Origin of the sequence: Achromobacter sp. ESBL13, from assembly GCF_036668755.1 — a bacterium.
Classification (GTDB): domain Bacteria; phylum Pseudomonadota; class Gammaproteobacteria; order Burkholderiales; family Burkholderiaceae_B; genus Achromobacter.
The window spans coordinates 1-113897 of record NZ_JAZEVT010000004.1 but is presented as its reverse complement, the minus strand read 5'-3'; the positions used below and the strand labels follow the sequence as shown (position 1 = coordinate 113897).

Genomic DNA, 113897 nt, shown 5'->3' with positions numbered 1-113897 from the left:
CTTGAAGATGTGTGGGCCGGCCCGCGAGCCGAGGGATACCCCGACGACCAGCACATCCGCTGGCGCGTGGAAGGCACCGAGGGCGTCGCGCGCGGCACCATCGGCTGGCCCACCGGCGAGCCGTCGACCCTGAGCTACGCCTCGCGCGCGGCCCAGGGCCATACCGACGGGCGTTGGATAACCCCCACGTGGGACACGATGTGGTTTCCGCATGCCTTCATCGGCGTGATGGAGCAGTTGCAGTACGCGCTGGCCAGCGGCACCGAGCCTGCGTTGAGCGTCACCGACAACGTACGCACGATGGCGCTGGTCGAGGCCGCGTATACGTCCATCGCCGAAGGCCGCACAGTACGGCTGCCGGCTGTTGAATAACCAGACAGAAAAAACAGACGGAGACAAGCATCATGATCCAGACCGGAATCTTCTCGGGTTACTTTCCCTATGAGCTGGAGCGCACCGCCAAGGTGATCCGCTCGCATGGCTTCAACACCGTGCAGCTGGACCTGCATTTCAAGGACATGGAGCTCGGCCCGGGGCAGCTGACCGCGCAGAAATGCGCGCAGATCCGCGACACCTTCCGCCACTACAACCTGCCGGTGTCCTGCATCTCGGCCTACACCAATATCGTTCATCCCGATCCCGCCGAGCGCCAACGCCGCAACGGCTATCTGAAAGAGATCCTTACGCACGCGCGCCAGCTGGGTTCGCCTTACGTGATCTCGGAAACCGGTACGTTCGCCACCGACAGCGACTGGGTGCATCACCCCAGGAACAAGACCGAGGAAGGCTGGGACCAGTGCCGCGCGGTGATCGCCGAGCTGTCGCAACATGCCTATGACCATGGCGCGGTGTTTTTGCTTGAGACCTATGTGAACAACGTGGTGGGATCCGTAGAGGAAACGCTGCGCATGTTCGCCGAGGTGGATCACCCTGGCCTTGGCCTCTTGATGGACCCGACGAACTACTTCGAAGCGCACAACATCGACCAGATGGACCGCACGCTCAATCAGGTGTTCGACGCGCTTTCCGACAAAATCTGCATCGCGCATGCCAAGGACGTGAAGCGTTCGGGCGATGACAAGTCGGAAAAGCACAGCGACATTGGTGACGAGGGCGCGGCCGAAAGCCATACCTTCCGTGGCGTGGGCGAGATCGAGCTGCCGGCACCGGGCCTGGGCGCGCTCAATTACGACCTTTACCTTCAGCGCCTGGCGAAGAAGCATCCCAACATTCCCATCATCATCGAGCACTTGACCGAAGACGACGTGCCGCGCGCCAAGCGCTTCCTGGACGAGCGGCTGCGCGCGAACGGCCTGTAGTCCGCCTGGCGCAACAGCGGCGCACCGCGACGCACCATTCCATTAGGCCCGTGGCGCGCCGCGAACACGATTCTGAACACCGACACCGGCAACCGCGCACCCGCGCCTTTGCCAGGGAGAACTCATGCCTGACATTTACGGAACCTGGATGACGCGCCGCGACGTGGAGGCGCGCACCGGGCAGCTTGCGCAGTTTGCCGGCGTACGCCTGATGACGCTGGACGACGGGTTGGAGCGCGGTATCCGCATGCTGGAGTTCCGCAGCGGCACGGGCCTGCGTTTTACGGTGCTGGTGGATCGCGCGATGGACATCGCCGATTGCGAATACCGCGGCTTCGCCATGGGATGGCAGTCGCCGTCGGGCTACCGCCATCCCGGCCTGCATGACTATGAAGGCGAAGGCGGATTGGGCTGGATGCGCTCGTTCTCGGGCCTCATGATCACGTGCGGACTGGACCACATTCTATTCATGTACGACGCACCGGCCGACAACTATGTGTATGGCCCGCGCAAGACCGCCAAGCAATCCATCCATGGCCGCGTGGGCACCATTCCGGCGCGCCTGACCGGCTACGGCGAACGCTGGGACGGCGATCGCTGCGTGCTGTGGGCAGAGGGCGTCGTGAGCCAGGGCACCGTGTTCGGAGAGCACCTGGAGCTGCACCGCCGTATCGAGATCGAGGTGGGCACCAACGACATCAAACTGTCGGATCGCGTGGTGAACCGCGGTTTCTACCGCACGCCGCACATGCTTTGCTATCACATCAACCTGGGCTATCCGGTGCTGGACGCCGACTCGCGCTATCTGGCGCCGATCCGCGATGTGGTGTGGGCCGCGCACGAGCAAACCTACCGCAAGCAGGGCGTGGGCTACCGCCGCATGCCGGCGCCGCAACTGGGCTTTCATGAGCAGGTGTGGCAGCACGAGATGGCCGCCTCCGCCGACGGTAGCGTCCCGGTGGCCCTGGTGAACGATAAGCTGGGGCTGGGCATGCAGGTCAGCACCTTCAAGCATCAATTCCCTTGCCAGTATCAATGGCAGAACCTGCAATCGGGCCAGTATGCGATGGGCATCGAGCCGTCGACCAACCATGTGCTGGGCCAGGGCGCGGCCCGTGAGCGCAACGAGCTCATCTGGCTTGAGCATGGGCAAGAGCGCCGCTACGACACCACGTTCAGCGTGTTGGGCTCGCCCGCCGATATCGCGGCATGCGAAGCACGCATCCGCGCGATCGCGGTGCAGCCCGAGGCCGATTATCCGTCGTTGTCGGGGCGCTTCGCGCCCATCGCGGGGCGCACATGAGCGCGCGCTTCTCTTTGCAAGGCCGTCGCGTTTTGGTCACAGGCGCGGCGGGCGGCTTCGGTGTGGACACCACGCTTGCGCTGCTGGAAGCGGGCGCCCGCGTGATCGCGCTGGACAACCACGCCGGGCATATCGATCGCTTGCGCAGCACCGTGCCGGCGCGGCTTTCCGACCACCTTCACATCGTGCAGGCCGATCTCGCGGACGCGGGCGCGCTGCAATCGCAGCTTGAGCAGCTGACCGCCCAGGGCCCGATCGATGTGGTCATCAACAACGCGGCGATCTACCCGTCGCGCCCCTTCGAGGAATACAGCGACGCAGAGCTGGCGCGCGTGCACCGCGTGAACGTGGAGGCGGCGATTCAGATCATCCGCGCGGCGCTGCCGGGCATGCGCCAGCAGCAATGGGGCCGCGTCATCAACATCTCGTCGATCACGCTGTCCGGCGGCTGGGAAAACCTGCTGCCCTACGTGCAATCCAAGGGCGCGATGGTGGGCGCCACGCGCGCATTCGCCCGCGAGTTCGGCAAGTGGGGCATCACGGTCAACGCCATCTCGCCGGGCGCGTTTCCCACCGACGCCGAGAAGATCCACCCTGATCCCGAGGGCTACAACCGCATGGTGCTTGAACGCCAGTCGGTGAAGCGCCGCGGCCACGCAGGTGACATCGCGGCGGCCATCGTTTTCCTTGCCTCGGACGAGGCGGGTTTCATTTCCGGACAGACGCTGGCGGTTGACGGCGGCTGGGTCATGCATTGAGGCGCATCGGCGCACGCAAAGGGTAGAAGCATGAGTATTCTTTCTGGCTACAAGGTTCTGGACTGCTCCATCGCCATGGCGGGGCCTTTCGCGGCGCAGCGCCTGGGCGACCTGGGCGCCGACGTGATCAAGATCGAGCCGCCCACCGGCGAATGGCAGCGGCACGCGCCTGCCGGCGGCATCACGGGCAACAAGATCAACGTGTCCTTTCTCTCGCTGAACCGCAACAAGCGCTCGCTGGCGATCGATCTGAAGAGTGCCGGCGGCAAAGAGATCATCCAGAAGCTCGCGGCGCAGGCCGATGTGTTTATCCAGAACTACCGCCCGGGCGTCGCCGGCCGTCTGGGCGTTGACTACGAGACCCTGTCGGCGCTGAACCCGCGCCTGATCTATGTATCGATGTCGGGCTTCGGCGAAGACGGCCCCTATGCCACGCGCCCCGGCCAGGACCTGCTGTTGCAGGCGATGTCGGGCGCCATGCTGTCGTCGGGCCGTGCGGGCGAAGCGCCACGCGCGGCAGGCCAGTATGTGGTCGACGCCGTCACCGCGTATTGCGCCTTCGAAGGCGTGCTGGCCGCCCTGCTGCACCGCGAACGCACCGGCGAAGGCCAGAAGGTCGAGGTCAACATGCTGGATGCAATCACCACGATCCAGATGCAGGAGCTCTCGGTCTACACCGTGGGGCACAAGCCGCAGGTGCGCAGTGCCGAGCCGCATGCCCACGTGTACATCCGCGCCCCCTATGGCACCTTCGCGACAAGCGATGGCTATCTGGCGCTTGCCATGCCCGACATGAAAGTGCTGGCGCGCGTGACCGAAGAGCCGCGCCTGGGGCAGTACACCGACGAGCGCGACGGTTGGGAGAAGCGCGACGAGATTTATGCGCTGGTGCGCGACACGCTTGCCAAGGCCTCGACGGCCGACTGGTTCGCCAAGCTGGATGCCGCCGGCATCTGGTGCAGCCCCGTCTATGGATACGCCGATCTGGTGGAAGATCCGCAAATCGCGCACAACGGCACCTTTGTCGAGTACGAGCATCCGACCGAAGGCCGGATCAAGACACCGGGTTTTCCGATCCGCTTTTCCAAGACGCCAAGCCAGGTGCTGCGCGGCGCACCGCTTACCGGCCAACACACCGACGAAGTGCTGCGCGATTTTGGCTTCAGCGCCGACGAGATCGCCGCGCATGCGGCCTCGGGCGCGGTGCTGCGTGGAACCTCGGAATGAGCGAGCGCGCCCTGCCCTACCGCGGCCTTACCTGGGACCATCCGCGCGGCTTCAATGCCCTGCGCGCCGCCACCGCACGCACGCCGCTTGTGCACTGGGACAAGCAGTCGCTTGAAGGCTTTGAATCGGCGCCCATCGCCGAACTGTGCGCCCGTTATGACCTGGTGGTGCTGGACCATCCCCATCTGGGCGAGGCCCTGGCGCACGATTGCCTGCAAGCGCTAGACACCGTGTTCGCGCCCGACGAGCTGGCGCGGATCGCGCGGGACAGCATCGGGCTGTCGTACGACAGCTATCGCATGGCCGACCGCCAATGGGCGCTGCCGCTGGACGCCGCCACCCAGGTCATGGCCACGCGCGCCGACCGGCTTGACGGCGCCGTGCCGCGCACCTGGCGCGAGGTGCTGGCGCTGTCGCAACGCAGCGGCGCGGTCGCGCTCAGCTGGGGCGGTCCGCACCCGTTCCTGTCACTGCTGTCGATCGCGGCCGCCATCGCGCCCGATACCGACTTGCGCCCGCACGGCGCTTGGCACGACGAGGCGACGCTTGCCGACGCGTGCGATGTGCTTGGCGAATTGGCGCGGCTTACACCCGCGCAGGCGCTGGCTTACAACCCGATTGCGCTGCTCGGCCACATGAGCTCGCGCGATGACATCGTGCTCTGCCCGCTGGTCTATGGCTATGTGAACTACGCCACCAGCGCGGTGGCGAAACCGCTTACGTTCCGCGATGCGCCCGAGGCTGAAGCGGGCAGGCCCGGCTCGATCCTCGGTGGCACCGGCATTGCGATATCACGGCGCTGCATCGTGGGGCCGGAGTTGCGCGCGCATCTGCTGTGGTTGCTTGCCGCCGATACCCAAAGCCGCTTCATTCCGCAGCACGAAGGGCAGCCAAGCCATCGCGACAGCTGGGCCGACGCGAACGTGAACGCGGCCAGCGGCAACTTCTATGCCAACACGGCCCGCACGCTTGAAGCTGCCTCGATCCGGCCAAGGCACGATGGCTACATTGCCTTCCAGACACAGGCCTCGCAGTTCCTGCGTGACGGCGTCGCCGCCCGCGCATCTTCCCAGTCATTGGCGCGCGGCCTGACGCAGCGCTTCCAGGCCAGCCTGGCCGCCGCCTTCAAGCACACCGCAACCTAAGGATTCCGACGTGATCGCACTCGTCAATCTCAGTATCGATGGCCATGTCGCCATCATCGAACTCAATCGTCCCGAGAAGCTGAACGCGATGACGCCCGAGATGGCCGACCTGCTGATCGCGGCGGTAGGGCAATGCAACACCGACTCGCAGGTGCGCGCGGTGATCCTGACCGGCGCGGGTCCCAAGGCCTTCTGCGCCGGCTCGGACATTACCGAGCTGGACCGCTACGCCACGCCCTGGGATTTTCGCAATCGGCTTGACTACTGCGACTGCGTGCGCATGTTGAAGAAGCCCACGGTGGCGGCGATCAACGGCTATACCTTCGGCGGCGGCCTGGAAATGGCGTTGGCCTGCGATATCCGCATCGCCTCGGACAACGCGCGCCTGGGCGCGCCCGAGATCAAGCTGGGCTGGATTGGCGGCGGCGGCATGACGGCGCAGCTGGTCCATGCGGTCGGCCCGAGCAACGCCGCGCTGATGGTGCTGACCGGCGACCCCATCCGCGCCGAGCAGGCGCTGGCCTGGGGCTTGGTGAGCGAGGTGGTGCCACAGGAGCAGTTGCGCAACCGCGCCCAAGCCCTTGCCGCCACCATCGCCTCACGCGCGCCTATCGCGGCCGAGACGGCACGCGTCAACCTGCGCGCCGCGCTGTCGATGCCGCTGGAGAAGGCAGTGGAATACGAGCGCGACCTGCAAGCGATCTGCTTCGCCACCGCCGACGCCAAGGAAGGCCGAAGAGCATTCGAAGAAAAGCGCGCGCCCAAGTTCGAGCGGCGCTGACGAGGACGGTCAGGCGGTCAGGAAGCGCGTGACTTCGGCCCAATCGTTAGTCGACAGGGCAACGTCCTCGAAGTCGCCGGCTTCCTCGTCGTAACGCGAAACACAGAAGCGCTGGCTTCGGCCGGATTCGCGGTCGGCGTAGTCGGCGTAGTCGACATACACCTTTAGCCCGCGCTCCTTGTTCTCGAACGAGGGAGCTGCATCGATATAGCTCGATGCGTCGACATACCCTTCGGGAAGGGGCGGCAGGGTTGTGATGTCGAAGTCGGGAAACTCTCGACGAAGTCGTTCAAGGTTCATATGGGAAGCATGTAGAGGCTGGCGGCCTGACATTTTACGTTGAATGTACTGACTCAACCGGTTCGCGATCACCTCTGGACGCCAGTGAGCAAATAAGGGGACGGCAATCGACGGCTTTCGGCCTCGCTTTGTCACCACGTCACGTAACTTATTCGAAAAGGTCCTCACCGACTTATTGGCAACCTGCTGCCGGGTTACCTCATTCCAAATGACATTCTCGGGCGCTCGCTGGTTGCCGTAACGTGATGCCCAAAACGCTGCTTCGTGTGTACCGTTGTCCATCGTTCTGCCCCGATCCGTAATCAGTACGTGCCGCGCACCGTCAGCATCCAGTTGCGCGGAGCGCCGTATAGTGTTCGACGCTATTGACGGACAGCCCCATCCGCGATTTCAGGTTGGGTCAGACCGTCGAGGCGGTGCCAGATATAGGCCTGCCGGCACTTCTCTGGCAACTGCGCCAAAGCGTCGTCGAGCGCCGGATGTTCGTGATCGACCAGATCATGTAGCGGCACGGCGGCGCGTTGGCTGAGCTTGCGCAGACCGCTTGCCAGGTTGTTGCGGCTGGCTTGATAGAGATAGGCACACGGATCGGCCAGCGCGGCGCCTTCTCGCTTGAGCATGCCGAGCGCGGCATCCTGCAACGCATGTTCGGCCTCCTGGCGATGCTCGCAGCGACGCGTCCAGTCGCGAAACATCGTCGCATACTTGACGAGCCAGCTATCGGGCGGCGGAGGGGTCGGCACTGTCGGGAACGGACTGCGAAGGAGGCCGGATCATAAATGATAATAGTGTTATTTCAATGATCCGCCGATGCAGCAACGGTTGCCAAGGGCGTTGCTTTCCCAGCCTTTCCCCTGCCCTGATTCCACGGAGCGTGCCCCGCCACATTGACACCGAATGCAGGACCGCATCAACGTTGGGCAGAATTGCTCCGTGCATCGGTTGCGCGACTCTTGTTTACAGGCCCAGCAAGCGATCTACGGCATGCGCGATGGTGCCAGCGTTGTTGGAAAAGGTGAGCAACGACGATGGGCAGAAAGCGCGTGTCTCCTCTCACCATCCAACAGCAGAGGACGGCACGCCTTGATGCGATGGAAACCGTGGCAGCACGTCCTCCGACAGCTCCTGCAGGACGTCTGCCGGCGCGCGCTGTGAAAACTGTATTCCCAGCGCTGCATGGTTCACTCCCGCCGCCTGCCAGGTCTCCAAAAGCGCAATCAGCCCCTTGCGCCCTGTGCGCAGGACGTAGCCGCCGTGTAAGGGCGTGCGAGGATAATCAGGATCATCTACCAGATCGATCCATTCGTTGGTCATATGCGGGCGGAACGCCCCGCCGGGGATGAGTGCACGCCAGGCACGGATTTTTTCCGACAGATGTTGAGGGCCGATAGCATCGTGGGTCGAATTGGGGTACGTCAGCCAGCCATCTGCGTGCTCGGCGATCCATGCAAGCGATTGGCCCGACGAGCCCGTCACCATCATGGGAATGGTGCCGACGACGGGCTTGGGAAGGAACTCGGCGCCCGAAAAGCTTCCCAGCGGGGAATCAATCTCCAAGAGTCCCGTATGCATGAGTTGGCGTATGTAGCCGATCCCCTGCGCGAAGCGCTCTGCCCGACGCGCGTGTTCCAACCCATAAGCGGGGAATTCTATCGGCCTATCGCCGGATGCCACGCCCATAACCAGGCGGCCACCCGAAAGCTGATCGATAGTCGCGGCCGCCTTGGCCAGGTCGATGGGATGGCGCAAGGAGAGGACGGCACTGCCCGTTGCAAGCGACACGTTCTTGGTTCGCGCGGCGAGAAACGCAAGATAGGTAAAGGGATCGAATACCTGCCCCGCGTCGCCAAAAGACGGGTCGAACAAGGGCACGTCCCGCACCCACACAGCAGCGAAGCCATGCCTGTCGATTTCAGTGACTAAATCGGCTTGGCCAGCGAGCGCCTTCATGTTTCCTTCATACCGTCGAAGCGGCAGGAAGACGCCAACCGTCAGACTGTCCGGCGCAAACATACGGCGGTATCCGGCGTGCGAGTGAAACGAGGCGAGCGGGGCGCCGGCCTTCTGCGGGAAGGAGCTGGTTTCGTTCATGGATTTCAACATTGGGTTCATGCGCTTGTAGCCGGAGCTGGCAACGTAATGCCCGCGCGCACCGCAGGCCGATCCGCAACGCGCTCATGCCACGCGCTCAGGTGAAGGTGCCGGCTGAAGTCGAAACCGACAATCCGCGCGATGTGCATCCAGCCGAAATGGGCGATGTCGGCAATGGAATAGTCTTGGCCGGCGAGATAGCGGCGCCCTGAAAGGACACGATCCAGCACGGAAAACGCCTCTTCCGTGAGGTGGCGATATCGGTCGATGGACGAGGCCGAGGCCTCTGGCGCGAATAGTTCGAAGTGCACACGTTGGCCCAGCATTGGACCCACACTGGATGCATGGAACTGCAACCACTTGATCGCCTCCCAGCGCGAACGCAAATCGGAGGGCAGCAGCTTTCCTGTCTTCTCGGCCAGATAAAGCAGGATCGCTGCCGACTCGAAAAGTTCTATCCCGGTATCGCTATCCGTCAGCACAGGGATACGACCATGGGGATTGAGCGCGAGAAAGTCTGCCCGGCGATGCTCACCCTCATCAATACGCACATGGTGGAGGCGATAGGGCAAGGAAAGCTCTTCAAGCGCGATGGTGGCCTTGAAGCCATTAGGCGAGCTGTCGGTATAGAGATGCAACATGATATTTATAGATAAACTAAATTGAGAAATAACGCCGACCTCAAATTCTCATCTATAAAGCTGGTCGTCTGAAGCGATAATTTCTCCTCCCCATATTTAGCAAAACTAAAATCCTAATGAACTACCCTTTACAGGCGCTACGCACGTTCGTGGAAGTTGGACATCGGGGCACCGTCAAGGCTGCCGCGCAGGCCCTGCATGTGACTCCGGGCGCAGTCAGCCAACAGATTCGATTGCTCGAAGACCGACTGGGTGTTGTTTTGCTGACGCGCGAGCGCCTCGGCATGCGCTTGACTGACGCCGGTACCAGCTTCCACGCGAAAGTGTCAGATGCGTTTCGTCAGATCGACCACGCGGTACATGCTCTGGAGGCGACCAAGAAGAGAATGAGCCTGACGGTAAGCACGGTCGCCACATTTGCCGCGTCCTGGCTCGTACCCAGGCTCGGGCATTTCAAGCGTTTGCATCCTGAAGTCGAAATCCGCGTGGAAGCGACGTCTGAGTTGGTGAATCTGCACCGTGATCGTGTGGATGTGGCCGTGCGCCATGGGCTTGGGGATTATCCCGGTCTGGATGTCAAACCGCTTATGGCTCCGGCTTTGATTCCTGTGGCCTCAGCGGAATTTCTTCACACCCACCAGGCCGTCATCCGCGAGACGCAGGATTGCCTGAACTATCCTCTGTTGCACGATTCTGATCGGGCCGATTGGCCGCTCTGGCTGAAGGCGCATGGTGGCGTCGAAGATGCACGCGCAGAGCGCGGCAGCGCATTTGACGATGATTTTTTGCTTATCCGCGCGGCGGAGACCGGCCAGGGCTTGGCATTGATCCCGCAAGCCTACGCCGAAGATGAAATCGCGGCGGGACGGCTCGTACAAGTGCTGGACAAACCGTGGCCGGCAAGATTTGCCTACTACGTAGTGACGCGGCCAGGGGCGACTGAGCGGACCGAGGTGAGCATGTTCATGGATTGGATATTGCAAGAGGCTGCTCGATAGTTCGAATCGCATACGGCGGCATGCAGTGGGCCTGGCCAGGATCGACATGACTTTCTGAGTCGCCGCGGATCGCCGCGAAGGCCAGCTCCCGGCCAGGAACGGTCGCGGGAGATCGGGGTCCGTATGGTGTGTAAAACGCATTCAAGCGCTATTCGTGCCAGAGGGGTAGTACCGGAATTTAGGTGCGCGCAGGGCATCGCTATTCGCCAGGATCGCAATGCCGGCTTGCGTTGTGGGCATCTGACACCCCTCGTGTCGCGCGAATAACGCCCGTCGCTTGCCGGATGCTATCTTGCCCTCTGAACGCAGACGCCATTCAGACACAGTCAGCGTGCCCGCACATCCCACTTCGGGTCGAATGCGATGGCACTACCATCCGAACAAATTAGGGTTCACTGAACATGCTTACAGATATCCTGGTTGCCTCGACTGAAGACATCCCCGCGATTCTCTCTGGCGAGTCGGCCAACTGGCCAATCTTGAAGTTCAAAGCGTTGGACAACATGGTGCTGGCCGGACTATGGTCCGCGCTCGGCGGAACGACCGCCACAGAATTTGAAGGCGAAAAGCACCTTCGTGCGCACACGCAAGAGCGATGGGTCTTCGAGTTCCCTGAGGACTTTGTGCGCAGGCTTTCAGCCGCGCAGTCAGAAGCCATTCCAGGCATATCTGCTGTCTGGGCCAAACACGACGAAATGGTGCACATGGGCGCCGATGGTCCGGCCATCGAGCCGGTTGTTGAAGCTTTGTCTAAGTTTGCTCGGGAAGCGACGAGCCAAGGAAAGCGTCTCTTCCTTTCGATGAGCCTCTAATCGAATGACTGCTTTCGGGAGAGTCGAAGGACTGCTTCGGGTCGAAAGCGGAAGTTCTCTGAAAGCCGGTCAAGCCTACCGCTCACCCCTGACGACCCGGTGCCAAGAGATTCTCAAAAAACCGGACTCGGGGCTAAGTACCTTTGGGGCTGAAATCGACCCAAGTGCCTGATCTGCTTTGGGCTGACACGTTTTATTTAATCTCGATCCGCATGACGCAAATCCCAGGTTCGGCGGCGTTTGACACTCACTTGCGACGCCCCCCGCCCCCAAATATGTAACAGCCGCCCCTCCCCCCCTTGAACCCTGCAACATCATCCCTATAATTAGCACTCGACACCGGTGAGTGCTAACAGCCCTCCCGGGGCTAACCGATCATTCACTTTCAATCAAGTAAACAGGAGTTCCTCATGGCCTTGCGTCCCCTGGGCGATCGCGTGATCGTCAAACGCCTCGAAAACGAGCGCAAGACTGCCTCGGGCATCGTCATCCCCGACAGCGCCGCAGAAAAGCCTGATCAGGGCGAAGTCGTGGCCGTCGGCCCCGGCAAGAAGACCGAAGACGGCAAGATCCTGCCGGTCGACCTGAAGGCTGGCGACAAGGTTCTGTTCGGCAAGTATGCCGGCCAGTCCGTGAAGGTTGATGGCGAAGAACTGCTCGTCATCCGCGAGGACGAAATCCTCGCCGTGGTTCAGTAAATCCCGCCTCAAACGAATTTTGGAAGGAAGCTAAGAAATGGCTGCCAAGCAAGTATTGTTCGGTGACGACGCCCGTGTGCGTATCGTCCGCGGCGTGAATGTTCTCGCCAACGCTGTTAAGACCACCCTGGGCCCCAAGGGTCGCAACGTCGTGCTGGAGCGCTCGTTCGGCGCCCCGACCGTGACCAAGGACGGCGTGTCCGTCGCCAAGGAAATCGAACTGAAGGACAAGTTCGAGAACATCGGCGCACAACTGGTCAAGGACGTTGCCTCCAAGACCTCCGACAACGCCGGTGACGGCACCACGACCGCCACCGTGCTGGCTCAAGCCATCGTCATGGAAGGCCTGAAGTACGTTGCCGCCGGTTTCAACCCGATCGACCTGAAGCGCGGCATCGACAAGGCTGTCGCCGCTGCCGTGGCTGAACTGAAGAAGCAATCCAAGCCGGTCACGACCAGCAAGGAAATCGCTCAAGTCGGTTCCATCTCGGCCAACAGCGATGCCTCCATCGGCCAGATCATCGCTGACGCGATGGACAAGGTTGGCAAGGAAGGCGTCATCACCGTCGAAGACGGCAAGTCGCTGGAAAACGAGCTGGACGTCGTCGAAGGCATGCAATTCGACCGCGGCTACCTGTCGCCCTACTTCATCAACAGCCCGGAAAAGCAAGTTGCCGTGCTGGAAGATCCGTATGTCCTGATTTTCGACAAGAAGATCAGCAACATCCGTGACCTGCTGCCCGTGCTGGAACAAGTTGCCAAGTCGAGCCGTCCCCTGCTGATCATTGCAGAAGACGTCGAAGGCGAAGCGCTGGCCACCCTGGTTGTGAACAACATCCGTGGCATCCTGAAGACCACCGCCGTCAAGGCTCCGGGCTTCGGCGACCGCCGCAAGGCCATGCTGGAAGACATCGCCATCCTGACGGGCGGCACGGTGATCTCCGAAGAAACCGGCATGTCGCTGGAAAAGGCCGGCCTGGCTGAACTGGGCCAAGCCAAGCGCATCGAAGTGGGCAAGGAAAACACGACGATCATCGACGGCGCTGGCGACAGCAAGTCGATCGAGGCTCGCGTCAAGCAAGTCCGTGTCCAGATCGAAGAAGCCACGTCCGACTACGACCGTGAAAAGCTGCAAGAACGCGTGGCCAAGCTGGCCGGCGGCGTTGCCGTGATTCGCGTTGGCGCTGCCACCGAAGTCGAAATGAAGGAAAAGAAGGCTCGCGTCGAAGACGCCCTGCACGCTACCCGCGCCGCAGTGGAAGAAGGCGTTGTGGCTGGTGGCGGTGTTGCACTGCTGCGCGCCAAGCAAGCCATTGCTGAACTGAAGGGCGACACGCCTGACCAGAACGCCGGTATCAAGCTGATCCTGCGTGCTGTGGAAGAGCCGCTGCGCACCATCGTCACGAACGCCGGCGAAGAAGCCAGCGTCGTGGTCAGCAACGTGCTGAACGGCAAGGGCAACTACGGCTACAACGCCGCAACCGGCGAGTACACCGACCTGGTCGAGCAAGGCGTTCTGGATCCCACCAAGGTGACCCGCACCGCCCTGCAAAACGCTGCCTCCGTCGCCAGCCTGTTGCTGACGGCTGAAGCCGCCGTGGTCGAACTGGCCGAAGACAAGCCCGCTGCCCCGGCCATGCCGGGTGGCATGGGCGGCATGGGCGGCATGGACTTCTAAGTCCCGCTTTCCTTGCACGGCCTCCCCGGCGTCAAAACCGGGGAACGCAGTATCTGAAAAACCCCCGGACCTTCGCCCCGGGGGTTTTTCTTTTTGTGCGCCCATCTTTTTGTGCGCTCCTGCCCGCTATCGACGACGGATTCGCCGTCCGGTCACCGCACACATTGCCTGTTGTTTCCACCGCGCCCCGTGGCGCCCGGTGCGAACACGTTTGCGCACAAACTCGCGGTTTCCCCGGGACGCATGCGTCCCTACAATGAAGATTCCTTCGCCCACGCCGCCCAAGCCCTATGCGCCTACCCCAGAGCCTGCGAGCCTTGCGTCCGTCCGAGATTGGCGGGCTGTTGATGGACTCCGCCAACCAGTGGTCAAGCCACCGCGCATCCAGCAAGGGCGCCGCGCTGGCGTTGTACATGGTGTTTTCCTTGGCGCCGATGCTGATCCTGGTGATCGCCGTGGCCGGCGCGTTCTATGGCGAAGACGCGGTACGGTCCGAGCTTTTCTTGCAGATGCGCGACCTGACCGGCGAACGCGGCGCGGAAGTCATCCAGACGGTATTGGCCAGCGCGCATGAATCCGGCGGCGGGTGGATCGCCGCGCTGATCTCCATTTTTGTGCTGATCTTCAGCGCCACCACCGCCTTTGCTGAACTGAAGGCCAGCCTGGACGATTTGTGGGACGTGCCCGCCAACCAGAAGGGCGGCATACAGGGCATGGTGCGCAGCCGCATGCTGTCGTTTGGCCTGGTGCTGGTGCTGGCGTTGTTCCTGCTGGTGTCGTTGACGGTAAACGCCGCGCTGGGCGCCGCGCAAAAACTGTATGGCGACCTGTGGATGGCATCCACCGTTGCCAAGGTGGTGGATTGGGCGTCGACGCTGTTTTCGTTTGCCGTGGTGGTCGCGCTGTTTGCCGTGATCTTCAAGTTACTGCCCAGCGCAAAAATATCCTGGCGCGACGTGATCCCGGGCGCCATCGTGACGGCCGCGCTGTTCCTGGTGGGCAAATGGGGCATCGGCCTGTACCTGAGCCGGGGCGCGGCCGTGTCCGCCTATGGCGCGGCGGGCTCGCTGATTGCCTTGCTGCTGTGGATCTACTATTCCGCGCAGATCTTCTTCTTTGGCGCGGTGTTCACCCGGCAATTCGCGCTGCGCTTCGGCGATGCCGCCAAGCCCGGCAAGACGGACCCGGCCCCCGCGGCACCCCCACAAGCCTAGGCCGCTGGATACAATCGCGACTACCGCGAGTTCTTCGACGCTGATGGCCCCGCCCGCACACGCGCTGCGGTGTATCCGTTGCCGCACCCGCACTTGCTGATTTCAATCAAGGCGGGCGCCCCCAAGCATGTCGAACTTCCGCATCACGCCCAACGCGCTAAGCCATAAGCTGAAGCTGCATCAATTGCAGATCTTCGAACGCGTGCTGGCGCGCCGGTCGCTGTCGCGCGCGGCCAGCGAACTGCACCTGACCCAGCCCACCGTCACCAAGGCCATCCACGACCTGGAAGCCTTCTTCGGCGCGACCTTGTTTGAACGGTCGAACCGGGGCGTCACGCCCACGGAGCTTGCCTTGGTGCTGGGGCGTCGCGTGCACGCCATGTTGGCCGAAGTGCGCTACATGGCCGACGACATCGACGCGGTACTGGGCGGCGCCAACGGCCACGTGGTGGTGGGCACGCTGATCGCCGCGTCCGCAAAATTGCTGCCCGAAGCCATTGCCCGCATGATGACGGACCACCCGGGCATCCAGGTCACCGTGCGCGAAGGGCCGTCGGCCCAGCTGCTGCCCGCGCTGGCCACGGGCGACGTCGATATCGTCGTGGGCCGGCTGCCCGGCGCCGACATGGCGTCGATATCCGGCGTAGCGGTGGACCATCACAAGCTTTATCGCGAGGCACTGTGCCTGGTGGTCGGCGCCCAGCATCCCATGGCCGCCGCGCAAGAGGTCAGCTTGGCGGACCTGGCGGATCACATCTGGATTCTGCCCGCGCCCACTTCGCCACTGCGGGCATCGGTTGAGCGCACGTTTTTCGACGCCGGCCTGCGCCTGCCGGCGCGCCACGTGGAATCCCTATCGTTGCTCACCAACATCGGCATCCTGATGCATAGCGACGCGCTGGCGCTGATTCCCTACGACGCGGCGGCCCAGTTCCTGTCCATGGGCTTGCTGGCGCGCCTGCCCACGACGGTGTTCGGAGATTTTGGCGACGTGGGCTATTCCGTGCGCGCCGATCGTCCGATGACGCCCGCTTGCCAGCGACTGGTGGAATACCTGCAAGCCATCACGGCGCAGCGCGAACCGGCACCGGCACGGCCCGCATAACGGACAGGCGCGGGCGCGGGCGCGGGCGCGGGCTCGGGCGCGGGCGCATCCGTTTCCCTACGGGAAACCCCGCGATAGATAAGCCGCATATCCAACCGCGCAATTTCTATTATTCCCCCGGCGCGCTCGCCCCCTAGACTTCATCAAACCAAGCTCCCCGGAGATCTTCATGCCCGCCTATGGCCCGCCGTTGAATTTCCAGCGCTGGATCGACGATCACGCGCATCTGCTCAAACCGCCCGTGGGCAATCAGCAGATCTGGCAAGACGCCGACTTCATCGTCACCGTGGTGGGCGGCCCCAACCACCGCACCGATTATCACGATGACCCGCTGGAAGAATTCTTCTACCAAATTCGGGGCAACGCCTGGTTGTCGCTGTGGGTGGACGGCAAGCCCGAACGCGTGGACTTGAAAGAAGGCGACATCTTTTTGTTGCCGCCGCGCGTGCGCCATTCGCCGCAACGCCCCGAACCCGACAGCGCCTGCCTGGTCATCGAGCGTCAGCGCCCCGTGGGCCTGCTGGATGGCTTTGAATGGTATTGCCCGCATTGCGGCCACCTGGTGCACCGCGTGGAAGTGCAGTTGAAAAGCATCGTCACCGACCTGCCGCCGCTATTCCAGGCGTTCTACGACAGCACCGACAAGCGTACCTGCCCCGGCTGTGGCCAGATTCATCCCGGCAAAGGCCATGCGCCCGCCGGACAAGCCGTGCCCGCCTAGCGCCCCCCCTCTTGCGAAGCCGTTATCCATGATTCAGAAAATCGACATGCACGCCCATTTCTTTCCGCCGATCACGCGGCAGGAAGCGGCGGCGCTTGATCCCGTGCACGCGCCCTGGCTGCGCCCGGACGCCGGCGGCGCCACCGGCCAGATCATGGCGGGCGACCGCGAGTTCCGGCCGGTGGACGCCACCTTGTGGGACCCGGCGCTGCGTATCGAGCAGATGGATCGGCATGGCGTGGACGTGCAGATCCTGTGCGCCACGCCAATCATGTTCGGCTACACCTACCCCGGGCAGCTTGCCGCCGACTGGGCGGCCCGCATGAACGACCTGGCGCTGGAACACTGCGCCCATGCGCCCGCGCGCTTGAAAGCGCTGGCGCAGGTGCCGCTGCAAGACCTGGAGCTAGCTTGCAAAGAAGCGTCCCGCGCACGCGCCGCCGGCCACCTGGGTGTGCAGATTGGCAACCACGTCGGCCCGCGCGACCTGGACGACGACACGCTGGTGCAGTTCCTTGTCCACTGCGCCCACAACGATATCCCGGTGCTGGTGCATCCGTGGGACATGATGACCGATGGCCGCATGAAGAAGTGGATGCTGCCCTGGCTGGTAGCCATGCCCGCCGAAACGCAGCTGGGCATTCTGTCGTTGATTTTGTCCGGCGCCTTCGAACGCATTCCGCGCAGCCTGAAGCTGTGCTTCGCGCACGGCGGCGGCAGCTTTGCGTACCTGCTGGGCCGCGTGGACAACGCCTGGCGGCATCGCGACATCATCCGACAAGACTGCCCGCACCTGCCCTCGTCCTATACCGACCGCTTCTACACCGACAGCGCCGTGTTCGACCCGCGTTCGCTACGCCTGTTGATTGACGTGATGGGCGAAGACCGCGTGCTGCTGGGTTCCGACTACCCCTACCCGCTGGGTGAACAGGAAGTGGGCCGCCTGGTGACGCAGGCTGAACTGGTGCCCGACGTGCAGCAGAAGATCCTGTTTCGCAACACGACGACGTTCTTTGGTTTGCAGCCCTAACCCCTACGCGGGGCAAGACACCACGACCGTGACACACGGCAACTCAAGGGAAAAGACATGAATCGCACCACCACGCTGGCCGCCGCTGCGGCCATGGGCCTGGCCTTGTCAGGCGCCGCGATGGCCGACGTGAAGATCGGCCTGTTGACGACATTGACCGGCCCCGGCTCCGTGCTGGGCCAGGACCAGCTGGACGGCTTCATGCTGGCCGTGGACCAAGGCGGCGGCAAGCTGGGCGGCGTGGCGGTGCAGGTCATCAAGGAAGACGATCAGTTCAAGCCCGAAGTGGGCGTGCAGGCCGCGCGAAAGCTGGTGCAAAGCGACAAGGTGCCGATCATTACCGGCGTGGTGTATTCCAACGTGATGCTGGCGGTGGTGCGGCCGGTGACCAGCGCGGGCGTGTTCCTGGTGGGGTCCAACGCGGGGCCGACCAACCTGGCGGGCAAGGACTGTTCGCCCTATTTCTTTTCCACGTCCTGGAACAACACGCAGCGCCACGAAGGCAGCGGCGAAATGGCCAACCAGATGGGGTTCAAGAAGGTCTACCTGTTGGCTCCCAACTACCAGGCCGGCAAGGACGCGATGGCCGGTTTCAAGCGCTTCTACAAAGGCCAGATTGCCAACGAAGTCTTCACCCAGGTCAACCAGCCCGACTACTCGGTAGAGCTGGCGGCGCTGGCCGACGCCAAGCCGGACGCGGCGTATGTGTTCTTTCCGGGCGGCATGGGCGTGAACTTCATCAAGCAGTACCGGCAGGCCGGGCTGTTCGGCAAGATACCGCTGTTGTCGGTGGACACCATCGACGGGGCCACGCTGCCCGCGCTGCAACAGGATGCGCTGGGCGCCGTGACCAACGTGCCGTATTCGCCCGACCTGGACAACGCCGCCAACAAGGCGTTTGCCGCCGCGTTTCGCCAGAAGTACGGACGCGAGCCGTCCAGCTACGCCGCGCAATCGTTCGACGCGGCCCAGCTGATCGGGTCGGCGCTGAAGAAAACGGGCGGCAAGGTCGATGACAAGGACGCGCTGCGCAAGGCGCTGGAAGCGGCCGACTTTACGTCGGTGCGCGGGGAATTCCGCTATCAGCCCAATCACTTTCCGGTGGCCGGATTTTTCCGCGCCGACGTGCAGGCCGGTGTGGACGGCAAAGTGGCGTTCGTGAACAAGGGCCCCATCTTCGCGGACCTGTCCAAAGTGTCCGACCAGTACGCCGCGCAATGCGTAATGAAGTGATGCGCGGGGCCGCGCCGGCCCCGCGCCAAAGGTGACGACCATGTCCGCGACGCTGCTGCTAGTGCAGGCCTTGAACGGCTTGCAGCTTGGCATTCTGTTGTTTTTGCTGGCCGCCGGCCTGACGCTGGTGTTCGGCATTATGAACTTCATCAACCTGGCGCACGGATCGCTGTACATGATGGGCGCGTTCATCGCGGCCACCGTGTTCCGCCACACCGGATCGTTTCTGTTGGCCGGCGCCGCGGTCATCGTGGGCATGGCGGCGCTGGGCCTGCTGCTGGACCGCATTGCGCTGGCACGGCTGTATCCGCGCGACCACCTTGACCAGGTGCTGGCCACCTTCGGCTTCATCCTGTTCTTCAATGAGCTGACCCGCATCATCTGGGGCCCGGCGCCCATCAGCATGGGGCTGCCGTCGTGGCTGTCGGGCACCATCGACATCCTGGGGGTGACGTATCCGCTGTACCGCTTCCTGATCATCGTGGTGGGCCTGCTGGTGGCCGGTGGCTGCTATGTGCTGATCCACCGCACGCGGCTGGGCATGCTGATCCGCGCCGGTTCCACCGACCGCATGATGGTGGGTGCGCTGGGCGTGAACATTGCGCGGCTGAACACCTTGCTGTTTGTGCTGGGCGCGGTGCTGGCCGGCTTGGCGGGGCTGATGGCCGGCCCGATCCTGTCGGCGCAGACGGGCATGGGCGAACCCATCCTGATCCTGACGCTGGTGGTGATCGTGATCGGCGGCATCGGTTCGGTACGCGGCGCGTTTCTGGCGGCGTTGATGGTGGGGCTGATCGACACGCTGGGCCGCGCGCTGCTGCCCACCTTGTTGCGCGCCACGCTGCCGCCCGCCGCGGCCAATGCCGCCGGGCCGGCCATTGCATCCATGCTGATCTACGTGGTGATGGCGCTGGTGCTGGCCATGCGGCCGCAGGGCCTGTTTCCCGTCAAGCATGGATAAGGGGAATCGCATGTACCTACCCTCCGCGCGCTTTCTCGTCGCCACCGTGTTGCTGGTGCTGCTGGCCTTGGTGCCCGTGTATGCCCACTGGCAGGGCGAACCTTTCCTGTTGGCCCTGTTCGGCCGCGTGCTGGTGTACGGCGTGGCAGCGCTGGCCTTGAACCTGTTGCTGGGCTTTGGTGGCATGGTCAGCTTTGGGCATGCGTTGTATCTGGGCTTGGGCGCGTATTCGGTGGGCGTGATGTCGCACTACGGTATCGAAAGCGGCTGGCTGCATCTGGCGGGCGCGTTGGGCGCCTGCGCCGTGGTGGGCTTGATCAGCGGCTACGTGGTGATGCGCACATCAGGCATCGCCTTCATCATGATTACGCTGGCGTTCGCGCAAATGTTCTATTTTCTGGCCACGGGTCTGGAAGGCTTTGGCGGCGACGACGGCATGTCCTTGTTTGCCGGCAGTGACTTTGGCGCGTTCCGGCTGGATACGCCGCTGGCGTTGTATTACGCGGCCTTCGGCATGTTGCTGGCGGTGCTGGCGTTGATGCATCGGCTGATTCACGCGCCGTTCGGCATGGCGTTGCGCGGCTGCCAGGCCAACGAACGGCGCATGCGCGCGCTGGGCTTTCCCACGTTGCGCTACCGGCTTGCCGCCTATGTGATATCGGCCATGATCTGCGGCGTGGCGGGCGTGCTGCTGGCCAACCTGACGATGTACGTATCCCCGTCGTATCTGGCCTGGACCACATCCGGCGAACTGATTGTGATGGTGGTGCTGGGCGGCATCGGCACGCTGTTTGGCCCCGTGGTCGGCGCGCTGGCATTCCTGCTGTTGGAAGAAGGGCTGAAGCTGTTGACCGGGCATTGGATGCTGGTCATGGGCCTGTTGATCGTGGGCGTGGTGCTGGTGTCGCGGCGGGGCGTGTATGGCAGTTTGCCCGACACGCCCTGGCGGCGTCGCGCGGCCACGCCGCTGGGCCAACCTTCCGGAGAGCCGCAATGAGCGCATTGCGTGTTGAAAACCTGGTCAAGCGTTATGGCGGATTGACGGTCACGGACAATTTGTCGCTGGACGTGCAGGCCGGCGAACTGCACGCGGTGATCGGCCCGAACGGTGCGGGCAAGACCACGCTGATCGGCCAACTTAGCGGAGAGCTTCGGCCCGACGCCGGCCGCGTGCTGCTGGATAACCGCGACATCACCAGCATGCCGGTGCACACGCGGGTGCGCCACGGCCTGGCACGCTCATATCAGATCACGTCGGTGTTCAAGCCGTTCACCGCCCTGGAGAACGTGGCGATGGCGGTGCAGGCGCGGCGCGGACATAGCTTTCGGTTCTTCAAACCCGTGCTATCCACGCCGGCGCTGACGGAGCCGGCCCGCGATGCGCTGGCGCTGGCTGGCTTATCGGCCCGCGCCAATACGCCGGCAAACGAGCTTGCGCATGGCGAACTGCGGCAACTGGAGTTGGCGATGGTGCTGGCTTGCCGGCCGTCGCTGCTGTTGCTGGACGAGCCCATGGCGGGCATGAGCCAACACGAATCCGAGGCCATGACGCGCCTGCTGTTGCAGCTGCGCGGCCGCTACACGATCTTGCTGGTGGAACACGACATGCAAGCCGTCTTCGCGCTGTCAGACCGCATTACGGTACTGGTCTACGGCAGCGCGCTGGCATGCGGCACGGCGGACCAGATCCGCAACAACCCGCAGGTGCGCGAATGCTATCTGGGCAGCGAACGCGCCAGCGCCCGCCGCAAGCAGGAGGCCGCCGCATGAGCCCCCTGCTATCGCTGCGTGGCGTGACGGCGCACTATGGCGCCAGTCAGGCGCTGTTCGGCATCGACCTGGACATCGGCCCGGGCGAATTCGTGACGCTGCTGGGCCGCAACGGCATGGGCAAGTCCACCACGGTGAATACCGTGATGGGGCTGACGCGCGCCACCGCGGGCAGCATTGTTTTTGATGGGTGGGACATCAGCCGGCTGCCGTCTTACAAGGTGGCGCAATGCGGCATCGGGCTGGTGCCTGAAGGGCGGCATATTTTCCCGAACCTGTCCGTGCGCGAAAACCTGGTCGCCACCGCGCACAACCGCCAGGGCCTGGCGCAGCCGTGGTCGCTGGACCGCGTGTACGCGCTGTTTCCGCGCTTGGCCGAACGCGCGCGGCATCTGGGCAGCCATCTATCTGGCGGCGAACAGCAGATGCTGGCAATCGGGCGTGCACTGTTGACCAACCCACGCTTGCTGATTCTGGATGAAGCCACCGAAGGGCTGGCGCCCGTGGTGCGGGAAGAAATCTGGCAGGCGCTGGACAGTCTGAAGCAGACCGGGCTGGCCGTGCTGTGCATCGACAAGAACCTGGAACCGCTGCTGGCCACGGCCGACCATCACGCCATCGTCGAAAAGGGACGCGTGGCCTGGACGGGATCATCGCAAGCGTTTCTGGATGACGAGCCCCGGCTGTTGCAGTACCTGGGGGTGTAGGTCCGGTTGCTCAGACACGTTGCGCGGGCAGCGGCACGCCCAGGCGCAGGCTCCAATCCTGCATCTGCGCCCACAAGGCGGGCGGCACGGGAATGCCGTCTTGCCGGCGCGTGGCTTCGGCCGCCGCTTCAGGGTCGCCCGGCATGCGAGGCGCACCGGGTTGCCCCGATAGTTCCATCGCCATCGCAGCCACCACACCCGCCAGCGCCGCGCCGCCCGCGAAGCGAGCCGGGTCGATCACGATAAAGAACGCACCCAGCTCGCGCGGGCGCTGCAATTGTTCATACATGGGCGAGATATGCGGGCCGTAGGGGTTGCCGTTCAACGGTCCGCACAGCAGCTCGATCATCATGGCCAGCCCGTAGCCTTTGTAGCCGTATTCTTCACCGCCCAACGGGCGCAGCGCGCGCACGGCGTCAGCGTCCGTGCAATCCCGCCCCCGCGCATCAAGCGCCACGCCCGGCGGCAACGTCACGCCATCGCGGCGCGCGTTCATGACGCGGTTCCACGGAATGGCGGTGGTAGCCATGTCCAGGCACAAGGGCTGCGCGCCCGCGCGCGGAAACGCCAGCGATATCGGGTTGGTGCCAAAGAACGGCTGATGGCCGCCATGCGGCGCGGCAATCGAATCCGAATGGGTGAACGCAATGCCGATCAAGCCTTGCCGTGCCGCCGCCCGGCTATACAAGCCGACCGCGCCGCAATGCGAGGAATCGCTGACGCCCACGGCGGCGATGCCCGCTTCGCGCGCCAGTTCAATGGCCAGCGCGTTGGCCTGGTGCGCCACGATGATGCCCTGCCCTTGCCCGCCGTGCAGCTGGGCCGTGCCGGGCCCCGTCCGTTCGATGCGAATGGCGGGGCGCGGCGCGATCGAGCCATGCGCGACGCGGTTCAGGTAGTGCGGCAACCGCGCGATGCCGTGCGAATCAATGCCCCATAAACTGGTCTGCGCAAGGCTGGCCGCCAGGCAGTGCGCGTCTTCATCGCTGAAGCCTTGTGCGCGCAGGCAGGCCCCGGCCCAGCGTTCCCATTCATCGGCATCCACTCGGCTTTGCCCGGACATGCGGCGCTCTCCTCAAGTAGCGGCTTGCACGGCGTACAGCACGCCATGCCGGCGCAGGTTTTCCAGATGCGTGGCCAGCGCGGCAACGAAGTCGGGCATGCGGCCCAAGCTGCCGAACACCGGCTTGTATCCCGCCAACACCATCGCGCGGCGATGCGCCGATTGCGCCGGCGCGGACGCGCGGGCCGCCACCTCGGCGCGTGACAGCAGCTTGGCCAGGCGCGAGGCCAACGGGTCGTCGATGGCGTAGCGCCCGCCTTGCTCGTCCTCGCCACGCAGATAATGCAGCCACGCGGCCACTGCCAGGGATAGACGCTGGATGTCGTCGCCCGTGCGCAGGCGGTCGCGGATGGTCTCCAGCAGCCGTTGCGGGATTTTCTGCGAGCCGTCCATCGCCACTTGCGGTATCGGATGCGGCAGCGCGGGGTTGGCGACCCGTTCCAGGAAGCGGCGGCGGTATTCCTCCAGCCCGCTGTCAGGGATGCCCTTTAACGTAGGCGCGATTTCCAGCCGCATCATGGCGTCAACGAACGCATGCAGCGCGGGCGTCTGCACCGACTGGCTGATCGTCCGGTGCCCCAGCAGCGCGCCCAGGTAGGCGAAGGCGGAATGCGGGCCGTTCACCATTCGCAGCTTCAAGCGTTCGTAGGGCGCGGCGTTGCGCACGAAGGTGGCGCCGCCCTGCGTTTCCCAAGCCGGGCGGCCGGCGGCGAACTTGTCTTCGATCACCCAGTTCAGATAGGGCTCGCCCACCACGGGCCAGGCGTCTTGCACGCCCAGCTTGTCGGCGATGCGCCGGCGGTCATCGTCGTCCGTGCCCGGCACGATGCGGTCCACCATGGAGTTGGGAAAGGTGCAGTGTTTGTCGATCCATCCCGTCAGGGCGACGTCCACGCGCAGCGCAAAGGCCAGCACCAGGTTGCGCAGCAGGTCGCCGTTGCCGCGCAGGTTGTCGCACGACATCAGCGTGACGGGCGGCAATCCGCGCTCGCGGCGCAGCGCCAGGCCGTGGACCAGAATGCCGATGGTGCTGCGCGGACGATGCGGGTTTTCAAGGTCGTGCAGGATGTCCGGATCATCCCAGCGCAGGTGGCCCGTGGCCGGCTCGTGGCTATAGCCCTTTTCGGTCACGGTCAGGCTGACGATGCGGGTCTGCGGATACGCAATCCGCTCCAGCACGGCGTTGGGGTCTTCTTCCGCCACCATCACACGCAGCACCGAACCCACCACGCGCAGTTGCTCGCGCGCCTGGCCATCGGGTCCGCCGTCGCGCAGCGCCAGCGTGTACAGGCCGTCTTGCGGCGTCAGCGCATCGCGCGTGTTGGGCCGGCGCAGCGACACGCCCAGGATGCCCCAGCTGAGATCGCCGCTGGCTTCCATGGCCAGGTCCGTCATCACCGCCTGGTGCGCGCGATGAAAGGCGCCCAAGCCCAGATGCACGATGCCGGGCGTTAGCCGGCTGCGGTCATAGATGGGTTTTTCCACGTCCGCGGGCAGACGCGGCAACGACTCCGTATTCAAACGTTCAAGCATGGTTGACCACTGGCGGAAGGCGCCATGCACCTGTCGGATGACCGGCCAGTCGGCGCGCGGGTGAGGATATCCGCAGACGCCGATTTGTTCGATGCCGGGACAGTGACAAAATGCAACAATGTCGTCGTTGTGTTCATCGCGCTCATGGTTTGCGCGCCGTTCGCCTACATCACCGCGCCCAATTGCCATGGCACGAATTCGTTCTGACCATAGCCGTGTTCTTCGCTGCGGGTGCGCCGTCCCGACGCGGTTTGCAGCATCAGCTGGAAGATGCGTTCGCCCATCTGCGCCACGCTTTGCGCACCGTCCACCACTTCGCCGCAATTGATGTCGATGTCGTCGGACTGGCGTTGCCACAACGCGGTATTGGTCGACAGCTTCAACGATGGCGCGGGCGCGCAGCCATACGCTGAGCCGCGCCCGGTGGTAAAGCAGATCAAATTGGCGCCGCCCGCGACCTGGCCGGTGGCGGATACGGGGTCATAGCCCGGGGTGTCCATGAACACCAACCCGCGCGAGCGCACGGGCTCGGCGTATTCGAACACGTCGGTCAGGTTGGTGGTGCCGCTTTTGGCGATGGCGCCCAGGGACTTTTCCAGAATGGTCGTCAGCCCGCCCGCCTTGTTGCCGGCCGACGGGTTGTTGTCCATCTCGGCGTCATTGCGGGCGCAGTAGTCTTCCCACCAGCGCACGCGCGCCAGCAGTTTGTCGGCCACGGCCGGGGTTTGCGCGCGGCGTGTCAACAAGTGTTCGCCCCCGTAGATCTCGGGCGTTTCCGACAGAATGGCCGTGCCGCCGTGGCGCACCAGCAGGTCCACCGCGGCGCCCAGCGCGGGGTTGGCGCTGATGCCCGAATAGCCATCGGAACCGCCGCATTGCAGGCCCACCGTCAGGTGGCCGGCCGACACCGGCTGGCGCTGCACCTGATTGGCCTGCTCCAGCATGCGTTCCACCAGCTCGATGCCGCGCGCCACCGTCTTGCGCGTGCCGCCGGTGTCCTGAATATTGAAGGTGTGCAGCAGGCCGCTTTCACGCAAGCCCTCTTGTTCCATCAGGCCGCCGATCTGATTGGTTTCGCAGCCCAGCCCCACCACCATCAGCCCACCGAAGTTGGCATGGCGCGCATAGCCGCCCAAGGTGCGGCGCAACACCTTCAAGGGTTCGCCCTCGCTGCCGGTGGCGCAGCCCGCGCCGTGCGTCAACGCCACCACGCCGTCCACGTTCGGACAGGCGGCCAGCGCATCGGGATGGATGTCGCGGCGGAAGTGGTCGGCGATGGCGCGCGCCACCGTGGCCGAACAGTTCACGCTGGTCAGGATGCCGATGTAGTTGCGTGTGGCGACGCGGCCGTCGGCGCGCACAATGCCGTCGAAGGTGGCGGGTTCGGCCACGTAGTCGGTGGGATGCGCGCCCTGCCCCACGGCGTAGTCGCGTTCAAAATCCGAGAATTCCAGGTTCTGCGTGTGCACGTGCTGCCCGGCCGCAATGGGCTGGCGCGCCACGCCGATGATCTGGTTGTAGCGGCGCACCGGCTCGCCCGCCGCGATGGCGCGCACGGCCACCTTGTGGCCGGGCGGCACCAGCCCTTGCACCGTCACCCCTTCGCTGTCTAGCCTTGTGCCGCTGACCAGCTGGCGCCGGGCGATCACCACGTTATCCGCCGGGTGGATGCGTATGACGGCCGTATCGTTGTGGGACATGAAGACTCCGGAAAGTAAGGGGTGCGGGGCGGGCGAGCGATCAGCCGTCGATCAAGGCCGGGTCCCAGGCATGCACGCGCTGGCGCTGTTCGCCCAGGCCCGCGATGCCCAGCTTGATCTCGTCGCCCGCCTTCAGGTACACGGGCGCGGGCTTTTGCCCCATGCCCACGCCGGGCGGCGTACCGGTGCTGATCAGGTCGCCCGGATACAGCGTCATGAAGCGGCTGACATACGCCACCAGCTGCGCCACGCCAAACACCATGGTGCGCGTGCTGCCGTTCTGATAGCGCTTGCCGTTCACTTCCAGCCACATCTCCAGGTCTTGCGGGTTGGGGATTTCGTCGGCGGTGGCCAGCCAGGGGCCGATGGGGCCGAAGGTGTCGCAGCCCTTGCCCTTGTCCCAGGTGCCGCCACGTTCGATCTGGTATTCGCGTTCGGACACGTCGTTGACCACGCAGTAGCCGGCCACGTGCTTCATGGCGTCGGCTTCGCTGACGTAGCGCGCCTTTTCGCCGATGACCACGCCCAGCTCGACTTCCCAATCGGTCTTGATGGAATCCTGCGGCAGCACGACGGGGTCGTTGGGGCCGACGACGGCGGACGTGGGCTTCATGAAGATGACGGGCTCGGCCGGCACGGGCAGGCCCGATTCGGCGGCGTGGTCGGCGTAGTTCAGGCCGATGCAGATGAACTTGCCCATGCCGCTCCAGGGCGGCGCGATGCGGCCGGGATTGGCCACCAGCGGCAGCGTGGACGCGTCCAGCGCGCGCAGTTCGGCCAGGCGCGCGGGCGTCAGCGTTTGCGCGGTGATGTCGGGCAATACGGAAGACAGGTCGCGCACCTTGCCCTGGTTGTCGATCAGGCCTGGCTTTTCAGAGCCTTTGGCGCCATGGCGCATCAGTTTCATATCGGTTCCTTGTTGCGGAAATAGAAATAGGAAATAGAAATAGGAAATAGGAAAGAGGGAGAGCCTCAGTTCGTCCAGCCGCCGTCGATCACCTGGGTGGTGCCCGTGGTGAAGGCGGATTCGTCGCTGGCAAGATACACCGCCAACGCGGCGATTTCATCCGCGCGGCCAATGCGGCCCATGGGTTGGCGGGCGGTGAACGCGGCCTGCACGGCGGCAATCGTCTGCCCGCTTGCCGCCGCCTGCGCTTCAATGCGCTGGTGCAACGATGGCGATTCGACGGTGCCCGGGCAGATGGCATTGCAGCGAATGCCTTGCGCCACGAAGTCCGCCGCCACCGCCTTGGTCAGCCCGATGACGGCGGCCTTGGTCGCGCCGTAAGCACAGCGGTTGGGCGCGCCCTTGATGCTGCCGGCCACCGACGCCATGTTCACGATGGAGCCGCCGCCGCGCGCCAGCATGCCCGGCAGGCACGCGCGGATCAGCCGGTACATGGACCGCACATTCAAATCGAAGGAAAAGTCCCACGCGTCTTCGTCGCAGTCCAGGATGGTGCCGGCGTGCACGAAGCCCGCGCCGTTGAACAACACGTTGACCGGCCCCGCGTCTTGCGCCAGCGCCGTGATGGCGCGTCCGTCCGTCACGTCCACCACTTGCGTGCGGCAGCCCGACAGCGCCTGTAGCGCGGCTGCGTTGATGTCCACGGCCAGCACGTTGGCGCCTTCACGCACAAACGCCTCGGCCACGGCGCGGCCGATGCCCTGGCCGGCGGCAGTGACGATGGCGGTCTTGCCTTGCAGTCTTTCCGACATGAGTGCGTCCTTTTTTATTTGCCGGCCATGCCCATCGCGGTGGGCAGCCACAGGGTGATCTGGGGGATGTAGGTGATGGCGATCAGCGCCACGAACAGCGGCACCAGCCACGGCAGAATGGCCATGGTGGTGCGTTCAACGGACAGCCGCGCCACGCGCGCCAGCACGAACAGCACCATGCCCATGGGTGGATGCAGCAAGCCGATCATCAGGTTCAGCGTCATGATCAAACCGAAGTGGATCGGGTCGATGCCCAGCTTGAGCACGATGGGCAGCAGGATGGGCACCAGAATCGTGATGGCGGCGATGGTGTCGATGAAGCATCCCACGATCAGGATCAACACATTGGCCATCAGCAGGAACACCCACTTGTTCTGCGTCACGCTGAGGATGGCGTCGGTCAGCGCCTGCGCGGCCTGCGTCGTCGTCAGCAACCACGCAAAGACCGATGCCGCCGTCACGATGAACAGCACGGACGCCGTGGTTTCGATGGTGTCGAACGACGCCTTGGCCAACGTGCGCAGCGTCATCGAGCGGTAGCGCACCAGGCCCAGGAACAGCGCCCAGATCACCGCCGCCACAGCCGCCTCGGTGGGCGTGAACCAACCCAGCGTCATGCCTCCGATCAGGATCACGGGCGCCATCAAGGCCATGACGGCCGAAAAGTTGAAGCGCCAGTCCAGCACCAGCAATGCCACGAACGAAATCCCCGTGGCCATGTTGGGCGACACGCCGGCCAGCGTCATCAGCCAGATCGACAGCGGAAACGCCAACACGATCAGCACTTCCAGGCCGGCGCCGGCCAGACGCTTCCAGTTGAAGGCGACGTCGCCGCCCCAATTGTTGCGGCGCGCGTAGTACGCCACCGTCAGCATCATCAATAGCGTCAGCACGGCGCCTGGGATCAGGCCCGCCAGGAACAGCGACCCGATCGACACGTTGGCCATCATGCCGTAGATGACGAAGGGCAAGGACGGCGGAATGATGGGCCCCAGCGTGGCCGACGCGGCGGTGACGCCCACGGCGAATTCGGTTTCGTAGCCGTGGTCTTTCATGGCCTTGATTTCGATGGTGCCCAGGCCGGCCGCGTCGGCGATGGCGGTGCCCGACATGCCGGCGAAGACCACCGAGCCAATGATGTTGACCTGCCCCAGCCCACCACGCATCCACCCCACCAGCGCGACGGCGAAGTTGTAGATGCGGCCGGTGATGCCGGCGATGTTCATCAGATTGCCGGCCAGGATGAAGAAAGGCACGGCCAGCAGCGGAAACGACTCCACCCCCGCGATCATGCGCTGCGCGACCACCACGTCGGGCACGCTGCCCGAGATCAGCACGAACAACAGCGACGCGCCCGCCATGGACACCGCCACCGGCAGGCCCAGAATCATCAACAGCAGAAAGGTTCCAATCAATGTGCCCATGGCATGCTCCTGGAAAGGCACTGCAACGTCATAGGGGCCAAGCCCGGCGTGTCGGATCAATCCTGCGACTCGTAGGCCGCGGGATTTTCCAGGATGGAATAGCCTTGTCGCCAGTTCTGCACGGACACCTGCAACGACCGCACGAACATCATGGCAAAGCCCGCCAGGGCCAGCCAGTACACATAGGACTTGTTCCAGAACAGCGTGGTCATGGGCTCGTCGCCCACCAGCACGATGTAGCGATACGTGAGCCACACGGCGTAGCCGAAGAACACCGTGCGCAGGATGTCGATGACGGTGGCCAGCACGCGCCCCACCGGCTTGGGCAGGTAGCGGTACAGGAAGTCCACCTGGATGTGGCGGCAGGCGCGCACGCACATGGCGGCGCCCAGAAACACCACGCCGATCAGGCAGTACACCGCCAGTTCCTCGGTCCACGCGAACGAATCGTTCAGCACGTAGCGGGAAAAGAATTGCAGGAAGACCAGGCCGGACATTACCCAGAAAATGCCCAGGCAGATCCAGTCCTCGGGCTGATAGCCGGCCAGACTCACTTCGTGCTGGTCGGCCTCTTCGAAGCTATGAACGATGTCGTCGACGCTGGTCTGATGCGGGCCGGAAGACGACGTTGCGTGGTTTTGCAGCGGCGTCGGGCCGTGGCTGACGGCCGCCATCGGCGCCGCTTTCGCGTTGGAGTGCATGACGTTCCCCTGATCGGAATGGGTAAGGTGGGGCGGGCCGGCAAGGCCCGCCCACGCGGGCGCTCACCAGGGGGCTACTTCACCGCCTGGATCTTTTCCCAATCCGATTTCTGATAGCCGTATTGCTCGAACGGCACCTTCTCCAGCACGGTCTTGCGGAAGTCGTCGATGTTGACTTCGGCCACGTTCAGGCCGCGCTTCTTGAACACTTCAACCATCTTCTTTTCGCTGTCGGCCACTTCGGCCGAGGCCTTCTCAGCGGCCTGCCGCGAAACCTCGGCGAAGATCTTCTTGTCTTCGTCGGACAGGCTCTTCCACAGCTTGCCCGAGATCACCGTGTTCAAGTGATCGACGATATGACCGGTCAGCACGATGTTCTTCTGCACCTCGTAGAACTTCTTGGCTTCGATGGTGGTCAGCGGGTTCTCTTGGGCCTCCACGGTGCCGTTCTGCAAGGCCAGGTAGACCTCGGCAAACGCGATGGGCGCGGTGTTGGCGCCACAGGCACGCGGCATGGCCAGGTAGGCGGCCACGTCGGGCACGCGGATCTTCATGCCCTTCATTTCAGAGCACTTGGTGAAGGCGCGGTTGGACGTGGTCTGGCGTGTGCCGTAGTAGGTGGTGGCGACGATGTGGTTGCCGCTTTTCTGGTCGTAGCCGCCCGTCAGCTCTTTGTAGATGTCGCTTTTGGTGTAGGCGATCAGGTGCTCGGGGTTGCGGAAGGTGTAGGGGTAGTAGGTGACGCCGATGCGCGGGAAACTCTTGGCGGCGAAGCTGGAGCCGGAAATGATCATGTCCACCGTGCCCAGGGTGAGGCCCTGGTTGATGTCGTTTTCCTTGCCCAGCTGAGAGGCGGGATAGACGTCGATGTGATAGCGGCCGTTGGTGCGTTTCTCGATTTCCTGAGCCGCCCACACCGACGAGGTATGGAAGGGTTCGGACGTCTCGTACACATGCGCCCACTTCAATTTGGTTTGCGCCAGCGCGCTGCCACTGACGGCCAGCGCGACGGCGGCAAACAGCACTTTGATAGCGTTGCCTTTGTTCATGTTGTCTCCTCTCTTTGAGGTAGCGGGCGCGGCGCAGGGTGTTGTGGGCCGACCCGCCTTATGTTTCACATCGGAATATCACATACGTGGTGCACCTTGGTACTGCGACTGCGACTTTAGGACCCCCCGGTGGCGTCAGGACGCCGCCGGTTCTTTGCTATCGATGCGCATCGTCTCGGCCGCGCCCGGCCAACTGGCGGTCAGGCGGTCGAACGAGCAGGAAAGATGGTGATGCATGGCGGCGCGCGCGGCCGGCTCATCGCCCGCTGCGATGGCGGTGATGACGCGGCGGTGTTCGGTGATGGCGACGGCCCAGCTGTCCGGGTTTTCAAAGTAGTCGCCCAGCTTCACGGACAAGGGGTTGTGGCGTTCGTCGAACAGTTCGCCCACCACGCGCACCAGCACGGCGTTGTTGGCCATTTCGGCCACGCGCAGGTGAAACAGGCGGTCGCCGCGTATGGGCACGTAGCCGGCACGGGCTTCGTCTTCCATGGTGCCCACGGCTTCCAGCAGTCCGTCGACCAGCGCGGGCGTGGGGCTGCGGGCGGCCTGGGCGGCAAGTTCGCCTTCGATGGTCCAGCGGGCGCGGATGGTCTCCAGGGGGCTTTCGGCGGTCAGGCTGGCGCGCGGCGCCCCCGACAGGCTTTGCACGTAGACGCCCGATCCCATGCGCACTTCCACCCAGCCTTCGACTTCCAGCGCAATCAACGCCTCGCGCACGGACGGGCGCGACACGCCCAGCTTCAGCGCCAGGTCGCGTTCCGGCGGCAGCCGCGCGCCGACCGGAAATTCGCCCGCTTCGATCAGCAAACGCAGCTGGTCGGCGATCTGGCGGTACAAGCGGCGCGGCTCGATGGTCTGGATCGGCATGGTGGGTGGGGTGAAATCGGACGGGTAAAGTGGCCTTACCAATTGACCAGAATCCTGCGCCTGCCGGCCATGCGTCACAATTAGGGTTTGCCCATAGGTTTGCGCCGCGTCACGCGGGCAACCCATATCTGTTAAAAAGCCGCCACACCCGGCCTTCCTACGCGCACATGACCCACGACCCGCAACACTCGCCCTTCAAAAGCTCCGGCGGCTTGCGCCGCATCCTGAATGCGCTGCGCTACTCGTGGCAGGGCTTGCAGGCGGCCGTCAAATACGAAGCGGCGTTCCGTCAGGAGCTGGCCCTGGCCGTGCTGATGATTCCGGCCGCGTTCTTCCTGGGCCGCACCACGGTCGAAGTGTTCTTCCTGGTGGGCACGGTGGTGATGGTGCTGGCGGCGGAACTGCTTAATTCCGCCATCGAGGCGCTGGCCGATGCCTTGTCGGTGGAACGCCACCCGCTGCTGGGCCGCGCCAAGGACCTGGGCAGCGCGGCGGTCATGTTGCTGCTGATCTTTGCTGGCGCCGTCTGGATCGGCGTGGCGATCAGCCGTTTCGTCATGCATTGAAACGGTCAGCATCCCGTGGGGGATGCGGCCGTCTTTATACTGGGAGCCATGATGCCTAATTCGACGTCAACACGCTCTGAACGCATCGTCATCGTCGGCGGCGGTGCGGGTGGCCTTGAACTGGCCGCCAAACTTGGCCGGATCCACGGCCGCCAGCACATTACGCTGGTTGACAGCCGGCCCTTCCACATCTGGAAGCCGTCGCTGCACGAGGCGGCCGCCGGCACCCTGGATATACACCAGGAAGGCCTGTCCTACCTGATGCTGGCCCACATGAACGGCTTTTCGTTCGCGCAGGGCCGCCTGATCAGCGTGGACCGCGAGCGCCGCCAGATCGTGGTGGACGCCGTCAACGATACGCAGGGCCTGGAAGTTTTGCCGCGCCGCGAACTTGCCTACGACACGCTGGTGCTGGCCCTGGGCAGCACGTCCAACTTCTTCAACACGCCCGGCGCGGCCGAACACGCCGTCACGCTGGACACCACCGAAAACGCCGAACAGTTCCGCCTGACCATGCTCAAGGCCATGGCGCTGGTGGACCAGGCCAAGGTGCACAACCCGTCCGCCCGGCTGGACCTGGTGATTGTGGGCGGCGGCGCCACCGGCGTGGAATTGGCCGTGGAGCTGACGGAAGCCAGCCACGTGGTCAGCGCCTACGGCCTGCCTAACTTCCGTGCCGAACGCGATCTGGCCATTACTTTGGTGGAAGGCGCGCCGCGCATTCTGTCGGCGTTGCCGGAAAAGATCTCAGAGGCCGCCACCCACCGGCTGACCGAACTGGGCATCGGCGTTGAAACCGCCTGCCGCGTGTCCGAAGTGACCGGCCACAGCGTCAAGACGGCCGATGGCCGGGAATTTCCGGCGCAGCTGTGCATGTGGGCCGCCGGCATCAAGGGGCCGACCTTGCTGGCCGACCTGGGCTTGCCGCTGAACAAGCTGGGCCAGGTGGAAGTGAACGAACGGCTGGAAACGCCGGACCCGAACATCCTGGCCCTGGGCGATTGCTGCTCGGCGCCCTGGCGCGACGGCCGCAGCGTGCCGGCCCGCGCGCAAGCCGCGCATCAGGAAGCCGATTACCTGGCCAGGAAGCTGACCGCGCGCCTGCGCCACAAAGCCGAGCCCACCGAGCCCTACGTCTACCAGGATCACGGCTCGCTGGTGTCGCTGGGCCAGGACGCGGGGGTGGGCAGCCTGATGGGCAAGCTTGCCGGACGGGGACTGTTCGTAAGCGGTACACTGGCGCGCTTGATGTACATGAGCCTGCACCTGATGCACCACAAAGCGGTGTTGGGCATTTCGCGCACGGCCTCCCTTGCCCTGGCTCGCCTGCTGATGCGGCGCACGCGCCCCCGGGTCAAACTGCACTGAACTCCCCATGAATTTCCTGCAAAAACTCGAACACGCCTGGACCACCAGCAACTCGCTTCTGCAAGTGGGCCTGGACCCCGACCCCCAACGCTTTCCGCGCGAATTGCAGGACAAGCCGGACGCCATCTTCCAATTCTGCCGCGACATCGTCGACGCCACCGCACCGTACGCTTGCAGCTTCAAGCCGCAGATCGCGTACTTTGCCGCGCACCGCGCCGAAGACCAACTGGAAGCGCTGTGCCAGCACATCCGCGACACGCACCCCGACCTGCCGATCGTGCTGGACGCCAAGCGTGGCGACATCGGTTCCACCGCCGAGAACTACGCGCGTGAAGCGTACGAGCGCTACCAGGCGCACGCGCTGACGGTCAGCCCGTACATGGGGCTGGATTCCGTCGAGCCCTACCTGGCGTGGCGCGACCGTGGCGTGATCGTGTTGTGCCGCACGTCCAACCCCGGCGGTTCCGACCTGCAATTTTTGAAGATGGATAACGGCGAACCGCTGTACTTGCACGTTGCCGGGCTGGTTGCCGACAAGTGGAACGCCAACGGCCAGTGCGGCCTGGTGGTGGGCGCCACGTTCCCGAACGAACTGGCGGCGGTGCGCCAGCGTATCGGCGACGCCCTGCCCCTGCTGGTGCCGGGCATCGGCGCGCAAGGCGGCGACATTACCGCCACCGTGAACGCTGGCGCCAACGCGGCGCGCAGCGGCATGATGATCAACTCATCGCGCGCCATCATCTACGCCAGCGGCGGCGACGATTGGCGCGAAGCCGCCGGCCAGGCCGCCAAGGGCCTGCGGGACGCGATCAACGCAGTGCGTTGATTTCCTGGTCAGCCCCCACGAATTCCAGCAATCCGCGCAGTGCGAATTCCACGGCGGCGTGACGCACCTGCGTGCGGTCGCCGGGGAACACGTGGGTGGCGGCGCGGCTGGTGATGCCGTCGCCCACCCGCATCGCAAACCCGAACGACACCATGCCCACCGGCTTGCCCGGCGTGGCGCCGCCGGGTCCGGCAATGCCTGTCGTGGACACGGCCACGTGCGCGGCGGGCGCTACCAGCAACACACCGTTGGCCATCTCAAGCGCCACGGGTTCGCTGACCGCGCCAAAGTGATGCAGCGCGTCGGGTGAGACGTCCAGCTCGGTCACTTTGGCATCGTTGCTGTAGGTGACGAAGCCGCGTTCAAACCAGTCGCTGGAACCCGCCACCGACGTCATCGCGCCGGCCAACAGCCCACCGGTGCACGATTCCGCCGTGCCCAGCATCCAGCCATGACGCCGCATCGCGTCGCCCAGCCGTTCGGCCAAACCGGCCAGCGTGGCTTCCGACAGCTGTGCCGCCGACAGATTCGAACGGGTACTTGCTTGCAGTTCGCTCATCCCAAGACTCCTGTGCGCGCGACCAGCACCATGACCAACAGGGCATAACCGGCCGCGACGATATCGTCCCACATGACGCCAAAGCCACCCTTGATATGGGCGTCGAAGAATTTGATGGGCGGCGGCTTGACGATGTCGAACGTGCGAAACAGCGCAAACGCCAACAGCTGCGACATCCAACCGGCCGGCGTCAGCCAAAGCACCAGCCAAAACGCCACCATCTCATCCCAGACCATTCCGACATGATCGGACTGCCCAAGTTCAAGACCGACGCGATGGCAGGCCCAGCAGCCATACAGAAAAGCCAACGCCAGGAACACGCCAATCGCCAGGTCGGATGCCGCGGGTGCGACGGCAACCCAGATGCCCCAAGCAAGTAGCGTGCCCCACGTGCCCGAGGCCGGCCGGATCAGGCCGCTGCCCAGGCCAAAGGCGATCAGGCGGCCGGGGTCACGGCACACCCACCCAAGCGTGGGATACGCGGCCCGCGAGCGTTCGCGTATGGATTGGGACGACTTATCGGATGAAGACATGGTTCGTGGGCCGCTTGGCAAAGGGATCGGAAGAAAGCTGGACAGAAGGCGAAATGGGGCAGCGCGAACGGCAATAAGGACAGCAAAGAGAACGGCACGGAGAACAGCAAAACAAACAACACGGAACCGGCAATGGGCAACGGGCAACAGGCAACAGGCAACAGGCAACAGGCAACAGGCAGCAACGTAAGGCCACGGCCATGGTGCCCGCTTTTCAAGCCCCGGGAAAATGATCGAAGCCGGCCGGCAGATCGGCCAGCGGCTGGCCGTTGGCATCCAGCACGCGCAACCCGGGTTGCGCCTGCGTCTGGCCAACGCGCGTGACGCGGGCCTGCGCATGGTCCGCAGCCTGTTGCACGGCATCGCGCCGCGCGGCGGGCGCGGTAAAGCACAGTTGATAGACGTCGCCCCCACCCAATACGGCACGGCGACGCGGCGCATCTTCCAGGGTCGCCACGGCGTCGGCGACCGGCATGCGGGCGTATTCCAGGCTGGCGCCCAGGCGGCTGGCGGCAAGGATGTGTCCCAGGTCCTGCAACAGGCCGTCCGACAAATCGATGGCGGCGTGGGCAATACCTCGCAGCGCCAGGCCCAGCGGCACCTGCGGTTGCGGCCATTCCAGCGCGGGGCGGGTCGCGGCCAGCAAGGCGGCGTTGGCGGGATACTGGCCGTCCAGCAAGCGGTAGGCTACATCGGCGGCGCCCAGTTCGCCCGACACCCAGATATCGTCGCCCGCCTGCGCGCCATCACGCCGCAACGCCTGCCCGGCAGGCACCGCGCCGAACACCGTCACGCTGATCGCCAGATCGTGCGCACTGCGGGTGGTGTCGCCACCGATCAGCGGGCAGCCGTGGGCGTCGGCCAAGGCATGGAAGCCGTCCGCGAAGGCGGCCAGCCAGGGTTCGTCCAGGCGCGGCAGGGCCAGGCCCAGCACGCAGCCGATCGGGCGCGCGCCCATGGCGGCCAGGTCGGACAGATTCACGGCCAGCGCCTTGTGGCCCAAGGCGCGCGGGTCCACGTCGGGAAAGAAATGCCGGCCTTCCAGCAGCAGGTCGGTACTGGTGGCGACCTGCTCGCCGGGCGGCACGGGAAACAACGCGCAGTCATCGCCCACGCCCAGCAACCCCGTGGGCGCGGTGCGGGTGAAATAGCGCGCGATCAAGTCAAATTCGGACGCCACGGCAACTCCGAGATGCCGGCATTGGGGCCGGTTGGAAACACAAACGCGAAGGGGTCAGGAGCAGACCACGCCTGGCGCACCGGTTAACGATGCGCACAGGGCGGCATGCGCCTGACCCCTTCGTCGGGCCCGGATCAGCGTCGCTGCTGCGCCGCCGCCTGGACCTCGTTGGCACGCACGTCAGCGGCCAGCTTGTCCAGCACGCCGTTGACGAACTTGAAGCCGTCGGTACCGCCGAACGACTTGGCCAGTTCAACGGCTTCGTTGATGGCAACCTTGTACGGCACTTCGACATGGTGAATCAGTTCGAAGCTGCCGATCAACAGGATGCCATGCTCAACGGGCGACAACTCGGCCAGCGGGCGGTCGACATAGGGCGTGAAGCGCTCGCGCAGCGCCGGGGCTTCGCGCAGGACACCATGCAGCAAGGTCTTGAACCATTGCGCGTCGGCCTCGGAAAAATCCTCGGTGTCGCGCAGATGGGCGTCGATCTCGCCGGCGTCCTGCGTGCCTTCGCCGCCGCGCAGCAGCCACGCGTAAACGCCTTGCAGCGCGAATTCGCGTGCACGGCGGCGTGCGCTGCGCGCGTTGGCGCGGGCTTGCGCCGCGCTATCAGCGCTGGTCGTCGTCTTCTTCGTCGTCAAAATCTTCGTCCTCGTCGTCTTCGTCTTCGTCTTCTTCCTCGGGTTCCAGCGCCGCCACCAGGTTGGCCATTTCAACGGCCACCTGGGCGCAATCGCGGCCCTTGCCGGCGGCGCGGGCTTGCGCCTGCTCGTCGGTGTCGACGGTCAAGACGCCGTTTGCGACGGGGATGCCGGTTTCCAGGGAGATACGGGTGATTGCAGTGGCCGTTTCATTGCTGACCACTTCAAAGTGATAGGTCTCGCCACGGATGACGGCGCCGAGCGCGATCAAGGCGTCGAATTCAAACGTTTCGGCCATGTGGGACAGGGCCACGCCCAGTTCCAGGGCGCCCGGGACGGTGGTGACCATCACGTCGCGTTCGTCCACGCCCAATTCGGCCAGTTCCTTCAGGCACGCTTCGAGTTCGGCCTGACCGATTTCTTCGTTGAAGCGGGCGCGTACGATGCCGATGTGCAGCCCTTCGCCGTTCAGGTCGGGGGTAAGGATGTAAGGGTTCATGTGTCGGCCTTCAGTGTGTTGCGGGAGTATTCTGCGGGTCGCAATCGTAACCCGTAATGGTCAGGGAAAAGCCCGCCATGCTGGGCATCTTGCGCGGTCGGGCCAACAGCCTCATCTGGCCCACGTTCAGGTCGCGCAGGATCTGGGCGCCGATGCCATACGTGCGCAAGCCGAAGCGGTCGGTGCTGGCGGCGGCGTCGGCCTGGGCCTTCGGGTCGCTCCAGCCGGCAATCTGGCCAAACAGGTGTTCCGTGGACGACTGGCAGTTCATCAGCACCAGCACGCCGGCCGGCGCGGCGGCGATGGCTTGCAGCGCCTGCGCCACGCCCCAGCTGTGCGGGCTGGCGCCGGTGTCCAGCACGTCCAGCACCGAGGCCGGTTCATGCACGCGAACCAGCGTTTCGACGTCGGGGGAAACGTTACCATGCACCAGCGCCAAATGGGCCGAGCCCGTGGCGCCGTCTTCGTAGGCCACGGCCTCGAACGTGCCCCAGGCAGTCTTCATGGGGCGCTTGCCCACGCGCTTGACGATGGATTCGTGTTCGCTGCGGTACTGGATCAGGTCGGCGATGGTGCCGATCTTCAGCTTGTGCTGGCGGGCAAATTCCACCAGGTCCGGCAGGCGCGCCATGGTGCCGTCGGGCTTCAGGATTTCGCAGATGACGGCGGCGGGCGTCAGGCCGGCCATGGCGGTCAGGTCGCAGCCCGCTTCGGTGTGGCCGGCGCGCACCAGCACGCCACCGGGCACCGCGCGCACCGGGAAGATGTGGCCGGGCTGGACCAGGTCAGACGGCTTGGCGTCGCGCGCCACGGCCACCTGGATGGTGCGGGCGCGGTCGGCGGCCGAAATACCGGTTTCAACGCCTTCGGCGGCTTCGATCGACTGCGTGAAGTTGGTGCCGTAGCGCGTGCCGTTGCGGGCCGCCATCATGGGCAGTTCCAGCTGGCGGCAGCGTTCTTCGGTCAGGGTCAGGCAGACCAGCCCGCGGCCGTGGGTCACCATGAAGTTGATGGCTTCGGGCGTGACGAATTCGGCGGCCATGACAAGGTCGCCCTCGTTTTCACGGTCTTCTTCGTCAACCAGGATGACGATACGGCCGGCGCGAAGCTCGGCGATGATCTCGGCAACAGAGGCGATACCGAAGGATTCCGGCTCGGAGCCGGGCAAAGAGGACAACTGGACGGACATGGCGGGCACGCAAACCAGGCGGGAAAGCCCGGATTTTACCGCCCCTGGGCCCAGAACCCCTATTGGTCTGCAAGAAGCCCGTCCGGCGGGGGCCATACGGTTAAACTTTCGCCCGGAGATCCCCCTTAAAACTCGAAGGAAAAACCTCATGCAAGCCCTTGCGGCCATGCCTTTGACCGTGGCGGCGGCGGTTCGCGTCGTCCTGACCGACATTGACGACACGCTGACCACCGAAGGCCGCCTGCCGGCCGACGCCTACGCCGCGCTGGAACGCCTGGAACAGGCGGGAATCCAGGTGGTGCCCATCACCGGCCGCCCGGCCGGCTGGTGTGACCATATCGCCCGCATGTGGCCGGTGCGCGCCGTGGTGGGGGAAAACGGCGCGTTCTATTACGCGTATGACCGCCAGGCCCGCCGCATGACGACCCACTACTGGACGGACGCCGCCTCGCGCCAGGCCAGCCGCAAGCGGCTGGACGCCATCCGCGACCGCGTGCTGGCCGAGGTGCCGGGCTGCGCGGTGGCCAGCGACCAAGACTATCGCGTGGCCGACCTGGCCATCGATTTCTGCGAAGACGTGCCCGCGCTGCCGGATTCGGCCGTCAGCAAGATTGTCCAGATCTTCCACGACGCCGGGGCGCAGGCCAAGGTTAGCTCGATCCACGTGAACGGCTGGTTTGGCGACTACGACAAGCTGACCATGACGCGCACGATGTTCCAGCAAGAATTCGGCCAGGACGTGGCCGACGCGTTGGACAGCACGCTATTCATCGGCGATTCGCCCAACGACGAGCCGATGTTTGCGTACTTTCCGATTTCGGTCGGCGTGGCGAACATCCAGGCGCAATTGCACCGCTTGAAAGACCGCCCCGCATTCGTGGCCGCCTATCACGGCGGCGCCGGCTTCGTCGAAATGGCCGACCGGCTGCTGGCGGCGCGCCCGCAGCCACAGGCCGCGCAATCATCCCCAGCCCGATCGGCGTAAGGGCGGACACACCGTGGCCACCTCCAAGACCCCCGCCGCGCCCGCCAATGACGGCCGCCGCAGCATCCAATCCATTGAAGTGGGCGTGCCGTTGCTGTCCGCCCTGGTCGACGCCGGCAAGCCTTTGACCTTGCGCGACCTGGCGGCGGGCGCCGGCATGACGTCCGCCAAGGCGCACCCCTATCTGGTCAGCTTCATCCGCGTGGGGCTGGTGCAACAGGACGCGGTTACCGGCCAGTACGAGCTTGGGCCCTTCGCCTTGCAGATGGGCCTGGTCAGCCTGCAACGGCTGGATCCGGTGCGCATTGCCATGCCCGAAATCGCCAAGCTGCAATCGGACATCGGTCACACGCTAGGCATCGCCGTGCTGGGTTCGCACGGCCCCACGATGATCCACATGACCGAAGCCAGCTACCCGGTGCACGTGAACATGCGCAAGGGCACGGTGATGTCCATGCTGCACACCGCCACCGGGCTGGTGTTCGCCGCGTGGCTGCCGCCTAAGGTCAGCGAGCACTACATTGCCCGCGAAGAAGGCGACACCGCGGTCATCGCCAGCGTGCCGCCGCCGCGCAAGGCGTCGCGCGCCAATATCGAGGCCCAGCTGGCCGACATCCGCGTGCACGGCATGGCGCGCGCACTGGGCAACCCGCTGCCGGGCGTGGATGCGCTGTCGGTGCCGGTGTTCGACAACACCGGCAACATCGTGCTGGCGCTGACCAGCCTGGGGCCGACGGGGCTGTTCGATGTGTCATGGGACGGCACGATCGCCAAGCCGCTTCAGGCCTGCGCGCACGAGATCTCACGCAAGCTGGGCTATCGGGTCTGACTTGCCCTGCCGACGTTCGCAAACAAACGAACATAAAGCGAACAATTCGAACAAATCCCGAAAAGAAAGGCAGGGACTTTCCCAGGTGTGCCTGTCCCCTCTTGTGTGTTTGAATTCAGGAAATATTCAAATTCATCCGAGAGGAGACAAAACCATGCACGCGATGCGTCTTATGCAAGCGGCCGCCCTGGCCGCATTCGCCGTTGGCGGTTCCGCCGCCAACGCCGCCGACACCTGCTCGAACCGCGGCGATCTGGACCAGATGTACTGCGACGCCAACAAGGATCTGGTGGCGGATACGCCCGCCGACGCCTCCAAGCAGAAAACGCCGTCGACCCTGGTGTTCACCTACACCCCCGTGGAAGACCCCGCCGTATACGAAGACATCTTCAAGCCCTTCACCAAGCACCTGTCCGAATGCACGGGCAAGCGCGTCGTTTTCTATCAGGTGCAAAGCAACGCGGCTGAAATCGAAGCCATGCGCTCGGGCCGCCTGCACGTGGGCGGTTTTTCGACAGGCCCCACCGCCTTCGCGGTGAACATCGCCGGCGCGGTGCCGTTCGCGGTCAAGGGTTACGCCGACGGTTTCCAGGGCTACAACCTGATCGTCATCGTCAAGAAAGACAGCCCGTACCAGAAGCTGACGGACCTGAAGGGCAAGAAGCTGGCGCACACCGCGCCGTCGTCGAACTCGGGCCACATGGCGCCCGTGGCCCTGTTCCCCAAGGAAGGCCTGACGCCGGACAAGGACTACAAGGTGGTGTTTTCGGGCAAGCACGACCAGTCCGTCATGGGCGTGAATTCGGGCGACTACGACGCTGCCGCCGTGGCGTCGGACGTGTTCAAGCGCATGGTCGAACGCGGCCAGGTCAAGGAAGCCGATTTCCGCGTCATCTACCGCAGCGAAAAATTCCCGACCTCGTCGTTCGCCTATGCGCATGACCTGGAGCCCAAGTTCCGCGACCAGATGCTCAAGTGCTTCTACGACTACCGCTTCCCCGCGGAAATGTCCAAGGCCTTCGATGGCGCCGACCGCTTCTATCCGGTGACCTACCAGAAGGACTGGGCCATCGTCCGCCAGGTGGCTGAATCGGGTGGCGAGAGCTTCAACCGCGCCGCCTACGACCGCGAATCCGCAAAGAGCAAGAAGTAATCCAGCATGACGACGTCGCTACGCATTTCCGGCCTGGTCAAGGAATACCGGGCCGGCCGGCCGGTTCTCAATGGCATCAACCTTGAAATCGCCGGTCAAGGCCTGACCGCCATCATCGGCCCTTCCGGCACCGGCAAAAGCACGCTTCTGCGCTGCATCAACCGGCTGATCGAACCCACCCAGGGCGAGATCGTGTTGCAGTCCAAGGATGGCGCCGTGGACCTGGCCCGTGTGCGTGGCGCGTCGCTGCGCCGCGCCCGCCGGCGCATCGGCATGGTGTTCCAGGAATACAACCTGGTCGAACGCCTGACCGTCATGGAAAACCTGCTGACGGGCCGGCTGGGCTATACCTCGGCGCTGAAGGCCTGGATGCGCCGCTTTGAACCCGAAGATATCGAGCATGCCTACAAGCTGCTGGACACCGTCGGGCTGGCGGGTTTTGCCGACCAGCGCGCCGATGCGCTGTCGGGCGGCCAGCGCCAGCGCGTGGGCATCGCCCGCGCGCTGATGCAGCGCCCCCAGCTGCTGCTGGCCGACGAGCCGACCTCGTCGCTGGACCCGAAGACCTCCGTTGAAATCATGGAGTTGCTGTCCGACCAGGGCAGCGCCACCGGCATCCCCGTCATCGTCAACATCCACGACGTGGAACTGGCGCGCCGCTACGCGACCCGCATCGTCGGCATGTCCGGCGGGCATGTGGTCTACGACGGCGACGGCCAGGGGCTGGACGCCGCCATGCTCAAGACCATCTACGGAGGCGAGTCTTGGCTGGAATGACGCACCCCCGGGGCGGTCGCCCCTTTGCCATGTCCGGGCGCGCCAAGGCGGGCCTGGTGTTGCTGGTGATCTACACCATCTATGCGGGCGCGCAGCTGGATTTCAGCTGGGCGCGCTTCGAAACCGGCATGGGACACGCGTCGACGTTTCTTTCGCGCATGTTTCCGCCCAATTTCGAAAAGCCCGCCACCTTGTGGAAGGGCATTGCCGAAAGCCTGGAAATTGCCGTGCTGGCCTCGGTGCTGGGCATTCTGTTCGCCTTGCCCGTGGGCCTGCTTGGCGCGCGCAACATGATGCCCGCCTGGGTGTCGTGGCCCGCGCGTTCGCTGGTGGCCTTGTGCCGCGCGCTGCACCCGGTCATCGTCGCCATCCTGTTCGTGAAAGCCGTGGGCTTTGGCGCGCTGGCGGGCATCCTGGCGTTGACGGTGGCGTCCATCGGTTTCATCGGCAAGCTGTTCACCGAGGCCATCGAAGAGATATCGCTAAAGCAGGTGGAAGCGGTGCGCGCCAGCGGTGCGTCGTTTGCCAACGTGATCATCTTCGGCGTGCTGCCGCAGGTGTTCGCGCGCTTTATCGGCTTTGCCACCTACCAGTTCGACTCGAACCTGCGCAACTCCACCATGGTGGGCATCGTGGGCGCGGGCGGGGTGGGCGGCACGCTGTTCTCGGCGTTCCAGCGCTTTGACTACGACTTCGTCAGCGCCATCCTGCTGACCTTGATTGCCATCATCATGCTGGGCGAAATCATCGCGGGCTTCGTGCGCGCCGTGTTCCTGGACAACCTGGGTTTTGACCGCATCCTGCAAGGCCGCTTCGCCGGCGCGCGCGGTATCGGTTCCGGCAAGCCGCCGGTGGCCCGCAAGGCCGAGGTGGAAGAATGAACGCCCACGCCTCAAGCCTGAATCCGCCCGGCTCGCCGCGTGTGTGGCAGCGCTACAGCATGGGCCAGCGGCTGCTGCGCTTTGCGCTGTATCTGCTGGTGGTGGCGGCCATCGCGCAAGCCATACGCGGCGTGGAAGTCATACCGGAATTCCTGTATGACGCGCCCGAGCAGATGGCCGACCTGTTTCGCCGCATGTGGCCGGTCGATTGGGCCTACTACCCGGACGGCGTGCACAGCGCGCTGATCGAAACGCTGCACATCGCCACCCTGGGCACCATCCTGTCCGTCTTCATGGCGGTACCGGTGGGCCTGCTGGCGGCCAACAACCTGACGCCCAGCAAAACCATCAACATGCTGGCGCGATTGATCCTGGTGTCCAGCCGGTCGGTCAATTCGCTGGTGTGGGCGCTGCTGTTCATCGCCATCTTCGGGCCGGGCGCGCTGGCCGGCACGCTGGCCATTGCGTTCCGCTCCATCGGGTTCGTGGGCAAGCTGGTGGGCGAAGCCATCGAAGAAGCGCAGCGCGGGCCGATCGAAGCGGTTACCGCCACGGGGGCCAGCAAGGCATCAGTACTTTGGTATGCCTACTGGCCGCAGATCCGCCCGGCGTTCTGGTCCATCGTGCTGCTGCGCTGGGACATCAACGTGCGTGAATCCGCCGTGCTGGGGCTGGTGGGCGCGGGCGGTATCGGCATGGCGCTGGATACGGCGCTGAACCTGTTCCAGTGGGATCGCGTGGCGCTGGTGCTGGCCGCCATCTTCGTCGTGGTCGTGCTGGCCGAAATCATCATCACGCAGGCGCGCAAGCGCATCCTGTAAGCGCTGGTTCCTGATTACGCTTGTCGGTTTCCCCTGACCAGCGCTCCTTGGCGCCGCCCTTGAGAAAGGGCGGCGTTTTTCTTTGGCCGGGCAGCAGCGGCTTGTTGTGCACCGCGAATGGCGACTATGCTCGATGTGACCAAAATATGAACCGTCATCAAATCCGCCCCCTTGCTTGATTAAGATCTCGGCTTTTGCCGTCGGACACCCCCCGCCATGTCGGAACAGGAATTGAAACTGCACGTGCCCGCCGCGACGCGCCAGGCCGTACAGAACGAAGTCAAGCAACGCGACGCCACGCGCATCCGTCTGCATGCCATGTACTTCGACACGCCCGAACGCGAGCTGGCGCGGGCGCGCATTGCCATCCGGCTGCGCCAGGAAGGCCCGGATTGGGTGCAGACCCTGAAGATGCCCGGCATCAACGCCATCACGCGCATCGAACTGAACCACCCCCGGCCCGGCCCCGTGCTGGACCTGTCCGTCTATGCCGGCACCGAAGTCGAAGAGGCGCTGGGCGCGGTCAAGGGCGAACTGGGCCTGCGCTATGAAACGGACGTGCTGCGGCTGCTGCGCAAAGTCCGCACGCGTTACGGCACGGTCGAGCTGGCCTTCGACACCGGCATCCTGCGTGCCGGCGCGCTGGAGCTGCCGATTTCGGAACTGGAATTTGAATTGATGTCGGGCCGCCCCGCCGCCATCTTCGCCGTGGCGCGTGGCTGGCAACAGCGCCACAGCCTGGTGCTGGACCCGCGCAGCAAGTCCGAACGCGGCGACGCGCTGGCGCAACTGGCCCACAAGCTTGCCGTTGAGGACGCCAACCCCGGCGACGACCTGGAAGCGCGCCGCGCCCAGGCCATTGCCCAATTCTGGGCACCGCGCGGTGCTGCCCCGGTCCAGCTGCGCGAGGACATGACGGCGCCGCAAGCCATGGGCCGCATCGCCGCCGAATGCCTGGACCAGATCGCGCGCAACGCCGCCGTGTTGGCCGAAGTCGATACCGAAGGCGTCTACCGCGCCGGCAATTCCGAACACGTGCACCAGTTGCGTGTGGGCGTACGCCGCCTGCGCTCGGCCTGGAAGTTGTTCGACGGCTGGGTGGCGCCGGTGCCGGACACACTGCTGCAAGGCGTGCGCACGCACTTTGCCGCCTTTGGGGCCAACCGCGACCAGGCCGTGCTGAATGAAACGGTGGCGCCCGCACTGATCCGCGCCGGCATGCCCGTGATTCCGATGGAAGCCGCGCCGCCTGAACAGGACGCGCAGACGATTGCCGCCGGCAAGGCGTTCCAGGCCTGGCTGCTGGAGCTGCTGGAATGGAGCCTGGAGGTGCCGCCCCCCTTGCCTTCGGGCGGCGCGCAAACCGTGGCCAACGGCACGCCCAGCGACGCCGCGCCCGAACCGGCCATCCGACTGGAAGGCGCACTGGCCGCCACCAGCGTCAAGCCGACCATCATCCCCATGCTGGCGCCCGAACCCGATCCGCACCATCTGCGCAAACAACTGGCGCGGCGCCTGCACCGCTGGCACAGCAAGGTGGCGGAACAGGGCACGCAGTTCTCCAAGCTGGATATCCCCACGCGCCATGAATTGCGCAAGCGCGGCAAGCGGCTGCGCTACAGCCTGGCGTTTGCCGAATCGCTGCTGCCCGCCGCCAAGCTGCGCGGCTATCGCAAGCTGTTGTCCCGCGTGCAGGACGTGCTGGGCGAAATCAACGATCTGGCCGTCGCCAAGGACTACTACGAGTCGTGCACCGCCACGCATCCGCAAGCTTGGTTCGCGCTGGGCTGGATCAGCGCACGGCTGGAGGAACTGGCCGTGGATGCACAAAAGGCCTTCGACGCCCTGGCGAAAAGCAAGCCGTTCTGGCGCTAGGCCAGGCCGCGCGCGGCTGCGCCACGCGTCTCGGCGTTGTGGCCTCTGCGTGCGCACATCGTTTGCGGGGCAGTGCCTGGCGGGCGCGTCGGCGCCTCGGCCCATCTACCCCATCTTCGCGACAATTGGCCGCGCGTTTTGCACCTGGACACGCTTCTAGCAAGGCGTTTCAAAAAAAGGGCCAGAGTCAGCAACCGGTCAGCTTGCTGTCAATTTGTCGACATTAACGGCGTCAATACTGGATCGCTGTCGCCCGGCCGCCCCGCGCCGGGTGCATTCGTGGCCCGCAGCATCCCGCCCGACATTCGTCCTGTGTGACGGCACGACGGCCCTTGCGGGCCGTCAGCCCATCCACAACGACCGAACCATGGAAACCCAATCCCCCTTGCTCGCCCATGCAAGACGAGGCCTTGCGGCCTTATGCGCCTTGTCGCTGGTGTTCGCGCTGTCCGCTTGCGGCGGTGACGACAACGACTCTGACGAACCGGCTCCCGCCCCGCCCACCACGACGCCCACCCCGCCCGCGCCCCCGGCCGCGTGCGCGGTGCACTGCGCGCCTTGAGCCCGTTTCCCATCGATCACCAGGACAGACAAGCCAATGACGTTCGACGCATCCAAACGAAAGTTCTTCAAGACCACCGTGGGCGCCACCGCCGCGGTCAGCGCACTGTCGATGTTCCCGCCCAGCATCCGCCGGGCGCTCGCCATTGAAGCCAGCAACGCCACCGGCACGATTCAGGACGTGAAGCACGTTGTGATGCTGATGCTGGAAAACCGTTCCTTCGACGGCTACTTCGGCACCTTCCCCGGCGTGCGCGGTTTTGGCGACCGCTTTCCCATTCCGCTGGCCAACGGCAAATCGGTATTCCACCAGACGCGCAGCGACGGCACCGAAGAATTGCCCTACCACCTGGACGCGGCGCAGGGCAACGCGCAACGCGCCGGCAGCACGCCGCACTCGTGGCCCAACTGCCAGGCGGCGTGGGACCACGGCCGCATGAACAAGTGGCCCAGCGCCAAGCAACCGCTATCCATGGGTTATTACGAAACCGCCGAAGTGCCGTTCCACCGCGCGCTGGCCGACGCCTTCACGCTGTGCGACAACTACCACTGTTCGATGCACGCCGGCACCATCCCGAACCGCCTGTTTTTCTGGACCGGCACCAATGGCCCCTCGGGCGACAACGTGTCGGTAGTGATGAACGAATGGAACGACGGCGCCGACGTGGGCCCGTCCACCGAAGGCTGGACGTGGACCACCTATGCCGACCGCCTGCAAGCGGCCGGCGTCAGCTGGAAGGTCTACCAGAACATCCCCGACAACTTCGGCTGCAACGAGATGATGAGCTTTCGGCACTGGCGCGCCGAGATCGAAAAAATGCCGGCGGACCGCCGCGTCACCAACCAGGGCGGCCCCGCGTACAACCCGGCCATCGACGACCAGTACAGCCCGCTTGCCAAGGGCTTTGGCAACACGATGGCCGACGGCGGCTTCCTGCAAAGCCTGCGCGACGACGTCGCGAACGGCACGCTGCCCGAAGTGTCTTGGATCATCCCACCGGCCGCCTACAGCGAGCACCCCGGCCCCTCCAGCCCCGCCAAGGGCGCGTGGTACATCCAGGCCGCGCTGGACGCGCTGACGCAGTCGCCCGAGGTCTGGAGCAAGACGGTGTTCCTGGTGACCTACGACGAGAACGACGGCTTCTTCGACCATATGCCCACACCGTCGGCGCCGTCGCGCAACGACGATGGCACGCTGGCCGGCAAGTCCACGCTGACCGACGCGCAGATGGCGTTTGAATACTTCACCTATCCGCCCGCCACGCCCAAGCAGCTGACCGCCGACGGCAAGCCGTTCGGCCCGGGCATGCGCGTGCCGATGTGGGTGATTTCACCGTGGAGCCGGGGCGGCTGGGTCAATTCGCAGGTGTTCGACCACACCTCCGCGCTGCGCTTTCTGGAACAGCGCTTTGGCGTCGTGGAACCCAACATCAGCGCGTTCCGCCGTGCCGTGTGCGGCGACCTGACCACCACGCTGGACTTCGTGTCGCCCAACAGCGCCCGCCTGCCGACCCTGTCGGGCCGCACGACCAAGACGGACGCCGACGGGCTGACGACCTGGCAGGAAGCGCAGCCGGCCATCGCCATCCCCACGCAGCAAACGCTGGCCCCCCAGGCCTCGGGCACGCGCCCGTCGCGCGCGCTGCCGTACGAGCTACACACCAGCGCGCGCGAGCAAGCCCGCGAGAACCGCGTGCAGTTGCTGTTCGCCAACGCAAGCGGTGCGCAAACGGCAGCCGTCTTTCATGTGTACGACAAGCTGCACCTGGACCGCATTCCGCGCCGCTACGTGGTCGAAGCGGGCAAATCGCTGGATGACGTCTGGGACGTGTCGGGCGACAGCGGCCAGTACGACTTGTGGGTGCTGGGTCCCAACGGCTACCACCGTTCATTCGCGGGCGACTTGATGCGCGCGGCGGGCGCACAGCCCGAAATCCAGGTTTGCTACGTGCCGTGCGACGACGCCCAGGTGCAGGTCAAACTGCACAACAACGGCACGCAGGACTGCGTCTTCACGGTGCAAGCCATGGCCTACCGCAACGATGGCCCGTGGACGGCATCGGTGGCGGCGGGACAGGTCGGCGAACTGAGCTGGCCGGTCACCAGCAGCGGCCAGTGGTACGACTTCACGGTGGGCTGCAACACCTACCCGGCATTCAAGCGGCGCTTTGCGGGCCGCATGGAAACGGGCAAGCACGGCATCAGCGACCCGGCGATGGGGCAGCTGGACAGCTGATAACCAAAACGGGACGGCGCCTGGGGCGTCGTCCCGTTTTGCGGCCCGGTGGGCCAGCGATCGGCTGCCGGGTCAGTGCCGGATCAATCCGCCAGCAAGGCGCCCGCGAATTCGTCCGCGACGAAGGGTTGCAGGTCTTCCAGGCTTTCGCCCACGCCGATCCAGTACACCGGAATCGGACGCACGCCCTGGCTGCCCGCCGCCACGGCGGCCAGCGTGCCGCCCTTGGCGGTGCCGTCCAGCTTGGTCACGACCAGGCCGGTCAGGTTGATGGCGGCATCAAAGGCGCGAATCTGCGCCAAGGCGTTCTGGCCCGTGTTGCCGTCCACCACCAGCAGCACTTCGTGCGGCGCCGATGCATCCGCCTTGCCGATGACGCGACGGATCTTTTTCAGTTCTTCCATCAGGTGCAGCTGCGTGGGCAGGCGACCCGCCGTGTCCACCATGACCACGCCCATGCCGCGCGCGCGGCCGGCGTTGACGGCGTCAAAGGCCACGGCAGCCGGGTCGCCCCCCTCTTGCGAAATAACGCTGACGTTGTTGCGGCTGCCCCATTCCACCAATTGTTCGCGCGCGGCCGCGCGGAAGGTGTCGCCCGCCGCCAGCAACACGCTGGCGCCCTGGCGCTGGAACGTGTGCGCCAGCTTGCCGATAGACGTGGTTTTGCCGGCGCCGTTCACGCCGGCAATCATCACCACCAGCGGCTTGGCGCTGGTCAGGTTGAAGCCGCGCTCCAGCGGGCGCAGGTGGTCGGCCAGCAACTGTCGCAGCGCGGCCTTGACCTTGGCGGGGTCTTCGATGCGTTCTTTCTTGACCCGCGCACGCAGCGCGGTCAACAGCTTCTCGGTGGCCTCCAGGCCCGCATCGGCCATAATGAGCGCCGATTCGAGTTCCTCGAACAGGTTTTCATCGACCTTCACACCGACGAAAATGCCACCAATGCTCTGACCCGTACGCGACAAGCCCTGCTTCAAGCGCGACAGCCAGGAAGATTTCCTGGGCGCTTCGGGGGTGGGAGTGGGTGCGGGTGCGGGTGCCGGTGCGGGTGCGGGCGTCGGCGTCGACTCGGGCGCCGGTGCAGGCGTTACGATCGGCGCGGGCGGCACAACCGACGCTGGCGCGGCGGCTGGTGCCGGGGCTGGCGCCGGGGCTGGTGCTGGTGCTGGTGCCGGGGCTGGTGCCGGGGCTGGTGCTGGTGCTGGTGCCGGGACTGGTGCGGCGGAAGGCGCCGTTGCGGGCGCAGGCGCGAATGCCGAAGGGGTCTGAGGCGCGGCAGCCGGTGCAGGCGCGGACGATACCGTCGGCGCCGACATCGGCAACGGTGCACGCACGGATTCGGCGGCAGGCGCGGGCGCTGGCGGTGTAGCCGGTGTAGACGACACAGCCGGCGCGCTCGGGACAGCCGGCGTTGCCACCGTAGGCGCCGCGGGCGATACCGGGGGCGTAATCTGCGGCGACGGCGCGGCAGGCGCAGGCGCGGTACCCGGCGCGGGAATCGGCGCGGGAATCGGCGCGGGCGCCGGGCTGACGGGCGCCGGGCTGACGGGCGCCGGGCTCACTGGCGTCGGGCTGACTGGCGCGGCAACGGGCTCCGTGGGCGCTACGGGGGCGTCCACGACCTCCGGCGGCGGCGCGGGCTGGGCCGGCGCGGCGGGCGGAGGGTTTTTTTTCTTGAAGAAGCGGCTAAACATGGGTCACAAGTATATTCGTATCGTCGGGGGCCAATACAGGCGCACCCCCATCGCCGTTCCTGACGTGGAGACGCTGCGCCCCACGCCCGACCGGGTTCGCGAAACGCTGTTCAACTGGTTGAATCATCTCTGGGCCGGCGAATTTGCCGACAAACAGGTACTGGACTTGTTCGCCGGCAGCGGCGCCCTGGGCTTCGAGGCGGCGTCTCGCGGCGTGGCGCATGTCCAGATGGTCGAGCGGGACAAGACCGCCGCGTCCGCGCTGCGGACACTGCGCGACAAGCTCAAAGCCGACATGATACGCATCCACGTGGGCGACGCCATGCAGGTCGCCGAACGGATGGATGCGTCCCGCTTTGACCTCATCCTGTTGGATCCACCCTTCGGACAGGGTTGGCTGCCGCGCCTGTGGCCGATCTTGCCCGGTATTCTCAGCCCGCACGGGCTTGTCTACGTCGAGGCGGAAACGGCCATCGAAGCCCCCGAAGGTTTCCAGATCTTGCGGCAGGACAAGGCAGGGGCGGTCCACTACCATCTGCTGGAATTTGCTGCATTGCGGAAATAGATCAATAATCCGAGCTTCGGAGGATGGTGTACACCACTAATAACGGTACGGAGCTCGCATGATCATCGCTGTATATCCCGGCACTTTCGACCCGCTGACCCGCGGCCACGAAGACCTGGTCCGCCGTGCGGCCACGCTTTTCGACAAGGTCGTGGTGGGCATCGCCCACAGCCGCAACAAGAAGCCTTTCTTCAGCATCGACGAACGCGTTGAAATCGCGCGCGAAGTGCTGGGCCACTATCCCAACGTGGAAGTGCAGAGCTTTGGCGGCCTGCTGAAGGACTTTGTGCGCGACCAGAACGGGCGCGTCATCGTGCGCGGCCTGCGCGCCGTGTCCGACTTCGAATACGAATTCCAGATGGCCGGCATGAACCGCCACCTGCTGCCCGACGTCGAAACCCTGTTCATGACGCCGTCGGACCAATATCAATTCATCTCGGGCACCATCGTGCGTGAAATCGCCCAGCTGGGCGGTGACGTCAGCAAGTTTGTGTTCCCGTCCGTGGAACGCTGGTTGCAGGAAAAGGCCAAGGAACGCCGCGAGCAATCCTGGCCGGGCTGATCCACCGGCACGGCACCATCCCGAAGGGCGCGATTCGCGCCCTTCTTGCGCTGGGCGGGCCGGCAGTACAATGGCAGCCGCCCCCGGCTTTACACCGTTGCCCACCATGGCCTTGCTCATCACCGAAGAATGCATTAATTGCGACGTTTGCGAGCCCCAGTGCCCGAACGACGCGATCTCCATGGGTGATGACTATTACGTCATCGACCCCGACAAATGCACCGAGTGCGTCGGCCATCACGACGAACCGCAGTGCAAGGTGGTGTGCCCGGTAGAGTGCATTGAATTGCACCCTCAGTGGAACGAAGGCCAAGAGCAGCTCATGGCCAAGTACCGCCGCCTGACCGGTGCCGCATGAGCGACGCCACGCAGCACGGCATTCCCCTTCCCCCTGGTTCCCACCACGCCCGCCGCGATATCTCGGCATCGGCAATTGCCGCCGGCGTGGTCGCGGTGCTGGTCAGCTTCGGCGGCACCGCCGTGCTGATGGTGCAGGCCGGCCACGCGGCTGGCCTGGACGCGGCGCGCATCGGGTCGTGGATCGGTTCACTCAGCCTGGCATTCGGATTTGGCGGCGCGTTCTACAGCCTGCGCACCGGCCTGCCCATCGTGATGGCGTGGTCCACGCCCGGCGCGGCGCTGCTGGTGACCGCGCTGGTGGGCGTGCCGTTCAACGAAGCCATCGGCGCCTACATCCTTGCGGCCGGCCTGACGCTGGCCTGTGGCCTGTTCGGCTGGATCGACCCCATTCTGCGCCGCATTCCCGGTGAAATCGCCGCCGCCATGCTGGCCGGCGTGTTGCTTAACTTCGGCATGGGCATCTTCAGCAACGTCGCGCACCAGCCCGGCCTGGTGCTGGCCATGTGCGCCACGTACCTGTTGTGCCGACGCTGGGCGCCGCGCTATGCGGTGCTGCTGGTGATGATCGTCGCCATTGCGCTGGCCTTCGCGCTGGACATGATCCGGCTGGACCTGCTGGACTGGAGCCTGACGCAATTCGTATGGACCACGCCGGAGTTCAGCGCGCAAGCCGCCGTCAGCCTGGGCATTCCGCTGTTCGTCGTCGCCATGGCGTCGCAGAACCTGCCCGGCCTGGCCATTTTGCAGGCGGCGGGCTATCGCCCCCCGGCTTCGCGGATTGTGGCCGCCACGGGCTTTCTGGGCCTGCTGGCCGCACCGTTTGGCGCGCACAGCGTCACGATGGGCGCGATCAGCGCCGCCATCTGCACCGGCCCCGAAGCGCATCACGACCCTTCCAAGCGCTACATCGCCGCCGCCACCTACGGCTTGGGCTATGTGGGCCTGAGCGTCGTGGCGGGCGCGGTGGCCGTGTTCTTCCAGGCCTTGCCCGCCGCCCTGCTGGCTGCGTTGGCGGGCTTGGCCCTGCTGGGCACGATCATGGGCGGCATGTCGGCCGCCATGGTCAACCCGCAACGACGCGAAGCCGCGCTCATCACCTTGCTGGCAACGGCGTCGGGCTTCAGTTTCTGGGGTATTGGGTCGGCCTTCTGGGGCCTGGTGGCGGGCCTGCTGGCCCACGCGGCGTTCGAGTTCAAGCGGCGTCCGTAAACGCGGCGGCCCTTCAGTCCGGCCAGGAGGCCACGGGCGTGTCGGGGTGCACCTTCATGATCCGGCACGGCACCTGCACGAAGTTCGAGATCCAGGCCGCGGCCAGTTCCCCTTCGTCGATCACATCGATGGTCTGGTCGCCCACCTTCATGCTGTAGCGCACGCTGTCGTCGTCTTCGATAACGTCCAGCGGGATGTCCATGCGCAGCATGCCCGGCGCTTTCAACACCAGGTAACCCAGGCGCAATTCCACCGCAACGTCGGCCAGCCGGGGGCACAGTTCGCGGTTCAGCCACTGGCCGGAATCATTGGCGATGAGCCATTGGCGGTGATACGCCGCGGCGGACGGCTGCGCCGTAACGCCGCATTGCGCGATGGGCTGGAAGCTATCGGTGCTCATTTGCCTAGCAGTCCTTTCAGGGCCTTGTCCACGGCTGCGCCGTTGCCGTTGCCGTTCTTGCCCGAGACGGCGTCGCGCAGCTTGTTTTCCAGGCTGCGCTTGAGGATGGCGCCGATAGCGTCTTTCCACAGCAGCGTGTACGTGGGCTTGTCGAACGGGCCCTTCACATGCACGGGAATCGTCACGTCCTTCAGGTCGATCAGTTCCTGGCCTTCGGGGTTGGCCGCCGGATTGACGACGCGCGCACGCGCCACCAGGTCCAGCTCGCTCTTGACGAAGTCGATGTTGGCCGGCTCGCCCTGCGTCACGCGCAGCAGCGGCGACACGATGTTCAGGCGCTTGACGGCCGCCACGCCCTTGGTGAAGGCAAGGTCCGCGTCCATTTCTGAAAACTCGGTCTGCTTGCTGGTGTCGGCGGGCACGGTTTCGTCTTGCGATTCCGGCTTGAAGGCCGCCTTCAGTTCGCGCAGCGTCTGGGTCAGGTTGATGCCCTTGACCGCGCCGTCGCGCAGGCGCACCTGCAACGTGCCGCCCAGCGCGCTTTTCATCGCGTAGGCATTGGCGCCGGCCGTCTTCAAGTCCAGCGCCAAGCTGCCCGTGCCGCTGAGCACGTTGCGGTTGGCCAGGTCCATCAACAGCGGTTCGATCGCGATACCCGCCAGCGACATCTTGCTGGCCAGCTGGTTGCCTTGCGCCGCGTCCACCGACAACGCGCCCGCCAACTTGCCGCCGTACAAACCGGCGGTCAGGCTGGAGATTTCCAGCTTGCCCTTGTCAAGCTTGACCACGGCGGCCACTTCATCCGCCTTCAGGCCACGCACCACCAGCTTGCCGACCTTCAACGTGCCGTTGACGCTGGGACCAACCAGCGCGGACAGGTCGATGGTGTCGTCCACCGGCGCAGCGGGCGCGGGCGGCGCGGCGGGCTTGGAATCATCCTTCTTGCCATCGGCGGGGGGCTTGGGCGGCGCGGCCACCACGGGCGGCACCAGCTTGTCCAGGTCCAGCGTGTCCACCACCAGCGCAAACTTCACCGCAGGCGTTTGCGACAGCTTGGTGATGTCGGCGCTAAGGTCGAACTTGCCGCCTTCGAGCACGGCGTTGATCTTGCTGCTTGCCTGGTCTTTCAGCAGGTCGGCGTTCAGGCTGCCGATCACCGGAATCTGCAAGCTGCCCTTGGGCAAGCCCGGGTCGGTGATATTGACGTCGCCGCGCAGCGCCGACAAGCCGCCGCTACGCTGCAACAGGTTCAAAGTCAGCGGCGATGCAAAATTCAGCTTCACGACGCGGTCGCCATTCTTGGACGTGCTGTCCAGCTTGGCTTCCTTGATGTCGAGTTCGGCGGCGTTGCCGCTGATGCCGTTCAGGCCAAAGCTGGCATCCAGGCCGCTGATGCGCACGCGGCCAGTCAGCGCTTCACCGGTGGCAGAGGTAGGCGAAATGTTCAGCGCGGGCGCGTCCACGGCGAATTCAAACGGGCCGTCAGCCGAGCCGCCCTTGGCTCGCACCGCCAGCTTTTCAATTTGCAGCTGGCTCTTGTGCGGGTCGATCGCCAGCTTGGGCATGGCCACGCTGGCTTCCACATTGGTGGCGCGCGCCGCCGGGTCCGTGATGTCGCCCTGGAAAACCACTTCCAGACCGGCCACGTCCAGCGCGGATTTCTGGCCGTTGAAGGCCAGGTTGCCACGCACGGCAAGGCTCTTGGCCTCGGCGCCGGGCAGCTTGCCGTCCATGCGCAGGTCCAGTTTTTGTGCCGCGTAGCGCTTGGCGGACGGGTCCAGCGTCAACAGGGCCTGCCCCGTCAGGTTGGCGTCCACGCGCGGGTTGCCGCCTTCCACGCGCGCCGTCAGGCGCACATCAAAGGGTTGGTTGAACGTGACGCGGCCAGTATTGGCGTTGATCTTCGTAACCGCCACCGCCATGCCGGAGATTTCGTCCTGCAACTGCACTTCGCCGTCCTTCAAGTCCAGGCCGGCGATATCGATCTGCATGTTGTTGCGGGAGGGCGGCATGGTGCCGCTGGTGATGGCTTGCGCGGCGGTCTGTGCCGCGCCCACCAGGGCCTCGGCCGGATTGGACGGCGCGGTGGTGACGGTGGATGCGCCGCCGACCAGATTGCTGAAATTGAATTGGCCGTCCTTGCCGCGCACCACCCGGGCCTTCAAGCCGCTGATGGCCACGTGGTCGACCACGAAGCTGTTGGACAGCAAGGGCCAGACGGCAACCGCCAGGCGCGTGCTTTCAATGGAAGCGAAGGTGTCCGAGCTGTTGGGCTCGGACAGCGACACGCCCTGCACCGACAAGCCGATGCGCGGAAAGAGCGATAACTCGATCTCGCCGTCGATCGTCAATGTGCGGTGATAGCGTTCCTGCACAAGCTCTTCCAGCTTGTACTTGTACGCGTTGGGGTCGAATGTCAGCAAGAAGATGGCCAGGCCAACGACGGCCACGACAACCAACACAACCAGGCCTATCAAAATGCGCTTGAACCACGTTTTCATTGCTGCCCCGTCGGTACCTCGACTGGAAATTCTTGGATGCCGCCCACCGCGCAACGCGCGGGGATGGTGCTGTAGCGGCGGAAAACCCACGCGCCAATTGGAGCTGTCTGCCTTTCAGGGCGAGTCCTCGCTCCTGCCGGAAGCTTGTGGCCGCGGCGTTTGAAAAGAGGATCTACCAAGGAAGGCGTGCTGAAGACGTTGGAATCACCAACGTGCAGATTTCGCTATCGTAACAAATCGGGCCGGCTTAAAGCGGCCTTGTCAGACCATGACACCAAAAACGCGATAAGTCACGGGCGTATTTAATGGCGGCGTGGGGTCACGGCACCGGTCCGCCCGGCCCTGAAGCTGACAATTTTCTGTCCGGCGGATTGTAGGACTAGAATGATTGATCGATCAATCATTGATACATCCAACAATGTCCGCCCCCACTCCCAGCACCCCGCATTCGCCCGGCCAGGTGCTTCCCTTCCGGCAAACCCTGCTGGCCATGCTGGGCATGTGCTTCGTCATGATGATGGTTGCCATTGACCAGACCGTGGTGGGTACCGCGCTGCCCACCATCGTGGCCGAGCTCAAGGGCTTTGAACTGTACGCGTGGGTCGCCACGTCGTACCTGCTGACCTCGGTGATCACCGTGCCGATCTTCGGCCGCCTGGGCGATTATTACGGCCGCAAGCCCTTTGTGGTGGCGGCCATCATTCTGTTCACGCTGGCGTCAGCGCTCTGCGGCGCGGCCGACAGCATGCTCACGCTGGTGCTGGCGCGCGCCTTGCAGGGCATCGGCGGCGGCATGCTGGTGGGCACCGCGTTCGCCTCTATCCCCGACCTGTTCCCCGACCCGCACGTGCGCCTGCGCTGGCAGGTCATGCTCAGTTCTGCCTTCGGCATCGCCAACGCGGTCGGCCCCACGCTGGGCGGCGCGCTGACCGAACACTATGGCTGGCGATCGGTGTTCTACGTCAACCTGCCCATCGGCATCCTGGGCCTGTGGTTTGTATCGCGCTACCTGCCGCACCTGCGCAATCACACGTCCGGCAAAGTGCGGCTGGACTGGCAAGGCGCGCTGCTGATCGCGCTGGCGCTGGGCAGCCTGCAACTGCTGGTCGAGCTGCTGCCCAAGGAAGGGTTCAGCGGCCCCATCGTGCTGCTGGGCGCGGGCAGCATTGCCGCGTTCGGCCTGCTGATCTGGTGGGAAAAGCGTTGCCCGCATCCGCTCTTGCCGCTGGACATGTTCCGCAATCGCGGCCTGGCCACGCTGTTCACGCTGGCGCTGCTGGTGGGCGTAACGATGTATTCGCTGCTGTTCTACGCGCCCTTGCTGCTGCAAGGCGGCTTCGGCCTGTCGCCGCAGGACGCCGGGCTGTTGATCACGCCGATGGTCGTTTTCATCACGGTGGGCAGCATCATCAACGGCCGCATCATCACGCGTATCCGCAACCCCAACCGCATGCTGTATGCGGGCTTTTTGCTGATGGCGCTGTCCTGTATGGGCATCGTCACCACGCACAACTACACGTCGCATGTGCTGATTGGCGCGTACATGCTGATGGCCGGCCTGGGCATGGGGTTTATCATGCCCAACCTGACCGTGTTCGCGCAGCAGACGGCGGGCCGCACGCACCTGGGCATCGCCACGGCGCTGTTGCAGTCGCTGCGCATGATCGGCGGCATGCTGGGCACGGCGGTCGTGGGCACCATGGTCAGCCACAGCTATTTCAGCGGCGTCGAGTCCACGCTGCGCGGCGCGTCGGCGCAATGGCTGCCTGAATTGAACGACCCGCAGATGCTGGTGAACCCCGCGGCGCAGACACAGTTCCTGGCACAATTGGCGCATCAAGGCCAGGACGGCACGTCGCTGATCGAGATCGCGCGAGTCGCGCTGGTGGGCGCCATCCATGAAGGCCAGCTCATCGCGCTGGCCGTCGCCATCTTCGCGCTCTGGTGCGTGCGACGCGTGCCGCTGGTGCAACTGGCCCGCCCCACCAAGGCGGAGCCCGCCGGCGTCGGAGAATAGCTTTTGCCCAGACAACAACAAGGCCTGCAAGTCATCCAGCACATGGGGCAGACGTACCGCGTCATGCAAAGCGCGTTCAGCAGCAAGGTAGGCCACGCCCTGCCCCGCTGGCGCATCCTGCTGGCCCTGCATGAAAACGGCCAGTGTTCGCAGAAGCACCTGGCCGAACGCTGCCGGCTGGACCCGGCATCATTGACCCGGCAGTTGCAGGCGATGCAGAAGCTGGGCTGGATTTCGCGCGCCGTGGATGCCCAGGACAACCGGCTGACCAATGCCACGCTGACCGCCACAGGGCAGGCGGTGGTGAACGAAGCGCTGCCTAAACGGGCAGCGTTTTTCGAAGAGGCGTTGAAGGGGTTGTCAGCGGCGGATGTGGACACGCTGAACCGGGTGCTGAGCGTGCTGGAGTCGAATTTTCTAAGGGCGGCGGGCGATAGGGGATAAGGCGGGGGTTGATGCGGGACTTGAACTTGGCCGCGCTGCTTATTTATCCGCACCGCCCAGTTCGCGCTCGATCTGCTCGATGCTAGGCAGGCTGGTTTGTAGCTCTTCAGGCAGAGATTCCAACAGCTTGTATTCGGCGATACCCATGGGTTGGGATTTGTCGCCGAGGGCGTATTCAGCGACGACCTTGTTCTTGCTCTTGCACAGCAGCAGGCCAAGTGTCGGGTTGTCTTGATCGCTTTTTACCTGACGGTCAATGGCAGTCAGATAGAAGCCCAGTTGCCCCAGGTGTTCGGGTTTGAACGCACCACCCTTGAGTTCGATAACCACATAGCAACGCAGCTTCAGGTGGTAGAACAGCAGGTCAATGAAGAATTCATCTCCCCCTACATTCAGCAGCACCTGGCGGCCGACAAAGGCGAAGCCCGCGCCCAATTCCAGCAAAAAATCGGTGACGTGGCTGACCAGTGCCCCCTCGATTTCCCGCTCCTGCGCCTCGTCCGTCAGACCCAGAAAGTCGAAACGGTAAGGATCTTTCAGAGATTCGCGGGCAAGGTCTGACTGCGGCGCAGGCAGCCGCGCTTCGAAGTTGGTCACCGCCTTGGCGCTGCGCTCCATCAAGCGGGTTTCGATCTGCATCACCAACACGTTGCGCGACCAATTATGCTCGATGGCCTTGGCTGCATACCACTTACGTCCTTCCGGGCTGGGCAGCTTGTCCAGCAGCGCCAATTGGTGATACCAAGGTAATTGTGCAAGCACCTCTTGCACAAATTCCGCGTCCGGCCAAGCTTGGGCAAAGGCGCGCATATATTTCAGGTTGCGCGGGGAAAAGCCCTTCATTCCCGGGAATGCCGTGCGCAGATCATGCGCCAGCCGTTCGATGACTTTGGCACCCCAGCCTTGTTCCGCCTGGCGCTGCAAGATGTCGCAACCGATCTGCCTGTACAGCAGTACCAGCTCTCGGTTGACGGCTTGAGCGGCCCGTTGCTGCGCCGTATGAATGCGGATCTTCAGCTCGCCCAGCCAGTGGTCGTAACCTTCAGGCGCGGGTATCAGGGATGCGGGCTTATCGCTCATGCCGCCGTCGAGCCTCAGACCTTGATCAGACGTTGAACAAGAAATTCATCACATCGCCATCCTGCACGATGTATTCCTTGCCTTCGGCGCGCATCTTGCCGGCTTCCTTGGCGCCTTGCTCGCCCTTGTACGTGATGAAGTCTTCGTACGCGATCGTCTGCGCGCGGATGAAGCCGCGTTCAAAGTCGGTGTGGATGACGCCGGCGGCTTGCGGGGCGGTTGCGCCGATGGGCACCGTCCAGGCGCGCACTTCCTTCACGCCTGCCGTGAAGTAGGTTTGCAGGCCCAGCAGCTTGAAGGCGGCGCGGATCAGGCGGTTCAGGCCCGGCTCTTCCATGCCCATGTCGGCCAGGAAGGCCTGGCGGTCGGCGTCGTCCAGGTCGACGATTTCGGATTCGATGGCGGCGCAGATGGCGACGACCGGAGCGTTGCGCGCGGCGGCAAATTCGGTCAGGCGGTCAAGCAGCGGGTTGTTGGTGAAGCCGTCGTCGGCCACGTTGCCCACGTACATCGCGCGCTTGGCAGTGATGAAGCATAGTTGGGCGATGTCGGCCTGTTCTTCGGGGCTGAGATCCAGCGCGCGGATCGGCTTGGCTTCGTTCAGCTGGGCCACGCACTTTTCCAGCACGGCCACGATGCGCTGCGATTCCTTGTCGCCGGAACGGGCGGTCTTCTGGTGACGCAGCAGCGCTTTTTCAGCGGTTTGCATGTCGGCCAGTGCCAGTTCGGTTTCAATGACTTCGATGTCGGCGATGGGGTCGATCTTGCCGGCCACGTGGATCACGTTGGGGTCTTCGAAGCAGCGCACGACGTTGACGATGGCGTCGGTTTCGCGGATGTGCGACAGGAACTGGTTGCCCAGGCCTTCGCCCTTGCTGGCGCCGGCAACCAGGCCGGCAATGTCCACGAATTCAACGGTGGCCGACAGGATGCGCTCGGGCTTGACGATTTCAGCCAGCTTTTGCAGACGCGGATCCGGCACTTCGACCACACCGACGTTGGGCTCGATGGTGCAGAACGGATAGTTCTCGGCGGCGATGCCGGCGCGGGTCAGAGCATTGAAGAGAGTCGATTTGCCAACGTTGGGCAGGCCGACGATGCCGCATTGCAGAGCCATGGGAATCCTGTGTAAGTACGGTATTGATCGTTAACGTTCTAGTTTACCCCGGGTGCGCCCCGTGGCAGTTTCGCCTGCGCGGCGATGCGGCCCCGCTATTGGGCAATGGATGGCGCCCAGCGCATCACGGCCCAGATCATCAAAATGGGGCCGGCGTTGAACGTGGCGTGCAGCAGAATGGCCGCGCCGATGCCGCGGCGCACGCGCATCCAGCCCAGCACCAGCCCGGTCAGCCACTGCGGCAGCACCAGCAGCGGCATCAGCCAGTACGGCGTCTTGCTGTAGACAAAATTAGTCAGATGCACCGCCGCGAACGTCAGCGCGACCAGGTGGAACACCAGGCCAAAGTGCTTCAGATAATAGCGCCGCCACGTCGTGTCCCAGCCCGTCAGCAGCGTTGCGCGTTGACGCACGCCCCAGCACGCCAGGATCACGAAGGCGGCCAGCAGCAGCCCCGTCCACAGCTTCGGGCCATACAGCACGACCGGCATCAGCGCGGGCACCAGCCACAGCACCTGCAACGGTCGGCGCAGACCATAGCGGAACAACATTTCTTCGACCAGCGGCGCCCAGATCACCGCCGTGAGCCACGGCAGGTTGGTCGGATCGATGCGGTGGGTGGCGCCCCCCAGGCCGGCGGCCATCACGGCAACGGGACCCAGCGCAAAAAGATTCAGCGCCCACAGCAGCCCGGCCCAGGCCAACAGGCGCCCGGGGCGTATGCCCGGCCACCAGTCGGCTAGCAATCCACTGCCCGCCGCGCGGCCCGGCACGCGCGATAGCGGCCGCGGGTGGCGGATGTAGCGCCAGAAATCCGCGACTTCAGTTCGGAAGCGGGTTTTGGCCACGGGCTGGGATGGCGTGGGGTGGTTCATCCGGCGACGTTGCCGCTATGCAATTGGCGCGTAGCCAACGGAAAATCGCCCGCCAGCATCGCGGGCACGACGGCCCGGCAGCGGTCGATGACGGCTTCGATTTCCTTTTGCTCGTCGCGGCGCGGCGGGTGCAACACAAAGTCGGCAACCTGCTGCGCCAGGCCCAGCGTACGCGGATGGCCGATGCCGATGCGCAGGCGCCAGAAGTTCGGGCTGCCCAGCACGGCCTGGATGTCCTTCAGGCCGTTGTGGCCCGCATGGCCACCGCCCTGCTTGAGCTTGACCTGCCCGGGCAGCAGATCCAGTTCGTCATGCAACACCAGCACCTGTTCCGGCGCCAGCTTGTAGAAGCGCGCCAGGGCGCCCACAGCCTGGCCCGACTTGTTCATATAAGTGTTGGGCTTGAGCAGCAGCACGTTGTCCGCCCCCAGGCGCGACTTGGCGACCATGCCGAAAAAAGATTTCTCTAGCGCAAAAGAAGTGCGCAGATCGTCCGCCAGATGGTCGGCCAGCCAAAAGCCGGCGTTGTGCCGGGTCGTTTCGTAGTCGGGACCGGGGTTACCCAATCCCACAATGAGGCGTATGGGAATAGACATGATGGAGGGTGTTTAAACCAAAAAACCCTGCGCATGCAAATGCACACGCAGGGTTTCGGGCACAAGCCGCGGAAAGCCCGAAGGCTTTCCAGCAGACTTAGGCAGCCGGAGCGGCTTCTTCGGCTTCGTCGGCAGCGGCAGCGCCGCCCTTGACGATGGCGGCAGCCAGCAGCGGGTTGTCTTCACCGCCGTGGGGCACGTACGTCACGCCCATGGGCAGCTTGATGTCGGCCAGGTGGATCGAAGCGCCGGCCAGGATGTTGGTCAGGTCGACTTCGATGAACTGGGGCAGAGCCTTCGGCAGGCAGGTGATTTCCAGTTCGGTCGTCACGTGGCTGATGATGGCGCCGGCCAGCTTCACAGCGGGCGAGATTTCGGCGTTGACAAAGTGCAGCGGCACCTTGGTACGCAGAGCTTGGTTGGCGTCCACGCGCTGGAAGTCCACGTGCAGGACTTGCGGCTTGTAGGCGTGCCATTGAACCGAACGCAACAACACTTGCTCATCCTTCGAGCCTTCGAGCTGCATTTGCAGGATCGATGCGTGGAATTCTTCCTTACGCAGGGCGTGATAGATCTCGTTGTGGTCGAGTTCGATGTTCAGGGGGGCAGCCGTACCACCATAGACAATGGCGGGAACGCGGCCCGCGCGGCGCAGGCGGCGGCTCGCACTCGAACCCTGGACGCTACGCGCAGTGGCGATGAATTTCATGGAAAACTCCAAAAACAAAATAAGGTGAAGAGGCTTCACCAGTTAACGGCACGGCGCGCAACATGCGCGCCGTGTTGATTGCGCCTTGCCGCGACCAGCAAGGTACAAAAACTAAGGGTAGGCTGCGGCCTGACCGACGCGAATCGCGTCAGTCGACGAACAGCGAGCTGACCGATTCCGCGTTCGAGATACGCAGGATGGTCTCGCCCAGCAGCGCGGCGCACGACAGCTGGCGGATCTTGCCGCTGGCCTGGCCTTGCTCGGAGAGCGGGATGGTGTCGGTGACGACCAGTTCGTCCAGTTCCGACGCTTCAATGCGGTCAATGGCGCCGCCCGACAGCACGGGGTGCGTGCAATAGGCGTAAACGGCGCCGGCGCCGCGGTCTTTCAGGGCCTGGGCCGCCTTGCACAGCGTGCCGGCGGTGTCGACCATGTCGTCCATGATGATGCAGGTGCGGCCGTCGACTTCACCGATGATGTTCATCACTTCCGACACGTTGGCGCGCGGACGACGCTTGTCGATGATGGCCAGGTCGGCTTCCAGCTGCTTGGCCAGCGCGCGGGCGCGAACCACGCCGCCGATGTCCGGGGACACCACGACCAGGTTCGAGAAATTGCGGCGCCAGATGTCGCCCAGCAAGATCGGACCGGCGTAGATGTTGTCCACGGGGATGTCGAAGAAACCCTGGATCTGGTCAGCGTGCAGGTCCATCGTCAGGACGCGGTCAACGCCAGCCACTTGCAGCATGTTGGCCACCACCTTGGCCGAGATCGCGACGCGCGCCGAACGCGGGCGGCGGTCTTGGCGGGCATAGCCAAAGTACGGAATCGCGGCGGTGATGCGGCCGGCCGACGCGCGGCGCAGGGCATCAACCATCACCATGATTTCCATCAGGTTGTCATTGGTGGGCGCACAGGTGGGTTGCAGGACGAAGACGTCCTTGCCACGCACGTTCTCGTTGATTTCGACCATCACCTCGCCGTCGGAAAAGCGACCGACGGTCATCTTGCCCAGGGACATATCGAGGTGGTTGACTACGTCCACGGCCAGCCGAGTGTTGGCCGTGCCCGTGAAGATCATGAAGCTATCGTTTGCCATGATGGATGATGCGATGGTCGTTGTAAGACACTAACGAGGTGATGCGGGGTGGAAACACCAGCGAATCCGGAAAATAAAAAAGCTGCTGAACCCGGGCCAGTGTCTTACAGGCGTGTTCAACAGCTTTTTTATGTATTCGGTTGGCTGGGGAGGAAGGATTCGAACCTTCGCATGCCGGAATCAAAATCCGGTGCCTTAACCAGCTTGGCGACTCCCCAACTATCTTGCAATCCAATTCCGCAACGGATGTTCAGTTAAACCAGTACAAGCCTGCACTAACCGAAACCGTGGATGCGTTGTGCTGTTTGTTTTAACAGCGCCGCGCATTATAGCGGATATTTCTGTTTTCGCCAAAACGGCTTCGGAAAGTTCTGAGAATTCGGCGAATAAACATGCGCCTGATCCCGACATGCGTACAGGATAACCCTGTTCTGCAAGCCACCGCGATGCCCTGAATACTTCAGGATAAAGACGGTGAACCACCGGCTCCAAGTCATTTTTCCCGAAGGAAAAAGTTGGCGAAGCAAGAAAGTCCGCTATTGTGATGTAAGAAGAATCCCTTGTCAAATCGGGTGCCGAAAATATTCCTACAGTCGGCACGCTGGTGTCAGGTTGCGCTACGAGATACGCGCGTTCGGGCAGCGTCACGGCGGTCAGTGCTTCGCCCACGCCTTCCGCAAAAGCGGATTGCCCGAACACGAATACCGGCACGTCGGCGCCCAACGGCAAGGCCAGGTCCATCAGCTGGCGCCGCGTGAGGCCCGTGTTCCACAGCTTGTTCAAGGCGATCAACACCGTGGCCGCATCGCTGGAACCGCCGCCCAGCCCGCCCCCCTGTGGAATCCGTTTTTCAAGGCCGATCCGCACGCCCTGGCGCGTGCCGGTGGCGCGCTGCAAAGCATGCGCGGCCCGCAGGGTCAGGTCGTCGGCTTCCGACACGCCGGCAAGCTCGGTGGCGCGGCTGATGATGCCGTCGGCGCGCACGTCGAAATGCAGCGTGTCGCAAAGGTCGATGAAGCGGAAAACCGTTTGCAGCAGGTGGTAGCCGTCAGCGCGGCGGCCCACCACGTGCAAAAACAAATTCAGCTTGGCGGGAGCGGGTACGTCGTACAGAGTCACATCAGGCAACCGGTGCGGGACAAGCCCACATTCTAGCCACGCGCCGGGCCCTGCGCCGTGTAGTACGGCACGTTGGCGCGCGCCAGGGGCTCGCGGCCACGCAGATGGTCGGCCAGCTTTTCGGCCATCATGATGACCGGCGCGTTCAGGTTGCCCGTGACGATGTCCGGCATGATGGACGCATCGATCACGCGCAGGTTTTGCAGCCCGTGCACGCGCCCATAGCCATCCACCACCGCCATCGGGTCCGAGACCGCCCCCATCTTGTTCGAGCACGACGGGTGATACGCGGTCTCGGCTTGCGCGCGCACAAAGGCATCCAGGTCCGCATCGCTTTGCAGGGCATTGCCCGGCGAAATCTCGCGGCCGGCATATTGCGCCAGCGCGGGCTGCGCGAAGAGTTCACGCGTGATGCGCAGCGCCGCGCGAAATTCGCGCCAGTCCCGCGGGTGCGACATGTAGTTGAACAAGATACTGGGATGGTCGTGCGGCGAGCGCGACCGTACGTGCACGCGCCCCCGGCTGGGCGAGCGCATTGACCCCACATGCATCTGGAAACTGTGTGCCTTGATCGGGTTGGACCCGTTGTAATTGATGGCCACCGGCAAGAAGTGATATTGCAGGTTCGGCCACGGGAAGTCGTCGTGGCTGCGTATGAAACCGCCGGCTTCGAATTGGTTGCTGGCGCCGATGCCCGTCCCCATCAACAACCACTCAGCACCGATCGCCGGCTGATTGCGCAACCTGAGCGCGGGGGCCAGCGACACGGGCTGCTTGCATTCAACCTGCACGTAAAGCTCCAGGTGGTCTTGCAGGTTTTCGCCCACGCCGGGCAATTCATGGCGCACGGCGATGCCCAGGCGGCGCAGCAGCTGGCCCGCGCCCACGCCTGACCGTTGCAGGATCTGCGGCGACGCGATGGCGCCCGCGCACAGCAGCACCTCGCGGCGGGCAAAGCTGCGGTGCTGCTGGCCATGCTGTTCCCAGGCCACGCCTTCGGCGCGCTGGCCCGAAAACAGGATCACGTCGGTCAACGCCCGTGTCACGATGGTGAGGTTGGCGCGCCCGCGCGCCTGATCCAGATAGCCGCGTGCCGTGCTGGCGCGACGCCCGCGCGGGGTCACGGTGCGGTCCATGGGGCCAAAGCCTTCCTGCCGATAACCGTTCATGTCAGGCGTATGCGGATAGCCCGCCTGCGTGCCCGCCGTAATCATGGCGTCGAACAACGGGTTGTTGTCCAGCTTGGGCGTGGTGACGCTGACGGGCCCGGCGCCACCGTGATATTCGCAGGCGCCAACGTCGCGGCTTTCGGCCTTCTTGAAGTACGGCAGGCACGACAGGTAATCCCAATGCGCCAGGCCTTCGATGCGCGCCCAATGGTCGTAGTCCAGCGCATTGCCACGGATGTAGCACATGCCGTTGATCAGCGACGACCCGCCCAGGCCCTTGCCGCGGCCGCAGTCCAGGCGGCGCCCGTTCAGGTGCGGCTCGGGGTCCGTCTGGTAGCCCCAGTTGTAGCGCCTGCCTTGCAACGGCATGGCCAGCGCGGCCGGCATCTGTGTGCGGAAATCGAAACGGTGATCCTGCCCGCCCGCTTCCAGCAGCAGCACGGTGGTGCCCGGGTCTTCGGTCAGCCGCGTGGCCAGCGTGTTACCGGCTGATCCCGCGCCCACGATGATGTAGTCGTACTCCCGCTTGATCGACATGCCCTTCCCCCCTACGCGTACAGAAAGCGGGCGGCCCGGCGTCACGCCCGGCGCCCGGTGCGATGTGCGACGGCGCCGTCAGAACACCGAGGCGAACTCCCCAAGTTCGACCTGGACGGACTTCGTTTGCGTATATTGCGCCAGCGCGTCCAAGCCGTTTTCGCGGCCCAGACCCGACTGCTTGTATCCGCCCACCGGCATTTGCGCGGGAGATTCGCCCCACGTGTTGATCCAGCAAATGCCCGCCTGCAAGCGATGCGCGATGCGGTGCGCGGCGGCAAGGTCGCTGCTGACCACGCCCGCCGCCAAGCCGTAGCGGCTGTCGTTGGCGCGCTGCACGACTTCGTCCTGGCTATCGAAAGACAGGATGGTCATGACGGGACCAAAGATCTCTTCCTGCACGATTTCCATGCTGTCGTCGCAGTCGGTGAACACGGTGGGGGCCACGTACGCGCCCTTGGCCAGCACGCCGTCCGTCAAGCGCACACCGCCGGCCAGCAAGGTTGCGCCTTCGCGCTTGCCGATTTCGATCCAGCTCAGCACGCCGTCCATGTGCGCGGCGCTGACCAGCGGGCCGAAGTTGGTGCGGGGGTCGAAGGGGTCGCCCACCCGAATGCGTGCCACGCGTTCCAGCACGGCGGCTTCGAATGCCGCCTTTTGCGACCGGTGCACGAAGACGCGCGTGCCGTTGGTGCACACCTGCCCCGAGCTGAAGAAATTGGCCATCATGGCGATGTCCGCGGCGCGTTCGACGGAAGCGTCGGGCAACACGATCAAGGCGGACTTGCCGCCCAGTTCCAGCGTCACGCTCTTGAGTGATGCCGCCGCCACCCCCATGACCCGCTTGCCCGTATCCACGCCGCCCGTAAAGGATACTTTCGCCACGGCCGGGTGCCCGGTCAGCCAGTCGCCGATGTCACGGCCGCTGCCCAACACCACATTGAAAACGCCGTTGGGCACGCCGGCTTCGGTATAGATTTCGGCAAGCCGCAGCGCCGTCAGGGGCGTGATTTCGGCGGGTTTGAAGACCATTGCGTTACCCGTGGCCAGCGCCGCGGCCGACTTCCACATGGCGATCTGAACCGGATAATTCCATGCGCCGATGCCCGCGATCACCCCCAACGGTTCACGCCGCGTGTAGAAGAAGCTGGACTCGCGCAGCGGCACCTGGATGCCTTGCACGGCAGCCGCCAAGCCCGCGTAGTACTCGATGACGTCCACGCCGGTGGCGATGTCCACCGTGCGGGTTTCCGACAGCGGCTTGCCGGTATCCAGCGTTTCCAGTTCGGCCAGTTCGTCATTGCGTTCGCGCAGCAGCTGCGCGGCCCGCAGCAGCACCTGGCCGCGCTGGGCGGGGGACCGCGCCGCCCATGCCCTTTGCCCTTCTTGCGCGCTGGCCACCGCGCGGTCGATATCCTGTCGGGCGGCCACCTGCACTTCCGCCAACACCGCGCCATTGGCGGGGTTCACCGTGGTGATGGTCTTGCTGCTGATGGCGTTGGTGCGCCGACCGTGGATGTAGAGTTGCTGGATGGGCAAAGGCATGGAGGTCCGTCCTATTGTCAAAGTGAGGGCGGGCCCAGGGCCGGCTCCCCCACGAATTGGCTGCGAGCTAGCAGCAGGTCTACATAGTCGTAAGCGACGGCGCGCGCTTGTTCGCCCGCGAAATCCGCGCCCATCAAACCACCGCGCAACCACAACCCGTCGACCATGGCGGCCAGGCCGCGCGCGGCTTCCCGCGCTTGGGCAAGCGGCAGCACGCGCTGGAATTGGCAGCACAGGTTGGAATGCAGCCGGCGATCATTGGCGCGTTGCAAACGGCCCAGGCGCGGCTGGTGCATGCTGGCCGCCCAGAACGTCAGCCACGCGCGCATCGCGCTGCGCGAAACCTGCGTGGGCACGAAGTTGCCTTCGATGATGGCGCGCAGTTGGGCACGGGCGTCGGGCGCGGCAGCGGCGCGCGCGCGCGAAATGGAATCACGCAGGTTGCGCAGCAATTCCCGCATGGACGCTTCCAGCAAGCCGTCCTTGTCGCCGAAGTAATGGCTGATGATGCCGGTGGACAGTTTGGCGGCGCGGGCAATGTGCGCGACGGAGCTTTCCGCCAGGCCGACCTGATCGATGGATTCAAGCGTGGCCTGAATAAGCTGATTGCAACGAATGGGCTGCATTCCGACTTTTGGCATGTTGCGCGGGGATTCCTGATGACGTGACGATGGCGACGGCAAGGACGGCAACGAGCTGTCCGCCGGGTGCGGTCGAGTCTAATTTATATTGATTGATCGTTCAATATAAAAACGGTAAGGTGCCGCAGACACATTGCCGGCAGACACATTGCCGGCAGACACATTGCCCGCAACACATCGACGGCAGCAACGCGAACAGCATCACACCGGTAGCACCACGCAGCATCACCACACGGGGAGACAGCGGTGCGGCATGAACGGACCACTTCGACGCAGCCAACGGCAAGCGCACCGCCTTGGCGCGCATGGCTGGCGCATACCAATCCCATCGTTTTTCTTAGCGCGGCCGTCTCCGTCCTGGCGTTCGGCGCCCTGCTCATCTGGCAGCCCGATGCCGCGCAGGCATGGCTGCAAGCGGCGCAGTTGCTGGTGGCATCGCACTTTGGCTGGTACTACATGCTGGCCATGACCATCAGCGTGGGCTTTGCCCTATGGCTGGCCCTGTCGCGCCACGGCGCGCTGCGCCTGGGCGATGACGACGAGGCCCCGGAATTCAGTTATCTGTCTTGGGTGTCGATGCTGTTTTCATCCGGCATCGGCATCGCGCTGGTCTATTACGGCGTCTACGAACCCCTGGACCACTTCCTGTTGCCGCCCACCGGCGTGGGCGGCACGCAAGAGGCGGCGCGCAACGCGCTGACGCTGACCTTTCTGCACTGGGGCATCCACGGCTGGACGCTCTATGCCCTGACCGCCACCGCGCTTGCCTATTTTGCGTACCGCCACAAGCAGCCGCTGGCGCTGCGTTCGCCCTTGCAGGGGCTGTCGGACAAACCCTTGCCCAAGGGGGTCGGCCATGCGGTGGACGGCTTCGGCGTGCTGGCCACGATAGTCTCCATGGTCACCAACCTGGGCCTGGGCGCCTTGCTGCTGCACGCGGGCCTGACCTATCTGCTTAACGTTCCCGACACGGCCGCCGCCCAGGTGCCCATCGTCATCATCATGATGGTGGTGGCCACCGGCGCGGCCGCCCTGGGCATCAAGCGCGGCATTGCCGTGCTGTCCAACGTGAACACCGCATTGATGTGCCTGTTGTTGCTGTTCGTCTTCCTGGCCGGACCCACCCGCCTGCTGCTGGACGGCATGGTGCAGAACCTGGGCGACTACCTCAATGCGTTTCCGGGCAAGACGTTCGACCTGTACCTGTACGACATGAAGGCCGTGCGCTGGACCAGTTCCTGGACCATCTTCTATTGGGCCTGGTGGATCGGTTGGGCGCCCTTCGTCGGCATGTTCATCGCCCGTATTTCACGCGGACGGCGGATACGGGAATTGATCTTCGGAGTGATGCTGGTGCCGCTGGGCTTCACGCTGGCCTGGCTATCCATCTTCGGCAACACCGCCATCAATCTGGTGATGAACGAGGGCGCGGCGGGGCTGGGCGAAATGGCCTTGGCCAATCCGCCCATGGCGTTCTACACGCTGATGGAATACCTGCCGCTGACGCAGTGGGTGGCCGCCGTGGGCGTGGTGATGTCGTTCATGCTGTTCCTGACGCCGGTCGATTCAGGCACGCTGATGATCGCCAACCTGTCCGCGCGCAACGCGGACGCCGGGCACGATGCGCCCATCTGGCTGCGGGTATTCTGGGCGTCGCTGACCACGATGCTGGGCGTGGGGTTGCTGCTGGCGGGCAACTTCAATGCGATGCAGACCGCGGTGGTGCTGTGCGGCCTGCCCTTTTCGGTGATCTTGCTGGGCTACATGGCCAGCCTGTACCGGGCGCTGGCCCGAGACAACCCCGAGCCCGGCCGCCAGCCCCTCCCGCGCTGAAGCGAGCCAAACATGCGGGCTAAAAATGCGGGCTAAAAAGCGGGGGACGTTTACGGCTGGTTGACCACCAGCCGAACCATGATGCGGCGACCCGGCTCCTGGCGTTGCAGCACCAGCATCCGCGGGCCCAGGTTGTCGTAGCGCGACAGGTTGGCGCGCCAGCCGCCTTGCTCGAAGGCGGTGGGACGGCCCTGATCGTCACGCGCGATCTCCGACGCTTCCGGGTCGGCGGGCAACTTGCCGCGCAGCCAGTCACGCAAGCCCGACACGGGCATGCTGCTGCCCAGCGCTTCTTCGGCCAGGGCATCGGGGTTATCGGCTTCCAGGCGGGTGCCGTCAGCCTTGGTCAGGGTGGCCGCGCCGGGCCGCCCTTGCACGCGCGCTTCGGTTGAACCCAACGGGTTGGTCAGGTCCAGCACATAGCGCTGGCCGTCGTCCGACCACGAAAACCCGCCCTGTACGGCGTTTTGCTTGCCGCCTTCTTCGTTGACGGTGATCGCAAAGCGGCCAATGCGCGAGAACGCATCGGCGCCGGCGCCTTCAATGGGTTTGGGCGTGGTGGTGCAGGCGGCAAGCGCCGCCGCCAGCAACGTCAGGAGCGCCAGGCGCAGCCAGGCAACCATGCCCGGCAGGCGTCGCAATGCCAAAGCCATCACAGGTTGACTCCCAGCCGCCGAACGACGTCCTGGACGGTCTTGTTCTTGGGATCTTTCATCAGCGCCACGCGCAGCAGCTCGATGGCCTGATCGCGCTTGCCTTGGCTCCAGAGCACTTCGGCCAGGTGGGCGGCGATGTCGGCTTCGGGGCGCACGCTGTAGGCGCGGCGCAGGTACTGCGCGGCGGATTCGGATTCGCCCATGCGGTACTTGACCCAGCCCATGCTGTCCAGAATGAACGGGTCGTTGGGCGACAGTTCAAGCGCCTGGGTGATCAGGTCCAGCGCTTCGGGCAGGCGCTGGTTGTGGTCGGCCAGCGTGTAGCCCAACGCGTTGTAGGCGTGGGCGTGGTCCGGGTCCAGCGCGATGACCTGGCGCAGCATGCGTTCAAGATCGGCCAGGCGGTTCTGGCGTTCGTACAGCATCGCCAGTTCGTATTTGATTTCGACGGTGTCCGGCAGCGCCTGGTCGGCGGCTTCCAGGGTGCTGACCGCTTGCGGCACGCGGTCCGCGTCGCGCAGGATCTGCGCCTTGGTCAAGACGCCCAGCGTGCGCTCTTCTTCGTCTTGCGGGCCGGCGGCGTCGATCATGGCCAGCGCGTCGTCCACGCGGCCGCTCTTGGCGCGCAACGCGGCTTGACGCATCTGCACGGAATAACGCAGCGTCGGGTCGTCGATGCGGCCCAGTTCGCGGATGGCTTCGTCGTAGTTGCCCTGGTCTTCGGCAATGCGCGACAGCAGCACGTGCGCGTCGGCCGCGGCGGCGCCGGCATCGGTTGCGCCCGGCACCGTGGCGCGCTGACGCTGCTGCTGCACGTCCAGATACTGTTGCAGCAAGGTCTTGGCTTGCGGCAGTTGCCCCGCCTTGTAAGCCAGCTGCGCCTGCATGAAAAGCAGGTCAAAGTCTTCCGGCGACCGGCGCGACATGGCTTGCAGTTCGGACAGCGCGCCGTTGTAGTCGCCGCTATCGGCCAACTGGCCCGCCAGCATCAGGCGCACCTTGCGGGCGTTGGGATTGCGGTTGATATAGGCGCGGGCCTCGGTCTGGGCGCGTTGCGGGTCCACCTTGGAGCCGTATTCCAGCAGACGCTGGGCGGCAGCTTCGGATTTCGGGTCGCCGGCCAGGGCCGCCCGGGATTCCTGCGTGGCGCGTTCGTAATCACCCGCGGCCGAGGCCACGTCGGCCAAGGCCAGATGGGCGGCAGGCAGCTTGCGCACGCTGTCGCTCAGGGATTCGTCCAGGATGCGCAGCGCCAGGCGGCGGTCGTTCAGGCGGCTGAGCACGGCCAGCGCCTGGCCGATGGCGGCCGGCTTGTCGCGCGAGGCGTCGATGCGGTTGCGCAGCGCCTGGGCCAGGCCCTTGGTCTGGCCATTGGCGGCCGCCAGGGCCAGCTCGGTGGAGCTGGCTTCGACGTCGTTGGGAGACAGGCGCGCCCACACGCGGGCGGCGTCCAGCGCACCGGCAAGATTGCCGCCGGCCAACTGGAACTCCAGGCCGCGTCGCGCCAGGCGGGGGTCGCCCGTGTCGCGGGCAAGGCCGACCATGGTGGTGGCCGCCGTGCCGTACATGCCGCGCTGGGCGGCGATTTCTGACGCGAGGACGCGGTAGAAGATGTCGGCGGTCAGCGAGACATAGGGCAACTGACCCGGCCGCAGGCGGATCACCTCGGTTTCCGGCTGGCGGTTCTGCGGGGCCATGCGAGGCCCGGTCGCATCACGCGTCCGGCTGTCGGCCGCCTGGGCCGGCAGCGAAAAACCTGTTGCCAGCGCAAGCGCCAACACGGCGATCCCGATATTCATTTGTTTGAAAGACGACTTCACGCGGCCCGTCCGGTTGATGGCACAATCTTCGTACACGCAATTGATGATCTTACACTGGCTCATGCCGGAACTGCCTGAAGTCGAAACCACGCGTCGAGGAATCGACGCCGTCATCACCGGCCGGACGCTCTTGCGACTGGTCATCCACGAAGCCCGCATGCGCTGGCCCATCCCCGCCGACCTGCCGACGCAGATCGGCGGGCGCGAGGTGCTGGAATGCGCCCGCCGCGGCAAGTATCTGCTGCTGCGGTTCGAGCACGGCACCCAGATCGTGCATCTGGGCATGTCGGGATCGCTGCGCAGCGTGGCCCCTGGTGAGTTTCTGCGCAAGCACGACCATGTCGAATGGATCTTCCAGGATGCGGTGCTGCGCCTGCACGACCCCCGCCGCTTTGGCGCGGTGTTGTGGCATGACCATGCCGATGGCCCCATCGACGCGCATCCGCTGCTGGCCAAGCTGGGCATCGAGCCCTTCGACCCCCGCTTTGACGGCGCCTGGCTGCACCGGCATTTCAAGAACCATGGCGCCGCCATCAAGCAGGTGCTACTGGCCGGCATGGCCGTGGTGGGCGTGGGCAATATCTACGCATCCGAAAGCCTGTTCCGCGCGCGCATCAACCCCAAGACGCCTGCCAACAAACTGTCATTGGCCCGTTGCGAACGGCTGGCCGACATGGTGCGCGCCACGCTGGCCGACGCCCTGACCTCTGGCGGCAGCACGCTGCGGGACTACGTGGGCGCCACCGGCGAACCCGGCGCGTACTTCGAGATCCACGCCGCTGTCTATGAACGCGAAGGCCGGCCCTGCCGCGTGTGCGAAACCCCGATACGGCGGTTCGTCCAGGGCCAGCGGGCGACTTACTACTGCCCAAAATGCCAACGGAACTAGGCCTAAGGCCCTGAAATTCCGGGGAAAATCCCTGCAAACCCTCGGCCATTTGTTTATAGCGAACGTATTGCACAAACACTAACGCCACGCTATATTCCTTCCACACACTATTCCTATAACAGTGGAAGGAGCCTCCATGAGCAAGCAATTCGCCTCGCACGCCGACATGGACGACAAGGTCGTCTCGTTTGAAAAACTGTCCGACAACGCCTATGCCTACACGGCCGAAGGCGACCCCAACACGGGCGTGATCATCGGCGACGAGGCCGTCATGGTGATCGACACCCAGGCCACCCCGGTCATGGCGCAAGACGTCATCCGCCGCATCCGCGAAGTGACCGACAAGCCGATCAAGTACATCCTGCTGTCGCACTATCACGCCGTGCGCGTGTTCGGCGCGTCCGCCTACAACGCCCAGGAAATCCTGGCCAGCCGCGACACCTATGACCTGATCGTCGAACGCGGCGAACAGGACAAGGCCAGCGAAATCGGCCGCTTCCCGCGCCTGTTCCGCAACGCCGAATCGATTCCGCCGGGCCTGGTCTGGCCGACGATGACGTTCAAGGGCGAAATGACCGTCAACCTGGGCAACCTGGAAGTCAAGTTGCTGCAAGTGGGACGTGGCCACACCAAGGGCGACACCATCGCCTGGCTGCCCGAGCAGAAGATCCTGTTTGCCGGTGACCTGGTGGAATACCAATCCACCCCGTACTGCGGCGACGCCTACTTCCGCGACTGGCCCACCACGCTGGACGCGCTGTCGGGCTTTGAAGCCGAAAAGATGGTGCCCGGACGCGGCCCGGCGCTCAAGAACGCCACCGAAGTGCGCCAGGGTCTGGCAGGCACCCGCGCGTTCCTGACCGACCTGTACGGCGCCGTGAATCGCGGCGTGGCTGAAGGCAAGGACCTGAAGACGATCTACCGCGAGGTCTACGACTTCATGAAGCCGCGCTACAGCGACTGGGTCATCTTTGATCACTGCATGCCGTTCGACGTGTCGCGCGCCTATGACGAAGCTTCGGGCCACACGCACCCGCGCATCTGGACCGACAAGCGCGACCTGGAAATGTGGGCGCAGCTGGAAGGCTGACCCCGGCGGGCCGGCAGCCCCGGCCCGATTGATTGCAGCAAGAACCGAAGGCGCGCGTCGCAAGGCGGCGCGTGGCTTCGCGCATAAAAACAAAATGACCCACACAGGAGACAACCGTGGGAGACATCGACTTTCAGGCGATGGAGTTCGCCTATGAAAAGCACGCCGACCAAAGCGCCGGCACGGCCCCTCGCCACCAGGTGGTAGTGGTGGGCGCCGGCCCGGTCGGCCTGACCACCGCGCTGGACCTGGCTCGCCAGGGCGTGCGCGTGGTGGTGCTGGACGACGATTACCGCTTGTCCACCGGGTCGCGCGCCATCTGCTTTTCCAAGCGCACGCTGGAAATCTGGGACCGCCTGGGCGTCGGCCAGCGCATGATCGACAAGGGCGTGTCGTGGAACGTGGGCAAGGTGTTCTTCCGTGAACAGGAAGTGTGGCGCTTTGACCTCTTGCCCGAACCCGGCCATCGGCGCCCCGCCTTCATCAACCTTCAGCAGTACTACGCCGAAGGCTATCTGTACGAACAAGCCCGCCAGGAACCGAACATCGACCTGCGCTGGAAAAACAAGGTCGCCGGCGTCACACAGACCGACGACGGCGTAACCCTGACCATCGACACGCCCGAAGGCGCCTACACGCTGCACGCCGACTGGCTGGTGGCCTGCGACGGCGCACGCTCGCCCGTGCGCAAGCTGATCGGTCAGGAAAGCCACGGCCGCATCTTCCGCGACCGCTTCCTGATCGCCGACGTGAAGATGAAAGCCGACTTCCCGACCGAGCGCTGGTTCTGGTTCGATCCGCCCTTTCATCCGAACCAATCCGTACTGCTGCACCGTCAGCCGGACAACGTCTGGCGCATCGATTTCCAGCTGGGCTGGAATGCCGACCCCGTCGAAGCCGTCAAGCCGGAAAACGTGCTGCCGCGCATCCGCGCGCTGCTCGGGCCCGACGCGCAATTCGATCTGGAATGGGTCAGCGTCTACACCTTTGCGTGTGAACGCATGGACAAGTTCCGCCATGGCCGCGTCGTGTTCGCGGGCGACTCCGCGCACCGCGTCTCGCCCTTCGGCGCGCGCGGCGCCAACAGCGGCGTGCAGGATGCCGAAAACCTGGCCTGGAAATTGAAGCTGGTGCTGGCGGGCCTGGCCCCCGATGCGCTGATCGACAGCTACAGTGTTGAACGCGAATACGCCGCCGACGAGAACATCCTGAATTCGTCGCGCGCCACGGATTTCATCACGCCCAAGAGCGACATCAGCCGCAGCTTCCGCAACGCCGTGTTGAACCTGGCCAAGACGCATCCGTTCGCCCGTTCACTGGTGAATAGCGGCCGCCTGTCGCTACCCGCAACGTATGCCGCGTCGCCGCTGAATACGCCCGATACGGACGCGTTCGCGGGCCGCATGGTGCCCGGCGCCGTCGCGCTGGATGCGCCGGTGACGCAGAACGGCGACAAGGACTGGTGGCTGGCGCAGCTGGACAGTGGCTTCGTGCTGGCCCTGTTCTGCGGCAACGCACTGCCCGATCGCGACACGCAGTTGGCGTTGCAAGCGATGCGCATGGGCGCGGTGCCCGTCAAGACGGTGCTGGTGTTGGATGCGCAATGCGACGCTTCTAACCTGGCTGCCGACCTGCCCGTGGTGACGGACGTGGAAGGTTGCCTGGCCAAGCGTTACGACGCGCAAGCGGGCACGGCCTACCTGATCCGCCCCGATCAGCACATCGCCGCGCGCTGGCGCGCCTTCAACGCCGACGCGGTCGCAGCCGCCGTCAAGCGGGCCACGGGCCACGCATGAATACAAAGGTCATCCCATCATGCTGATTACCGAAACCAACCTGAGCGCGCCCGACGACTTCTACGAAGCGTTGATCGAAACGCACCGCGATTTAAGCAACGAGCAAAGCCAGGAACTGAACGCCGCGCTAATCCTGCTGCTGGCCAACCACCTGGGCGACGTGGCGCTGCTGCGCGAGGCATTGCAGCAGGCCCGCGCGTCGGTGGTGGAACGCGCGTAGCGGCGCGCCACCACCCGCCTAGCGCCCCCCGCCCACGCCGAACGTATCCACGATCAGCGCACGCAGCCACTGATTGCCGCTGTCCCGGTCAACGCGGCGTTGCCAATATAGATTCGTCTGCAGGGCGGGCACCTTCACCGGTGGCGTCATGAAGCGCAGGCCGAAAGGCGGCGCCGCGCTGGCCGCCAGCTTTTCTGGCACGGTTGCCAGCAGATCCGTGGCGCTGACGATGTAGGGCACGGCGGAAAAATGCGGCACGCTGAAGTGCTCGGCCAGCACGATGCCCGCGCGCTCCATCGACTGGTTCACCTGCCCGTAAGGCGCGGCGCGCGACACAATCAGGTGGCGTTCGGCGCGAAATGCCTTGATGCCCATGCCCGCATGCGCCGTCGGGTGCGCTTGCCGGAACAAGGTAGCGTAGCCCTGACGAAACAGCATGCGCTGCAACGTGCCCGCCCCCATTTCATCAAACGCCCCGATCGCCAGATCGACCCGGCCCGATTCCATCTCGCGCGGCAGGTCCGGCCCCTGGACCCGCACCGAATCGATGCGCACCTGCGGCGCCACCTGCACGCAGACCTCCATCAGGCGAGGCATGAAATGAATTTCGCCCACGTCCGTCATCGCCACGCGAAAGCGACGGCTGCTGGTTGCGGCATCGAACACGTCCTGGTCTTGCAACGCCTGCGTCAGCATGGTCAGCGCCTCGCTGACGGGCCCCGCCAGGCGCTGCGCGCGCGGTGTGGGCAGCATGCCCTGGCCGGTACGCACAAACAGTTCATCGCCAAAGGCGTCGCGCAGGCGGCGCAGCGCGTTGCTGACGGCGGGCTGCGTCAGGTCCATGCGGCGCGCCACCGCCGACAGGCTGCGGTCTTCCAGCAAGTGCTGGAACAAGATCAGCAGATTCAAATCGACGTTGCGCAGTTCGGCCATGCCGCCCCCTTTCTACTATTCACAAAATTTATAGTCTGTATTTTTGCATTCCCGTAGCCATATCGGGGGGTTTTTCCGACAATGACGGATCGCCGCCGGTTGGAACCGCGGCACCCCATACCGAACGCGCGGCCATGCACCGCGCCGCCACAGGAGGATTCCATGGAACTGCAATACCTGACCGGTTTCGGCAACGACTGCGCCACCGAGGCTTTGCCCGGCGCGCTACCCGTGGGCCGCAATTCGCCCCAGCAGTGCCCGTATGGCCTGTATGCCGAACAACTGTCCGGCACGGCCTTCACCGCCCCCCGCAATGAAAACCGCCGTTCGTGGCTGTACCGCATTCGCCCGGGCGCGCAGCACAAACCGTTTGAACCGTTTGCCGGCGCTGCCCGCTGGGAAAGCACGTTCGGCCATGGCCCGGTCACGCCCGACCAGCTGCGCTGGAGCCCGCTGCCGATTCCCGACGCGCCCACCGACTTTCTGGAAGGCGTGCAGACCTGGGGCGGCAACGGCGGCCCCGACGAGCAGGGCGGCGTCGCCATCCACCTGTACGCGGCTAACAAGTCCATGCAGGGGCGCTACTTCTACAACGCCGATGGCGAACTGCTGCTGGTGCCGCAACAAGGCCGTCTGCGCCTGGCCACCGAGCTGGGGCTGATCGACCTGGAACCGCTGGAAATTGCCGTGATCCCGCGCGGCGTGCGCTTTCGCGTCGAGTTGCTGGACGCCGAGGCGCGCGGCTACATGCTTGAGAACTTCGGCGCGGCGCTGCGCCTGCCCGAGCTTGGCCCGATTGGCTCTAACTGCCTGGCCAACGCCCGCGACTTCAAGACGCCGGTGGCCTGGTACGAAGACATCGAAGGCGACTTCGAACTGATCGCCAAATTCACCGGCGGCTTCTGGCGCGCCCCGATCGACCATTCGCCGCTGGACGTGGTGGCCTGGCACGGCACGCACGCGCCGTACAAGTACGACCTGCGCCACTTCAACGCGATCGGGTCGATCAGCTTCGACCATCCGGACCCGTCGATCTTCACGGTGCTGACCGCGCCGTCCGACACCCCGGGCACGGCCAACATGGACTTCGCGATTTTCCCGCCGCGCATCCTGGCCATGGAAGACACCTTCCGCCCGCCCTGGTTCCACCGCAACGTCGCCAGCGAATTCATGGGTCTGATCCAAGGTGTGTACGACGCCAAGGCCGAAGGCTTTGCACCCGGCGGCGCCAGCCTGCACAACTGCATGAGCGGCCACGGCCCCGACGCCGAAACGTTTGAAAAAGCGTCGCACGCCGATACGCACAGCGCGCACTACATCCGCGATACGATGGCGTTCATGTTTGAAACGCGCCGGGTGATCCGTCCGACCGCGCAGGCGCTGGCCTCGGGGCAATTGCAGAACGACTACTACCGCTGCTGGCAGGGCATCGTGAAGCACTTCAACCCCAACAAGGCGTGACGGCGAACTTTCGCTGATCCACGCTCACGGCGATGCGCGCAGGCGCATCGCCGTTTGGCATTGGCATTTGGCATTGGCATTTGGCATTGGCATTTGGCATTGGCATTTGGCATTGGCACTTCGCACTGCCCTCTGCTTTTGGCGCACGCCCACCCGTCTTCATCCGGTTTACGGCCATCCACACACACACATCAACGAGACACGCAGCCATGACCACCACCATCAACGAAACCCACGACCCGTCCTTGAAAAGCTGGGTTGCCAGCGCCAACACCGACACGTCCGATTTCCCGGTGCAAAATCTGCCCTATGGCACCTTCCGCCGCAAGGGCACGAACGAATCGTTCCGGCCCGGCGTGGCCATTGGCGACCAGATCCTGGACCTGGCAGCGCTGGCCGCACTGAAGCCGTTTGAAGGCCCGGCCGCCGACGCCATGGCCGCCTGCAACAGCGACAGCCTGAATGCGTTGATGGCGCTGGGCCATGCCCACTGGAGCGCCCTGCGATTGGCGCTGTCGCGCGCCTTGCGCGAAGGCGCCGCGCTGCGAGCCACTGTCGAACCGCTGCTGGTGCCGCAAGCCGACGCCGAGCACACCACGCCCGCGCGCATCGGCGACTACACCGACTTCTACATCTCGGTGCACCACGCCACCGCCATCGGCAAGCAATTCCGCCCTGACAACCCGCTGCTGCCCAACTACAAGTGGGTGCCCATCGGCTACCACGGCCGCGCTTCCAGCATCGGCGTCGACCAGAAATTTCCGCGCCCCGTGGGCCAGACCCGCCCGGCCAACGAAGGCGACACGCCGCAGTTCGGCCCGTGCGCCCGCCTGGACTATGAGCTTGAACTGGGCATCTTCGTGGGCACCGGCAACACCCAGGGCGACCGCATCGACCTGGCCGATGCCGACCAGCACGTCTTTGGCTTGTGCATCCTGAACGACTGGTCCGCGCGCGACATCCAGGCTTGGGAATACCAGCCGCTGGGCCCCTTCCTGTCGAAAAACTTCGCATCGACGATTTCGCCGTGGATCGTCACGATGGAGGCGCTGGAGCCCTTCCGCACGCAGTACAACCGCGGCCCGGCCGAACCGCAGCCGATGCCGTATCTGGCCTCGGACGCGAACCGCGCCAAGGGCGCCTACGACGTGCAGCTGGAAGTGCTGATGACCACCGCGCAGTCGCGCGAGGCCAAGGCGCCGCCGGTCACGCTGTCGCGCAGCAACTTCCGTGACGCCTACTGGAACGTGGCGCAGTTGATCACGCACCACACGGTGAACGGCTGCAACCTGCAACCGGGCGACATGCTGGGCACGGGCACGCTGTCCGGCCCGCAGCCGTCGGAAGCCGGCTCGCTGCTGGAACTGAGCCAAGGCGGCAAGACGCCGATCGACCTGCCCTGGGGCGAGAAACGCACGTTCCTGCAAGACGGCGACCAGATCATCATGCGCGCCGCTTGCCAGAAGGCGGGCTATCCGAAGATCGGCTTCGGTGAAGCCTCCGGCGTGGTGTTGCCGGCCAAGCTGTAACGCAAGCTCCTAGGCAGACCCCGCGCGGCACAAGGATCACGCACCTGCTGCGCCGCGCGTGGCTCATCGTCAAAAACAAGAAAGGCCGCTCCGTTTACCGGGCGGCCTTTCGTTATTTCATGCCGCCGTTGCCAAGGCATCAGGGCATCAAAGCGCCATCAAGGCAGCCGGTATTTTTCTTCGCGGTAAACCCAGCTTGCCCACAACGCATGCGCTAGCGCTTCTTCGGTCAACGCCGGGTCCGCGGGCTCGACCGGCGCATAGACTTCATCCTTGCCCACCGGCGCCGCTTCGTATCGGAATTCGCGCGGCGCTTTCTGCGGCTCCAGCACCAGCAGCTTGTCGCCCTGCAAATAACCGAAGTTGTCCGCGTACTGCATCATTGCGCGGTTCGGATCGCGTTGGGTCAGGTCGGCGCCCAGCATCGGGTTGACGTTGTCCAGGCCGATCAGCGACAGCAGCGTGGGCGCCATGTCGATCTGGCTGACCAGGCGCTCATCCTGGCGCGGCGCAATGCCCGCGCCCAGGAACAGCGCGGGAATCTGGAAGTGGCGTACCGGCACCGGTATCGACCCATACACGCGGGAATCGTGATCGGCAATCACCAGAAACACGGTGTTGTCCCAGTACGGCGCCTGCCTCGCCTTTTCAAAGAACTGCCCCAACGCCCAGTCGGCGTATCGCACCGTGTTATCCACCGTGGCCGGGTCGCCCACCGGCTTGATGCGACCTTCGGGGTATTCCCAAGGCGAATGGTTCGACACCGAAAACGCCAGCGTGAAGACCGGCTTGTCGCCGTCCGCGCGCAGCAGGCGGTCTACCTGGTTGAACATGTCTTCGTCGGACGCGCCCCATGACCCTTCGAAAACCGGGTTCACGAACTTGGGTCGGTCCACGACTTCATCAAAGCCGTTGCCCAGGAAGAACGCGCGCATATTGTCAAAGTGCGACTCGCCGCCATACACGAAGCGCGAGTGGTAGCCATGCTTGCCCAGCACCTGCGCCAGCGTGAAAAAGCCGGTTTGCGAACGCGGCAGCTTGACCACCGCGTCGGCCACGCTGGGCAGGAAGCCCGCCGTCACCGCTTCGATGCCGCGCACCGAGCGCGTGCCGGTGGCGTAGGCGCGATGAAACATCCAGCCTTCCTTGGACAGGCGGTCGATATTGGGCGTCAGGTCACGCCCGCCCAGGCTGCCCACGTACTGCGCGCCCAGGCTTTCCTGCAAGATGATCACCACGTTCAGCGGCTTGTCGCGCCGCACGGTGGCTTTTTGCTCGTGCAGGCTGGGATAGCGCGCATCCAGCGGCGCGCCGGTCAGGCCGGCTTTCTCGCGCACGATGGCGTTCATCTGGTCCACGGGCATCCGTGGATACATCGCGGCCGACGACCGTTCGTCGCGCATGCGATAGGCCGCGTCGAACACGCTGTACAGCGAATTCAGCGCCAACGCGTTCACCATGGAATCTGAACTGAACGCCACCTTGGCGGGGTTGATGGGGCGATGCTCCAACGTGCCGCGCGCGCCCAGCACCACCAGCGCCAGGATGACAAAGGATGCAATCGGCCGCTTCCACCACGCCATGAACCCATCGCGCGATCGCGTCGGAAACAGCTTGAACGCCAGCCATGCGGCCACCACCAGCACCACAAACGCTGCCAGCAGCACACCCTTGTAGCCCTGCCACAGCATCGACCCCACTTCCTTGGGATTGAGCAGGTAAATGAAGTACAGCCGGTTCGGCCGCGTGTCGTATTCCGCGATGAACTGCGGCGTGGACACTTCCAGCAGCACATACAGCATCCACCAGATGCGGAACCACCACGCGGTAATAGTCGCGGCCAGCGGGCGATGCCCAAACCACGGCGACAGCACCGCGGGCAACGCAATCACCATGGACAACAGGCAAACGTCGATGCGCAGCCCGCCCAGCAGCACCGGCCACAAACCGCCGGCTGCCTGTACGCGGTCCCACATCCAGAATGACAGCCCCAGCCGCGACAAGGTCAGCAGCACCAGGACGGCCAGGATGAATCGAAGTGTCAGGCGACGCATGCGGCGGCCCTCCGCAAGGGGCGAAGCGCGTTCGCCACCGGTGATGAAAGAATGCCGCTGTTGATGCCGAGCAAAACCATGCCGTCTCGTGTCCGAAGTGAAAACGGGCAAAGATTAACGCGGTTTTGCGTACGCGGCCGCGAGATTCGCAACGGTTCGCGACGGCTCTCAACGGCCCGCAGTGGCTTAAACGTTGTACGACATCGTATTTCGCGCTACGCCGCGCGGGCGGCGTCCCGTACGGGCTTGTGCGGGACCCGTCTGTTTACTGCGCGCGCCGCAGGCGCTCGCGGCTGTTGCTTAGATGCGTGCGCATGGCCGCGCGCGCGGCTTCCGCATCCTGGCGCATGATCGCGCTGTAGATGTCTTCGTGTTCCAGGTTCACGCGGGCCAGGTAGGCCGCGCGGTCTTCGTGCGCGAATTTGGCGGAATTGATGCGGGTGCGTGGAATGATGGCGGACCCCAGGTGCGACATCAGGTCCGCGAAATACCGGTTGTCGGTGGACTGCGCCACCAGCAGATGGAATTGGAAGTCGGGCGTGATCGTATCGCCGCCGACGTCCAGCGCGGCTTTGAACAAGTCCAGCGCGCGTCGCATTTCCTGCAACTGCACGTCGCTGCGCCGGATGGCGGCAAGGCCCGCGGCCTCGCTTTCCAGGCAGATACGCAGCTCCAGCAGCACCAGCACGTCGCGCACTGTGGCGATGTCGGCCGGGTCGACGCGAAAGTCGACGCTGCCGCTGGGCTCCAGCGCATACGTGCCGACGCCGTGATGCGTTTCAACCAGGCCCGAGGCCTGCAAGCGCGACAGCGCCTCGCGCACAACGGTTCGGCTGACGCCAAACTGACGCATGATCTCTGATTCGGTGGGCAGCTTGTCACCAGGGCGGATTTCGCCACTGCGTATGCGTTCGGAGATGCTCTCGACCAAGCCTTGAGCCAGATTCCGGGGACGACGCTGCGGCAAGACAGGAGTATCGACAGGAGCGTTCATCAGGGTTAATCCGAAAATGAGTACAAAGGCTTGACGCTGAAATTTGCGGCTAATTATACTTTGCGCAAGTTGTACGACAACGTACCAGATACGTTCCCACTCCGCACCTTCTACCGAGCGTTGCGACATGAGCAGAACCGTCAACCCGCCGCCAGCGACCACCCGCTGCCCGCGTCTATTACTCACCGGCGCCGCCGGTGGCCTGGGACAAGTACTCCGTCCCCGACTCAAAGTCCACACCGACCTGCTGCGCATTTCCGACGTGGCGCCCATGGCCGCCGCGGGCGACGGCGAAGAAGCCGTCCCCTGCGATCTGGCCGACGCCGCCGCCGTGTCGTCGCTGGTGCAGGGCGTGGATGCCATCGTGCACCTGGGCGGTGTATCGGTCGAACGCCCGTTCGAACAGATTCTTCCGGCCAACATCCAGGGCGTCTACAACCTGTACGAAGCCGCCCGGGTGCACGGCGTGCGCCGCGTGGTGTTCGCCAGTTCCAACCACGTCATCGGCTTTTACGAACAGGGCCAGCAACTGGACGCCAACGTGCCGTTGCGCCCCGACGGCTATTACGGCCTGTCCAAAGCCTATGGCGAACATTTGTCGCGCTTTTACTTCGACCGCTACGGCATCGAAACCGTGTGCCTGCGCATCGGTTCGTCGTTTCCCGAACCCAAAGACCGCCGCATGCTGGTCACCTGGCTCAGCTACGACGACCTGACCGACCTGGTCACGCGCGCGCTGTTCACGCCCGACGTCGGGCACCTGATCGTCTATGGCGCGTCCGCCAACCGAGACAGCTGGTGGCGCGACGATGCCGCGAAGGTACTGGGCTTTGTGCCCAAGGACTCCTCAGAGGTTTTCCGCGCGCGGGTCGAGGCGCAGCCGCCGCTGGCTGCCGACGATCCGGTTGCGCGCTACCAGGGCGGCGCGTTCGTCACGGCCGGCCCATTCCCCTTCCCCCCGGTTTCCACCAAGTAGGCGCGCCCATGCCCGCAATCGCCGAACGCGTTGGAGACATGCTGTGCGGCGTCGGAGAAAGTCCGGTCTGGCGCGCGAGCGACCAGGCCTACACCTGGACCGACATCCCCAACAAAACCCTGTGGCGCTGGTCCCCCGCCAGCGGCGAATTCGCGCAATGGGCGCTGCCGCGGATGGCCGGCTGCATCGCGCCGCGCGGCGCGGGCTGGCTGTTGGCGATGGAAGATGGCGTGTACGAATGCGACGCGCTGCTGCCTGAAGCGCCGTGCCGCCCGCGCCTGCTTGCGCAGGTGGCACACCCCGCGCCCGGCATGCGTTTTAACGATGGCCGCAATGATCGGCAAGGCCGCTTCGTGGCGGGCACGATGGTGATGGACATGGGCCGCGCGCTAGCGGCCGGCCGCCTGTATCGCCATGACCCCGACGCGCGCGGTCTGACCGTGCTGGTGGACGATTTGATCGTGCCCAATGGCCTGGCATTCAGCCCGGACGGCAAGACGATGTACCTGTCCGATTCCCACCCGTCGCGCGCCATGGTCTGGGCATTTGATTACGACGTGGGCAGCGGCACGCCCCACAACCGCCGCCCGTTCATCGCCGCCTTGCCCGCCGGCCGCCCCGATGGCGCCGCGGTCGATGCCGACGGTGGCTACTGGATCTGCGGCAACGACGCCGGCCGCGTTTACCGCTACACGCCCGACGGCCGGCTGGACCAGACCTACTCCGTTCCCGCCCGCAAGGTCGCCATGTGCGCCTTTGGCGGCGCGGGCATGGACACCCTTTTCATCACGTCGATACGCCCCCCCGACGCCGCCCCCGGCGCCCTGGACGGCGCCGTGTTTGCCCTGCGCCCCGGCGCGCGGGGCCTGGAGGAAACCGCAAGCGCCGGTTAGCACCCGACCGGGGCGGCCTTGACGCGCCCCATGCAACGTAGGTCTGTACACGAAGAGCTTTCAGGCCGTTCTGGCCCATAACAAAACGCCGTACTCCAACCGGAGGTAGACATGCTGCGCCCCACCCTGACCCGCGCCATCCTGGCGGCGGCTGCCTTGCTGACCCTTGTTCCCCTTGCTGACGCGGCCGAGCTGCGATCCGCCGACATCCACCCCGACGACTATCCCACCGTGCAGGCCGTGCGCCAGTTCGGAGAGCTGGTCAAGCAACGCACCAACGGCCGCATCACCGTCAAGGTCTATGCGGGCGGTGCGCTGGGCAATGAAGACGATTCGATCGAACAGGTCAAGCTTGGCGCGCTGGCCATGGCGCGAGTATCCAGCGCCGCCATGCACAACATCTGCCAGACCACGCGCGTGCCGTCGCTGCCGTTCCTGTTCCGTTCAAAAGAACATCTGCACAAAGTGCTGGACAGCGACATCGGCGATCAGATTCTGCGTTCTTGCGAGGCCGCCGGCTTTGTCGGGCTGGCCTGGTACGACAGCGGCTCGCGTTCGATGTACACGCGCAACAAGCCCGTCAAGACGCTGGCCGACGCCAAGGGCATGAAGATCCGCGTGCAGCAGTCGGACCTGTCCGTCGCCATGGTCGAGGCCATGGGCGGCAACGCCACGCCGATGCCGATGGGCGAGGTTTATACGTCTTTGAAGACGGGGCTGGTGGACGCCGCCGAAAACAACTTTCCCAGCTATGAAAGCGCGCATCACTACGAGGTCGCCAAGTACTACGCGCTGACCGAACACACCATGACGCCGGAGATCCTGATCTTTTCCAAGCGCCAATGGGACAAGCTGGCGCCCGAGGACCAGAAGATCCTGCGCCAGGCCGCGCGCGAATCCGTGCCGTTCATGCGCAAGCTGTGGGACGAGCGCGAACAGAAGTCGCGAGCCGTGGTCGAGAAGGCCGGTTCGCAGATCGTGGACGTGGACAAGGCGTCTTTCCAGGGTGCGATGAAGCCGGTGTACGACCGCTTTGTCACCACGCCCGAAATGAAAGACCTGGTCGCGAAGATCCAGGCTGTCCAGTGAGGGCGACATGTTGGCCACACCCACGAATGAAACCGGTGTAGCGGCGGTGGGCCGGGCGCAAGCCCTGGCCGGCCCGCTGGACGCCTACACGCGCGGCTGCGCCCTGCTGGCGCGGGCCTGCATGTGGACCAGCGTGTTCGGGCTGGTCTGCCTGATCATCGCGGTCAGCTTGCAGATCTTTGGCCGCCACGTGCTCAACAGCACGCCCACCTGGGCCGAAAGCCTGGCCCTGCTGCTGGTGCTGTACGTCACCATGCTGGGCGCGGCGGTTGGCGTGCGCGATGCGGGCCATATCGGCTTCGAGTCGCTGCTGGAAGCGCTGCCCGCCGGCGGGCAACGGCGCTTGCGCATTTTCATCCACCTGCTGGTGCTGCTGTTCGGCGTGTTGATGGCCTGGAACTGCGGCGTGCTGGCGGAATCCGTATCGGCCTACAAGATCCCGAACCTGGGTATCTCTAACGCCTGGAAGTACATTCCCGCAACCCTGTCGGGCACCTTGATCGCGCTCTTTTCGCTGGAGCACATCATCGCGATCCTGCGCAACCATAAGGTGGTACCGGCATGGCGCTGACACTGCTTTCGTTTACGTTCATGGGCTTTTTGGTGATCGGGGTGCCGGTGGCCTTCGCCATCGGCCTGTCGTCCATCACCGCGATCATGGTCGAGGACCTGCCGCTGGCCGTGGCGTTCCAGCAGATGACCTCGGGCATGAACGCGTTCTCGTTCCTGGCCATTCCGTTCTTCATCTTCACGGGCGAATTGATGCTGTATGGCGGCATCGCCGACCGCATCGTCAACTTCGCCAAGTCGCTGGTGGGACACGTGCGCGGCGGGCTGGGCATGTCGAACGTGGTGGCTTGCACGCTGTTTGGCGGCGTGTCGGGCTCGCCGGTGGCAGACGTGTCGGCCATGGGCTCGGTGATGATCCCGATGATGAAGCGCGAGGGCTATCACGCCGACTACGCCGTCAACGTCACCACGCACGCGGCGCTGGTGGGTGCGCTGATGCCGACCAGCCACAACATCATCATCTACACCTTGGCGGCGGGCGGCAAAGTGTCCATTGCCGCGCTGATCGCGGCGGGCGTCGTGCCCGCGTTGATCCTGACGCTGTGCAACCTGGCCGCCGCGTATTTCGTGGCGCGCAGCCGGGGCTATCCGGCGGGCACCTTTCCAGGCTGGCACATCGTGCTGCGTTCGCTGGTGGCGGCAGCGCCGGGGCTGTTCGTGGTGGTGCTGATCATCACCGGGATTCTCAGCGGCGTGTTCACCGCGACGGAATCGGCGGCGGTGGCGGTGCTGTATGCGCTGGCGCTGACGATATTCGTGTATCGCTCGCTGACGTGGGACCAGTTCGTGCGGGCGGCCAGCAAGGCGGTGAAGACGACGGGCGTGGTGTTGCTGCTGATCGGCATCTCGGCCACCTTCGGCTATCTGATCAGCTTTTACGGCGTGGCCGAAAAAACGGGCGAGCTGATGGCCTCGATATCGACCAGCCCGTGGGCCATCTTCCTGATGGTCAACATCATCCTGTTCGTGCTGGGCACCTTCCTGGACATGGCCGCCACCATTCTGATCTGCACGCCCATCTTCCTGCCGATCTGCATGCAGTACGGCATGGGGCCGGTTCAATTCGGCATCGTCATCTTGCTGAACTGCGCGCTGGGCTTGAACACGCCACCGGTGGGCACCACGCAGTTTGTGGGCTGCGCCATCGGCGGGGTATCGGTGGGAACGGTCATGCGAACGATCTGGCCGTTCTACGGCGCCTTGCTGGCGGCGCTGGCGCTGGTGACCTACGTGCCCGCGTTCTCGCTGTGGCTGCCGGGCGTGCTGCTCAACTGATCGCGCGACAGGCGGGACGGGCCGGATGGACCGGGCCGTTCCGCATCGGCCCGCCCGCCCGCATGCCGCGTCGCGATCAGCGGCATGAAGAACAGCGCGGCAAGAAACCACAGCAGGGCCGCCGACCACAACGTCTGGCTCAGGAAATGCGCGCCTTGCAGAATGCGCACCACTGAAAACAGCACGCCGGCCGACACGCCCAGCGCCAGCCCCCACCAGCGCCATGCAGGCCGGCCCAGCGACCAGCCCAGAAAGTACAGGGTCAACATTGAATACCCCGCGCCCGCGTGGCCGCTGGGCAAGGCGCCGCCGGCCCTTGCGCGCACCCACGTCCACCAGTGCAGCGGATACGGCGTGTAGCCGCCCAGCGTCTCCAGGTCATAAGGGCGTGGCAGGGTCGTGTAGTGCTTGAGCTGATTGACCAGCAGCTGCCCGGCTAGGCAAGTGGCCGCCAGCGCCAATGCGGCCCCGCGCCACCGGCGCCAGGCGGGCACCCGAAAGCTGGCGGCGACCACGCCGACGGCGGCAAGCGCCACGCCGATGGGCAGCACCAGCACCAGGCGATGGCCCAGCATTTCAAGCAATCGGTTGGTGTGCAGCGGGAAGTCGTCCAGCGCCGGGTTGAACAGCGCATGCGCAATGCGCAGGTCCAGCCCCGACACGTTGGTCCACCAGGCGGCGGCGGCCAATGCCAACGTCACACCGATCAGTTGGCTGCACAAATACCAGGCAAGCGTGGGCGCACGCGCCGGGGACAGCGGTGGGGACGGCATGGTGGCAAGGACCAGGGGACGGTTCGGGGAATCGCAGAGCTTAGCGCCCCGAAGGTCGAATAATCGTCAAATTCGCGTCTGTGTCCGCGGCGCAACGGCGGTGGAATGCGCGTCGAACCGCAGCAGGAAGCGGGTGCCGCGCGATGCCGGCTCGCGCGACGATTCCACGGTAAGCAGCCAGCCCTGCATGTCGCAGACACGTTTGGCGATGGCCAGCCCCAGGCCGCGCGCCGCCTCGTGCTGACCGGCGGCGGCCGTATCGCGCATGCGCCCGCTGTAATAGCGGCGGAACAGAAAAGGCAGGTCGTCCGCCGCGATGCCCTTGCCGTCGTCGCTCAGCTCCAGCACGTCCGGCGCGCGAAAGGTGGCGGTCAGCGTGGCCGGCGCGGCATGCTCGACGGCGTTGCGCACCAGGTTGCGCAGCACGGTCAACAAGGCGTAGCGATCCAGCGTCAACACATGGCCCGACGCGATCTTATTGTCGAAACGCAGTTCGGCCAGCGCGCCCTGCGCCTCGTAGCCGCGCCAAGCGTCCTGCATGCATTCGGCGATATCGACGGGTGCGGGGGGAAGCAACTGGTCGCGCGCCATGGCGCGGGCGCTTTCCAGACACACGATCACGTCGTCCACGTTGTCTACCACGCGCGTCAGGCGCTGGCGTTGGTCGGCCGTCAAGGCCTGGGTCAGCAGCATCAGTTCGCTGTCCGAGCGGATGGCGGCCAGCGGCGTGCGCACTTCGTGGCTGAGGTTGCCGGCGAATTCGCGCTCGCGCGCGATTGACCGATCGACCTGGTTCTGCACGCGGTTAAACGCTTCGATCAGGCGGCCGGCCTCGTCATCGCGGGTCACGGCCATGTCGGGCGCGCCAGGCGCCCAGGTGGCCAGGCGGTCGGTCAGGTCCAGCAGCGGGCCCACCGCCACTGCCGCCACGCGGCGCGACAAGGCATAGGCACCCAAGACGCAGATGGCGCCCACGCCCAGCACGATCAGGCCGAAATCATGGACCCGCTCTTCGTTGTCGGTGGCGTCGTACAGCAGGTACACCTTGCCCCGGCCCGTGTCGGCCACCATTACGTGCCAGGTATAGGCTTCGGGTTCGATCAGGTGCAGCCCGTTGTCCAGCTCCGCCACTTCGTCGGGGATGCCGGCGGGACGCTGCCCGTCCACGCTCATCCAGGCCCGCATCGACCCGCCCAGTTCGCGCACGCCGCCGCGCGGCAGGAATTCATCGCTGCTGCGCGCATGCTGCACCAGGCGGTCCATTTCGGTGTTCAGGATGTCGTTGACCAGGTCATCTTCCATCTGGTCAAACGTCAGGTAGGCCAGCAGCGCCAGCGCCGTCACGAATAGCGCCACGGTGCCGGTCAGCGCCCACACCACCCGTTGGGTCAATGTGCCGCCTGAAGCGCGCGTCATGGACAGATTCCGTTCAGCGTCAGGCGCCAGCCCGTGCCGTGCAAGGTTTCGATGCCGTCAAAACCGGCGTCCGCCAACGCACGGCGCAACAGGTGGACCTGGCTGCGCAACGCGTCCGACGACGGCGGTTCATTGCCCCACAGCAGCGATTCCAGTTCTTCACGCGCGACCACCCGGCCCGGGTCACGCATCAGCGCGTCCATGATCAGGCTGGCCTTGCGCGTCAGATGCACGGGCTGACCGTTGACCAGCACGCCACGGCTGCGCGTGTCGTACTTGAGCGGCCCGAATTCGCGCACCGCATCCACCGTTGCCCCCTTGGCGCGCTGGATCAGCGCCAGCAGCCGGGCTTCGACTTCAAGCAGCGCGAAAGGCTTGGTCAGGTAGTCGTCGGCGCCGTGTGAAAACCCCGCCAGCTTGTCTTCCAGGCTGTCGCGCGCGGTCAGCATCAGGACGGGCACGTCGGCGCGCATGTCGTTGCGCAGCGTGTGCAGCACCGCGTTGCCGTCCATGCCCGGCAGGCCGATATCCAGGATCAGTGCGTCAAAGCGCTGCGCCTTCATGCGTTCCAGGGCGGCGTGGCCGGTGTAGGCAACATCGGGCAGGAAGCCGCGCGCCTCCAGAAATGAATACAGGTTGCCGGCGATGATGTGATCGTCTTCAACGATCAGCACCCGGTAATTTGCACCGGCCGCGGGGCTGACTGCCATGTTGGGGGCTCCCTGTTCAGTAGATCGCAAGTCGCGGCGCAAGGGCGCGCTAGGCTTGCAGGACCTTACCCGGATTCATCAGCCCTTGCGGGTCCAGCGCGCGCTTGATGCGGCGCATCAGCGCAAGCTCTACCGGGCTTTTGTAGCGCGGCAGTTCGTCGCGCTTGAGCTGCCCCACGCCGTGCTCGGCGCTGATCGACCCCTGATGCGCATGCACGCTGTCATGCACCACGCCATAGATCTCGCTTTGCAGCGCCAGCAGTTCGGCTTCGGTCTGGCCCGGCGCATTGGCCACGTTGTAATGCAGGTTGCCGTCGCCCAGATGGCCGAAGATGACGTGCCGCACACCCGGAAAGCGCGCTTGCAGCAGCGCGTTGGTCTTGTGCACGAAGCCGGCGATGGACGAGATGGGAATGGAAACGTCGTGCTTGACGGACTTGCCCAGTTCGGCTTCGGCCAGCGGAATGCTTTCCCGCAGGTGCCACAGCGCCTTGCTTTGCGCGACGTTGGCGGCGATGGCGGCGTCGTGGATCAAGCCGGCGTCGATGGCATCGCCCAGGACGGCCTCGAAGCGTTCGCGCGCGTGGGCCTCGCTTTCGCTATCGGACAGTTCAAGCAGTGCAAACCACGGCGATTCGGCGGAGTCGCCGTCAAAGGGCAGGCGCTGTTGCGGGAACAGGCGCACCACGCCTTGCAGGCAGGCGTTGCTCATCAGTTCGAAACCCGTCAGCGCGGCGCCGAAGCCGGCCCGCGCGCGGGACAGCACGTCAACCGCCTGGTCGATCGTGTCCAGGGTCAGCAGCGCGGTGCAGCTGGCAACAGGCCGGGGAAACAGTTTCAACGTAGCGGCGGTGATGATGCCCAGCGTGCCTTCGCTGCCGATGTACAGGTCGCGCAAGTCGTAGCCCGTGTTGTCTTTGCGCAGGCCACGCAGGCCATCCCAGATTTCGCCTTCGGCCGTCACCACTTCCAGGCCCAGCGTCAGGTCGCGCGTATTGCCGTAGCGCAGCACCTGCGTGCCGCCGGCATTGGTGGCCAGGTTGCCGCCGATGGTGCAACTGCCTTCGGCGGCCAGGCTCAGCGGAAACAGCCGGTTCGCGCCCGCCGCTGCTTCTTGCACGGCTTGCAGGATGCAGCCCGCTTCTACGGTAATGGTGTCGTTGTCGGTATCCACATTGCGCACCGCCGTCAGGCGGGCCGTGGACAGCACGACGGCGCGGCCGGTGTCATCCGGCGTGGCGCCGCCGCACAAGCCGGTGTTGCCGCCTTGGGGCACCACCGGCACGCCATGGCTCAGGCACAGCTTCACGGCGTCGGCTACTTCCTGGGTAGAGCCGGGCCGGATCACCGCCAGGGCCGACCCGCGATAACGGCGGCGCCAGTCCAGCACATAGGACGCGGCGTCCTCGCCGGTCAGCACATTCGTGAAACCCAGCAGGGACTGAAGATCGCTCAGCAATGTCATAGGCGCCGCACAAGAGAGGGGCCTGGGCGCGCCCAGGCACGGGTCTAGGGATGTGCGGGCTATTGTAGGGGTTCGGCCCCGATGACTGAAGCAGGGTTTCGGGCGCGGGGCCGAAGCGCCGCCGCGCTAGCCGACGGCCTGATCCAGCCGCGTGCCCGTCAGGCCCGAACAATAGGCGCGCGACGCGATGCGGTTCATGAGGAAGGCGCGGTCGGTGCCGGCCGGGCCGGGCATTTCAGACAACGCCCGGTAGGCGCGGCGCAAGGCCTCGCCCCGCGTGTCGCCGCAAACCAGCAGGCGGGTGCAGGGCAAGCGGCGGTCGACGCAGCCGTCGATACGCATTTCCAGCGCATGCGCGCCGACGGCGTCGGGGCTGGCCACGATGGAGCCGGCATGCGGTTGCGCTTCGGCGCCAATCACGCGGAACACGCCGCTGCGGTCGTCCAGGGAAAACGCCACGGCGCCCATGCCCTGCCAGTTGCGGTCTCGGGCGACCTCGGCGGCAATCGTGCGCAACGCGGTTTCGATGGATGATGGAAGATGCGGCGCCGGGCATTCGGCGATCAGCACGCGGGCCTCGCGCCAGACGCAGCGTTCCCACGCGCGGCCGGCGACCATTTCGCCCGTCTCGGATACAAATACATGGATATCAAGCCGGCGCTCACGGCCCGCGGCCGGCCCGGCATAGTCCGTGGGAGGACCGCGCCGGCTGCTGGCGCCCCCCGATGACATCACAGTAGAAATTTTGGCACCCATGGCCCCTCCCGGTCTTTCTGCTTGCAGCGCAAGCGTATCACCTTCCCATGACAAGCAATTTGTGGGCCATGCCGCCGCAGCCCATAGCAGATGCCCACCGACCCCGCCCGCGCACCGGATCAAAGCGGCACGCTACGTGCTACGCACCATTTCAGGGCGGGCGCCACCCTTAAGACGCCCTACTGCTCCCGTCGGATGAGGCGCATGCGCCGATGGGGGATAATTCACTTTTCTTGCTTAACCCGGTCGGGTTTTGATATACGGGTTTACCACTAGGCCCATCAAAACCAGCGCTGCAACCTTCTTCTTCAAGGAATCGTCGTGGGCAACAACACGCAATTTCCCGCTTCCGTCTTCAAGGCGTATGACATTCGCGGCACCGTGCCGGACCTGATCGATGCAAAGTTCGCTCGCGCGCTAGGCGTGGCGCTGGCCGCTCGCGCACGCGAAGAAGGCGTGCAGACCCTGGTGGTGGGCCGCGACGGCCGCCTCAGCAGCGAAATGCTGTCCGACGCCTTGCAGGAAGGCATGCTGGAAGGCGGGGTCGATACCCTGGATGTCGGCATGGTGCCCACGCCGCTGGTGTACTTCGCCGCGAACATCATGCAAACCGGGTCCGGCGTGGCCATCACCGGCAGCCACAATCCGCCCAAGTACAACGGCTTCAAGATGATGATGGGCGGCCGCGCCCTGTATGGCGACGAGGTACAGGCCTTGGGCGCCGCCATGAACGGCGCACCCTCGGCCCCGGCTGAACGCGCCGGCGTGCGCCGCCAGCTGGACCTGGTCGCCGCTTACATTGCGCGCGTGGCCTCGGGCGTGAAGCTGGCCCGCCCCATGAAGATCGCCATCGACTGCGGCAACGGCGTGGCCGGCGCGGTGGCGCCGCAGCTGTTCCGCGCGCTGGGCTGCGAAGTGACAGAACTGTTCTGCGAGGTGGATGGCACGTTCCCCAACCACCACCCGGACCCGGCCGAACCCAAGAACCTGCAAGACCTGATCAAGTGCGTGGCCGAAACCGACTGCGAGCTGGGCCTGGCCTTTGACGGCGACGGCGACCGCCTGGGCGTCGTCACGAAATCCGGTCAGATCATCTGGCCGGACCGCCAACTGGTGCTGTTCGCGCGCGACGTGCTGGACCGCAACCCCGGCGCCACCATCATTTACGACGTCAAGTGCAGCCGCCACGTGGGGCTGTCCGTGGAAGCCGCGGGCGGCGTTCCGCTGATGTGGAAAACGGGCCATTCCCTGGTCAAGGCCAAGCTGGCCGAAACCGGCGCGCCGCTGGCCGGCGAAATGAGCGGCCACATCTTCTTCAAGGAACGCTGGTACGGCTTTGACGACGGCCTGTACACCGGCGCGCGCCTGCTTGAAATCGTATCGCGCCAGGCCGACGCCTGCGCACCGCTGGAAGCATTGCCGCAGGACGTTTCGACGCCCGAGCTGAAACTGGAAATGGAAGAAGGCCAACCCTTTACCCTGGTCAAGGGCTTGCAGGACAACGGCCAGTTCCCCGACGCCCGCCGCGTCATCACCATCGACGGCGTGCGCGCGGAATACGCCGACGGTTTCGGCCTGGCCCGCCCCTCCAACACCACGCCCGTTGTCGTGCTGCGCTTCGAGGCGGAAAACCCCGAGGCGCTGGCACGCATCCAGGCCGACTTCCGACGCGAACTGGGCAAGCTCGCGCCAGAAGCGACTTTGCCGTTCTGATTGCGTCCATGTCGCTATCCAACAGCCCGGCCTGGCAACCATTCACGGCAGCGGCCAAGGCCGCGCCCTTGCGCGGCGAGCAGCTCAGGGTCATCAACGCGCCGGGCCTGCGGCTGGATCTGAGCACCCAGCCGCATTCGCCGGCGCTGCACGCGGCGTCTGAAGCGCTGCTAGCGCAGCAGAACTTTGACGCCGCCCGCGCCTTGTTGTTCGATGGGGGCCACGCCAACTGGACCGAGGGCCGCGCGGCCTGGCATACCGCCCTGCGCGCGCCCAACCCGCCCGCCCCCGTGGCGAAGGTGGTGCAAGCCGAACGCGACCGGCTGCGCGAATTCGTACGTGAAGCCGATCGTGCCGACCGCTACGGCTACGTCCTGCACCTGGGCATCGGCGGCAGCGACTGGGGGCCTCGCCTGGTGACGCGCGCCTTGCGTCATGGCGGCGCCCGGCGCGAAGTGCGATTCGCATCGAACGTGGATTCGCATTCCGTCGCCGACGCCATGAGCCGCCTGGACCCGCACGACACGCTGGTCATCGTCGCGTCCAAATCGTTCACCACGACCGAGCCGCTGGCCAACGCCGAAGTGGCCATGAACTGGCTGCGCGAAGCCGGCGTGGCGGACCCGATCAAGCAAGTGGTGGCGATTACCGCCAACGTGGAAGCCGCGCTGAACCTGGGTATCCTGCCCGATCACATCTTCCAGATCTGGGACTGGGTGGGCGGCCGTTATTCGTTGTGGTCCGCCATCGGCTTGCCCATTGCGCTGGCGCTGGGCAACGACGCGTTTGACCGGTTGCTGGCAGGCGCGGCGGCCATGGACGAACATTTCCGCACGGCGCCGCTGGCTGACAACGCGCCGGTGCAGATGGCGCTGGCAGGCGTCGTCAACCGCAGCGTGCTGGGCTATGACTCGCTGGTCATCGCGCCGTACGACTCACGGCTGTATCACCTGGTGCCGTGGGCGCAGCAGTTGGAAATGGAGTCGCTGGGCAAGGTGGCAACGGCTGACGGCAGCGCCGTTGGCGTGCCCACCGGCCCCGCAATCTGGGGGATGTCGGGTACCGATTGCCAGCACACCTTTTTCCAATGGATGCATCAGGACGCGATGGGTGCACCCGTGGATTTCATCTTGTGCGAACAGCCGGATCACGCCTACGCGCGTCACCACGAACTGCTGATAGCCAATTGCCTGGCGCAGCGCTCGGCGCTGCTGCGCGGCAAATCCCTTGACGAGGCGCTGGCGGAAACGTCCGCCACCGAAAGCGATCCGGCGCGCGCGCGATGGCTGGCGCAACACCGCGTTCATCCGGGCGGGCGCCCGTCTTCGCTGATCGTGTTGCCGCGGCTTGAGGCCTACACGTTGGGCGCGTTGCTGGCGATGTACGAACACAAGGTGTTCACCCAAGGCGTGATCTGGGGCATCAACCCGTTCGACCAATGGGGCGTGGAATTTGGCAAGGCGCTGGCCAAGGGCATCATGCGCGAACTGGATTCGCCGCAGCCCAGCCAGCAGGACCCGTCGACCCGTTTCTGGATCGACGCGATCGCGCGGCGGCAGTAGGCGGACAGCGCGTCGGCGGCAGCCTACGGCTAGCCGCCAGCCGCGCGCCGCCCCAGCGCGTCGTACAGCTCAACATGCACGCGCGCAACCTGGCGGATATCGAACTCGCGTTCGGCCAGATCCCGCCCGGCCGTACCCATGGCCTGGCGCAGCGCGGCGTCTTGTGCCAAACGCGCGATGGCGTCAGCCAGCGATGCGGCATCGCGCACCGGCACCAGCAAGCCGGTCTTGCCGGGGTCGATGGCGTCTCGGCAACCGGGCACGTCTGTCGTGACCACCGCGCGCCCGCAGGCCGCGGCTTCGATCAGCGATTTGGGCAGCCCTTCGCGATATGAAGGCAGCACGGCGATGTGGCTGGCGGCGTATAGCTCAGCAATATCCGAACGTTCGCCCAGCGCTTGCACCGCGCCCTCGCGCTGCCAGGCCTCCACCTCTTCTTGCGTGGCCGACGTGGGGTTGCCCGCATCCACCCCGCCCACCAGTTGCATCGTGACGGGCACGCCGCGCTTGCGCAGCAGCGATGCCGCGTCGACAAACTCCCGCACGCCTTTGTCGCGCAACAAACGCGCCACCATCGTGACCACGACGGGCGGCGACGACGGCTCGGGCGACGCGCGATAGGCGTCCAGATCAACACCCGCGCCACGAATCATGACAACCTGCTCGTCGCGCACCGCGCCCAGGGACTTGAGCAGGTCGCGATCATTGGCATTCTGGAAAATCACGCGGCTGTTCGGATGGCCCAGCGCCACGCGGTACAGACGCGCCACCACGGCGCGCACCAGGCGCATCTTCAGGGAGTTCGACAGGAACACGAAGCCCAGCCCCGAGATCGCCGCCACCATGCCCGGCACGCGCGCCAGCCGCGCGGCAATGCCGCCGTACAGCACCGGCTTGATCGTCACCAGGTGCACCACGTCCGGGCGCACGCGGCGAAACAGGCGCACCAGCGCGCGCAACGTGCCCAGTTCCTGCAAGGGATGCTTGCCGCTGCGCGTCATGGGGATGGCGTGATGCGTCATGCCCAGCGCCTGGATGTCGGCCACGGCCGGGCCATCCATCGTGGCCACGTGCACGTCATAGCCCGCCTGCTGCGCCGCCAGCGCCACCGGCACGCGGTGCGACATGAAAAACGCGGGATTGTTGACCACAAACATCAGGCGGCGGCTCATGCCTTGGCTCCAGAAATACGGCGCCATACGGCGGTGTAACGTTGCACCATGCGTGCCAGATCGAAGTTTTCCAGCACGCGCGCGCGGCCGGCTTCCCCGGCGCGGCCCGTGCCACGCGCGGCCACATCGCACAGCGCGGTTTCGATGCCGCGCGCCAGCGCTTCGGCCTGCTCGGGCGGCACGACGACGCCGGTGTCGGCAACGATGTATGCGGCGTCGCCCACATCGGTCACCACGCAATAGACGCCGCACGCCATGGCCTCGGCCACCACATTGGGAAAGCCCTCGGCGCAGCTGGACAGCACATGCAGGTCCAACCCGTTCATCACGGCGGGCACGTCGTCGCTGGGGCCGGCCAGGATCAGGCGGTCGCGCAGGTTCAGCTTGTCGATCAAGGCAAGCAGTTCGGGGTTGTCCGCGGTCATGCCGCGCCCGACCAGCACGCAGCGCAAGCCGCCGTCACGCCCGTCGCGCACCAGCGCGGCCACGGCGCGCAGCAGGTTGGCGTGGTCTTTCAACGGGTCCCAGCGGGCCACGCTGCCGATCACGGGCGCGTCTTCGGATAGGCCCCATTGCGCGCGCATGCGCGTGCGGGCCTGGGCGTCCGGCGCGTAGCGCGACAGGTCATAGCCGTTGGAAATGACGACCATGCGGTCGCGCCGGTAGCCCTTTTCGGCATGGCGTTCGGCGGCGTTCTGCGCCGCGCACACAATGGCGCGCGGCACGCTGCCCGACAACAGCGCGCAAGCGCGCAAGACGATGCGCGCCGAGCGGCTGCTGCGTTCCAGGTGTTCGCCGGAATTGCGGATGCCCCAGGCGATGGCGCGTACGCCGGCCAGCCGCGCGGCCAGGCCACCGATCAGGTCGGCGTGATACATCCAGGTCTGCACGACGTCGGGACGCGTGTCGGCGATCAGGCGGCGCAGCGCCATGAAACCGCCCAGGCTGACGCGGCCGCGCTTCATGCCCAACGCATGCACCGCGACGCCGGCATCGCGCAGGCGCTGGCCGTAGATGCCTTCGTCGGTCAAGGACACGACGGTGTGCGACACACCCGCGTCCCGGTACGTGGCCAGACGCAGCAGCACGGATTCCGCACCGCCCTGCCCCAGGCCGGTGATCACGTGCAGCACATGTAATGCCGGGGTGCTCATCGCCCCTCCCGCACCGCGTCGAACAGTTCGTCCCATTCCGACAGCACGCTGGAAAGCGCATAGCGCTGGCGTACGGCGGACGCGCCGCGATCGCCCAGTTGGCGACGCAAGAGCGGGTCGCTCATGATGCGTTGCAAGGCGTCGCGCAAGGCATCGCGGTTGCCGGTGGGCACCAACAGGGCGTCCTGCCCATCGCGCGTCATTTCGCGTGGGCCGCTGGGGCAATCGAAGGCCACACATGGCAGGCCCAGCGACATGGCTTCCAGCAGCACGTTGGGAAAGCCTTCCACCAGCGAGCTAAGCACAAAGGCCTGACCGCGCGCCAGTTCGTCCCAGGGGGTTTCGGTACGCCCCGGCAAGCTGACCCGCGCTTGCAGGCCCAACTTGGCGACCTGCGCTTCAAGCGCCGCGCGTTCAGGGCCTTCGCCCCAGATGCGCAGGTTCCAGTCGGGATGCGCGGGCGCCAGCTGCGCAAAGACGTCGATCAACAAATCAAAGCGCTTGTCGGTCACCAGGCGGCCCATGGCCAGCAGTTCACGCGGGCCGTCACCGTCGTGCTGCACCACGCGCGGTGCTTGCAGCAAGGGCGCGGGCAAGGGGTTGGGAATCACTGCCAGGCGCTTGATGCCCGGCACCTGCCGCGAGAACGGGCCGGCGGTGTCTTCGGCCTGCACCGTCACCATGTCGGCACGCGGATACAGCAGCCGGCGCAGCTTGCGCCACACGTTGCCCGTCGTGGTCTCGGCCACGGGATTGGTACGTTCGCAGACGATCAGGGGCACGCCCAGGCCCCGCGTGGCCAAAATGGCGGCCACGTTCACGTTGGTCAGGAATGACACGACCACATCGGGCTGGGTGTCACGGATGTGTTTGCGCAAGGCCATCAAACGCTTGAACGCCGCCATCGCACCCGAGGCGCGGGTGCCGGCGATGTCCGCCAGCCAAGCCAGCTGTACCTTGTCGGACAACGGATAAAAGCAGGTGCCCTTGGACGAATAAGTGGGCGTCAACGTGACGGTGTCCCCGCGTTCGGCCCATGCATTCACCAGCGTGGCGGCCACCCGTTCGGCGCCGCCCGCGTGCATGGAACTGACCAACATCAGAATTCTCATACGTCAACGACTCCCAATCGTTCCCCCTTGATCCGGTGCTGCACGATAACGATCCAGCCAGGCTTGCATCATCAACACGCCCCACAGGTGGCTGTCCCAGTTGCGATGGCCCGACGTGTGTTCACGCCATTTGCGCAGGATCGGTTCAGGTTCGAACCAGCCTTCCTGGCGCAGCCGCGCGGGGTCCAGCAACGCATCGGCCCATTCGCGCAGCGGGCCGCGCAACCAGGCGGCCAGCGGCACGGCGAAGCCGCGCTTGGGGCGGTCCACCAGCGCCTGCGGCACATGGCGATGCAGCACCTGGCGCAACAGCCACTTGCCCGTGTTGCCGCGCACCTTGTATTGATGCGGCAGGCTCCAGGCAAATTCATACACGCGGTGATCGATCAGCGGCACGCGCGTTTCCAGGCTGACGGCCATGGCGGCGCGGTCAACCTTGACCAGGATGTCGTCCGGCAGATACGTGACCGTGTCCAGCTTCATCATGGCTTCGAAGGTCGAGCCCTGCATGTCGCGCGCGAATTCCGACACGGGCTCCACGCCGCCTTTGACTACCTGCGACGGCTCCGGCCAGTACGACACGAAGTGGCGATAGAAATCCCCGCGCGAGTCGGTGCGCAACAGCTCGCCCAGCTTGCCGACCTTGCCGCGCCAGGCGCCGCGTCCGGGAAGTTGAGCCGAGGCGGACAGCAGCGCGCCGGCCGGCTTGCGCAGCATCGCGGGCACGCGCTCGCACTGTTGCCACCAGTTATTCACGCGGAAATAGCGCGAGTAGCCGCCGAAGAGTTCATCGCCGCCGTCGCCGGACAGCGCCACGGTGACGTGCTGGCGCGCCATCTTGGTGACCAACGACGTCGGGATCTGCGAAGAATCCGCGAACGGTTCGTCGTACATATCGGCCAGCGAGGGCACCACCGCCAACGCATCGTCAGCGGTCACGTAGAGCTCGGTGTGATCGGTGCCCAGATGCGTGGCAACGGCCTTGGCGTGCTGCGCCTCGTCATAGCCTTTTTCGTGAAAGCCGATGGCAAAGGTGCGCACGGGCTTGGCGCTTTGCGCCTGCATCAATGCCACGATGGTCGACGAATCGATGCCGCCAGACAGGAACGCGCCCAAGCTGACGTCCGACAGCATCTGGCCACCGACCGCCTTGGACAGCACGCCTTCCAGCGCCTCGGCGGCTTGCGCGTCGGTGCCGAAGGACAAGGGCGCGCGCGCCGCCGCGTCGGCGGCTTCGCGGGCGGACCAGTACACGCGCGGTTCCGGCATGCGGCGGCTGCGGGTGTCGTCGGCGGTGAATTCGATCCACGTTCCCGGCGGCAGCTTGTTGATGCCCTGGTAGATGGATTGCGGCGCGGGTATGTAGTTGTGGCGCATGTACGAGGCCAGCGCGTTGCGATTCAGGTCGCGGCCGAATCCGGGGATGGGCATCAAGCCCTTCAACTCGGATGCAAACACCAGTTCGGCGCCCGTATAGCCGTAGTACAGCGGCTTTTCGCCCATGCGGTCGCGCGCCAGCATCAGCTTGCGCGACGCGCGATCCCACAGCGCGATGGCGAACATGCCGACCGCGGCTTGCAGCGTGGCTTCGATGCCTAGCGCGGTAAAACCGGCCAGCAGCGTTTCGGTATCGGAATGGCCGCGCCAGGTGGGCGCCAGTGCCGATTGCTCCAGCTGCTTGCGGATGTCCATATGGTTATAGACCTCGCCGTTGAACACCATCACGTAGCGGCCGCAAGCGGACGTCATGGGCTGGTGGCCGGCTTCGGTCAGGTCCAGGATGGCCAGGCGCACGTGGCCCAGGGCCACTTCGGCTTCCGGGTCCTCCCAGAAGCCGTTGCTGTCCGGCCCGCGATGGCGGATGCGGCGGCAGCTTTCGGCCAGCAACCGTTCCTTGTTCCCGATGGGGCCCCAAATTCCGACTATTCCACACATGATGAGGTTCTCGTGGTCACCGTAGCAACGGCGTGCCGCAGGGCCTAGCGGCCCGTTTCGCGCACGCCGTCAAAAAGTTCTTTCCATTGCTGCAACACGCGCGCGGCCGAAAAACGGTCGCGCACATCGGTTGCCGCCTGCGCCATCCGCTGGCGCCTTGCGTCATTGTCCATGACTTCGGACAACGCCTTGCACAGCGCGGGCACATCGCCGTTGGGCCGTACCAGCACGCCGTCGATCCCGTCGCGCACGATCTCGCGCGGGCCGGTATCGCAATCGAACGACACGGCCGCCAAGCCGCTGGCCATGGATTCCAGCAAGGTGTTGGACAGGCCTTCAAAGCGCGAGGTCAGCACGTACAGGTCGGCACTGTCGTACCAGTCGCCCACGTTGCCGGCGCGGCCGGGCATCGAGATGCGCTGGGCCAGCCCTGCCTGGTCGATCTGTGCCTGCAATGCGCCGCGTTCATGGCCTTCGCCCAGGATAACCAGATCCCAGTCCGGATGCGACGGCGCCAGCGTGGCGTAGGCCTGGATCAGCAGGTCAAAGCCCTTGTCGGCGTGCAGACGGCCCACGGCCAGCAGACGCTTGCGATCAGGCGTCGGGCTGGGCGCCAGCATGGGCTCGGCGCGCGGCAGCGGCCAATGCACCGGGTTGGGGATGACGGCCAGGCGCGAGCCCGGCACGTGGCGCTCGATCCAGTCGGCCGTGCCACGAGTCAACGCCACCACACGGGCGGCGCGCGGATAGGTCATGCGACGCAGGCGCTGCCACAGGCCCGACAGGGTCTGCGACGGCGGATGGGTGTGTTCGGTGGCGATGACGCGGCATCCCAGCCCCGAGGCGGCCAGCACGGACAGCACGGACGCCGTGGTCATCATGCCCAGCACGATGTCCGGGCGAAACGCCTTGATAACGCGACGCAGCGCACGCACACGTTGCACGTTGCTCCAGATGCCGCGCAGCCCGCCGCCCTCGCCCGCCGTGTTCAGCACTTCGCGGCGAACCTTGGGGTGCAGCGCGTAGACGTCGTCGTCGGCGTTGGCCTGCGTGACCACCATGACTTCGCGGCCCATGCCGGCCCAGTGCGCGCTCAGGTCGGCGGCAACGCGTTCAGCGCCCCCGCCATGCAGCGAATGGATAAACAGCAGCACGCGCAGCGCGCGTCCGGAGTCGGCTTGCGACATTCAATCGGCCTCCTTGGGTTCAGCCTTGCGCATCGCCACCACGAGGTAGCAGGCGAAGGACAGCACATACATGAGGCTGGTTGCCAGCATGATGCCGGCCGCGCCCATCTTGGGTGCCAGCACGGTGTTCAACACGGCCTTCAGCGCGAAGTTGGCCACGGCGATGGCGGCCATGATGCGGTAGCGATTCTGGCTGGCCAGCAATTGCACCAGGATCAACACGCCAAAATAGAAAGGCAGTTGCAACAGGCCCCAGCGCAATACATGCGCGACGGCCTCGGTGTTCTCGGCGGTGAAGGCGCCGCGCTGGAACAGCACGGACACGCCCCAGGGTGCCAGCACCCAGCCGATGGCCACGGCCACCGCGCCCGCGCCCACCATCAGCACAGACCATTTCAGTGCCATGCTGCGCGCGCGGTCGGTATCGCCGCGCGCCTGCACATCGGCCAGCACGGGCAACGCGGCGCGCCCGACCGACACCGCGCCGATGCCCAGCAGCAACGACAGCAGCCGGCTGGCGTAACCCAGCGTGGCGTTGGCGTTGGCGCCCAGGTTGGCGGCGGCGTATTGGTCCAGCGGGCCGACAAAGCTCATGGCCACCTGGCCGATCAGCATCACGCCGGCCGCGCCCATCAGCTCGGGCCAGTGCGGCGAACGCAGCGTCAGGCGCGGCGCGCCCCAGAAGCCGCCGTCGGCACGCGCGGCCAGCCAGGCCAGCCAGACGGTCTGGATGGCGTAGCCCACCAAGGTGCCCCACAGCAGCGGGCCCACGCCGTCGGCGCTGACGGCCAGCATGACCCAGGCCAGCGTGGCCACGGCCGGCACGCTGTCCAGCAAGGTGTTGACGTGGCGTTCGTGCGCGCGCAGGCGCGCGGCGCTGATGCCCGCGACGAGCAGCAAGGCGGACACCGGGGCAAAGGCCACCAGCAGGTCACCCGTCATGCCGCGCACGCGTTCGGGCAAGCCCTTGCCCAAGGCGTCCACGACGTAGGGCCAGGCAAACCAGGTGGCTATCGCCAGCGCGACACCGGCCGCGGCGACCCAGCCTTGCAGTTCTTTGATGAATTGGTCGCGCTCGGCATCATCCGCCCGGCGCAGGCGCACCAGCACGGGGATCAGCACCACTGACAGCACGCCCACGATGGTGACCGGCAGCCAGGTGGCCATGGTCATCGTGAATTGGTAGGCGTCCACGGCGTCGCTGACGCCGTAGCGGTACGCCACCGCCATCTCTTTGATGGCGCCGGCGGCCTTGCCCAGCAGAAGGAACACCGCCACCCGGAACGCGCCCTTGAAGATGCGCTGGTGGTCCGGGTGGATGTTGCCGAGTTTGCGGACGAGTGCTTTCAAATCAACGCAGGAATTGCGTGTACCAGGGCATGGCCACTTCCAGGCCTTGCAGCACGGTGTGCGACGGCACGTAGCCCAGCAGACGGCCGGCCTTGCTGACGTCGGCCTGCGAATGGCGCACGTCGCCGGCGCGGAAGTCGGCGTAGACCGGCTTCTTGCCGTAGTTGACGTTCTGGTTGCCCAGCGCGGTGACCAGGAAGCCGAACAGGTCGTTCAAGGTGCTGCGGCCGCTGACGGCCACGTTGTAGACCTGGTTGCGGGCTTCGGGCGAGGCCATCGCGCCAAGCAGGTTGGCCTGCACCGCGTTGTCGACGAAGCAGAAGTCGCGGCTGGTTTCGCCGTCGCCGTTGATGGTGACGTCTTCGCCCTTGATCATGGCGGCGGTCCACTTCGGGATCACGGCGGCGTAGGCGCCATCGGGGTCCTGGCGCTTGCCGAACACGTTGAAGTAGCGCAGGCCCACGGTCTCGAAGCCGTACGAACGCGCGAACACGTCGGCGTACAGTTCGTTCACGTACTTGGTGACGGCGTAGGGCGACAGCGGCTTGCCGATGTTCTCTTCTACCTTCGGCAGGGCCGGGTGGTCGCCGTAGGTGGAGCTGGAGGCCGCGTAAACGAACGACTTCACGCCGGCGTCGCGCGCGGCGACCAGCATGTTCAGGAAGCCACCGATGTTGACTTCGTTGGTGGTGATCGGGTCTTTCAGCGAACGCGGCACCGAGCCCAAAGCGGCCTGGTGCAGGACGAAATCAACGCCTTCGGTCGCGCGCTGGCAGGCGGCCAGATCGCGGATGTCGCCTTCCACGAAGGAAAAACGCGCCCACTGCTCGGGCGACACCGAGTCGCGCACTTCATCCAGATTGCGCTGGTGGCCAGTGGCGAAGTTGTCCAGGCCGGTCACGGTCTGGTTCAGCTTCAGCAACGTTTCCAACAGGTTCGAGCCGATGAAGCCGGCGCAGCCGGTCACCAGCCACTTGCGCGGCTGGGCGGTGAGTTCTTGCTTGATGGTTTCAAATCGCGTGGTCATGGCGGAATCCTTACAGACGCAGGTCGGATTCGGCGGGCGACAGCACGTACTTCAGGTCGTACAGCACGTGTTGCGGCTTGCCCAGCTTGCGGATGCCTTCGGCGCCCATGGCTTTGAACTGGTTGTGCGCCACCGCCAGGATCACGGCGTCGTACTTGCCTTCTTCAAGCTTGGCCACGGGGGTCAGGCCGTATTCGTGCACGGCTTCTTCCGGGTCGACCCACGGGTCGTAGACGTCCACGTCAACGTTGTAGTCGCGCAGTTCGCCAACGATGTCCACGATGCGGGTGTTGCGCAGATCGGGGCAGTTTTCCTTGAAGGCCAGGCCCATGACCAGCACGCGCGCGCCTTGCACATGAATGCGCTGCTTGGTCATGCACTTGACCAGCTGCGACACCACGTAGCCGCCCATCGAATCGTTCAGGCGACGACCGGCAAGAATGATCTCGGGGTGGTAGCCGATGGACTGCGCCTTGTGGGTCAGGTAGTACGGGTCCACGCCGATGCAGTGGCCACCGACCAGGCCCGGGCGGAAGGGCAGGAAGTTCCACTTGGTGCCCGCGGCTTGCAGCACGGCTTCGGTGTCGATGCCCATCTTGTTGAAGATCAGGGCCAGTTCGTTGATCAGCGCGATGTTGACGTCGCGCTGCGTGTTCTCGATCACCTTGGCGGCTTCGGCCACGCGGATGCTGGACGCCTTGTGCGTGCCGGCGGTGATGATCTGCTTGTACAGCTGGTCGACCAGTTCGGCGACTTCGGGCGTCGAGCCGGACGTGACCTTCTTGATGGTGCTGACGCGGTGATCCTTGTCGCCCGGGTTGATACGCTCGGGGCTGTAGCCGGCGTAGAAGTCCACGTTGAACTTCAGGCCCGACACGCGTTCCAGCACGGGCACGCAGTCTTCTTCGGTGGCGCCGGGGTACACGGTGGATTCATAGATGACGATGTCGCCGCGCTTGAGCACGGCGCCGATCGTTTCGCTGGCCTTGACCAGCGGGGTCAGGTCGGGCTGCTTGTATTCGTCGATGGGCGTGGGCACGGTCACGATGAACACGTTTGCCTTGCCGAGTTCGGCGCGGTCGGCGGTGTAGGTCAGCTGAGCGGCTTCGGCCAACTCTTCGTCGCTGACTTCCAACGTGTGGTCGTGGCCGGCCTTCAAAGCGTCGATACGGCGCGTATTGATATCGAACCCGATGACCGAGCGCTTCTTGCCGAACTCCACCGCCAGGGGCAGGCCGACATAGCCCAGGCCCACGACAGCAAGTTTCACATCCTGAATTTGCAACATAACTCTCCCTTCACCGTAGAACGTTTACGGCATCTTAAATATGGTCGGGTGATCGATGACTAACGAGCCCCCGGCGGTGATCGCCGGGGCGCTCAACTCTTAATCCGAGGTTTTCAAAACGGACGGCAGCAGCAGCCAGCCGGGGCGGCGCCACGACACCAGGCGCGCATACAGCCAGACATAGACGCTGGCGAACACCAGCAGGCTGGCGCCCAGCGCCCACGCGTTGTCCCACCAGATGGTGGCCGGCACCAGGCCGATCAGCGCCAGCACCCACATGTAGGGCGACGCCATCGCGTTGCACAGCGCCGGCACGGCATGGCGGCGACCACGGCTGAAGGTCACGCGGACCAGGCGGCGGAACACCAGTTGGTGCAAGTGCAGCGCATCCGGCTGGTCAACCGGCACGCCACGCTTGAAGCGGCGACGCCAGATCGAAAAACCGGTTTCGAAGACGGGGTAGAACAACACGGCCAGCGCGTAGAACGGCGACACCGACGGATTGCGCACCACCAGCAGCACGGCCAGCTCAGCCAGCATGAAGCCCAGGAAGTACGCCCCGCCATCGCCCAGGAAGACGCGGCCGAACGGAAAATTCCAGACCAGGAAACCCAGCGTGGCGGATGCCAGTGCGGCGGCGATCATGAAGATGGGCACATCGCCCACTTGCAGGGCCACCAGGCTGATCGACACTGCCATCAGCGTGGCGACCATGCCGGCCAGGCCGTTCATGCCGTCAACGATGTTCAGCGCATGGGTACAGCCGCCCACGGCAAACATGGTGAACAAGAGGGATACGGGCCAGTACGACAGCACGTAATCCACAGGCGCCATGCCGACCCGGCTGACGCCGCCCAGCAGCCACCAGGCAATCGCCGCCGACAGAAAAGCCGCCAGCAAGCGCTTGCTGGCGCCGATGTCTTTCGTGATGTCTTCCAACAGGCCCGCGACGAACACGGGCAGCGCGGCAACGAACAGGGCGGGCCAAAGCCACGTCAGGGTCATGTTGGCCGGGCCGAGCACCAGCAGGCCCAGCAGCGTGCCGGCCAGTACGGCCAGACCGCCGACGCGGGGCGTGGCGCGGGAATGGTTCGCTTGTGGTTTATTGAGGTCGCTGTCGCCGGTAAAGCGGCCATGCCAGCGCTCCGACCACACGATGAGTCCCCCCACCATGAACGCGACCACGCAGATATACAGCCAGGTCACTGGATCACCTTTGGTTGGTCTATCGAGACAGGCCCGCCATTATGGGAGGCAGGTGTAACGCCCATATATGTGAGGGATAAGGAAGTGCAATTCACGGGCACGAAACGTAACGCCCTTGCCGGGGCCGTTCGTGCGCGCAGAAGTACGGATTTCATGCTGGCGATTGTAGAGCTTTCCGCCTTGGCGCATACGAAATATCCAAGGGAAAACACGGACGCGTCCATAGGGAGGATGGCCAACCTCGCGGCAACGGCCGGGCCGCAAATACCGTTAAATAGGGACGGATTATCACCAGGCAAAAAAAAGCCCGAGATCGTGAGATCTCGGGCTAAATCCACCAAAGGAGGAGGGTGGAGGAGACAACCGTGGCATGTTGGGAGCGGGCTTTCTGCTCGCTGCGCTGTCGGGGTTTTGCACCGCGCCGACTGCGTTTCAACATCCGATGAATGAATAGTACCGATGTTTTTTGTGCGATGCAAGAATTTTTTTGATCTCTTTAAAAGGTCAAATCCGACGTTGCATTTTCGCCGCAAATTCCCCGGACGCCCCCTGGAGAGCCATACCTGGCAACGACTTGGCCAAAAAAAGGGTTTTCGCCGAACGGGTAAACCCCTTGCGGATTTACCCTTGGCGCTTCCGGGTAATCCCACCCCGAAAAGCGCACCAGTTCAGTGCGCCGCGCACCACGATGCGGCCAAATTGGCGCAGTGCAACATTTCCTTAAACACCCTTAACGATCGATTCCGGGCGCGCTTCATATCCAGTACGCCGTGGTCGTCATCACCTTGGACATCGCCCGCATGGCCGTCTTTACAGGGCCCGGCAGCGGTATGCCCCCTGCCCGCTCGGCGCTGGCCCGGTGCTCGGCCTCGTCGTCTTTCATCTTTCGGACGACCTCGCGCGAGCGTTCGTCCTGCACCGGCAAGGTGCGTAGATGTTCTTCCAGATGGGCCTCGACCTGCTTTTCGGTTTCAGCCATGAAACCCAGGTTGCGCGGCACGCCTGCATAGCTGGCCAACACGCCCAGCGCAAAAGAACCGGCATACCAGACCGGGTTCAGCAAGCTGGGCCGGCTGTTCAGCTCGGTCAGCCGTTCGTTGCACCACACCAGATGGTCGACTTCCTCGGCGGCGGCATTGAGCAGCAGCGCACGCGGGCCGGGTTCGCGGCAGACCGAGGCTTGGCCACGGTACAGCGCCTGGGCGCAGATTTCGCCCACATGGTTCACGCGCATCAGGCCGGCGGAGTGCCGCTTGTCCTGCTCCGACAGCGCGCCCGGCGCGTCGGGGGTCGTGGCCGGATACGGCCGGCCTGCCGTGGCGCTGTTGGACAGTACGCGCAGCGCGCGGTCGGCCTCAGCCAGCAGGGCATCCAGCGGGCCGATGCGGCGGCGAATGGAAACGGGTCCGGATTGAGACAAAGCAGTGGACATGGGCGGCTCCTGTGCAAACTGGCGCCACACACCCCTGATGCGGGGCGGGGCTCTCATGCCTGGAATTGTACGCAACAGGTATCATCGACCATTGACTGCGCTCAATGCGGAAGGACACTCAAAATGGAATGCACGATTGACTGGGGCGGCCCCAACGGCATGCTCTTTACCGCCAGCACCGGCAGCGGCCACGTGGCCGTGATGGACGGCGCCGTGGACGGCGGCGGACACAACCTGGCGCCGCGCCCGATGGAAATGCTGCTGGCCGGCACCGGCGGCTGCACGGCGTACGACGTTGTGCTGATCCTGAAGCGCGGCCGTCACGCCGTCACCGGATGCAGCGTCAAGCTTCAGGCCGATCGCGCCGAATCCGACCCCAAGGTCTTTACCCGCATCCATTTCGCCTTCACCGTCACGGGCCGCAACCTGCCGCAGGCCGCCGTTGAGCGCGCCGTGCAGTTGTCGCACGAAAAATACTGCTCGGCTTCAGCCATGCTTGAAAAGACCGCGGCGCTGACCTTCTCGGTCGACATCGTCGACACCCAGGAAGCGCCGGCCGCCGCCTGAGAACCGCCATGAAACAATATCTAGACCTCGTTCAATCCATCCTGGACACCGGCTCGTGGCAGGAGAACCGAACGGGTATCCGCACCATCAGCATGCCGGGCGCCTCACTGCGCTTTGACCTGCAAAAGGGCTTTCCCGCCGTCACCACCAAGAAACTGGCCTTCAAATCCGCCATCGGCGAAATGGTCGGTTTCTTGCGGGCCTCGCGCAGCGCGGCGGAATTCCGTGAACTGGGCTGCAAGGTCTGGGACCAGAACGCCAACGAAAACAGCCAATGGCTGGCGAACCCCTACCGCGAAGGCCCGGACGACCTGGGCCCGGTCTATGGCGTGCAATGGCGCCAGTGGCCCGCCTACAAGCTGCTGGATGCTGGCAACAATGGCCAGCTTGAAGACGCGCTGTCTCGCGGCTACGCCAAGGTGGCCGACTTGCAAGAAGGCGGCGTGGACAAGGTGCTGCTATATAAAGCAGTGGATCAGCTGCGCCAGTGCCTGGACACGATCCACGAACGTCCCGGCGACCGCCGCATCCTGTTCCACGGCTGGAACTGGGCGCAGATCGAAGAAATGGCGCTGCCGCCCTGCCATCTGCTCTATCAATTCCTGCCCAACGCCACCACGCAGGAAATCTCGCTGTGCCTGTACATCCGCTCGAATGACGTGGGGCTGGGCACGCCGTTCAACCTGACCGAAGGCGCCGCGCTGCTGCACCTGCTGGGTCGTCTGACGGGTTACAAGCCGCGCTGGTTCACGTATTTCATCGGCGACGCCCATATCTACGAGAACCACCTGCCGATGCTGCGCGAGCAGCTCACGCGCGAACCCTTCGAATCGCCCCAGTTGGTATTGTCGGACCGCATTCCCGACTTCGCCGTCACCGGCCGCTACGAACCCGAGTGGCTGGAAAAGGTCGAGCCCGGCGACTTTTCATTGTCCGGCTACACGCATCACGCCCCCCTCACCGCGCCCATGGCCGTGTAGGAACGCACCCGGGAGGCCGCCCTATCGGCGGCCCAGGGCGCCCGCGCTCGGCGGCCAGAAGTGAAGATTGGTGAGCTTCTTGAAGCGCGATTTCGGTATAACCCATCCCTTAGCCTCGGACGCGCGTCCAGCACTACGCGCGCGCCCCGGCTTTCGACCGGCCCATGCCGCGCCGAGCCCGCCGCCAGTCGCCCATCCCGCGACGCGCCCGGCAGCGCCGACCGCAGGCCTTGCTTGCCCCTTTCCCCTTCCCGACAAGAGAGACCGTAAATCGCCAGCGTCGACAGCAGCAATCGTCTTACGACCCAATTGCAACTGTTGACTACTAATTGATTTGATTTGAGGCCGGCGCGACGGCAGTAAAGCGCTTAGGACAGGACCGCACAAATGCTCGTTGGAACTTATAACCCTTCGCTCGTCCTCGTATCTCTAGGGGTCGCCATCCTGGCGTCATACACGGCGTTGGGCATGGCCAATCGTGTGCGGGCCTCGCACGGGCTGCCGGCCGCGCGCTATTGGCTGGCGGGTGGCGCCTTTGCGATGGGCGTGGGCATCTGGTCGATGCACTTCGTGGGCATGCTGGCCTTCAACCTGCCCATCCCGATGGGTTATGACCTGTCTTTGACGGTGCTGTCCCTGGCCATCGCCGTGGGCTGCTCGGCGTTTGCGCTGTGGATCGTCTGCAAGGATGAACTGCCATGGCGGCGCCTGCTTAGCGGCGCGTTGCTGATGGGCGCCGGCATCG

The 113897-nt window shown here is 65.0% G+C and carries 108 protein-coding genes and 1 tRNA gene (1 of these 109 running past the window's edge); 56 read left to right on the top strand and 53 right to left on the bottom strand.

Annotated elements, in window-relative coordinates; genetic code table 11:
- The 7 genes from V6F88_RS17390 to V6F88_RS17360 form a co-directional block, all read left to right on the top strand.
- Positions 1–372 carry the 3' end of a Gfo/Idh/MocA family protein gene (locus V6F88_RS17390; RefSeq protein WP_332611003.1) on the top strand. It extends 720 nt beyond the left edge of the window, so 372 of the gene's 1092 nt are visible here — the last part of the coding sequence; its start codon lies beyond the left edge, outside the window; the stop codon is at positions 370–372.
- A gap of 32 nt (positions 373–404) precedes the next feature.
- The gene (locus tag V6F88_RS17385; RefSeq protein WP_332611002.1) at positions 405–1319 is read left to right on the top strand and encodes a sugar phosphate isomerase/epimerase family protein; all 915 of its coding nucleotides are present in this window, start codon (positions 405–407) and stop codon (positions 1317–1319) included.
- 124 nt (positions 1320–1443) lie between these two features.
- Positions 1444–2622 carry an aldose 1-epimerase family protein gene (locus V6F88_RS17380; protein ID WP_332611000.1) on the top strand — a complete coding sequence of 393 codons (1179 nt, stop codon included), beginning with the start codon at positions 1444–1446 and terminating at the stop codon, positions 2620–2622.
- Complete coding sequence (locus tag V6F88_RS17375; RefSeq protein ID WP_332610999.1) at positions 2619–3380, top strand: SDR family NAD(P)-dependent oxidoreductase; 762 nt, start codon at positions 2619–2621, stop codon at positions 3378–3380. Before V6F88_RS17380 ends, V6F88_RS17375 begins: the two co-directional genes overlap by 4 nt.
- Before the next feature lie 30 nt (positions 3381–3410).
- A complete protein-coding gene (locus V6F88_RS17370) occupies positions 3411–4607 on the top strand; it encodes a CaiB/BaiF CoA transferase family protein (protein ID WP_332610998.1) in 1197 nt (398 codons plus the stop codon).
- On the top strand, positions 4604–5752 hold the full coding sequence (locus V6F88_RS17365; RefSeq protein ID WP_332610997.1) for a hypothetical protein: 1149 nt from the start codon (positions 4604–4606) through the stop codon (positions 5750–5752). The genes V6F88_RS17370 and V6F88_RS17365 overlap by 4 nt, the downstream gene beginning before the upstream one ends.
- 10 nt (positions 5753–5762) lie before the next feature.
- A complete protein-coding gene (locus tag V6F88_RS17360; RefSeq protein WP_332610996.1) occupies positions 5763–6533 on the top strand; it encodes an enoyl-CoA hydratase/isomerase family protein in 771 nt (256 codons plus the stop codon).
- A gap of 9 nt (positions 6534–6542) precedes the next feature.
- On the opposite strand, the gene V6F88_RS17355 is transcribed toward V6F88_RS17360, so the two are convergent.
- The 4 genes from V6F88_RS17355 to V6F88_RS17340 form a co-directional block, all read right to left on the bottom strand.
- Positions 6543–7115 (bottom strand): hypothetical protein, encoded by a 573-nt coding sequence (locus V6F88_RS17355; RefSeq protein ID WP_332610995.1) that lies wholly within the window; start codon positions 7113–7115, stop codon positions 6543–6545.
- Between the two features lie 80 nt (positions 7116–7195).
- Positions 7196–7528, bottom strand: a complete 333-nt coding sequence (locus V6F88_RS17350) for an RNA polymerase sigma factor (protein WP_332610993.1) — start codon at positions 7526–7528, stop codon at positions 7196–7198.
- Positions 7529–7886: 358 nt separating this feature from the next.
- Positions 7887–8846, bottom strand: a complete 960-nt coding sequence (locus V6F88_RS17345) for an LLM class oxidoreductase (RefSeq protein ID WP_442880349.1) — start codon at positions 8844–8846, stop codon at positions 7887–7889.
- Positions 8847–8941: 95 nt separating this feature from the next.
- Positions 8942–9565 carry a glutathione S-transferase family protein gene (locus V6F88_RS17340; RefSeq protein WP_332610991.1) on the bottom strand — a complete coding sequence of 208 codons (624 nt, stop codon included), beginning with the start codon at positions 9563–9565 and terminating at the stop codon, positions 8942–8944.
- A 116-nt stretch (positions 9566–9681) separates the two neighbouring features.
- On the opposite strand from V6F88_RS17340, the gene V6F88_RS17335 reads away from it, so the two are divergent.
- The 13 genes from V6F88_RS17335 to V6F88_RS17275 all read left to right on the top strand — a co-directional run bounded on the left by V6F88_RS17335 (position 9682) and on the right by V6F88_RS17275 (position 22492).
- Complete coding sequence (locus tag V6F88_RS17335; RefSeq protein ID WP_332610990.1) at positions 9682–10563, top strand: LysR substrate-binding domain-containing protein; 882 nt, start codon at positions 9682–9684, stop codon at positions 10561–10563.
- A gap of 401 nt (positions 10564–10964) precedes the next feature.
- Entirely contained in the window at positions 10965–11375 is a 411-nt protein-coding gene (locus V6F88_RS17330) for a hypothetical protein (protein ID WP_332610989.1), read from the top strand.
- A 410-nt stretch (positions 11376–11785) separates the two neighbouring features.
- A complete protein-coding gene (groES, locus tag V6F88_RS17325; RefSeq protein ID WP_006221616.1) occupies positions 11786–12073 on the top strand; it encodes a co-chaperone GroES in 288 nt (95 codons plus the stop codon).
- A 37-nt stretch (positions 12074–12110) separates the two neighbouring features.
- On the top strand, positions 12111–13751 hold the full coding sequence (gene groL, locus V6F88_RS17320) for a chaperonin GroEL (protein ID WP_332610988.1): 1641 nt from the start codon (positions 12111–12113) through the stop codon (positions 13749–13751).
- Positions 13752–14041: 290 nt separating this feature from the next.
- A complete protein-coding gene (locus V6F88_RS17315) occupies positions 14042–14965 on the top strand; it encodes a YihY/virulence factor BrkB family protein (RefSeq protein WP_332610985.1) in 924 nt (307 codons plus the stop codon).
- 127 nt (positions 14966–15092) lie between these two features.
- Positions 15093–16070, top strand: a complete 978-nt coding sequence (locus V6F88_RS17310) for a LysR substrate-binding domain-containing protein (RefSeq protein WP_332610983.1) — start codon at positions 15093–15095, stop codon at positions 16068–16070.
- A gap of 169 nt (positions 16071–16239) precedes the next feature.
- Positions 16240–16791 (top strand): 3-hydroxyanthranilate 3,4-dioxygenase, encoded by a 552-nt coding sequence (locus V6F88_RS17305; RefSeq protein ID WP_332610981.1) that lies wholly within the window; start codon positions 16240–16242, stop codon positions 16789–16791.
- Positions 16792–16819: 28 nt separating this feature from the next.
- Entirely contained in the window at positions 16820–17821 is a 1002-nt protein-coding gene (locus tag V6F88_RS17300; RefSeq protein WP_332610979.1) for an amidohydrolase family protein, read from the top strand.
- A gap of 57 nt (positions 17822–17878) precedes the next feature.
- A complete protein-coding gene (locus tag V6F88_RS17295) occupies positions 17879–19054 on the top strand; it encodes an ABC transporter substrate-binding protein (protein ID WP_332610978.1) in 1176 nt (391 codons plus the stop codon).
- Between the two features lie 40 nt (positions 19055–19094).
- Positions 19095–20015, top strand: a complete 921-nt coding sequence (locus V6F88_RS17290; protein WP_332610977.1) for a branched-chain amino acid ABC transporter permease — start codon at positions 19095–19097, stop codon at positions 20013–20015.
- A 10-nt stretch (positions 20016–20025) separates the two neighbouring features.
- Positions 20026–21012 carry a branched-chain amino acid ABC transporter permease gene (locus V6F88_RS17285; RefSeq protein ID WP_332610976.1) on the top strand — a complete coding sequence of 329 codons (987 nt, stop codon included), beginning with the start codon at positions 20026–20028 and terminating at the stop codon, positions 21010–21012.
- Positions 21009–21785, top strand: a complete 777-nt coding sequence (locus V6F88_RS17280) for an ABC transporter ATP-binding protein (RefSeq protein WP_332610975.1) — start codon at positions 21009–21011, stop codon at positions 21783–21785. The genes V6F88_RS17285 and V6F88_RS17280 overlap by 4 nt, the downstream gene beginning before the upstream one ends.
- On the top strand, positions 21782–22492 hold the full coding sequence (locus V6F88_RS17275; protein ID WP_332610974.1) for an ABC transporter ATP-binding protein: 711 nt from the start codon (positions 21782–21784) through the stop codon (positions 22490–22492). Before V6F88_RS17280 ends, V6F88_RS17275 begins: the two co-directional genes overlap by 4 nt.
- 10 nt (positions 22493–22502) lie before the next feature.
- Here the strand turns inward: V6F88_RS17275 and V6F88_RS17270 are convergent, their stop codons facing one another.
- From V6F88_RS17270 to V6F88_RS17230, 9 genes are all read right to left on the bottom strand, one after another.
- Positions 22503–23555 carry an Ldh family oxidoreductase gene (locus tag V6F88_RS17270; RefSeq protein WP_332610973.1) on the bottom strand — a complete coding sequence of 351 codons (1053 nt, stop codon included), beginning with the start codon at positions 23553–23555 and terminating at the stop codon, positions 22503–22505.
- A 12-nt stretch (positions 23556–23567) separates the two neighbouring features.
- Positions 23568–25088 carry a mannitol dehydrogenase family protein gene (locus tag V6F88_RS17265; protein WP_332610971.1) on the bottom strand — a complete coding sequence of 507 codons (1521 nt, stop codon included), beginning with the start codon at positions 25086–25088 and terminating at the stop codon, positions 23568–23570.
- A 164-nt stretch (positions 25089–25252) separates the two neighbouring features.
- Positions 25253–26788, bottom strand: a complete 1536-nt coding sequence (locus V6F88_RS17260; RefSeq protein WP_332610970.1) for a UxaA family hydrolase — start codon at positions 26786–26788, stop codon at positions 25253–25255.
- Between the two features lie 40 nt (positions 26789–26828).
- A complete protein-coding gene (locus V6F88_RS17255; protein ID WP_332610969.1) occupies positions 26829–27695 on the bottom strand; it encodes a fumarylacetoacetate hydrolase family protein in 867 nt (288 codons plus the stop codon).
- Between the two features lie 65 nt (positions 27696–27760).
- Entirely contained in the window at positions 27761–28507 is a 747-nt protein-coding gene (locus V6F88_RS17250) for an SDR family oxidoreductase (protein WP_332610967.1), read from the bottom strand.
- Positions 28508–28521: 14 nt separating this feature from the next.
- Positions 28522–29931 (bottom strand): TRAP transporter large permease, encoded by a 1410-nt coding sequence (locus V6F88_RS17245; RefSeq protein WP_332610965.1) that lies wholly within the window; start codon positions 29929–29931, stop codon positions 28522–28524.
- A 56-nt stretch (positions 29932–29987) separates the two neighbouring features.
- Positions 29988–30632, bottom strand: a complete 645-nt coding sequence (locus tag V6F88_RS17240; RefSeq protein ID WP_332610964.1) for a TRAP transporter small permease — start codon at positions 30630–30632, stop codon at positions 29988–29990.
- A 74-nt stretch (positions 30633–30706) separates the two neighbouring features.
- Positions 30707–31681, bottom strand: a complete 975-nt coding sequence (locus V6F88_RS17235) for a sialic acid TRAP transporter substrate-binding protein SiaP (RefSeq protein ID WP_332610963.1) — start codon at positions 31679–31681, stop codon at positions 30707–30709.
- 135 nt (positions 31682–31816) lie between these two features.
- Positions 31817–32551, bottom strand: a complete 735-nt coding sequence (locus V6F88_RS17230; protein WP_332610962.1) for a FadR/GntR family transcriptional regulator — start codon at positions 32549–32551, stop codon at positions 31817–31819.
- A 167-nt stretch (positions 32552–32718) separates the two neighbouring features.
- Here V6F88_RS17230 and V6F88_RS17225 point away from each other — a divergent pair, with 167 nt between their 5' ends.
- The 3 genes from V6F88_RS17225 to pyrF are packed head-to-tail and all read left to right on the top strand — an operon-like array spanning position 32719 to position 35311.
- Positions 32719–33117, top strand: coding sequence for a diacylglycerol kinase (locus V6F88_RS17225; protein ID WP_006221640.1), 399 nt, complete (start codon positions 32719–32721; stop codon positions 33115–33117).
- A 48-nt stretch (positions 33118–33165) separates the two neighbouring features.
- Positions 33166–34485: an NAD(P)/FAD-dependent oxidoreductase gene (locus tag V6F88_RS17220; RefSeq protein WP_332610961.1), complete on the top strand. Its 1320-nt coding sequence runs from the start codon at positions 33166–33168 to the stop codon at positions 34483–34485.
- Positions 34486–34492: 7 nt separating this feature from the next.
- Positions 34493–35311 (top strand): orotidine-5'-phosphate decarboxylase, encoded by an 819-nt coding sequence (gene pyrF, locus V6F88_RS17215; RefSeq protein ID WP_332610960.1) that lies wholly within the window; start codon positions 34493–34495, stop codon positions 35309–35311.
- On the opposite strand, the gene V6F88_RS17210 is transcribed toward pyrF, so the two are convergent.
- The 6 genes from V6F88_RS17210 to ribBA all read right to left on the bottom strand — a co-directional run bounded on the left by V6F88_RS17210 (position 35295) and on the right by ribBA (position 39915).
- Positions 35295–35870, bottom strand: a complete 576-nt coding sequence (locus tag V6F88_RS17210) for a CinA family protein (RefSeq protein WP_332610959.1) — start codon at positions 35868–35870, stop codon at positions 35295–35297. The genes pyrF and V6F88_RS17210 overlap by 17 nt on opposite strands.
- Positions 35867–36403 (bottom strand): phosphatidylglycerophosphatase A family protein, encoded by a 537-nt coding sequence (locus V6F88_RS17205; RefSeq protein ID WP_332610958.1) that lies wholly within the window; start codon positions 36401–36403, stop codon positions 35867–35869. The genes V6F88_RS17210 and V6F88_RS17205 overlap by 4 nt, the downstream gene beginning before the upstream one ends.
- Positions 36404–36617: 214 nt before the next feature.
- A complete protein-coding gene (gene thiL, locus V6F88_RS17200; protein WP_332610957.1) occupies positions 36618–37583 on the bottom strand; it encodes a thiamine-phosphate kinase in 966 nt (321 codons plus the stop codon).
- 134 nt (positions 37584–37717) lie between these two features.
- A complete protein-coding gene (gene nusB, locus V6F88_RS17195) occupies positions 37718–38227 on the bottom strand; it encodes a transcription antitermination factor NusB (RefSeq protein WP_006227614.1) in 510 nt (169 codons plus the stop codon).
- The gene (gene ribH / locus V6F88_RS17190; protein ID WP_046803770.1) at positions 38196–38726 is read right to left on the bottom strand and encodes a 6,7-dimethyl-8-ribityllumazine synthase; all 531 of its coding nucleotides are present in this window, start codon (positions 38724–38726) and stop codon (positions 38196–38198) included. The genes nusB and ribH overlap by 32 nt, the downstream gene beginning before the upstream one ends.
- A gap of 10 nt (positions 38727–38736) precedes the next feature.
- On the bottom strand, positions 38737–39915 hold the full coding sequence (gene ribBA / locus V6F88_RS17185; protein ID WP_332610955.1) for a bifunctional 3,4-dihydroxy-2-butanone-4-phosphate synthase/GTP cyclohydrolase II: 1179 nt from the start codon (positions 39913–39915) through the stop codon (positions 38737–38739).
- 148 nt (positions 39916–40063) lie between these two features.
- Between ribBA and V6F88_RS17180 the strand changes: the two genes are divergently transcribed.
- From V6F88_RS17180 to V6F88_RS17140, 9 genes are all read left to right on the top strand, one after another.
- Positions 40064–40900, top strand: a complete 837-nt coding sequence (locus tag V6F88_RS17180) for an HAD-IIB family hydrolase (RefSeq protein WP_332610954.1) — start codon at positions 40064–40066, stop codon at positions 40898–40900.
- A 13-nt stretch (positions 40901–40913) separates the two neighbouring features.
- Positions 40914–41729 (top strand): IclR family transcriptional regulator, encoded by an 816-nt coding sequence (locus tag V6F88_RS17175; RefSeq protein ID WP_332610953.1) that lies wholly within the window; start codon positions 40914–40916, stop codon positions 41727–41729.
- Positions 41730–41883: 154 nt separating this feature from the next.
- Complete coding sequence (phnD, locus tag V6F88_RS17170; RefSeq protein ID WP_332610952.1) at positions 41884–42882, top strand: phosphate/phosphite/phosphonate ABC transporter substrate-binding protein; 999 nt, start codon at positions 41884–41886, stop codon at positions 42880–42882.
- 6 nt (positions 42883–42888) lie between these two features.
- Positions 42889–43659, top strand: coding sequence for a phosphonate ABC transporter ATP-binding protein (gene phnC / locus V6F88_RS17165; RefSeq protein WP_332610951.1), 771 nt, complete (start codon positions 42889–42891; stop codon positions 43657–43659).
- Positions 43656–44540, top strand: a complete 885-nt coding sequence (phnE, locus tag V6F88_RS17160; protein WP_332610950.1) for a phosphonate ABC transporter, permease protein PhnE — start codon at positions 43656–43658, stop codon at positions 44538–44540. The genes phnC and phnE (V6F88_RS17160) overlap by 4 nt, the downstream gene beginning before the upstream one ends.
- Positions 44537–45361 carry a phosphonate ABC transporter, permease protein PhnE gene (gene phnE, locus V6F88_RS17155; protein ID WP_332610949.1) on the top strand — a complete coding sequence of 275 codons (825 nt, stop codon included), beginning with the start codon at positions 44537–44539 and terminating at the stop codon, positions 45359–45361. Before phnE (V6F88_RS17160) ends, phnE (V6F88_RS17155) begins: the two co-directional genes overlap by 4 nt.
- Positions 45362–45577: 216 nt before the next feature.
- On the top strand, positions 45578–47236 hold the full coding sequence (locus V6F88_RS17150; RefSeq protein WP_332610947.1) for a CYTH and CHAD domain-containing protein: 1659 nt from the start codon (positions 45578–45580) through the stop codon (positions 47234–47236).
- A gap of 367 nt (positions 47237–47603) precedes the next feature.
- A complete protein-coding gene (locus V6F88_RS17145) occupies positions 47604–47798 on the top strand; it encodes a hypothetical protein (RefSeq protein ID WP_104141982.1) in 195 nt (64 codons plus the stop codon).
- A 36-nt stretch (positions 47799–47834) separates the two neighbouring features.
- Positions 47835–50033, top strand: coding sequence for a phosphocholine-specific phospholipase C (locus V6F88_RS17140; RefSeq protein ID WP_332610946.1), 2199 nt, complete (start codon positions 47835–47837; stop codon positions 50031–50033).
- Positions 50034–50116: 83 nt separating this feature from the next.
- Here the strand turns inward: V6F88_RS17140 and ftsY are convergent, their stop codons facing one another.
- Complete coding sequence (gene ftsY / locus V6F88_RS17135; RefSeq protein ID WP_332610945.1) at positions 50117–51139, bottom strand: signal recognition particle-docking protein FtsY; 1023 nt, start codon at positions 51137–51139, stop codon at positions 50117–50119.
- Between ftsY and V6F88_RS17130 the strand changes: the two genes are divergently transcribed.
- The 5 genes from V6F88_RS17130 to V6F88_RS17110 all read left to right on the top strand — a co-directional run bounded on the left by V6F88_RS17130 (position 51061) and on the right by V6F88_RS17110 (position 54420).
- A complete protein-coding gene (locus V6F88_RS17130; RefSeq protein WP_332611452.1) occupies positions 51061–51399 on the top strand; it encodes a hypothetical protein in 339 nt (112 codons plus the stop codon). The genes ftsY and V6F88_RS17130 overlap by 79 nt on opposite strands.
- Positions 51400–51722: 323 nt before the next feature.
- A complete protein-coding gene (rsmD, locus tag V6F88_RS17125; protein WP_046807919.1) occupies positions 51723–52289 on the top strand; it encodes a 16S rRNA (guanine(966)-N(2))-methyltransferase RsmD in 567 nt (188 codons plus the stop codon).
- Positions 52290–52347: 58 nt separating this feature from the next.
- Positions 52348–52851: a pantetheine-phosphate adenylyltransferase gene (gene coaD / locus V6F88_RS17120; RefSeq protein WP_046807920.1), complete on the top strand. Its 504-nt coding sequence runs from the start codon at positions 52348–52350 to the stop codon at positions 52849–52851.
- Between the two features lie 106 nt (positions 52852–52957).
- On the top strand, positions 52958–53209 hold the full coding sequence (locus tag V6F88_RS17115; RefSeq protein ID WP_006221659.1) for a YfhL family 4Fe-4S dicluster ferredoxin: 252 nt from the start codon (positions 52958–52960) through the stop codon (positions 53207–53209).
- Complete coding sequence (locus V6F88_RS17110; RefSeq protein WP_332610944.1) at positions 53206–54420, top strand: benzoate/H(+) symporter BenE family transporter; 1215 nt, start codon at positions 53206–53208, stop codon at positions 54418–54420. The genes V6F88_RS17115 and V6F88_RS17110 overlap by 4 nt, the downstream gene beginning before the upstream one ends.
- A gap of 13 nt (positions 54421–54433) precedes the next feature.
- Here V6F88_RS17110 and V6F88_RS17105 read toward each other — a convergent pair whose 3' ends face one another.
- Together V6F88_RS17105 and V6F88_RS17100 are read right to left on the bottom strand one after the other, a co-directional pair.
- Entirely contained in the window at positions 54434–54820 is a 387-nt protein-coding gene (locus V6F88_RS17105) for an MOSC N-terminal beta barrel domain-containing protein (protein ID WP_332610942.1), read from the bottom strand.
- Positions 54817–57321: an AsmA family protein gene (locus V6F88_RS17100; RefSeq protein ID WP_332610941.1), complete on the bottom strand. Its 2505-nt coding sequence runs from the start codon at positions 57319–57321 to the stop codon at positions 54817–54819. The genes V6F88_RS17105 and V6F88_RS17100 overlap by 4 nt, the downstream gene beginning before the upstream one ends.
- Before the next feature lie 418 nt (positions 57322–57739).
- On the opposite strand from V6F88_RS17100, the gene V6F88_RS17095 reads away from it, so the two are divergent.
- Positions 57740–59338, top strand: coding sequence for an MDR family MFS transporter (locus V6F88_RS17095; protein ID WP_332610940.1), 1599 nt, complete (start codon positions 57740–57742; stop codon positions 59336–59338).
- A 3-nt stretch (positions 59339–59341) separates the two neighbouring features.
- Positions 59342–59782 carry a MarR family winged helix-turn-helix transcriptional regulator gene (locus V6F88_RS17090; protein ID WP_314355582.1) on the top strand — a complete coding sequence of 147 codons (441 nt, stop codon included), beginning with the start codon at positions 59342–59344 and terminating at the stop codon, positions 59780–59782.
- A gap of 39 nt (positions 59783–59821) precedes the next feature.
- Here the strand turns inward: V6F88_RS17090 and V6F88_RS17085 are convergent, their stop codons facing one another.
- The 11 genes from V6F88_RS17085 to betI form a co-directional block, all read right to left on the bottom strand.
- The gene (locus tag V6F88_RS17085) at positions 59822–60862 is read right to left on the bottom strand and encodes a PDDEXK nuclease domain-containing protein (protein WP_332610939.1); all 1041 of its coding nucleotides are present in this window, start codon (positions 60860–60862) and stop codon (positions 59822–59824) included.
- 25 nt (positions 60863–60887) lie between these two features.
- Positions 60888–61979 carry a redox-regulated ATPase YchF gene (ychF, locus tag V6F88_RS17080; RefSeq protein WP_332610938.1) on the bottom strand — a complete coding sequence of 364 codons (1092 nt, stop codon included), beginning with the start codon at positions 61977–61979 and terminating at the stop codon, positions 60888–60890.
- A 95-nt stretch (positions 61980–62074) separates the two neighbouring features.
- Positions 62075–62854: a CPBP family glutamic-type intramembrane protease gene (locus tag V6F88_RS17075; RefSeq protein ID WP_332610936.1), complete on the bottom strand. Its 780-nt coding sequence runs from the start codon at positions 62852–62854 to the stop codon at positions 62075–62077.
- Positions 62851–63450: an aminoacyl-tRNA hydrolase gene (pth, locus tag V6F88_RS17070; RefSeq protein ID WP_332610934.1), complete on the bottom strand. Its 600-nt coding sequence runs from the start codon at positions 63448–63450 to the stop codon at positions 62851–62853. Before pth ends, V6F88_RS17075 begins: the two co-directional genes overlap by 4 nt.
- 97 nt (positions 63451–63547) lie before the next feature.
- A complete protein-coding gene (locus V6F88_RS17065) occupies positions 63548–64159 on the bottom strand; it encodes a 50S ribosomal protein L25/general stress protein Ctc (protein WP_046805051.1) in 612 nt (203 codons plus the stop codon).
- 148 nt (positions 64160–64307) lie between these two features.
- On the bottom strand, positions 64308–65258 hold the full coding sequence (locus tag V6F88_RS17060) for a ribose-phosphate pyrophosphokinase (protein WP_006227587.1): 951 nt from the start codon (positions 65256–65258) through the stop codon (positions 64308–64310).
- A 141-nt stretch (positions 65259–65399) separates the two neighbouring features.
- Positions 65400–65476: transfer RNA gene (locus V6F88_RS17055), tRNA-Gln, on the bottom strand.
- Position 65477: 1 nt separating this feature from the next.
- Positions 65478–66377: a 4-(cytidine 5'-diphospho)-2-C-methyl-D-erythritol kinase gene (gene ispE, locus V6F88_RS17050; RefSeq protein ID WP_332610932.1), complete on the bottom strand. Its 900-nt coding sequence runs from the start codon at positions 66375–66377 to the stop codon at positions 65478–65480.
- Positions 66378–66409: 32 nt separating this feature from the next.
- A complete protein-coding gene (gene betA / locus V6F88_RS17045) occupies positions 66410–68083 on the bottom strand; it encodes a choline dehydrogenase (protein ID WP_332610930.1) in 1674 nt (557 codons plus the stop codon).
- 78 nt (positions 68084–68161) lie between these two features.
- Positions 68162–69628, bottom strand: a complete 1467-nt coding sequence (gene betB / locus V6F88_RS17040) for a betaine-aldehyde dehydrogenase (RefSeq protein ID WP_332610929.1) — start codon at positions 69626–69628, stop codon at positions 68162–68164.
- A 17-nt stretch (positions 69629–69645) separates the two neighbouring features.
- Complete coding sequence (gene betI / locus V6F88_RS17035) at positions 69646–70269, bottom strand: transcriptional regulator BetI (protein ID WP_332610928.1); 624 nt, start codon at positions 70267–70269, stop codon at positions 69646–69648.
- A gap of 246 nt (positions 70270–70515) precedes the next feature.
- Here betI and V6F88_RS17030 point away from each other — a divergent pair, with 246 nt between their 5' ends.
- Positions 70516–72102, top strand: coding sequence for a BCCT family transporter (locus V6F88_RS17030; RefSeq protein ID WP_332610927.1), 1587 nt, complete (start codon positions 70516–70518; stop codon positions 72100–72102).
- 50 nt (positions 72103–72152) lie between these two features.
- On the opposite strand, the gene lolB is transcribed toward V6F88_RS17030, so the two are convergent.
- Both lolB and V6F88_RS17020 read right to left on the bottom strand, forming a co-directional pair.
- Positions 72153–72755, bottom strand: coding sequence for a lipoprotein insertase outer membrane protein LolB (gene lolB, locus V6F88_RS17025; RefSeq protein WP_332610926.1), 603 nt, complete (start codon positions 72753–72755; stop codon positions 72153–72155).
- Entirely contained in the window at positions 72755–74641 is a 1887-nt protein-coding gene (locus V6F88_RS17020) for a tetratricopeptide repeat protein (protein WP_332610924.1), read from the bottom strand. Before V6F88_RS17020 ends, lolB begins: the two co-directional genes overlap by 1 nt.
- Between V6F88_RS17020 and mutM the strand changes: the two genes are divergently transcribed.
- The 4 genes from mutM (at position 74640) to V6F88_RS17000 (ending at position 78573) form a co-directional block, all read left to right on the top strand.
- A complete protein-coding gene (gene mutM / locus V6F88_RS17015; RefSeq protein WP_332610922.1) occupies positions 74640–75467 on the top strand; it encodes a bifunctional DNA-formamidopyrimidine glycosylase/DNA-(apurinic or apyrimidinic site) lyase in 828 nt (275 codons plus the stop codon). The genes V6F88_RS17020 and mutM overlap by 2 nt on opposite strands.
- A gap of 136 nt (positions 75468–75603) precedes the next feature.
- Positions 75604–76557: an MBL fold metallo-hydrolase gene (locus V6F88_RS17010; RefSeq protein ID WP_046805058.1), complete on the top strand. Its 954-nt coding sequence runs from the start codon at positions 75604–75606 to the stop codon at positions 76555–76557.
- Between the two features lie 116 nt (positions 76558–76673).
- Complete coding sequence (locus V6F88_RS17005) at positions 76674–78353, top strand: FAD-dependent oxidoreductase (RefSeq protein WP_332610921.1); 1680 nt, start codon at positions 76674–76676, stop codon at positions 78351–78353.
- A 19-nt stretch (positions 78354–78372) separates the two neighbouring features.
- Positions 78373–78573, top strand: a complete 201-nt coding sequence (locus V6F88_RS17000) for a DUF2783 domain-containing protein (RefSeq protein ID WP_442880329.1) — start codon at positions 78373–78375, stop codon at positions 78571–78573.
- 18 nt (positions 78574–78591) lie between these two features.
- Here V6F88_RS17000 and V6F88_RS16995 read toward each other — a convergent pair whose 3' ends face one another.
- Positions 78592–79506 carry a LysR family transcriptional regulator gene (locus V6F88_RS16995; RefSeq protein WP_046805061.1) on the bottom strand — a complete coding sequence of 305 codons (915 nt, stop codon included), beginning with the start codon at positions 79504–79506 and terminating at the stop codon, positions 78592–78594.
- A gap of 162 nt (positions 79507–79668) precedes the next feature.
- Between V6F88_RS16995 and hmgA the strand changes: the two genes are divergently transcribed.
- The gene (hmgA, locus tag V6F88_RS16990; protein WP_332610920.1) at positions 79669–80967 is read left to right on the top strand and encodes a homogentisate 1,2-dioxygenase; all 1299 of its coding nucleotides are present in this window, start codon (positions 79669–79671) and stop codon (positions 80965–80967) included.
- 209 nt (positions 80968–81176) lie between these two features.
- Positions 81177–82496, top strand: a complete 1320-nt coding sequence (gene fahA, locus V6F88_RS16985) for a fumarylacetoacetase (protein ID WP_332610919.1) — start codon at positions 81177–81179, stop codon at positions 82494–82496.
- A 158-nt stretch (positions 82497–82654) separates the two neighbouring features.
- Here fahA and V6F88_RS16980 read toward each other — a convergent pair whose 3' ends face one another.
- Both V6F88_RS16980 and V6F88_RS16975 read right to left on the bottom strand, forming a co-directional pair.
- The gene (locus tag V6F88_RS16980; RefSeq protein WP_332610918.1) at positions 82655–84550 is read right to left on the bottom strand and encodes an LTA synthase family protein; all 1896 of its coding nucleotides are present in this window, start codon (positions 84548–84550) and stop codon (positions 82655–82657) included.
- Between the two features lie 265 nt (positions 84551–84815).
- Complete coding sequence (locus tag V6F88_RS16975) at positions 84816–85544, bottom strand: FadR/GntR family transcriptional regulator (RefSeq protein WP_046805065.1); 729 nt, start codon at positions 85542–85544, stop codon at positions 84816–84818.
- Between the two features lie 127 nt (positions 85545–85671).
- Between V6F88_RS16975 and V6F88_RS16970 the strand changes: the two genes are divergently transcribed.
- The 5 genes from V6F88_RS16970 to V6F88_RS16950 all read left to right on the top strand — a co-directional run bounded on the left by V6F88_RS16970 (position 85672) and on the right by V6F88_RS16950 (position 90347).
- Positions 85672–86520: an NAD-dependent epimerase/dehydratase family protein gene (locus V6F88_RS16970; protein ID WP_332610917.1), complete on the top strand. Its 849-nt coding sequence runs from the start codon at positions 85672–85674 to the stop codon at positions 86518–86520.
- A gap of 8 nt (positions 86521–86528) precedes the next feature.
- Positions 86529–87413, top strand: coding sequence for an SMP-30/gluconolactonase/LRE family protein (locus V6F88_RS16965; RefSeq protein WP_332610916.1), 885 nt, complete (start codon positions 86529–86531; stop codon positions 87411–87413).
- 111 nt (positions 87414–87524) lie between these two features.
- Complete coding sequence (locus V6F88_RS16960) at positions 87525–88502, top strand: TRAP transporter substrate-binding protein (RefSeq protein WP_332610915.1); 978 nt, start codon at positions 87525–87527, stop codon at positions 88500–88502.
- A 7-nt stretch (positions 88503–88509) separates the two neighbouring features.
- On the top strand, positions 88510–89073 hold the full coding sequence (locus V6F88_RS16955) for a TRAP transporter small permease (RefSeq protein WP_332610914.1): 564 nt from the start codon (positions 88510–88512) through the stop codon (positions 89071–89073).
- Positions 89064–90347, top strand: coding sequence for a TRAP transporter large permease (locus V6F88_RS16950; RefSeq protein ID WP_332610913.1), 1284 nt, complete (start codon positions 89064–89066; stop codon positions 90345–90347). The genes V6F88_RS16955 and V6F88_RS16950 overlap by 10 nt, the downstream gene beginning before the upstream one ends.
- Here the strand turns inward: V6F88_RS16950 and V6F88_RS16945 are convergent.
- The 5 genes from V6F88_RS16945 to V6F88_RS16925 form a co-directional block, all read right to left on the bottom strand.
- Entirely contained in the window at positions 90299–91120 is an 822-nt protein-coding gene (locus V6F88_RS16945) for a phosphatase PAP2 family protein (protein ID WP_332610911.1), read from the bottom strand. The two genes, V6F88_RS16950 and V6F88_RS16945, sit on opposite strands and share 49 nt — an antisense overlap.
- A gap of 66 nt (positions 91121–91186) precedes the next feature.
- Positions 91187–92536 (bottom strand): sensor histidine kinase, encoded by a 1350-nt coding sequence (locus V6F88_RS16940; protein WP_332610909.1) that lies wholly within the window; start codon positions 92534–92536, stop codon positions 91187–91189.
- Complete coding sequence (locus V6F88_RS16935; protein ID WP_332610907.1) at positions 92533–93246, bottom strand: response regulator transcription factor; 714 nt, start codon at positions 93244–93246, stop codon at positions 92533–92535. The genes V6F88_RS16940 and V6F88_RS16935 overlap by 4 nt, the downstream gene beginning before the upstream one ends.
- 49 nt (positions 93247–93295) lie before the next feature.
- Entirely contained in the window at positions 93296–94711 is a 1416-nt protein-coding gene (locus tag V6F88_RS16930; RefSeq protein WP_332610905.1) for an FAD-binding oxidoreductase, read from the bottom strand.
- A 126-nt stretch (positions 94712–94837) separates the two neighbouring features.
- Complete coding sequence (locus V6F88_RS16925; protein ID WP_442880328.1) at positions 94838–95467, bottom strand: BPTD_3102 family carboxylase-like protein; 630 nt, start codon at positions 95465–95467, stop codon at positions 94838–94840.
- A gap of 321 nt (positions 95468–95788) precedes the next feature.
- Here V6F88_RS16925 and V6F88_RS16920 point away from each other — a divergent pair, with 321 nt between their 5' ends.
- Together V6F88_RS16920 and pgi are read left to right on the top strand one after the other, a co-directional pair.
- Positions 95789–97180: a phosphomannomutase/phosphoglucomutase gene (locus V6F88_RS16920; protein ID WP_332610901.1), complete on the top strand. Its 1392-nt coding sequence runs from the start codon at positions 95789–95791 to the stop codon at positions 97178–97180.
- 8 nt (positions 97181–97188) lie between these two features.
- Positions 97189–98742, top strand: a complete 1554-nt coding sequence (gene pgi, locus V6F88_RS16915) for a glucose-6-phosphate isomerase (RefSeq protein WP_332610900.1) — start codon at positions 97189–97191, stop codon at positions 98740–98742.
- 29 nt (positions 98743–98771) lie between these two features.
- Here pgi and V6F88_RS16910 read toward each other — a convergent pair whose 3' ends face one another.
- The 10 genes from V6F88_RS16910 to coq7 all read right to left on the bottom strand — a co-directional run bounded on the left by V6F88_RS16910 (position 98772) and on the right by coq7 (position 111605).
- A complete protein-coding gene (locus V6F88_RS16910; RefSeq protein WP_332610899.1) occupies positions 98772–99914 on the bottom strand; it encodes a glycosyltransferase family 4 protein in 1143 nt (380 codons plus the stop codon).
- Entirely contained in the window at positions 99911–101068 is a 1158-nt protein-coding gene (locus V6F88_RS16905) for a glycosyltransferase family 4 protein (RefSeq protein WP_332610898.1), read from the bottom strand. Before V6F88_RS16905 ends, V6F88_RS16910 begins: the two co-directional genes overlap by 4 nt.
- Positions 101065–102180, bottom strand: coding sequence for a glycosyltransferase family 4 protein (locus V6F88_RS16900; RefSeq protein WP_332610896.1), 1116 nt, complete (start codon positions 102178–102180; stop codon positions 101065–101067). The genes V6F88_RS16905 and V6F88_RS16900 overlap by 4 nt, the downstream gene beginning before the upstream one ends.
- 3 nt (positions 102181–102183) lie before the next feature.
- Positions 102184–104115 carry an asparagine synthase (glutamine-hydrolyzing) gene (asnB, locus tag V6F88_RS16895; RefSeq protein ID WP_332610894.1) on the bottom strand — a complete coding sequence of 644 codons (1932 nt, stop codon included), beginning with the start codon at positions 104113–104115 and terminating at the stop codon, positions 102184–102186.
- Positions 104116–104159: 44 nt separating this feature from the next.
- The gene (locus V6F88_RS16890) at positions 104160–105302 is read right to left on the bottom strand and encodes a glycosyltransferase family 4 protein (RefSeq protein WP_332610892.1); all 1143 of its coding nucleotides are present in this window, start codon (positions 105300–105302) and stop codon (positions 104160–104162) included.
- On the bottom strand, positions 105303–106652 hold the full coding sequence (gene murJ, locus V6F88_RS16885; protein WP_332610890.1) for a murein biosynthesis integral membrane protein MurJ: 1350 nt from the start codon (positions 106650–106652) through the stop codon (positions 105303–105305). It lies immediately after the preceding gene.
- A gap of 1 nt (position 106653) precedes the next feature.
- Positions 106654–107679: an SDR family oxidoreductase gene (locus V6F88_RS16880; RefSeq protein WP_332610889.1), complete on the bottom strand. Its 1026-nt coding sequence runs from the start codon at positions 107677–107679 to the stop codon at positions 106654–106656.
- A 10-nt stretch (positions 107680–107689) separates the two neighbouring features.
- Complete coding sequence (gene tviB / locus V6F88_RS16875) at positions 107690–108967, bottom strand: Vi polysaccharide biosynthesis UDP-N-acetylglucosamine C-6 dehydrogenase TviB (protein ID WP_332610888.1); 1278 nt, start codon at positions 108965–108967, stop codon at positions 107690–107692.
- Between the two features lie 99 nt (positions 108968–109066).
- Positions 109067–110173 (bottom strand): MraY family glycosyltransferase, encoded by a 1107-nt coding sequence (locus V6F88_RS16870; protein ID WP_046805084.1) that lies wholly within the window; start codon positions 110171–110173, stop codon positions 109067–109069.
- Positions 110174–110927: 754 nt separating this feature from the next.
- Positions 110928–111605 (bottom strand): 2-polyprenyl-3-methyl-6-methoxy-1,4-benzoquinone monooxygenase, encoded by a 678-nt coding sequence (gene coq7, locus V6F88_RS16865; RefSeq protein WP_332610884.1) that lies wholly within the window; start codon positions 111603–111605, stop codon positions 110928–110930.
- 123 nt (positions 111606–111728) lie between these two features.
- Here coq7 and V6F88_RS16860 point away from each other — a divergent pair, with 123 nt between their 5' ends.
- The 3 genes from V6F88_RS16860 to V6F88_RS16850 all read left to right on the top strand — a co-directional run.
- Entirely contained in the window at positions 111729–112172 is a 444-nt protein-coding gene (locus V6F88_RS16860) for an OsmC family protein (RefSeq protein WP_314355558.1), read from the top strand.
- Between the two features lie 8 nt (positions 112173–112180).
- Entirely contained in the window at positions 112181–113152 is a 972-nt protein-coding gene (locus V6F88_RS16855) for a thymidylate synthase (RefSeq protein WP_332610881.1), read from the top strand.
- Positions 113153–113539: 387 nt separating this feature from the next.
- A partial coding sequence (locus V6F88_RS16850; RefSeq protein WP_332610879.1) for an MHYT domain-containing protein occupies positions 113540–113897 on the top strand: 358 nt, incomplete at its 3' end.

Excerpts from the sequence above, each read along its gene's own strand:
- V6F88_RS17385 (WP_332611002.1), top strand. The coding sequence starts at position 405 with ATGATCCAGACCGGAATCTTCTCGGGTTACTTTCCCTATGAGCTGGAG.
- V6F88_RS17380 (WP_332611000.1), top strand. The coding sequence starts at position 1,444 with ATGCCTGACATTTACGGAACCTGGATGACGCGCCGCGACGTGGAGGCG.
- V6F88_RS17375 (WP_332610999.1), top strand. The coding sequence starts at position 2,619 with ATGAGCGCGCGCTTCTCTTTGCAAGGCCGTCGCGTTTTGGTCACAGGC.
- V6F88_RS17370 (WP_332610998.1), top strand. The coding sequence starts at position 3,411 with ATGAGTATTCTTTCTGGCTACAAGGTTCTGGACTGCTCCATCGCCATG.
- V6F88_RS17365 (WP_332610997.1), top strand. The coding sequence starts at position 4,604 with ATGAGCGAGCGCGCCCTGCCCTACCGCGGCCTTACCTGGGACCATCCG.
- V6F88_RS17355 (WP_332610995.1), bottom strand. The coding sequence starts at position 7,115 with ATGGACAACGGTACACACGAAGCAGCGTTTTGGGCATCACGTTACGGC.
- V6F88_RS17350 (WP_332610993.1), bottom strand. The coding sequence starts at position 7,528 with ATGTTTCGCGACTGGACGCGTCGCTGCGAGCATCGCCAGGAGGCCGAA.
- V6F88_RS17345 (WP_442880349.1), bottom strand. The coding sequence starts at position 8,846 with ATGTTTGCGCCGGACAGTCTGACGGTTGGCGTCTTCCTGCCGCTTCGA.
- V6F88_RS17340 (WP_332610991.1), bottom strand. The coding sequence starts at position 9,565 with ATGTTGCATCTCTATACCGACAGCTCGCCTAATGGCTTCAAGGCCACC.
- V6F88_RS17335 (WP_332610990.1), top strand. The coding sequence starts at position 9,682 with ATGAACTACCCTTTACAGGCGCTACGCACGTTCGTGGAAGTTGGACAT.
- V6F88_RS17330 (WP_332610989.1), top strand. The coding sequence starts at position 10,965 with ATGCTTACAGATATCCTGGTTGCCTCGACTGAAGACATCCCCGCGATT.
- groES (WP_006221616.1), top strand. The coding sequence starts at position 11,786 with ATGGCCTTGCGTCCCCTGGGCGATCGCGTGATCGTCAAACGCCTCGAA.
- groL (WP_332610988.1), top strand. The coding sequence starts at position 12,111 with ATGGCTGCCAAGCAAGTATTGTTCGGTGACGACGCCCGTGTGCGTATC.
- V6F88_RS17315 (WP_332610985.1), top strand. The coding sequence starts at position 14,042 with ATGCGCCTACCCCAGAGCCTGCGAGCCTTGCGTCCGTCCGAGATTGGC.
- V6F88_RS17310 (WP_332610983.1), top strand. The coding sequence starts at position 15,093 with ATGTCGAACTTCCGCATCACGCCCAACGCGCTAAGCCATAAGCTGAAG.
- V6F88_RS17305 (WP_332610981.1), top strand. The coding sequence starts at position 16,240 with ATGCCCGCCTATGGCCCGCCGTTGAATTTCCAGCGCTGGATCGACGAT.
- V6F88_RS17300 (WP_332610979.1), top strand. The coding sequence starts at position 16,820 with ATGATTCAGAAAATCGACATGCACGCCCATTTCTTTCCGCCGATCACG.
- V6F88_RS17295 (WP_332610978.1), top strand. The coding sequence starts at position 17,879 with ATGAATCGCACCACCACGCTGGCCGCCGCTGCGGCCATGGGCCTGGCC.
- V6F88_RS17290 (WP_332610977.1), top strand. The coding sequence starts at position 19,095 with ATGTCCGCGACGCTGCTGCTAGTGCAGGCCTTGAACGGCTTGCAGCTT.
- V6F88_RS17285 (WP_332610976.1), top strand. The coding sequence starts at position 20,026 with ATGTACCTACCCTCCGCGCGCTTTCTCGTCGCCACCGTGTTGCTGGTG.
- V6F88_RS17280 (WP_332610975.1), top strand. The coding sequence starts at position 21,009 with ATGAGCGCATTGCGTGTTGAAAACCTGGTCAAGCGTTATGGCGGATTG.
- V6F88_RS17275 (WP_332610974.1), top strand. The coding sequence starts at position 21,782 with ATGAGCCCCCTGCTATCGCTGCGTGGCGTGACGGCGCACTATGGCGCC.
- V6F88_RS17270 (WP_332610973.1), bottom strand. The coding sequence starts at position 23,555 with ATGTCCGGGCAAAGCCGAGTGGATGCCGATGAATGGGAACGCTGGGCC.
- V6F88_RS17265 (WP_332610971.1), bottom strand. The coding sequence starts at position 25,088 with ATGCTTGAACGTTTGAATACGGAGTCGTTGCCGCGTCTGCCCGCGGAC.
- V6F88_RS17260 (WP_332610970.1), bottom strand. The coding sequence starts at position 26,788 with ATGTCCCACAACGATACGGCCGTCATACGCATCCACCCGGCGGATAAC.
- V6F88_RS17255 (WP_332610969.1), bottom strand. The coding sequence starts at position 27,695 with ATGAAACTGATGCGCCATGGCGCCAAAGGCTCTGAAAAGCCAGGCCTG.
- V6F88_RS17250 (WP_332610967.1), bottom strand. The coding sequence starts at position 28,507 with ATGTCGGAAAGACTGCAAGGCAAGACCGCCATCGTCACTGCCGCCGGC.
- V6F88_RS17245 (WP_332610965.1), bottom strand. The coding sequence starts at position 29,931 with ATGGGCACATTGATTGGAACCTTTCTGCTGTTGATGATTCTGGGCCTG.
- V6F88_RS17240 (WP_332610964.1), bottom strand. The coding sequence starts at position 30,632 with ATGCACTCCAACGCGAAAGCGGCGCCGATGGCGGCCGTCAGCCACGGC.
- V6F88_RS17235 (WP_332610963.1), bottom strand. The coding sequence starts at position 31,681 with ATGAACAAAGGCAACGCTATCAAAGTGCTGTTTGCCGCCGTCGCGCTG.
- V6F88_RS17230 (WP_332610962.1), bottom strand. The coding sequence starts at position 32,551 with ATGCCGATCCAGACCATCGAGCCGCGCCGCTTGTACCGCCAGATCGCC.
- V6F88_RS17225 (WP_006221640.1), top strand. The coding sequence starts at position 32,719 with ATGACCCACGACCCGCAACACTCGCCCTTCAAAAGCTCCGGCGGCTTG.
- V6F88_RS17220 (WP_332610961.1), top strand. The coding sequence starts at position 33,166 with ATGATGCCTAATTCGACGTCAACACGCTCTGAACGCATCGTCATCGTC.
- pyrF (WP_332610960.1), top strand. The coding sequence starts at position 34,493 with ATGAATTTCCTGCAAAAACTCGAACACGCCTGGACCACCAGCAACTCG.
- V6F88_RS17210 (WP_332610959.1), bottom strand. The coding sequence starts at position 35,870 with ATGAGCGAACTGCAAGCAAGTACCCGTTCGAATCTGTCGGCGGCACAG.
- V6F88_RS17205 (WP_332610958.1), bottom strand. The coding sequence starts at position 36,403 with ATGTCTTCATCCGATAAGTCGTCCCAATCCATACGCGAACGCTCGCGG.
- ribH (WP_046803770.1), bottom strand. The coding sequence starts at position 38,726 with ATGAACCCTTACATCCTTACCCCCGACCTGAACGGCGAAGGGCTGCAC.
- ribBA (WP_332610955.1), bottom strand. The coding sequence starts at position 39,915 with ATGTCCGTCCAGTTGTCCTCTTTGCCCGGCTCCGAGCCGGAATCCTTC.
- V6F88_RS17180 (WP_332610954.1), top strand. The coding sequence starts at position 40,064 with ATGCAAGCCCTTGCGGCCATGCCTTTGACCGTGGCGGCGGCGGTTCGC.
- phnD (WP_332610952.1), top strand. The coding sequence starts at position 41,884 with ATGCACGCGATGCGTCTTATGCAAGCGGCCGCCCTGGCCGCATTCGCC.
- phnC (WP_332610951.1), top strand. The coding sequence starts at position 42,889 with ATGACGACGTCGCTACGCATTTCCGGCCTGGTCAAGGAATACCGGGCC.
- phnE (WP_332610950.1), top strand. The coding sequence starts at position 43,656 with ATGACGCACCCCCGGGGCGGTCGCCCCTTTGCCATGTCCGGGCGCGCC.
- phnE (WP_332610949.1), top strand. The coding sequence starts at position 44,537 with ATGAACGCCCACGCCTCAAGCCTGAATCCGCCCGGCTCGCCGCGTGTG.
- V6F88_RS17150 (WP_332610947.1), top strand. The coding sequence starts at position 45,578 with ATGTCGGAACAGGAATTGAAACTGCACGTGCCCGCCGCGACGCGCCAG.
- V6F88_RS17145 (WP_104141982.1), top strand. The coding sequence starts at position 47,604 with ATGGAAACCCAATCCCCCTTGCTCGCCCATGCAAGACGAGGCCTTGCG.
- V6F88_RS17140 (WP_332610946.1), top strand. The coding sequence starts at position 47,835 with ATGACGTTCGACGCATCCAAACGAAAGTTCTTCAAGACCACCGTGGGC.
- rsmD (WP_046807919.1), top strand. The coding sequence starts at position 51,723 with ATGGGTCACAAGTATATTCGTATCGTCGGGGGCCAATACAGGCGCACC.
- coaD (WP_046807920.1), top strand. The coding sequence starts at position 52,348 with ATGATCATCGCTGTATATCCCGGCACTTTCGACCCGCTGACCCGCGGC.
- V6F88_RS17115 (WP_006221659.1), top strand. The coding sequence starts at position 52,958 with ATGGCCTTGCTCATCACCGAAGAATGCATTAATTGCGACGTTTGCGAG.
- V6F88_RS17110 (WP_332610944.1), top strand. The coding sequence starts at position 53,206 with ATGAGCGACGCCACGCAGCACGGCATTCCCCTTCCCCCTGGTTCCCAC.
- V6F88_RS17105 (WP_332610942.1), bottom strand. The coding sequence starts at position 54,820 with ATGAGCACCGATAGCTTCCAGCCCATCGCGCAATGCGGCGTTACGGCG.
- V6F88_RS17100 (WP_332610941.1), bottom strand. The coding sequence starts at position 57,321 with ATGAAAACGTGGTTCAAGCGCATTTTGATAGGCCTGGTTGTGTTGGTT.
- V6F88_RS17095 (WP_332610940.1), top strand. The coding sequence starts at position 57,740 with ATGTCCGCCCCCACTCCCAGCACCCCGCATTCGCCCGGCCAGGTGCTT.
- V6F88_RS17085 (WP_332610939.1), bottom strand. The coding sequence starts at position 60,862 with ATGAGCGATAAGCCCGCATCCCTGATACCCGCGCCTGAAGGTTACGAC.
- ychF (WP_332610938.1), bottom strand. The coding sequence starts at position 61,979 with ATGGCTCTGCAATGCGGCATCGTCGGCCTGCCCAACGTTGGCAAATCG.
- V6F88_RS17075 (WP_332610936.1), bottom strand. The coding sequence starts at position 62,854 with ATGAACCACCCCACGCCATCCCAGCCCGTGGCCAAAACCCGCTTCCGA.
- pth (WP_332610934.1), bottom strand. The coding sequence starts at position 63,450 with ATGTCTATTCCCATACGCCTCATTGTGGGATTGGGTAACCCCGGTCCC.
- V6F88_RS17065 (WP_046805051.1), bottom strand. The coding sequence starts at position 64,159 with ATGAAATTCATCGCCACTGCGCGTAGCGTCCAGGGTTCGAGTGCGAGC.
- V6F88_RS17060 (WP_006227587.1), bottom strand. The coding sequence starts at position 65,258 with ATGGCAAACGATAGCTTCATGATCTTCACGGGCACGGCCAACACTCGG.
- betA (WP_332610930.1), bottom strand. The coding sequence starts at position 68,083 with ATGTCGATCAAGCGGGAGTACGACTACATCATCGTGGGCGCGGGATCA.
- betB (WP_332610929.1), bottom strand. The coding sequence starts at position 69,628 with ATGCCTTTGCCCATCCAGCAACTCTACATCCACGGTCGGCGCACCAAC.
- betI (WP_332610928.1), bottom strand. The coding sequence starts at position 70,269 with ATGCCAAAAGTCGGAATGCAGCCCATTCGTTGCAATCAGCTTATTCAG.
- lolB (WP_332610926.1), bottom strand. The coding sequence starts at position 72,755 with ATGGCTTTGGCATTGCGACGCCTGCCGGGCATGGTTGCCTGGCTGCGC.
- mutM (WP_332610922.1), top strand. The coding sequence starts at position 74,640 with ATGCCGGAACTGCCTGAAGTCGAAACCACGCGTCGAGGAATCGACGCC.
- V6F88_RS17020 (WP_332610924.1), bottom strand. The coding sequence starts at position 74,641 with ATGAGCCAGTGTAAGATCATCAATTGCGTGTACGAAGATTGTGCCATC.
- V6F88_RS17010 (WP_046805058.1), top strand. The coding sequence starts at position 75,604 with ATGAGCAAGCAATTCGCCTCGCACGCCGACATGGACGACAAGGTCGTC.
- V6F88_RS17000 (WP_442880329.1), top strand. The coding sequence starts at position 78,373 with ATGCTGATTACCGAAACCAACCTGAGCGCGCCCGACGACTTCTACGAA.
- V6F88_RS16995 (WP_046805061.1), bottom strand. The coding sequence starts at position 79,506 with ATGGCCGAACTGCGCAACGTCGATTTGAATCTGCTGATCTTGTTCCAG.
- hmgA (WP_332610920.1), top strand. The coding sequence starts at position 79,669 with ATGGAACTGCAATACCTGACCGGTTTCGGCAACGACTGCGCCACCGAG.
- fahA (WP_332610919.1), top strand. The coding sequence starts at position 81,177 with ATGACCACCACCATCAACGAAACCCACGACCCGTCCTTGAAAAGCTGG.
- V6F88_RS16980 (WP_332610918.1), bottom strand. The coding sequence starts at position 84,550 with ATGCGTCGCCTGACACTTCGATTCATCCTGGCCGTCCTGGTGCTGCTG.
- V6F88_RS16975 (WP_046805065.1), bottom strand. The coding sequence starts at position 85,544 with ATGAACGCTCCTGTCGATACTCCTGTCTTGCCGCAGCGTCGTCCCCGG.
- V6F88_RS16970 (WP_332610917.1), top strand. The coding sequence starts at position 85,672 with ATGAGCAGAACCGTCAACCCGCCGCCAGCGACCACCCGCTGCCCGCGT.
- V6F88_RS16965 (WP_332610916.1), top strand. The coding sequence starts at position 86,529 with ATGCCCGCAATCGCCGAACGCGTTGGAGACATGCTGTGCGGCGTCGGA.
- V6F88_RS16960 (WP_332610915.1), top strand. The coding sequence starts at position 87,525 with ATGCTGCGCCCCACCCTGACCCGCGCCATCCTGGCGGCGGCTGCCTTG.
- V6F88_RS16955 (WP_332610914.1), top strand. The coding sequence starts at position 88,510 with ATGTTGGCCACACCCACGAATGAAACCGGTGTAGCGGCGGTGGGCCGG.
- V6F88_RS16950 (WP_332610913.1), top strand. The coding sequence starts at position 89,064 with ATGGCGCTGACACTGCTTTCGTTTACGTTCATGGGCTTTTTGGTGATC.
- V6F88_RS16945 (WP_332610911.1), bottom strand. The coding sequence starts at position 91,120 with ATGCCGTCCCCACCGCTGTCCCCGGCGCGTGCGCCCACGCTTGCCTGG.
- V6F88_RS16940 (WP_332610909.1), bottom strand. The coding sequence starts at position 92,536 with ATGACGCGCGCTTCAGGCGGCACATTGACCCAACGGGTGGTGTGGGCG.
- V6F88_RS16935 (WP_332610907.1), bottom strand. The coding sequence starts at position 93,246 with ATGGCAGTCAGCCCCGCGGCCGGTGCAAATTACCGGGTGCTGATCGTT.
- V6F88_RS16930 (WP_332610905.1), bottom strand. The coding sequence starts at position 94,711 with ATGACATTGCTGAGCGATCTTCAGTCCCTGCTGGGTTTCACGAATGTG.
- V6F88_RS16925 (WP_442880328.1), bottom strand. The coding sequence starts at position 95,467 with ATGGGTGCCAAAATTTCTACTGTGATGTCATCGGGGGGCGCCAGCAGC.
- pgi (WP_332610900.1), top strand. The coding sequence starts at position 97,189 with ATGTCGCTATCCAACAGCCCGGCCTGGCAACCATTCACGGCAGCGGCC.
- V6F88_RS16910 (WP_332610899.1), bottom strand. The coding sequence starts at position 99,914 with ATGAGCCGCCGCCTGATGTTTGTGGTCAACAATCCCGCGTTTTTCATG.
- V6F88_RS16905 (WP_332610898.1), bottom strand. The coding sequence starts at position 101,068 with ATGAGCACCCCGGCATTACATGTGCTGCACGTGATCACCGGCCTGGGG.
- V6F88_RS16900 (WP_332610896.1), bottom strand. The coding sequence starts at position 102,180 with ATGAGAATTCTGATGTTGGTCAGTTCCATGCACGCGGGCGGCGCCGAA.
- asnB (WP_332610894.1), bottom strand. The coding sequence starts at position 104,115 with ATGTGTGGAATAGTCGGAATTTGGGGCCCCATCGGGAACAAGGAACGG.
- V6F88_RS16890 (WP_332610892.1), bottom strand. The coding sequence starts at position 105,302 with ATGTCGCAAGCCGACTCCGGACGCGCGCTGCGCGTGCTGCTGTTTATC.
- V6F88_RS16880 (WP_332610889.1), bottom strand. The coding sequence starts at position 107,679 with ATGACCACGCGATTTGAAACCATCAAGCAAGAACTCACCGCCCAGCCG.
- tviB (WP_332610888.1), bottom strand. The coding sequence starts at position 108,967 with ATGTTGCAAATTCAGGATGTGAAACTTGCTGTCGTGGGCCTGGGCTAT.
- coq7 (WP_332610884.1), bottom strand. The coding sequence starts at position 111,605 with ATGTCCACTGCTTTGTCTCAATCCGGACCCGTTTCCATTCGCCGCCGC.
- V6F88_RS16860 (WP_314355558.1), top strand. The coding sequence starts at position 111,729 with ATGGAATGCACGATTGACTGGGGCGGCCCCAACGGCATGCTCTTTACC.
- V6F88_RS16855 (WP_332610881.1), top strand. The coding sequence starts at position 112,181 with ATGAAACAATATCTAGACCTCGTTCAATCCATCCTGGACACCGGCTCG.